This window comes from Dactylosporangium sp. NBC_01737, assembly GCF_035963215.1.
GTDB lineage: Bacteria > Actinomycetota > Actinomycetes > Mycobacteriales > Micromonosporaceae > Dactylosporangium.
On record NZ_CP109153.1, the window covers coordinates 5,999,175 to 6,114,517 of the forward strand.

General features: G+C 69.5%; 90 protein-coding genes and 1 pseudogene (1 of these 91 only partly in view). 52 read left to right on the forward strand and 39 right to left on the reverse strand.

The annotated features are described in order from the left end of the window. Positions 1–25, forward strand: the end of a protein-coding gene (locus tag OHA72_RS26935; RefSeq protein WP_327010581.1) for an SDR family NAD(P)-dependent oxidoreductase. 767 nt of this gene lie to the left of the window's left edge; 25 of the gene's 792 nt are visible here — the last part of the coding sequence; its start codon lies off the left edge, out of view; it ends in the stop codon at positions 23–25. A gap of 50 nt (positions 26–75) precedes the next feature. On the opposite strand, the gene OHA72_RS26940 is transcribed toward OHA72_RS26935, so the two are convergent. Together OHA72_RS26940 and OHA72_RS26945 are read right to left on the reverse strand one after the other, a co-directional pair. Continuing rightward, positions 76–459: a RidA family protein gene (locus OHA72_RS26940; protein WP_327010582.1), complete on the reverse strand. Its 384-nt coding sequence runs from the start codon at positions 457–459 to the stop codon at positions 76–78. Between the two features lie 20 nt (positions 460–479). Next, positions 480–1,595: a mandelate racemase/muconate lactonizing enzyme family protein gene (locus OHA72_RS26945; protein WP_327010583.1), complete on the reverse strand. Its 1,116-nt coding sequence runs from the start codon at positions 1,593–1,595 to the stop codon at positions 480–482. 91 nt (positions 1,596–1,686) lie between these two features. Between OHA72_RS26945 and OHA72_RS26950 the strand changes: the two genes are divergently transcribed. Together OHA72_RS26950 and OHA72_RS26955 are read left to right on the forward strand one after the other, a co-directional pair. Next, positions 1,687–2,637, forward strand: coding sequence for an NAD(P)-dependent oxidoreductase (locus OHA72_RS26950; RefSeq protein WP_327010584.1), 951 nt, complete (start codon positions 1,687–1,689; stop codon positions 2,635–2,637). Further along, positions 2,634–3,653, forward strand: coding sequence for a Gfo/Idh/MocA family protein (locus OHA72_RS26955; RefSeq protein WP_327010585.1), 1,020 nt, complete (start codon positions 2,634–2,636; stop codon positions 3,651–3,653). The genes OHA72_RS26950 and OHA72_RS26955 overlap by 4 nt, the downstream gene beginning before the upstream one ends. Before the next feature lie 333 nt (positions 3,654–3,986). Here OHA72_RS26955 and OHA72_RS26960 read toward each other — a convergent pair whose 3' ends face one another. From OHA72_RS26960 to OHA72_RS26970, 3 genes are all read right to left on the reverse strand, one after another. Next, complete coding sequence (locus OHA72_RS26960; RefSeq protein WP_327010586.1) at positions 3,987–4,922, reverse strand: SDR family oxidoreductase; 936 nt, start codon at positions 4,920–4,922, stop codon at positions 3,987–3,989. A gap of 210 nt (positions 4,923–5,132) precedes the next feature. Beyond that, on the reverse strand, positions 5,133–5,756 hold the full coding sequence (locus OHA72_RS26965) for an NADPH-dependent F420 reductase (protein ID WP_327010587.1): 624 nt from the start codon (positions 5,754–5,756) through the stop codon (positions 5,133–5,135). 198 nt (positions 5,757–5,954) lie between these two features. After that, positions 5,955–6,689 carry an SDR family NAD(P)-dependent oxidoreductase gene (locus OHA72_RS26970; RefSeq protein ID WP_327010588.1) on the reverse strand — a complete coding sequence of 245 codons (735 nt, stop codon included), beginning with the start codon at positions 6,687–6,689 and terminating at the stop codon, positions 5,955–5,957. 255 nt (positions 6,690–6,944) lie between these two features. Here OHA72_RS26970 and OHA72_RS26975 point away from each other — a divergent pair, with 255 nt between their 5' ends. Both OHA72_RS26975 and OHA72_RS26980 read left to right on the forward strand, forming a co-directional pair. After that, positions 6,945–7,856: a LysR family transcriptional regulator gene (locus OHA72_RS26975; RefSeq protein WP_327010589.1), complete on the forward strand. Its 912-nt coding sequence runs from the start codon at positions 6,945–6,947 to the stop codon at positions 7,854–7,856. Between the two features lie 154 nt (positions 7,857–8,010). Further along, the gene (locus OHA72_RS26980; protein WP_327010590.1) at positions 8,011–8,535 is read left to right on the forward strand and encodes a transposase family protein; all 525 of its coding nucleotides are present in this window, start codon (positions 8,011–8,013) and stop codon (positions 8,533–8,535) included. A 269-nt stretch (positions 8,536–8,804) separates the two neighbouring features. Here the strand turns inward: OHA72_RS26980 and mhpA are convergent, their stop codons facing one another. Genes mhpA through OHA72_RS27005 form a run of 5 tightly spaced genes read right to left on the reverse strand, consistent with a single transcriptional unit; the run spans position 8,805 to position 14,617 of the window. Then, positions 8,805–10,295 carry a bifunctional 3-(3-hydroxy-phenyl)propionate/3-hydroxycinnamic acid hydroxylase MhpA gene (mhpA, locus tag OHA72_RS26985; protein ID WP_327010591.1) on the reverse strand — a complete coding sequence of 497 codons (1,491 nt, stop codon included), beginning with the start codon at positions 10,293–10,295 and terminating at the stop codon, positions 8,805–8,807. Between the two features lie 26 nt (positions 10,296–10,321). Next, a complete protein-coding gene (locus OHA72_RS26990; protein WP_327010592.1) occupies positions 10,322–10,666 on the reverse strand; it encodes a DoxX family protein in 345 nt (114 codons plus the stop codon). Next, positions 10,663–12,552, reverse strand: coding sequence for an acyl-CoA synthetase (locus tag OHA72_RS26995; RefSeq protein ID WP_327010593.1), 1,890 nt, complete (start codon positions 12,550–12,552; stop codon positions 10,663–10,665). Before OHA72_RS26995 ends, OHA72_RS26990 begins: the two co-directional genes overlap by 4 nt. Then, positions 12,552–13,487, reverse strand: coding sequence for a fumarylacetoacetate hydrolase family protein (locus OHA72_RS27000; protein ID WP_327010594.1), 936 nt, complete (start codon positions 13,485–13,487; stop codon positions 12,552–12,554). Before OHA72_RS27000 ends, OHA72_RS26995 begins: the two co-directional genes overlap by 1 nt. Beyond that, positions 13,484–14,617: a VOC family protein gene (locus OHA72_RS27005; protein ID WP_327010595.1), complete on the reverse strand. Its 1,134-nt coding sequence runs from the start codon at positions 14,615–14,617 to the stop codon at positions 13,484–13,486. The genes OHA72_RS27000 and OHA72_RS27005 overlap by 4 nt, the downstream gene beginning before the upstream one ends. 138 nt (positions 14,618–14,755) lie before the next feature. Between OHA72_RS27005 and OHA72_RS27010 the strand changes: the two genes are divergently transcribed. Next, positions 14,756–15,394 (forward strand): TetR/AcrR family transcriptional regulator, encoded by a 639-nt coding sequence (locus OHA72_RS27010; protein ID WP_327010596.1) that lies wholly within the window; start codon positions 14,756–14,758, stop codon positions 15,392–15,394. Positions 15,395–15,684: 290 nt separating this feature from the next. On the opposite strand, the gene OHA72_RS27015 is transcribed toward OHA72_RS27010, so the two are convergent. Together OHA72_RS27015 and OHA72_RS27020 are read right to left on the reverse strand one after the other, a co-directional pair. Further along, the gene (locus OHA72_RS27015) at positions 15,685–15,900 is read right to left on the reverse strand and encodes an NAD(P)/FAD-dependent oxidoreductase (RefSeq protein ID WP_327010597.1); all 216 of its coding nucleotides are present in this window, start codon (positions 15,898–15,900) and stop codon (positions 15,685–15,687) included. A 45-nt stretch (positions 15,901–15,945) separates the two neighbouring features. Further along, positions 15,946–16,614: a TetR/AcrR family transcriptional regulator gene (locus OHA72_RS27020; RefSeq protein WP_327010598.1), complete on the reverse strand. Its 669-nt coding sequence runs from the start codon at positions 16,612–16,614 to the stop codon at positions 15,946–15,948. 91 nt (positions 16,615–16,705) lie between these two features. Between OHA72_RS27020 and OHA72_RS27025 the strand changes: the two genes are divergently transcribed. The 4 genes from OHA72_RS27025 (at position 16,706) to OHA72_RS27040 (ending at position 20,885) form a co-directional block, all read left to right on the forward strand. Beyond that, the gene (locus OHA72_RS27025) at positions 16,706–17,698 is read left to right on the forward strand and encodes an alpha/beta hydrolase (RefSeq protein ID WP_327010599.1); all 993 of its coding nucleotides are present in this window, start codon (positions 16,706–16,708) and stop codon (positions 17,696–17,698) included. 9 nt (positions 17,699–17,707) lie between these two features. After that, positions 17,708–19,066: an ABC transporter substrate-binding protein gene (locus tag OHA72_RS27030; RefSeq protein WP_327010600.1), complete on the forward strand. Its 1,359-nt coding sequence runs from the start codon at positions 17,708–17,710 to the stop codon at positions 19,064–19,066. 200 nt (positions 19,067–19,266) lie between these two features. After that, positions 19,267–20,064, forward strand: a complete 798-nt coding sequence (locus OHA72_RS27035; protein WP_327010601.1) for a carbohydrate ABC transporter permease — start codon at positions 19,267–19,269, stop codon at positions 20,062–20,064. Next, entirely contained in the window at positions 20,061–20,885 is an 825-nt protein-coding gene (locus OHA72_RS27040) for a carbohydrate ABC transporter permease (RefSeq protein WP_327010602.1), read from the forward strand. Before OHA72_RS27035 ends, OHA72_RS27040 begins: the two co-directional genes overlap by 4 nt. 251 nt (positions 20,886–21,136) lie before the next feature. Here OHA72_RS27040 and OHA72_RS27045 read toward each other — a convergent pair. Then, positions 21,137–21,283 (reverse strand): annotated as a pseudogene (locus OHA72_RS27045) (MmyB family transcriptional regulator); the annotation flags it as partial. On the opposite strand from OHA72_RS27045, the gene OHA72_RS27050 reads away from it, so the two are divergent. After that, on the forward strand, positions 21,259–21,966 hold the full coding sequence (locus tag OHA72_RS27050) for a hypothetical protein (RefSeq protein ID WP_327010603.1): 708 nt from the start codon (positions 21,259–21,261) through the stop codon (positions 21,964–21,966). The pseudogene OHA72_RS27045 and the gene OHA72_RS27050 sit on opposite strands and share 25 nt — an antisense overlap. A gap of 367 nt (positions 21,967–22,333) precedes the next feature. Here the strand turns inward: OHA72_RS27050 and OHA72_RS27055 are convergent, their stop codons facing one another. Further along, a complete protein-coding gene (locus OHA72_RS27055) occupies positions 22,334–22,540 on the reverse strand; it encodes a hypothetical protein (protein ID WP_327010604.1) in 207 nt (68 codons plus the stop codon). A gap of 685 nt (positions 22,541–23,225) precedes the next feature. Between OHA72_RS27055 and OHA72_RS27060 the strand changes: the two genes are divergently transcribed. The 3 genes from OHA72_RS27060 to OHA72_RS27070 all read left to right on the forward strand — a co-directional run bounded on the left by OHA72_RS27060 (position 23,226) and on the right by OHA72_RS27070 (position 29,924). Next, positions 23,226–26,201 (forward strand): AfsR/SARP family transcriptional regulator, encoded by a 2,976-nt coding sequence (locus OHA72_RS27060; RefSeq protein WP_327010605.1) that lies wholly within the window; start codon positions 23,226–23,228, stop codon positions 26,199–26,201. 247 nt (positions 26,202–26,448) lie between these two features. Beyond that, a complete protein-coding gene (locus OHA72_RS27065; RefSeq protein ID WP_327010606.1) occupies positions 26,449–28,812 on the forward strand; it encodes a phosphoketolase family protein in 2,364 nt (787 codons plus the stop codon). Next, a complete protein-coding gene (locus OHA72_RS27070; RefSeq protein ID WP_327010607.1) occupies positions 28,809–29,924 on the forward strand; it encodes an acetate/propionate family kinase in 1,116 nt (371 codons plus the stop codon). Before OHA72_RS27065 ends, OHA72_RS27070 begins: the two co-directional genes overlap by 4 nt. A 241-nt stretch (positions 29,925–30,165) precedes the next feature. Here OHA72_RS27070 and OHA72_RS27075 read toward each other — a convergent pair whose 3' ends face one another. The 3 genes from OHA72_RS27075 to OHA72_RS27085 all read right to left on the reverse strand — a co-directional run bounded on the left by OHA72_RS27075 (position 30,166) and on the right by OHA72_RS27085 (position 31,210). Then, positions 30,166–30,564 carry a ChaB family protein gene (locus tag OHA72_RS27075; RefSeq protein WP_327010608.1) on the reverse strand — a complete coding sequence of 133 codons (399 nt, stop codon included), beginning with the start codon at positions 30,562–30,564 and terminating at the stop codon, positions 30,166–30,168. Positions 30,565–30,630: 66 nt separating this feature from the next. Next, a complete protein-coding gene (locus OHA72_RS27080) occupies positions 30,631–30,984 on the reverse strand; it encodes a PRC-barrel domain-containing protein (protein WP_327010609.1) in 354 nt (117 codons plus the stop codon). A 70-nt stretch (positions 30,985–31,054) separates the two neighbouring features. Then, positions 31,055–31,210: a DUF6582 domain-containing protein gene (locus tag OHA72_RS27085; protein WP_327010610.1), complete on the reverse strand. Its 156-nt coding sequence runs from the start codon at positions 31,208–31,210 to the stop codon at positions 31,055–31,057. A gap of 409 nt (positions 31,211–31,619) precedes the next feature. On the opposite strand from OHA72_RS27085, the gene OHA72_RS27090 reads away from it, so the two are divergent. From OHA72_RS27090 to OHA72_RS27115, 6 genes are all read left to right on the forward strand, one after another. Next, positions 31,620–32,273: an STAS domain-containing protein gene (locus tag OHA72_RS27090; RefSeq protein ID WP_327010611.1), complete on the forward strand. Its 654-nt coding sequence runs from the start codon at positions 31,620–31,622 to the stop codon at positions 32,271–32,273. Between the two features lie 333 nt (positions 32,274–32,606). After that, positions 32,607–34,256 carry an alpha-amylase family protein gene (locus OHA72_RS27095; RefSeq protein WP_327010612.1) on the forward strand — a complete coding sequence of 550 codons (1,650 nt, stop codon included), beginning with the start codon at positions 32,607–32,609 and terminating at the stop codon, positions 34,254–34,256. Positions 34,257–34,398: 142 nt separating this feature from the next. Further along, the gene (locus OHA72_RS27100; RefSeq protein WP_327010613.1) at positions 34,399–34,533 is read left to right on the forward strand and encodes a hypothetical protein; all 135 of its coding nucleotides are present in this window, start codon (positions 34,399–34,401) and stop codon (positions 34,531–34,533) included. A gap of 43 nt (positions 34,534–34,576) precedes the next feature. Beyond that, a complete protein-coding gene (locus OHA72_RS27105) occupies positions 34,577–34,963 on the forward strand; it encodes a chemotaxis protein CheB (protein WP_327010614.1) in 387 nt (128 codons plus the stop codon). 119 nt (positions 34,964–35,082) lie between these two features. Further along, a complete protein-coding gene (locus OHA72_RS27110; RefSeq protein ID WP_327010615.1) occupies positions 35,083–35,448 on the forward strand; it encodes a hypothetical protein in 366 nt (121 codons plus the stop codon). Between the two features lie 100 nt (positions 35,449–35,548). Next, entirely contained in the window at positions 35,549–36,223 is a 675-nt protein-coding gene (locus OHA72_RS27115; protein WP_327010616.1) for a DUF6766 family protein, read from the forward strand. A 43-nt stretch (positions 36,224–36,266) separates the two neighbouring features. Here the strand turns inward: OHA72_RS27115 and OHA72_RS27120 are convergent, their stop codons facing one another. Then, on the reverse strand, positions 36,267–36,653 hold the full coding sequence (locus OHA72_RS27120) for a DUF1330 domain-containing protein (RefSeq protein WP_327010617.1): 387 nt from the start codon (positions 36,651–36,653) through the stop codon (positions 36,267–36,269). 355 nt (positions 36,654–37,008) lie between these two features. Here OHA72_RS27120 and OHA72_RS27125 point away from each other — a divergent pair, with 355 nt between their 5' ends. Beyond that, positions 37,009–37,335 carry a hypothetical protein gene (locus tag OHA72_RS27125; protein ID WP_327010618.1) on the forward strand — a complete coding sequence of 109 codons (327 nt, stop codon included), beginning with the start codon at positions 37,009–37,011 and terminating at the stop codon, positions 37,333–37,335. A gap of 62 nt (positions 37,336–37,397) precedes the next feature. Here the strand turns inward: OHA72_RS27125 and OHA72_RS27130 are convergent, their stop codons facing one another. Then, positions 37,398–40,238, reverse strand: coding sequence for a glycosyl hydrolase family 95 catalytic domain-containing protein (locus OHA72_RS27130; protein ID WP_327010619.1), 2,841 nt, complete (start codon positions 40,236–40,238; stop codon positions 37,398–37,400). 439 nt (positions 40,239–40,677) lie between these two features. Between OHA72_RS27130 and OHA72_RS27135 the strand changes: the two genes are divergently transcribed. Further along, on the forward strand, positions 40,678–40,911 hold the full coding sequence (locus OHA72_RS27135; protein ID WP_327010620.1) for a hypothetical protein: 234 nt from the start codon (positions 40,678–40,680) through the stop codon (positions 40,909–40,911). 176 nt (positions 40,912–41,087) lie between these two features. Beyond that, a complete protein-coding gene (locus OHA72_RS27140) occupies positions 41,088–41,369 on the forward strand; it encodes a hypothetical protein (protein ID WP_327010621.1) in 282 nt (93 codons plus the stop codon). A gap of 548 nt (positions 41,370–41,917) precedes the next feature. Here the strand turns inward: OHA72_RS27140 and OHA72_RS27145 are convergent. After that, positions 41,918–43,225: a ricin-type beta-trefoil lectin domain protein gene (locus tag OHA72_RS27145; RefSeq protein ID WP_327011671.1), complete on the reverse strand. Its 1,308-nt coding sequence runs from the start codon at positions 43,223–43,225 to the stop codon at positions 41,918–41,920. Between the two features lie 647 nt (positions 43,226–43,872). Between OHA72_RS27145 and OHA72_RS27150 the strand changes: the two genes are divergently transcribed. From OHA72_RS27150 to OHA72_RS27190, 9 genes are all read left to right on the forward strand, one after another. Continuing rightward, positions 43,873–45,258, forward strand: coding sequence for a ricin-type beta-trefoil lectin domain protein (locus tag OHA72_RS27150; RefSeq protein WP_327010622.1), 1,386 nt, complete (start codon positions 43,873–43,875; stop codon positions 45,256–45,258). Positions 45,259–45,402: 144 nt separating this feature from the next. Further along, positions 45,403–48,084 (forward strand): RICIN domain-containing protein, encoded by a 2,682-nt coding sequence (locus tag OHA72_RS27155; protein ID WP_327010623.1) that lies wholly within the window; start codon positions 45,403–45,405, stop codon positions 48,082–48,084. Between the two features lie 137 nt (positions 48,085–48,221). Beyond that, positions 48,222–48,500: a hypothetical protein gene (locus tag OHA72_RS27160; RefSeq protein WP_327010624.1), complete on the forward strand. Its 279-nt coding sequence runs from the start codon at positions 48,222–48,224 to the stop codon at positions 48,498–48,500. 54 nt (positions 48,501–48,554) lie between these two features. Then, entirely contained in the window at positions 48,555–49,445 is an 891-nt protein-coding gene (locus tag OHA72_RS27165) for a WD40 repeat domain-containing protein (protein WP_327010625.1), read from the forward strand. A 166-nt stretch (positions 49,446–49,611) separates the two neighbouring features. Then, positions 49,612–50,712, forward strand: coding sequence for an FHA domain-containing protein (locus OHA72_RS27170; protein WP_327010626.1), 1,101 nt, complete (start codon positions 49,612–49,614; stop codon positions 50,710–50,712). A 1-nt stretch (position 50,713) separates the two neighbouring features. Continuing rightward, complete coding sequence (locus tag OHA72_RS27175) at positions 50,714–52,048, forward strand: hypothetical protein (RefSeq protein ID WP_327010627.1); 1,335 nt, start codon at positions 50,714–50,716, stop codon at positions 52,046–52,048. Continuing rightward, positions 52,045–53,388: a KH domain-containing protein gene (locus tag OHA72_RS27180; protein WP_327010628.1), complete on the forward strand. Its 1,344-nt coding sequence runs from the start codon at positions 52,045–52,047 to the stop codon at positions 53,386–53,388. The genes OHA72_RS27175 and OHA72_RS27180 overlap by 4 nt, the downstream gene beginning before the upstream one ends. Then, positions 53,388–55,244, forward strand: a complete 1,857-nt coding sequence (locus OHA72_RS27185; protein WP_327010629.1) for a vWA domain-containing protein — start codon at positions 53,388–53,390, stop codon at positions 55,242–55,244. The genes OHA72_RS27180 and OHA72_RS27185 overlap by 1 nt, the downstream gene beginning before the upstream one ends. 4 nt (positions 55,245–55,248) lie before the next feature. Continuing rightward, positions 55,249–57,051, forward strand: coding sequence for a serine/threonine protein kinase (locus OHA72_RS27190; RefSeq protein ID WP_327010630.1), 1,803 nt, complete (start codon positions 55,249–55,251; stop codon positions 57,049–57,051). A 51-nt stretch (positions 57,052–57,102) separates the two neighbouring features. On the opposite strand, the gene OHA72_RS27195 is transcribed toward OHA72_RS27190, so the two are convergent. Next, a complete protein-coding gene (locus tag OHA72_RS27195) occupies positions 57,103–57,369 on the reverse strand; it encodes a hypothetical protein (RefSeq protein WP_327010631.1) in 267 nt (88 codons plus the stop codon). A 71-nt stretch (positions 57,370–57,440) separates the two neighbouring features. Between OHA72_RS27195 and OHA72_RS27200 the strand changes: the two genes are divergently transcribed. From OHA72_RS27200 to OHA72_RS27210, 3 genes are all read left to right on the forward strand, one after another. Further along, positions 57,441–57,746 carry a hypothetical protein gene (locus OHA72_RS27200; protein WP_327010632.1) on the forward strand — a complete coding sequence of 102 codons (306 nt, stop codon included), beginning with the start codon at positions 57,441–57,443 and terminating at the stop codon, positions 57,744–57,746. Between the two features lie 44 nt (positions 57,747–57,790). After that, a complete protein-coding gene (locus OHA72_RS27205; RefSeq protein ID WP_327010633.1) occupies positions 57,791–57,940 on the forward strand; it encodes a hypothetical protein in 150 nt (49 codons plus the stop codon). A 727-nt stretch (positions 57,941–58,667) separates the two neighbouring features. Then, positions 58,668–59,309 carry an NADPH-dependent F420 reductase gene (locus tag OHA72_RS27210; RefSeq protein ID WP_327010634.1) on the forward strand — a complete coding sequence of 214 codons (642 nt, stop codon included), beginning with the start codon at positions 58,668–58,670 and terminating at the stop codon, positions 59,307–59,309. Positions 59,310–59,370: 61 nt separating this feature from the next. Here OHA72_RS27210 and OHA72_RS27215 read toward each other — a convergent pair whose 3' ends face one another. Continuing rightward, the gene (locus tag OHA72_RS27215; RefSeq protein WP_327010635.1) at positions 59,371–61,341 is read right to left on the reverse strand and encodes a DUF4153 domain-containing protein; all 1,971 of its coding nucleotides are present in this window, start codon (positions 61,339–61,341) and stop codon (positions 59,371–59,373) included. A gap of 548 nt (positions 61,342–61,889) precedes the next feature. On the opposite strand from OHA72_RS27215, the gene OHA72_RS27220 reads away from it, so the two are divergent. Next, on the forward strand, positions 61,890–62,786 hold the full coding sequence (locus OHA72_RS27220) for a hypothetical protein (RefSeq protein ID WP_327010636.1): 897 nt from the start codon (positions 61,890–61,892) through the stop codon (positions 62,784–62,786). Positions 62,787–63,049: 263 nt separating this feature from the next. Here the strand turns inward: OHA72_RS27220 and OHA72_RS27225 are convergent, their stop codons facing one another. The 5 genes from OHA72_RS27225 to OHA72_RS27245 form a co-directional block, all read right to left on the reverse strand. Further along, complete coding sequence (locus tag OHA72_RS27225; protein WP_327010637.1) at positions 63,050–63,208, reverse strand: PNPOx family protein; 159 nt, start codon at positions 63,206–63,208, stop codon at positions 63,050–63,052. A gap of 91 nt (positions 63,209–63,299) precedes the next feature. Further along, the gene (locus tag OHA72_RS27230) at positions 63,300–64,889 is read right to left on the reverse strand and encodes a ricin-type beta-trefoil lectin domain protein (RefSeq protein ID WP_327010638.1); all 1,590 of its coding nucleotides are present in this window, start codon (positions 64,887–64,889) and stop codon (positions 63,300–63,302) included. A 1,002-nt stretch (positions 64,890–65,891) separates the two neighbouring features. Beyond that, a complete protein-coding gene (locus tag OHA72_RS27235) occupies positions 65,892–70,436 on the reverse strand; it encodes a LamG domain-containing protein (protein ID WP_327010639.1) in 4,545 nt (1,514 codons plus the stop codon). A gap of 106 nt (positions 70,437–70,542) precedes the next feature. Then, positions 70,543–70,728: a hypothetical protein gene (locus OHA72_RS27240; protein WP_327010640.1), complete on the reverse strand. Its 186-nt coding sequence runs from the start codon at positions 70,726–70,728 to the stop codon at positions 70,543–70,545. A 284-nt stretch (positions 70,729–71,012) separates the two neighbouring features. Beyond that, complete coding sequence (locus OHA72_RS27245) at positions 71,013–75,278, reverse strand: ricin-type beta-trefoil lectin domain protein (protein ID WP_327010641.1); 4,266 nt, start codon at positions 75,276–75,278, stop codon at positions 71,013–71,015. A gap of 936 nt (positions 75,279–76,214) precedes the next feature. On the opposite strand from OHA72_RS27245, the gene OHA72_RS27250 reads away from it, so the two are divergent. Together OHA72_RS27250 and OHA72_RS27255 are read left to right on the forward strand one after the other, a co-directional pair. After that, positions 76,215–83,237: a polymorphic toxin-type HINT domain-containing protein gene (locus OHA72_RS27250; RefSeq protein WP_327010642.1), complete on the forward strand. Its 7,023-nt coding sequence runs from the start codon at positions 76,215–76,217 to the stop codon at positions 83,235–83,237. A gap of 41 nt (positions 83,238–83,278) precedes the next feature. Next, positions 83,279–84,148 carry a hypothetical protein gene (locus OHA72_RS27255; RefSeq protein WP_327010643.1) on the forward strand — a complete coding sequence of 290 codons (870 nt, stop codon included), beginning with the start codon at positions 83,279–83,281 and terminating at the stop codon, positions 84,146–84,148. 158 nt (positions 84,149–84,306) lie between these two features. On the opposite strand, the gene OHA72_RS27260 is transcribed toward OHA72_RS27255, so the two are convergent. From OHA72_RS27260 to OHA72_RS27270, 3 genes are read right to left on the reverse strand one after another with little or no spacing between them, the layout of a single operon-like run. After that, positions 84,307–84,597 carry a hypothetical protein gene (locus tag OHA72_RS27260; protein WP_327010644.1) on the reverse strand — a complete coding sequence of 97 codons (291 nt, stop codon included), beginning with the start codon at positions 84,595–84,597 and terminating at the stop codon, positions 84,307–84,309. Then, entirely contained in the window at positions 84,594–85,334 is a 741-nt protein-coding gene (locus tag OHA72_RS27265) for a tyrosine-type recombinase/integrase (protein ID WP_327010645.1), read from the reverse strand. Before OHA72_RS27265 ends, OHA72_RS27260 begins: the two co-directional genes overlap by 4 nt. Continuing rightward, positions 85,324–85,839 (reverse strand): hypothetical protein, encoded by a 516-nt coding sequence (locus OHA72_RS27270; protein WP_327010646.1) that lies wholly within the window; start codon positions 85,837–85,839, stop codon positions 85,324–85,326. The genes OHA72_RS27265 and OHA72_RS27270 overlap by 11 nt, the downstream gene beginning before the upstream one ends. 506 nt (positions 85,840–86,345) lie before the next feature. Between OHA72_RS27270 and OHA72_RS64885 the strand changes: the two genes are divergently transcribed. The 3 genes from OHA72_RS64885 to OHA72_RS27285 all read left to right on the forward strand — a co-directional run bounded on the left by OHA72_RS64885 (position 86,346) and on the right by OHA72_RS27285 (position 89,363). Then, positions 86,346–86,573: a hypothetical protein gene (locus OHA72_RS64885; RefSeq protein WP_442788680.1), complete on the forward strand. Its 228-nt coding sequence runs from the start codon at positions 86,346–86,348 to the stop codon at positions 86,571–86,573. A gap of 235 nt (positions 86,574–86,808) precedes the next feature. Further along, the gene (locus OHA72_RS27280) at positions 86,809–87,639 is read left to right on the forward strand and encodes an integrase core domain-containing protein (RefSeq protein ID WP_327010647.1); all 831 of its coding nucleotides are present in this window, start codon (positions 86,809–86,811) and stop codon (positions 87,637–87,639) included. A gap of 716 nt (positions 87,640–88,355) precedes the next feature. Further along, complete coding sequence (locus tag OHA72_RS27285) at positions 88,356–89,363, forward strand: Acg family FMN-binding oxidoreductase (RefSeq protein WP_327010648.1); 1,008 nt, start codon at positions 88,356–88,358, stop codon at positions 89,361–89,363. A 368-nt stretch (positions 89,364–89,731) separates the two neighbouring features. Here OHA72_RS27285 and OHA72_RS64890 read toward each other — a convergent pair whose 3' ends face one another. Then, positions 89,732–90,115 (reverse strand): hypothetical protein, encoded by a 384-nt coding sequence (locus OHA72_RS64890; RefSeq protein ID WP_442788681.1) that lies wholly within the window; start codon positions 90,113–90,115, stop codon positions 89,732–89,734. Between the two features lie 165 nt (positions 90,116–90,280). Here OHA72_RS64890 and OHA72_RS64895 point away from each other — a divergent pair, with 165 nt between their 5' ends. Continuing rightward, a complete protein-coding gene (locus OHA72_RS64895; RefSeq protein ID WP_442788682.1) occupies positions 90,281–90,688 on the forward strand; it encodes a hypothetical protein in 408 nt (135 codons plus the stop codon). On the opposite strand, the gene OHA72_RS27300 is transcribed toward OHA72_RS64895, so the two are convergent. Beyond that, positions 90,672–91,736: a sulfite oxidase gene (locus OHA72_RS27300; protein WP_327010650.1), complete on the reverse strand. Its 1,065-nt coding sequence runs from the start codon at positions 91,734–91,736 to the stop codon at positions 90,672–90,674. The two genes, OHA72_RS64895 and OHA72_RS27300, sit on opposite strands and share 17 nt — an antisense overlap. A 267-nt stretch (positions 91,737–92,003) precedes the next feature. Between OHA72_RS27300 and OHA72_RS27305 the strand changes: the two genes are divergently transcribed. The 3 genes from OHA72_RS27305 to OHA72_RS27315 all read left to right on the forward strand — a co-directional run bounded on the left by OHA72_RS27305 (position 92,004) and on the right by OHA72_RS27315 (position 95,425). Then, positions 92,004–93,068, forward strand: coding sequence for an integrase core domain-containing protein (locus OHA72_RS27305; RefSeq protein ID WP_327010651.1), 1,065 nt, complete (start codon positions 92,004–92,006; stop codon positions 93,066–93,068). A gap of 716 nt (positions 93,069–93,784) precedes the next feature. Continuing rightward, a complete protein-coding gene (locus OHA72_RS27310; RefSeq protein ID WP_327010652.1) occupies positions 93,785–94,966 on the forward strand; it encodes an amidase domain-containing protein in 1,182 nt (393 codons plus the stop codon). A gap of 9 nt (positions 94,967–94,975) precedes the next feature. Further along, on the forward strand, positions 94,976–95,425 hold the full coding sequence (locus tag OHA72_RS27315; RefSeq protein WP_327010653.1) for a hypothetical protein: 450 nt from the start codon (positions 94,976–94,978) through the stop codon (positions 95,423–95,425). A gap of 541 nt (positions 95,426–95,966) precedes the next feature. On the opposite strand, the gene OHA72_RS27320 is transcribed toward OHA72_RS27315, so the two are convergent. Next, positions 95,967–96,350, reverse strand: a complete 384-nt coding sequence (locus OHA72_RS27320) for a hypothetical protein (RefSeq protein WP_327010654.1) — start codon at positions 96,348–96,350, stop codon at positions 95,967–95,969. 209 nt (positions 96,351–96,559) lie between these two features. Between OHA72_RS27320 and OHA72_RS27325 the strand changes: the two genes are divergently transcribed. Further along, the gene (locus OHA72_RS27325; protein ID WP_327010655.1) at positions 96,560–99,229 is read left to right on the forward strand and encodes a fibronectin type III domain-containing protein; all 2,670 of its coding nucleotides are present in this window, start codon (positions 96,560–96,562) and stop codon (positions 99,227–99,229) included. 131 nt (positions 99,230–99,360) lie between these two features. On the opposite strand, the gene OHA72_RS27330 is transcribed toward OHA72_RS27325, so the two are convergent. Further along, the gene (locus tag OHA72_RS27330; protein WP_327010656.1) at positions 99,361–99,765 is read right to left on the reverse strand and encodes a tetratricopeptide repeat protein; all 405 of its coding nucleotides are present in this window, start codon (positions 99,763–99,765) and stop codon (positions 99,361–99,363) included. 226 nt (positions 99,766–99,991) lie between these two features. Between OHA72_RS27330 and OHA72_RS27335 the strand changes: the two genes are divergently transcribed. From OHA72_RS27335 to OHA72_RS27345, 3 genes are all read left to right on the forward strand, one after another. Beyond that, positions 99,992–101,359: an IS1380 family transposase gene (locus tag OHA72_RS27335; RefSeq protein ID WP_327010657.1), complete on the forward strand. Its 1,368-nt coding sequence runs from the start codon at positions 99,992–99,994 to the stop codon at positions 101,357–101,359. Positions 101,360–101,740: 381 nt separating this feature from the next. Beyond that, complete coding sequence (locus OHA72_RS27340) at positions 101,741–101,911, forward strand: Rv2686c family ABC transporter permease subunit (RefSeq protein ID WP_327010658.1); 171 nt, start codon at positions 101,741–101,743, stop codon at positions 101,909–101,911. After that, positions 101,908–102,351 (forward strand): Rv2686c family ABC transporter permease subunit, encoded by a 444-nt coding sequence (locus OHA72_RS27345; RefSeq protein WP_327010659.1) that lies wholly within the window; start codon positions 101,908–101,910, stop codon positions 102,349–102,351. Before OHA72_RS27340 ends, OHA72_RS27345 begins: the two co-directional genes overlap by 4 nt. Before the next feature lie 87 nt (positions 102,352–102,438). Here the strand turns inward: OHA72_RS27345 and OHA72_RS27350 are convergent, their stop codons facing one another. From OHA72_RS27350 to OHA72_RS27370, 5 genes are all read right to left on the reverse strand, one after another. Further along, on the reverse strand, positions 102,439–103,323 hold the full coding sequence (locus OHA72_RS27350; protein ID WP_327010660.1) for a cytochrome c biogenesis CcdA family protein: 885 nt from the start codon (positions 103,321–103,323) through the stop codon (positions 102,439–102,441). Beyond that, positions 103,289–103,810, reverse strand: a complete 522-nt coding sequence (locus OHA72_RS27355; RefSeq protein ID WP_327010661.1) for a redoxin family protein — start codon at positions 103,808–103,810, stop codon at positions 103,289–103,291. The genes OHA72_RS27350 and OHA72_RS27355 overlap by 35 nt, the downstream gene beginning before the upstream one ends. 99 nt (positions 103,811–103,909) lie before the next feature. Next, positions 103,910–104,977 (reverse strand): PucR family transcriptional regulator, encoded by a 1,068-nt coding sequence (locus OHA72_RS27360; RefSeq protein ID WP_327010662.1) that lies wholly within the window; start codon positions 104,975–104,977, stop codon positions 103,910–103,912. Next, on the reverse strand, positions 104,970–105,758 hold the full coding sequence (locus tag OHA72_RS27365) for an efflux permease Rv1217c-related protein (protein ID WP_327010663.1): 789 nt from the start codon (positions 105,756–105,758) through the stop codon (positions 104,970–104,972). Before OHA72_RS27365 ends, OHA72_RS27360 begins: the two co-directional genes overlap by 8 nt. Then, entirely contained in the window at positions 105,736–106,674 is a 939-nt protein-coding gene (locus tag OHA72_RS27370) for an ABC transporter ATP-binding protein (protein ID WP_327010664.1), read from the reverse strand. Before OHA72_RS27370 ends, OHA72_RS27365 begins: the two co-directional genes overlap by 23 nt. A gap of 460 nt (positions 106,675–107,134) precedes the next feature. Between OHA72_RS27370 and OHA72_RS27375 the strand changes: the two genes are divergently transcribed. From OHA72_RS27375 to OHA72_RS27385, 3 genes are all read left to right on the forward strand, one after another. Then, positions 107,135–107,731, forward strand: coding sequence for a hypothetical protein (locus tag OHA72_RS27375; RefSeq protein ID WP_327010665.1), 597 nt, complete (start codon positions 107,135–107,137; stop codon positions 107,729–107,731). A gap of 127 nt (positions 107,732–107,858) precedes the next feature. Continuing rightward, complete coding sequence (locus OHA72_RS27380; RefSeq protein WP_327010666.1) at positions 107,859–109,922, forward strand: flotillin family protein; 2,064 nt, start codon at positions 107,859–107,861, stop codon at positions 109,920–109,922. A 2-nt stretch (positions 109,923–109,924) separates the two neighbouring features. After that, on the forward strand, positions 109,925–114,829 hold the full coding sequence (locus OHA72_RS27385) for a DNA repair ATPase (protein ID WP_327010667.1): 4,905 nt from the start codon (positions 109,925–109,927) through the stop codon (positions 114,827–114,829). The last annotated feature ends 514 nt before the right edge of the window (positions 114,830–115,343 follow it).

The window sequence follows — 115,343 nt, forward strand, 5'->3', positions numbered from 1 at the left end:
CGACGGTGGGTGGCTGTCCTACTGAGCGTCCCGGCGCTCCACGGTGAGCTCACCGTGGAGCGCCGGTACAGGTTGTCAGGCGGGGTCGGGGAGGAGTACGACCGCGTCGATCTCGATCAGGAATCCGGGCAGTGGTACCGGGATCGTCGTACGCGCTGGATGCGGGGTGGGTAGTACGTCGCGCATGATGTCGTTGAACTCCGCGAAGTCGTCCAGGGTGTGCAGGTAGGCGCCGATGCGCAGGATGCCGGAAAGGTTCCCGCCGGCGGCCGTGATGATGCGTTCGATGTTGGCGAAGGTGGCGCGTGCCTGGATCTGGAAGGTGTCGCCGATGAGCTTGCCGTCGGCGTCGAAGGGCCCTTGGCCCGAGACGAAGAGCAGGTTGCCGGCCCGGATTCCGGGTGAGTAGGGCCCGGCCGGCGGTGCGCCGCCTGCGGGGACGATCGGTTCCTTCTGCATGGTTGCCTCCTGGGGTGCGGTTATGCGATGCGGTACTGGGACAGTGCGGTCTCGTTGATCTCGATGCCGAGGCCCGGCGAGTGGGGCACCGCGAAATATCCGTCCACCAAGGAGGGCGGGACGCACAGGATGTCGCGGATGAACGGGTTTTCGCTCGTGTCGTACTCGAGCATGGGACCACTCACGTCGCCGCCGGGCCAGGTGCCGTCGCCGGTGCGTGCGGCCAGGGGCAGGACGGCGGCCAGATGCAGGGTGGCGGCGGCCATCACGGCCCCGTTCCAGGTGTGCGGCACGCACGCGATCTCATGCAGCGCCGCGAGCTCCCCGACGAACCGGGCCGCGGCGAGTCCCCCGCAGATCGCCGCGTCGGGCTGGATCACGTCGAACGTGCGGTGCTCGAGCAGCCGTGCGAACTCGGACCGCGTCCGCCCCATCTCGCCACCGGCGACCGGCACCGCCAGCTGCGCGGTGAGCTCGGGGCGGGTCAGGGGGGTCGGCTCCTCGAACCACGCGACGCGCAGTTCGGCCAGGCGCCGGCCCACCCGCACCGCGGTGGGAGCCGAATAGGCGCCCCAGGCGTCGACCATGAGCATCACGTCGCGGGGGAGAGCGGCCCGCAGTTGCTCCAGCAGCGCCAGCTCCTCGTCCGGGGGGTAGCCGCCCATGCGGACCTTCATGGCGCGGAAGCCTCGCTCGTGCAGTCCGGCCGCCTCGTCCGGCCAGACGTCGGCGGGGTGGCGGCCCTCCTGGTAGAGGAAGCCGGAGGCGTACGCCGGCACCCGCTCGCGTCGGGCACCGCCGAGCAGGGTGTGCACCGGCACGCCGAGCGTTCGGCCGAGCAGGTCGTGCCAGGCGATGTCGACGGCGCTCAGCGCCAGCGCGGCGCCCATCTCGTCAAGGCCGGGCCGGCGTGGCCGCGCGTGCGTGACCGGCGCGCCGACAAGGTCCGCCGCGAGCATGGCCAGGAGGTCGCGGGTGCCGGGCAGGGCGTAGGTCTCGCCCCAGCCGACTGTTCCGTCGGAGGTGGACAGCTTCAGCAGCAACGTTTCGCGGTGCCGGTTGAACACGCCGGCCGGACCGGCCGCGACGGTGAGCGGTGCCCGCAGGTGCAGCACTTCGGCAGCGGTGACGAGCACGGGGCCTCCTTGACATCGGTGTAGTCGGCTGATTTTATCGAGTAAAACGCTGAATTCAACTGCTGAAACGCCGCTGTATCCGAGGAGAGACATGGGCGCTCCCACCGTTGTTGTCTACGACCCCATCACCACCCTGCGGTGGAGCTACGACGTCGAACGGGACACGCTGGCGGCCCGTGGCATCGACCTGGTGCTACCGGCCGACCTGGACGCCGCCCGCAAGGCACTGCCGACGGCCGACGTCGTCGTCGCGTCGGGCCGGCTGCCCCGCGAAGAGCTTGACCTGATGACACGATGCTGCGGCATCCTCTGTTACAGCGTCGGCATGGACGGCGTGGACACGGCACGCGCGGCAGAGCTCGGCATCGAGGTCACGAACGTGCCCGACTACTGCACCGAGGAGGTCTCCGACCAGGCCATCGCACTGCTGATGGCGGTGCAGCGGGCACTGGTCCCGATGGCGAGCGCTGCCGCGGCCGGTCGATGGGAAGTCCGTGAACTGCCGGAGTTCTACATGATTCGACGGGTGCGCGGTCAGCGCATCGGGGTGGTCGGCCTGGGTCGCATCGGCACCCGCGTCGCCGAGAAGGCACACGGACTCGGCATGACGGTCGTGGCCCACGATCCGTACCGCACCGAGGCGCCCTTCCCGCTCGTGCCGTTGAACGACCTCCTCGACGAAAGCGACGCGGTCGTGCTGTGCGCCGCGTTGACCGCGGAGTCGCGCCACGTGCTCGACGCCGCGGCGATCGGACGCCTGCGGCCGGACGCGGTGGTGGTGAACGTGGCCCGGGGCGGGCTCATCGACGAGGCGGCACTGGCCGCCGCCTTGAAGGCCGGCCGGCTGCGCGGCGCGGGCCTTGACGTCCGGGAGATGGAGCCGCCACCAGTGCCGGACCCACTGTCCGGGCTCACGAATGTGGTGCTGACCCAGCACGTCGGCGCGACGTCGGTGGAGGCGTTCGCCGACATGCACACCTTCTCGGCGGCCCGCATCATCGACCTGCTCGACCGGCACGGTCGGCTCGGGGAGGCATCATGACCGGCGTCGGTGTGCTCGGCTCCGGCTTCATGGGACGCACCTGGTCGGAGGTGGCGGCCAACCACGTGGTGCAGGCGGACCTTGTCGGCGTCGCCGGCGGCCGTCGCGCGCCGGCTCTGGCCGCCGACTACGGCTGCCCACTGCACGACTCGTACGAAAGCCTCCTCGCCGATCCTGCGGTCGAGGTCGTCGTGCTGACGACGCCGCCAGCCGGCCACGAGCTTCAAGCCGTCGCCGCGGCCCGGGCGGGCAAGCACGTCCTGATCGAGAAGCCGATGGCGCAGAACGTGGCCGAATGCACCCGGATGAACGACGCCGCCGAGGCGGCCGGAGTGCAGCTCGCCGTCGTGTCGCAGCACCGGTTCCGCGACGCACCCGTGTTCGCCAAGCGACTGCTCGACGACGGTGCGATCGGGCGGGTCACGATGGTGCGGGCGATCGGGCCCGAAATGGGCTTCTGGGACACCAGCAAGACCCAGGACCAGTGGAAGCTCGATCCCGCCCAGCAGACCACCTACGCCTCGTGGGGTGCGCACGCCTGTGACCTGGTGCGCTGGTTCATCGGCGACGAACCCGACCTCGCGTTCGCCGTCTTCGAACAGTACGGAGCCGCGGACCCGCCACTGCGCAGCGCGATGGCCACGTATCACTTCAAGGGCGGCGCGATGGCACAGCTGTGGATGAGCTACGACATTCCCGCGCCCGGCCTGGGCTCCGGGCTTCAATTCCAGCTGGTCGGTACCGAAGGCATGATCGACTGCGACGCGTACGGAGCGGTGCGCCTCGGCAAGGGGGAGGGCTTCTCGGTCGTCTTCGAGCAGGCGGCGTTCGACCCGCTTGACCCCGTCAGCGGGCCGCGCCTGGCGGCCTACGCGGCCGAACTGACTGACCTGATCGGGGCGGCCCGAGACGGCCACCCGCCGTTGGTGAGCGGCGCCGAGGGACTGGCCACGACAGCGATGCTCGAGGCGGCGGAGCTCTCGGCCCGCACCCGCCAGGCGGTGCCGCTGCCCTGACTCGGAGGCGCGCCGGCGCGCAGATCGCCGGCGCGGCTACCGGATCGCGGCCAGCACGGTCTGGAAGATCCTGCACCAGGACGGCGTCGACCCGGCACCACGCCGGACCGGACCCACCTGGCAGCAGTTTACGTCGTCGGCGTCACCGCACACCCCACCGGCGCCTGGGTCACGCAACAGGCCCGGAACTTCCTGATGGGTCTGGACCAGCGGGCCGACGGGCTTCGGTTCCTGCTGCGTGACCGGGACGCGACGTTCACGGCGGCGTTCGACGCCGTGTTCACCGCCGCGGGTATCGATGTGCCGGACTCGTTGCGATCCGGGTCCCTGCCGTCAGCCGGCGGGGAAGTAATGGCCGTTGTCCAGATCGGCGAGCAGGCTGGGCTGAGTGGGTTCCCAGCCGAGGGTCCGGCGGGTGATGAGGTTGGACGCCGGGTAGCTCTGCGTGACGATGTTCGCGAGGAACCCGAAGTATCCCGGCACCATCAGGACGTCCGCGGGAACGCTCACGACGGGCAGGCCCAGACGGCTGCCGATGGCCTCGGCGATCTCGCGGAACGGGATGCCCCCGTCCCCGACCGCGTGCCAGTATCTGCCGGCCGGCCCCTTCTCCACCGCCAGGCGGAACACGGAGGCGGCATCGCGGACGTGCACGGCGTTCCACAGGTTCGCGCCGTCTGCGGGGTAGCCGACGAAACCCTTCTCCTTCGCGAGCGCGATCAGTGTGGGAAGGAAGCCGGCACGGTCAGTCGTGCTGTGCGCGATGTTGGCGATCCGCACGACCGAGGACCGCACTCCCCGCTCAGCGAGCCCGACCACGGCGGTTTCCACGACGTTACGAGCGTGCAGGGTGCCCTTGTGCTCATCGCCGACGGGAAGGGCCGGGTCCTCCTCGGTGGCCGGCCGGCCCAGGCTCCCAGACGATCCGATGCTGCCCGCTACGACCAGCGGCTTTCCGGTTCCCGCCAGTGCATCGCCGTACGCGAGCATGATCGGGACCTCCGCGGCGGCCACGGCGTCGATCCCACCGGAGACAAGCAGGTCCTGCCGGTGCGCGACGTGGATGACGCCGTCGGAGTCCGCGGCCGCCTCCTTGAGCCCGTCGAGGTCCTGCAGGTCGCCGCGGCGCACCTTCGCGCCGAGCGCGGACAGCGCCGCCGCGGCCGGGTCCGACCGGGCCAGGCCGGTGACCTCGTGCCCGGCAGCGATGAGCTCGGGGACGATGTACGAACCGGAATGGCCGGTCCCGCCAGTGACGAAAACGCGCATGCTGCTGTTCCTTGTCAGTGATGTGGCGCGAGAAGTGGTGGTGCGGGTGCGTTCAGCTGGGAATGCTGACGCCGAGGGTGAAGTTGAAGGTCCCCACGCCGTGGCGGGCCAGGCTGATCATCAGCAGGCCCGTCCCTTCCGGCCAGTGCGCCGTCTCCAGGCCGCCGGCATCCAGGGGGCTCTGTTCGCCGACTGCTCGGCGCCGGGGGCTCAGCCGGTAAGTTCGTTGACGCCGAGGGCGAAGTCCCCGTGGCCAACCCCGTTGCCGGCGAGGCCCACCGTGACCAGGCCCATTCCTTCCAGCCAGTGCGCCATCTTCAGGCCGCCGACGTCCAGCGGGCGCAGCCCGAGGCTTTCGATGAATGCCGCCACGCCCGCCTTGGCCTGCGCATTGTCGCCAGCGATGAAGACGTTGGGCCGGCCCTTCTCCAGGACATTGCGGAAGATGGTGTTGAATGCCTTCACCACGCTGGCGCCGGCCGGGGCCACCTTGGCGACTTCCTGCGCGATCGAGGTCTCCTCGCTGTGGGCCAGTCCGTCGAACGTGGCGTTGAAGGGGTTGCTGATGTCGACGATGACCTTGCCCGCGAGGGCGTCTCCGTACTCGGCGACGACCGGGACGACACCGTCGTACAACAGGGCCGTGATGACGATGTCCCCGGTCGGGACGGCGCCCCACTTGCCCGTCGTCGCGCCGCCGCCCAGAGCCTTGGCCAGGTCATCGGCCTTGGACTGATCGCGTCCCATGACCTCGACGGTGTTGCCGCCCGCCACCGCGAGCGTGCCGATGGCACGGGCCATGTTCCCCGTACCGATGAGGGTGATGCTGCTCATGAGGTGTGCTCTCTTCCTGTTCTCGAGGTGTCGCTCTGTCGTGTTCGTGCCGGGTCAGGCGCAGGGCGTCGGCCGCGACGTTTCTACGCCAACTGCCGCGCCTTCCCGGCACCTCCGGCTCGTCTTCCGCCGGCAGATTGGGATGCATGAACCTGCCGCCAATCCCGGTGAGCGGCTCATCGCTGACTGGCGTGTGGTTCAGATGGCGGTGGTGCCGCCGTCGGTGACCAGTTCCAGGCCGTTGACGTAGCTGGAGTCGTCGGAGGCGAGGAACAGGGCGACGGTGGCGATTTCTTCGGGGCGGCCCATCTTTCCGCGGGGGATGAGGGACTCGAATGCGGCCCTGGTTGCCTCGTCGAACAGTTCTTCCTGTTTGGCGGTGGCGACCTGGCCGGGAGTCAGGACGTTGACCCGGATCTTGCGCTCGCGCAGTTCGTTGAGCCAGACTCGGGCCCAGGCCTGCTGGACGGCCTTGCTTCCCGCGTAGAGGCTCCAGCCAGGGAAGGCGCCGAGGGAGGCGTTGGATCCGGTCATGAAGATCGAGCCGTTGTCGTTGATCAGCGGCAGCGCCTTCTGCACGGTGAACAGGGTGCCGCGCGCGTTGAGCCAGAAGGCGCGGTGGAACTGTTCCTCGGTGATCTCGCCGAGGACGGCGGGTTCGCCCATCCCGGCACTGGCCCACAGCACGTCGATCGAGCCCATTTCCCGCTTGACGGTGTCGTACAAGCGGTCCAGGTCGTCCAGTTCGGCCGCGTCACCCTGGACGGCGGTGACGTTGCGGCCGATCAACTTGACGGCGTCGTCCAGTGCTTCCTGCCGCCGGGCCTGGATGAAGACGTGCGCTCCTTCCTCGACGAACAGTTTGGCGCCGGCCAGTGCCATGCCGGTGGATCCGCCGGTGATCACCGCTACCTTGCCATCGAGCTTTCCCACGATCACTCCGTTGAATTGATGAGTATCCAAAACAGTTCGGTTCTCATATACACAAGACTGTGTACATCACGTACTCGATGGCTGATCGGAGCGCCGTTGTCAACGGTTGTGTCGTCGATGCCGTCGAATGACGCGACAGGCCCGGCTCAATTCATCATCAGGTACCCATTGAGCGTGCCACTGGCCTGAGTCGGCGTCCAAGACCTCTTTCAGCGGTTGCGATACCCTGAAGGCATCGCCAGACCGGGAGGTTTTATGGATCTGGACCTGCGCAAGTTGCGCTACTTCGTCGCCGTCGCCGAGAAGCTGCACTTCGGCCGCGCCGCCGATGAGCTGCACATCGCACAGCCAGTACTCAGCCGGCAGATCCGCGCCCTGGAACAGGATCTCGGCACCCCGCTGCTGACAAGGGACAGCCACGGGGTGATGCTGACCGACGCGGGCAGGCAGTTGCTGACCGACGCCGGCCCGCTGCTGGCCTCCGCGCACGCGGTCCGCCACCGGGTGACCGTGGCCGCACGCGGCAGCCAGCGGCTGACGGTCGGCTTCCGGGCGGGCATCGCGGTCACCCCAGCGGTACGGCAGTTCGCCACCCAGCACCCGAACGTGATCGTGGACGTGCAGCGGATCGAATGGGACGACCAGGCCACGATGCTGCTCGACGGCCGCATCGACGTCGGCTATGTGCGCCTGCCCATCGACGAGACCGGCCTGCGCGTCAGCCCGCTGTACACCGAACCTCGTGTGGCAGTGCTGCCCGCCGGCCACCGGTTGGCCGGCAAGGAGCAGATCACCGAGGCCGACCTGGCCGGCGAGCCGCTGGTCTGGCATATGGACACGAGCACGCAGCCCACCAGGCGCCCGCACCCTAACGCCGGATACCTGGTACGCGGGGTGGACGAGACACTCGAGCATGTCGCGGCCGGCCGAGGCATCTCGTTCCTGGCCCGTTCGGCAACCGTGTTCTACTCACATCCGGAAGTCAGCTATGTCCCCATTCCGGATCTGGCGCCCGACCAGGTGTGCCTGGCGGTGGCGGCATCGCGCACCTCGCCGGTGGTCGACGACTTCTTCACCGCGGCTCAGGCGACGGCCGAGATAACCGCAGAATGCGGGAACTATGAAATGTGGCAGCTCGGAAGCGGCGCCGTCGCAAAGGACGGCTGATGAATTCAGCGAGACAATTTTATTCCTTGATCTCGATCTCATCGAGAATGCGGAGAGTGTAGACGCGTCTGGTCTGGAGGCAGCAGGACGGACATGATCTGTTCGGAAGATCATCAAGGTTCCTACGCCATGTTGATGGTCGCCGAAGTGAGCCATGCCCGCATCACCGTCATCGCTGATCGCCTCACTGTCGCCCGCACCGGCCGGACTCTGCGGGCTCCGCCCGCCGGAGTTGACCGCCGGCCTGCCCGCAGCCCTGGCTGCCGTACCCGACCCGCGCGCCCGCCGCGGCATCCGCCACCGCCTGGCCGTGGTCCTCACCGCAGCGGTCTGCGCCGTCGTGGCCGGCTACCGCTCCTACACCGTGATCGGCGAGTGGGTCGCCGATCTCCCCGCCGGAACAGCGCTACTGCTGGGCATCGACACGGATCGGCGGCCGTCCGAGGCGATGATCCGCAGACTCCTGCAGGCCGTCGACCCCGACCTGCTCATGCGCAACAACTACCCTCGCGCGAAGGTCTGGGTGAAGCTGCCGCCGGGCCGTGACGTCGCCGACTCGTGCGATGTCGCATGGAACGCCGGCGCTGACGCCGTGACCGTCGACGGCGCGGAAGAGGGTACCGGCTGGGCGCCTCGTCGAGACCGCTGGCGAGGTCCTGCGCGTTTCGGTCCGCGATGACGGTGTCGGCGGGCGCGAACTTCACTAGCGACCCCGGGTGAGCTGGGCCTCGAGACCCGCGATGGGCGTCTGGATCGCCAACTCGGAGCCACGATCGCCGTCGGCGAACGCATCCGGTGCGCCGGCTGGCTCCGCTGACCCGGGCGTGGGTTGCATGGCAGCGAGGCGACTGAGGGTCCCGTTGACCTCGGCAAGCAGGAGGCCCGAGAAGAGGCTGGTGATGTCAGGTCCCAGGACGGCCGTGAGGTGCGGCAGCCCCCAGCGCCTGGTCACCGGTCGACCGAGCCGACGGCAGCGATCGTGTGCGGGAGCAGCTGATGGCCTGCGCTGAGGACGGTGCCGTCCGGGCGGACGATGGCTACGCGGGCGCGGCCTTTCGTCAGCCATCGGTGCAATTCGCTGCCCGGCGGGGCAGTGATGGGAACTGCGCCGCGTCGCTCGATTTCGGCTCGTTGGGTGGTGGAAAGCTCGGTGGACGTGACGATCGCGAACCTGCCCGCGGCCACGTCGTCGAAACGACGGTCACCGTCGAGGATCGCGTTCGGGCACAGCCGGCCCGCGAGGGTGCGGCGCAGGCGGGGCCGCACCACCAGGTCGGAGCGGCGCAGCGGGGGTGTCTGGCTGTCCATGGCCAGGTCCGTGAGGCCGGGTACGAGGTGCAGTCGCGGCGCCACCGCGTGGCGGATGATGTTGCCCAGTTCGCCGCCGGCCGTCATCGCGGCCCCGAGGAACTTCGCCAGCCTGATCATGGCGCGGGCGTGGTGCTTGCGTTCGATCTCATAGGTGTCGAGGACGGTCTCGGGCAGGGTCCCGTCGAGCACGCCGGCGAGTTTCCAGGCGACGTTCATCGCGTCGCGCAGCCCGGCACCCATGCCTTGGCCGATGAACGGCGGGGTGAGGTGGGCGGCGTCGCCGAGCAGGAACACTCGCCGGTCGCGCCACCGGTCGGCGACCTGCGCGCGGAAGGTGTACTCCGCCGCACGGACGATCTCCAGCTCCCCGGCGGGGATGGTTCCCGTCCACGGTGAGATCAACGGATACAACCGGGTCATGTCGCGGTAGTCGTCGGCGCTTTCACCGGATGCCAGCCGGAATTCCCAGCGGTAGCGGGTCTTCCCGACCCGCATGTACGTACCGGCGCGGACCGGGTCGCAGAGCTGGTGCACGCCTTCCCACTGGCCGAGGTCGGCTGAGCTGACCACATCGACGACGAGCCAGCGTTGCGTGAACTTCAAGTCCCGCATGGTGGTGCCCATCGAGGCCCTGGTCAGGCTGTTGGCGCCGTCGCAACCCAGGACGTACGCCGCGCGGACCCGGTCGTGCTCGCCGGTGACCGTGTCAGTGACGTCGAGCCACACGCCGTCAGCATCCTGGTGCAGCGCGGTGACCTCGGTGTTGCCACGTAGGGTGACGTTGCTGAACTTTTTGAGATTTCGGCGGAGGATCGCCTCCAGCTCCGGTTGATCGAACATGCTCCCCTGGGGGTAGCCGTGCCTGCCCGGCGCGGCGTCGCGCCGGAACTCGGTCAGCACCCGCATGGTCCGGTCGACGAGTCGCAGACCCCGATGCGGCCTGGAGATCGCAGCGAACTCGTCGTGAAGCCCGAGGCGCGCCAGGATGCGGTGGACCTCGTCGTCGAGGGCGACGGCCCGGGGCTGGGGATAGATCGAATCCCACCGCTCGAGCAGAAGGCACTCGACGCCGTACTGGCCCAGCATCGCCGCGGCGGTGAGCCCGGTGGGGCCCGCGCCGACGATCATCACGGGAACCACACGCACCGTGTTGCTCACAGTCGGATGACCAGATAGGCGGCGACGAGGAGCCCGACGACGACGGCGGCGGCGAACTTCTGCGGGCCTTGGCCCTTGCGCAGGTGTGCGACGACGGCTCCGCTGAGCAGGAGCAGCAGCCCGACACCGGCGAGGACACCGATCAACGGCTCGATCAGGCCGGTGAACAGTCCGACCGCCGCGGCGACCTCGAGCACGCCGATGCGGCGATAGGCGGCGGTGGAGAAACCGGCCTCCGCGGCCAGCGCACGCATCGGTTGGAGGGCCAGGATCTTGGCCGTGCCCAGGGCGGAGAAGATCAGTGCGAGTAGCACCGCGAGGATGGCAGAGGCGAGCATCATGACAGCACTACCAATCGCCATTCGATGGCATAGCGGCCCAGGATCGCCTTGACGGCTGCCTCGTGGGCGGAGGGATGAATCTTCACGGTGGCCACGACGGAGCTGTCCTCGATCGTGGCTTCGATGTCGTGCACTCCGGCGACGCTGTCGAGTGCGGCGCGGAGTTCCGTACGGGTGGCTTCCGCCCGCAGCGCGAGCTTGTACAGCTTGCCTACGGCGGTGATAGGCAGCTCGTCGAGGATGGTCACGGTCCTGGGAGCGGCGGTGTGGTCGGGCACCCGCTCGCGTGCCCAGGCGCCTAGTTCGCCCTCGGTCACTGTGGCGCCGGGCGCGAGGGTGACGTAGGCGACGGGTACCTCGCCGGCGTGGACGTCGGGGCGTCCGGCCGCGCCGGCCGCGGTGACCTGTGGGTGGGCCAGCAACGCGTCCTCAATCGTGGCGGGGTCGATGTTGTGCCCGCCGCGGATGATGAGGTCCTTGGCTCGGCCGGCGAGGTAGACGAAGCCGTCCTCGTCGATGCGTGCAAGGTCGCCGGTGTCCAGCCAACCGTCGACCAGCTTGCCGAGGCCATCCAGGACGTGGCCGTTCTTGTCGCGGCCGATGACGTAGCCGGGGAAGACCGTCGGGCCGCTGATCGCCAGCACGCCCGTCGTTGCCGGTGGTAGCTCCTCCCAGGTTCCGTCCGCGCCGACACGCATCGCCCGCACCTGCTGATAGGGCAGGCGCTGCCCGACCGAGCGTGGCCGCGGTGCCTCCGGGTAGCTGCGTACGCTCGCGCAGGTCGCCTCGGTCAGCCCGTACCCCTCGACCAGGACTGTCCCGGTGTGGGCCTGGAAGCTGTCCCGGACCGCGGTGGGCAGCGGCGCGGCCCCCACCATCGGACACTGCAGGCTGCTGATGTCAGCATCGACCGGGTGCTGCGCCAGTGCGGCATACACGGTGGGCACCGCGCTCATGGCGGCGATCCGGTAGTGCTCGACGATCGTCCAGAACGAGCTGTACACGGCGGGGTCGCGGTAGCCGAGCGGACCGGCCCACACCACGGCCTGGCCCTTGAACAGGGGCGCGAGCAGGGTGACCACGAGTGCGTTCACGTGGAACAGCGGAAGGGCCGCGAAGACCACGGTCTCCGGTTCGAACAGGTTGCCGGCGGCCAGCATCCACGCGTCGGTGACCTCGTTGGCGTGCGTGTGTGCGGCCAGTTTCGGCGCACCGGTGGTGCCGCCGGTGTGGAACATCGCGGCCAGATCGGACGAGCGGGGCAACTCGCCGTCGAAGCCCGACGGATCCTTGGCCGCGGCAAGCTCGCCGAGGTAGCCGATGCGCACGCCGTCGACGGCGGGCAGCGGCTCGGGCACGTCCGCCACCCCGGTGGGCCGGAGCACGAGGATCGTGTCGAGCAGGCCGTCGCGGGCGAGCGCCTGCGCGGTGTCCCAGGTGTCCGGCGCGAGATCAGGCCCGGCCGCGACCAGCACGCGAGCGCCGGAGCGCCGGAGGAGTTCGGCGAGGTGCGGCCGGGACAGGCCGCTGCCCAGCGGCGCCGCGATCCCGGCGAGCTGGGCGGCCAGCGTCGCGGTGATCAGCTCGGCGCAGTTGGGTGACATCAGGGCGATCGCGTCATCCCGCCGTACACCGAGGTCGTGGAACAGGTTGGCAACGCGGTGGACGTCGGCCAGGAGTTCGGCGAAGGTACGGCGCTGCGGTTCCCGCCAGCGGGTGGCGTCGGGAAGGACGGTGACCGCCGTGCGGTCCGGCCAGCGCCTCGCCGCTCGCGCGAGCAATGCGTACGTCGATTCGGGCAGCCCGCGCGCCTCCAGTGGCACGGCCTCGATCGCGGCCAGGTTGTCGGGCGTGGCGTAGTCCGGCCACAGCAGGTCCTCGGTCATCAGGTGTACCTCACGACCGTGCGCTGCCGGCCGAGGTCGATCGCGCTGTCGTCGGTGCCGATGGTGGTCTCGACGACATCGCCGTCCTTGAGGTACTTCGGGTTGCGGGCCTGGCCGCGGAAGAAGAGCTTCCACTTCACCGCGGGCGGCAGCAGCGAAACGACGAACATGACCGGCTTTGGCGGCGCACTCAGGGCGGTGCCGACGGGGGTGCCGGTCAGCAGCAGGTCACCGGGGTCCAGTCGCTGAAAGCGGGTCAGGGCCTGCAGCGCCTCGACGGGCTGGTAGATCATGTCGGCGGCCGTCATGTTCTGACGGAGTTCGCCGTTGACCCACAGCTGCAGCCGCAGGTCGGTGAACCGCTTGAGCTCGTCGGCGTCGAGCAGCACCAGCACGGGGCCGACCGGGGTGAACGTCGGGTACGACTTCGCCTCGTAGAACTGCGTCTGCGGAAGCTGGATGTCACGAGCCGAGATGTCATTGGTGACCACCAGGCCCGCGACGTAGTCCGCGACATTGTCCGCGGTGACGGCCGTGCCGACGGGCATCTCGCGGCCGAAGACCAGCCCGATCTCCGCCTCGTAGTCCAGCAGCCGCACGTGGCCGGGGCGGACCACGTCGTCGTACGGGCCGCTGATCGAGCCCGACGTTTTGCGGAAGAACGTCAACGGGACCGTCTCGGGATTGCCGCCCGTGTCCTTGACGTGCGAGGCGAAGTTCGTCATCTGGGCGACGACGCGGCAGGGCGCAGTCACCGGGGAGATCGGGGCAAGGCCGTCGACCGGGACGGTGTCCCTGCTCGTCGCGGCCGCAAGGATTGCCTGCCGGTCTGCCAGCAGTCCGGCGGTGGTCTTGGCGCCGGTGTTCACCTTGGCGGCGCCGGTGGGGGTGAGCACCCACCAGGCGTCGGCGGAACGGAGGACGGAGATGCTCATGATGTGGCTACTTTCAGCAGGCCGCGGAGGCGGTCGAGGTCGAACTCGTTGTCCCGGCGCAGCGCGCCGACGACGGCGCGAAGCTCGCGAAACGCTTCCCGGCCGGGTTTGATGCCGAGGAAATCCCTGGTGGCGGGAGGACCCCACTGGGCAAGCCCGGAGGCGCTCATCGGCGCCCAGCCCGGCTGGATGGTGCAGTCGAACAGGTCGCCGTCGCTGAAGTGCTCGACGAGGAAGCCGTCCGGGTCGCGCCAGTAGTCGAAGATCTGGCTGCCCTGGATGTGCCGACCGACCCCCCAGGACCGCTGGTAGCCCCGCTCACGCAGGTACTCCCCGCCGGCGGCCAGCGCATCGAGATCGGCGACCTGGTAGGCCGAGTGCACGTAACGGTTGGCCGGGCCGAGGACCATCGCGAGCGTGTGGTGATCGGTGGGCGTACTGCCGCGGTCGCAGCGGATGAAGCTCATGACCGGGCCGCGCTCGCGCTGGCCCTGGTAGTACAGGAAATCGCTGACGATCACGCCCAGGTGCTCGAGGTACCAATCGAGCGTCGCGAGGTACTTCGTGGTCTGCAGCACGACGTGACCGAGCCGCTGCACCGCAGCCGGCTCCCGTGGCGGCCGTTGGGTGGCGTTCACCCGCGCCGCGTCGTGTCCGACGTTGAACGCCAGCGGCTGCTGGGCGGGCAGCGCGGGGAGTTCGAGGGTGGCCGAGACGACGCGCACCCGGGCCCCGCCCGGGTCCACCAGGTCCACCGTCACCCCGCCCAAGCTCTCCGGCAGCGCGGCGACCGTCCTCCCCGTCGCGTCGGCGAGCCGCAGCACGTCCGTCGGGTCGGCAGCCTTGAATGCGGCGCCGACGAACCGCGACCGGGTGCCCCGGCGGATGAGCACGCAGGGGACACCCGCGTTGGTCCCCCGCAACTGCAGCTCATCGGGGGTGCGGAGCGACGTGGTGAAGCCGAAGGCCCGGGCGAACAGCTCGGCCCGGTCAAGGTCGGGCTTCTCGAACTCCAGCCAGGCCAGGTCATGCACCTTGATGATCGGGTTGCGCGCTCGGCCGGGGTGCTCGCCGCGCAGGGCGCCCTGGTCGCTGTGCAGACCGGTGTGCGGGTCGTGCTGGTCGATCACCGTGACCGCCTCCCTTCATAGAACTGACGAAATCGTCACTTCCGAACGTACCGTCAGTCTAGCCTTCCTGACGATTTCGTCATTCCTGAGGGTCGCGGGTAAAGTTGCGGGCGGACACCGACCGGCAGAGGAGCACGCATGGCTCAGCAGACCAGCGACGCGCCGAACCGTCTGGAACGGCGCAAGGCCCGCACGCGGGCCGCGCTGGTGCATGCGGCCCAGACCTTCATCGCCGCCGGGAAGTTCAACGCCCCGATCCTCGAGCTCACGCAAGCCGCGGACGTGGGCATGGGCTCGTTCTACAACCACTTCGACAGCAGAGAACAGCTCTTCGACGCCGCCGTGGAGGACGCCCTCGAACGCCACGGCGCCCTGCTCGACGAGCTGACGCAGAATCTGGACGACCCAGCCCATGTGTTCGCCCAGAGCTTCCGACTGACCGGACGCCTCCACCGCCGCAGCCCCGAGCTGAGCAGGGTGCTGCTCACCAACGGCCTGGCCTTGGCCACCTCCGATAAGGGACTCGCACCCCGAGCCCGCCGCGACATCGAAGACGGCGTCCACACCGGACGCTTCAGCGTGGGCGACCCGGAGCTGGCCATGGTCATCGTGGCCGGCGCCGCGCTGTGCCTCGGCCAACTGCTCCACAACCAGCCCGAGCGTGACGACGCCGAAGCCACCGACCAGGTCACCGAGGACCTGCTGCGCATGCTGGGCCTCCCCGGCGACCAGGCCCACGAGATCTGCCGGCGGCCGCTACCCGATCTCAACGCGTAGCGCTCAGCAACGCGGCAGGAGCTGGTACCCGGCAGGAACTGGCGAGCTGAACTGCCACGCCCGCCGCATCCGGATGACCCGTCGAGTCGCGCTGCCTGGCCACGATGGCCAGATCCGGGTCACCTCGGTGTGGCGGCCAACGGCCGGTGGCCGGGGAGTGTGTCCAGGTATTGGTGCCGGTGCGCACGGTGATGTCCGGCCGGGTGGCGATCTGCCGAGCAGGTCCTCGACGCCGGGGGCGCGCAGCCGGCGGTACCGGACACCGACGCTGAGCACGACGGCTTCGCTGGTCACCTCGCCGCCGCGGCCAGCGTGATCAGCAGTTGCCGGCCACGCGTGCGCAGCCCGGCGGCGCGGTCGAAGACCCATTCGGCTCCGACCAGCAGGGCATGGCCGCGGGCGAGGTCAATGAGCGCCTTGCCGCTGGTCCCGAACGGGAAGCCGAGGTAGTTGCGGATCATCGACGTGGTACCGGCCTGCCCGCCGACCGTGTGCGGCTCCAGCACGAGGGTGCGCAGATTCGACGAGTGCCGGACCCCCGGGGCGTGTCGTCAGGACGCCGCCGACCCGGTCGCCAACTGCCTGGTCTGCTGTGCCGCCCATTGGGCGGCTGCCGCGGCGACCGGAATCGTCGGGTCCACCAACCACGCGGCCTCGAGGCCGTAGCAGAAAGCGATGATCTCCATTGCCTTGAGCTGCGGGTCGACGTCCTCTCGCATCTCGCCGCGCTCTTGCGCGGACCGCAGGGTCGCTGTCACGCGGTCGATCGTTGTTCGGTAGCCATCGACCAGCCGTGGGTGGAGGTCGGTGTCGGGGCTGACGTTTTCGCCGAGGACGACGATGTTCATGCCGAGCAGGCTGGCCACCTTGCCGTCGTGCTGGCTGGGCCAGTTGGCCATGTGCCTGGCGATGATGTCGACGATCTTGATGCCGGGGTCGTGTCCGCCGCCCCACAGCCACTCCTCGGAGAAGGCCAGGTGGCGATCCATGACGGCGTTGAGCAGGGACTCCTTGCTGCGGAAGTGATAGAGCAGCCCGGTCTGTGACACGCCGGCCTCGGCTGCGATGTCGGCGAGGCTGGTGCCGCGCGCTCCGTTGCGGGCGATGAATCGTACGGCGACGTCGACGATGCGGTCCCGTGTCTCTAGGCCCTTCGCTGAGGTCTTGGGCTTCTGGGCAGGGGACACGGTTGATCTCCTCGCGATGGTCGGGACGGTCATCGCCGAGCATAGACAAACCGACTGAGAACTCGGTAGCTTTTACGAAACAGACTGAGTACTCAGTCTTAACTGTGGCGAGAGGCGCGATCGCATGAGTGCAGCTTTCCGGCGGGGAGCCCGGGCCGTCCGCGAGGAAGACACTCCGCTGCGGCCGAACGAGCAGGTTCAGGCCTTCCTGGACAGCTCCGGATCATCACCCGACCCGTGGGCCGCCGACATCGCGGCCGTGCGAGCGGACGCACGCGCGAAGGTCCTGGCCGTGACCGGCGAGCTGGCACCGGTGGCCTCTGTCGAGCCGGTTGACGCGGACGGCGTACCGGCTCGGCTCTATCTGCCCACGGGCGCGGAACAGGAGGTGCTGGTCTGGGCGCACGGCGGCGGCTGGATTCACGGAGACCTCGACACCGCCGAGGGTGTCGCCCGGGCACTCGCGAACCGAGCCGCGTGCGGGGTCCTGTCCATCGACTACCGGCTCGCGCCCGAGCACCCGTTTCCGGCCGGCTTTGACGACACTTGGACGGCCGTCACCTGGGCACGCCACCACTTCGGCAGCGTGGCTGTCGGTGGGGACAGTTCGGGCGGCAATCTCGCCGCGGCGGCCGCGCTCAAAGCGCGTGATGAAGGCGTTCGGTTAGCCGCCCAGCTTCTCGTCTACCCGGCACTCGACAGCGTCGAGAACACCGACTACAAGGTCGCGTTCCGGCGGCGGTACGAGACCTTCGCGGGTCGGTCGGGTTTCGGCGCCGACAGCTACCGCCGGCTCCAGTACATCTGGGCGACGTACGTTCCGGACCCAGCACAGCGCAAGGCGTCGTATGTATCCCCGCTGCACGCCGAATCTCTGCGCGGTGTCGCGCCGGCGACGATCATTACGGCCGAACACGATTTTCTCCGCCGCGAGGCCGAGGACTATGCCCGGCGTCTGGAGGCGGCCGGCGTGCCGGTCGAACTGACCGACTACGCGGGGCAGATCCATGGCTTCTTCGAGATGTTCGCCGTGATGACCGACGCGCATCACGCCGTCGGCAAGGCCGGCGACGCCGTACGCCGCGCGTTCCGGTCAACCCACACCATCGAGCCTTAAGGACTTCTCGTGCGATTGCTGACACATTGGTACGGAACCTTCCGGGCGGCCGGCGTCGCCGCGGCGGCTGCCCTGATGCTGGCCGCCTGCGCACCCGGCGGCACCTCCGAATCCGGCCCGGCGCCGGCCAAGCCGGTCTCCACCGCAATCGGCGGCGAACCGGTCACCCTGAAGCTGCTCGTCACCAGCGGCGTCGACGTCCCGTTCTACACCGCACTCGGCAAGCTGTTTCACGCCAAGTACAGCAACGTGACCGTCAAGGTGGAGAACCAGGACTACGCCACCTTGACCACGACCATCGCGCGCACGCTCGCCGGGAACAACGTGCCCGACCTCGTCCGCGTGCCGCAGCTCGGCAACCTGACCAAGGACCACCTGCTGATCAGCCTCGACCCGTATGCGCAGGCGTACGGGTGGAACGAGTGGCCGCAGTCGCAGTTCGCTTCCACCCGTGTCGGCCCGGACGGCACGCAGCGAGGGACGGGCTCGTTGTACGCTGCGGGCGCTGGTTTCGGCCTGACCGGGATGTATTACAACAAGGCGTATGCGCAGCGGATTGGCATGACACGGCCACCGGCGACTGTCGCCGAGTTCGAGCAGTTGCTCGCCAAGGCGAAGGACGCCGGGTTGCAGCCGATCATGATCAACGGCAAGGACGGCGGCAGCGTCTATCCGCTGCAGAACCTGGCAATGTCGTCCGCCGGTGACGCGCAAGCCGTCCAGGACTGGAACTACACCAAGCCCGGCGCGAATATCGACACCGCGGCGACGGTCAAGGCCGCCACGACATTGCAACGCTGGGGACAGGCGGGATACCTGCCGGCCGACGTGAACGACATCGACCAGACCCGGGCACCGGCCGAGTTCATCAAGGGCAACGGCGTGTTCTTCCCGAGCGGCAACTGGCAGGCTCCGGGACTGGACAAGACCGGACCCGGTCAGTTCGGGTTTTTCCTGTTCCCGCCCGGCGTTGCCGGTGGGCCGTCGTACGCGATGACCGCCGCCGCCAACCTAGGGATCCCGGCGAAGTCACCCAACGCAGACGTCGCGGCCGCGTTCCTGGACTTCGTGCAGACGGACCAGCAGGCGCGGCAGGAGACCGTCACCCTCGGCGGGCTGGTGCCGGCAGGCCCGTCGGACGCGCAAGCTCCGACCGCGCCCGAGGGGTCGGCGGTCGCCGCCACCATCAGCGCGTTCCAGGAGTTGCTGAAGAGCAACGGGCTGGTCGGCTTCATGGCTGATGCGACGGCTTCGATCCACGTCAACAGCCTCATCCCGCAAACGCAGCTGCTGCTAGCCGGCAAGACGACGCCCGAGGCGTTCGCGACCAAGGTGCAGTCCGACTACCAGCGCGATCTCGGGCGATGATCGCGGCAAGCCGACCCAGGGGAGATGCGGTGCCGCCCGTCTCGACCCCGGAGGCGATGCGGCAGGCTTCGGCAATGACCGACCCGTCGAGCGTTCCTGCGGCACAGCAGCCCGCCGTACGGCGCCCATCCGCACGTCGGCGGCGGAGTTGGAGCGCGCTGCTCTGGGTTACGCCGGCGCTCGGTATGTATGGCGTCTTCGTGCTGTTCCCGATGCTGCAGTCCGTGCAGTACTCGTTCTACGACTGGGACGGCATCGGGCCGGCGACGCCAGCCGGACTGGACAACTGGAAAGCGATCTTCACCCAGCCGGAGCTGCTGCAATCCGTGGCGCACGCGTTCGTCCTCGTCGTGTTCTACACGGTCTTTCCGGTCGGGCTCGGTCTCGTCGCCGCGTCGTTCATCCGCGAACTGAAGCCCGGCGCGTTCAGCACCACCGCCCGGGTCGTGCTGTTCGTCCCGCAGGTGCTTCCGCTGGTCGCGGCCGGTATCGCATGGACGTGGATGTACTCCTCGGACGGCCTGGTCAATCAGGTCCTGCGCGCGGTCGGCCTCGATCAGTACACACGGGCCTGGCTCGGTGACTTCACTTTCGCGCTGCCCGCAGTCGGTGTGATCGGGGTCTGGGTCATGCTCGGCTTCTGCACGGTGCTGCTGCTCGCGGGCATCGGCAAGATCGACCCGGCGCTGTACGAGGCGGCCCGGCTGGACGGGGCCGGGCGGGTCAGTGAGTTCTTCGCCGTGACGCTGCCCGGGTTGCGGCGTGAACTCGTCGTGTGCACGACGTTCACGATCATCGCCGCGCTGGCGAGCTTCGACGTCGTCCAGATCGCGACGCAGGGCGGTCCTGGCTACCAGACGATGGTGCCCGGCGTGCAGATCTACCGATTGACGTTCCTGCAGCAGCACGTCGGCGAGGCCTCGGCGCTCGCGGTGTTCCTGGCCGTCGTCGTGCTGGTGGTCATCTGGCCGATCCAGCGTCTCGGGAGGGAGAAATGACCACATCGGGCCTCGCCCATCGAGCAACGCGCACGGGGATCCTGCTTGCGCTGATGCTGTTCGCCGTGGTGCCGCTGCTGAGTATGTTCACCACGGCACTGGCGGCGCCGGGCAGCACGCCGCAAGGCCTCAGTTGGCCGAGTGACCCGCACTGGCACAACTTCGTCGACGCGTGGAGCGCGGCGAACCTCGTCGCGCTGTTCCGCTCGAGCAGCCTCATCGTGCTTGGCGTCGTGCCGGCCACGGTCGCGATTGCCACCGCCGCGGGCCACGCCCTCGCTCAGCTGAACGTGCCCTTCGGTAGGGCGATCTACGGCCTTCTCCTCGTCGGACTCACCCTGCCCTTCGAGGCGCTGATCACCCCGTTGTACTACGACCTGCGCAGCATGGGACTGCTCGGGACGCGGCTGGCGATCGTCCTGCCGCTCATCGGACTGCTCATGCCGTTCGGCGTCTTCTGGATGCGCGCACACTTTCTCGGCGCCGAGCCCGCGCTCACCGAAGCCGCGAAAGTCGACGGCGCCAACACCTGGCAGACGTTCCGCCGTATCCATCTGCCGCTCGCCACCTCGGCGTGGTCCGCACTATCCGTGCTCTTCTTCCTCGCCAGCTGGAACCAGTACCTGCTGCCCCTTGTCCTCGTCGACGACCCGACCAAGCGGACCGTGGCGGGCGGGCTGGGCGCCTTCCAGGGCCAATACGGCACCGACATCGTGCTGCTCTGCGCCGGATCCCTGCTGATCATCCTGCCCTCGCTGGTGATCTTCCTGATCTTCCAGCGCAACTTCGTCAAGGCGCTGATGCAAGGAGCCGTCAAGTGACGCCCGAGCCTCGCACCTGGAGGTCCCATCGCGCCGGAACCCGGCGAACGCCGACCGTGGCGCCGGCCCTTGTCGTTGGCGACAGGGGCGGGGTTGGGCGTGTGGGTGCGTCTACTGGCCGGCCGAAGCGTCCGACGGTGTGGTGGCGGCCCAACTGGCCAGCAGGCGCAGGGTGTCGTGGGCGGCGGCGGTGCCGGCTTCGGCGCTGTGGCGGTGAGGGTCAGGCCGGGGTCGGCGGGCAGCGGCATGGCCTCGAACGCGAGGTCGAGGCGGCCGACGACGGGGTGCTGGAAGTGTTTGACGCCGGTGTGGTGCAGGCGGACGTTGTGCGCGGCCCATCGGGTGCGGAAGTGCCGGCGCGAGGAAGGACAATATGGCGGGGTCGAGTGTGACGGTATGCGTCCGGGTGGCGGACGGGCAGCCGGTGGCCGAGGCGGTCGCCGTGGCCCTGGCCCCGTTCACCATGGCGGAGGATGCGGACGGGCGCTGGGTCAGTTGGCGGGTCGGGGTGACGGGTCGCTTCGGCCCGCTGCCCGTGCGGACCGGCAGCGAGGGCGACCCGCGCATCCTGCGGGTGTCGGAGCCGCCGTGGTGGTGGTCGTCGGGCCGCTGCGACGCGGCACCGCGGGGCCTGATCGACTTCACCCGGGACCGGGCGGCCGCGCGGTACTGGGCCGGGGCCGAGTGGGATGATTGGTATGAGGTCGCCCGCCGTCACCCGGTCGGCCGTCCGGTGAGCGAGTTCGCGTTCCAGAACCGGGCGGTGTTCGCCGGTCAGCCGGTGATGCGTGCCTACATGCAGCGGTACGGCCTGGACCCGCAGCGGATGGTCTGGGATCGGTTCAACGACCCGATGACCCGGTTCGGCTACGACCGCGACGACTACCTGGCCCGTGAGGTCGCCCGCGCGGCTCCCGTCGCGGAGTTGCTCCGGCTCGACGGGGTCTGGCTCGACTACGGCGACTTCAGCACCGGCATGTTCGACGAACGCGCGCACGACCGGTATCACCTCGCTGCGGACGCCTACCTGGAGGCGCTGCCCGAGGACGTGTACATCGTCCGCATCCACATCCACTGCTGAGCCGCCGAGACATAGGCCCCGAGACATAGGCCCCGGGAGGATTCCCCGGGGGCCACGTCGTCATGTCATTCCTACAAGGGCGGCGCGATCACCGGCGACCCGTGTGCAGCTGCGTCACCTGCTCGGCGCCGAGCTCGTATCCGTACAACCGGAAGTCGTCGATCAACCCGTCGAACCTCGGGTCCCCCGCAACGGGGCCACTCGAAGGATCCTGGGGACACGGTTGTGAGTTCCCCCCGCTTTTTTGGAGCGGGGTAGCTCACTCGGCTGGATTGCTGGCGTGCCGACGCATTCGATGCTTGCGCCAGCACGCTGGCGGGACGGCGGTGTGGACCTACCCCGGTAGGTTCGGGGCGCGGTGTTCACCTCAGTCACAGTCGTGTCCGCTTTTCGACTTCGATCCGCTCTTCGACTTGCTCTTGCTGCTGCTACCGCTCTTACCGCCTGGCTTGCCGGCGATGGTCATGGTGATCGTGTCGCAGGTGCCGCCTGAGACGAGGTTGCAGGCGCTGAGGGCCGGCGTGAGGAGCAGGGCTGCGAATGCGACGGTGATGGCTTTGCGGGTGCGGGTCATGGCGGTTTCCGTCCGTGGTTGGCGATGTTGTCAGAATGATGCACGGCATTGTCAATCTCGTAGATCAGGTCTCCGACACACGGATGCGGCGTTGCTCACTCATCCACCCAGCAGGGTGTGGATGGTGCCGTCGACCATGCGGCCCGCGGCACGTTCGACGCCGACAGCGGTTTCGGCCAACGCGGGCGCGATCTGGACGCCGCGGGTAGCTGACCGGTCCGCTCGGCGATGACATCGCCCAGCTGGTGGGCAGCGGTCAGCGCGCCATTCTGATGGCTGGGCTTTCGTCGCCGTTGTGGGGTGTGGGACAGGACCGCCCCTGCGGGCGCCATGACCTGGCCGCAACATGCAGACCGGCGGCGCGGCTGGACAAGCCGTCCGGCCGCTCGCCGGAATCCATCGGGAAATATGAGCGTCGAGCCCGATTCCCGTCGAGTTCGCTCCGCATGGCTTCCTGCCTCGCGCCCCGAGAACCTGCCCCAGTTCGCCGGATCTCGCCGGCGAACTGAGCCCCCGTTACCTGCGGCTTCGGTGCGCGTCGCAAAGTCATGCCGGATCTGGCGTGGAGTTCGCTCGCACGTGTCATCGTGACCAATGCCGTCATCGTTTCGTCCTCGATCGGTCTCCTCGCGATCGGACTGCCCCTCGTACACTCGCCAGGAGCTTGACGAAGGTGGGAGGCGGCATGGAGTTCGGAATCCTGGGGCCGCTTGAGGTCCGGCATGGCGACAGTCACGTCACGATCGGCGGGACGAAGCAGCGGCGTGTTGTTGCGACTCTGGCGCTCAACGCCGGCCGGGTAGTTACGTTGGGCCAACTCGTGGACGCCGTGTGGGATGGTGAGCCTCCGGTTACGGCCCGTAAGCAGGTGCAAAATGCGGTGTCCGCGTTGCGACGCACACCTGTGGGCACAGCGCTGGCGGCGGTCGGCCCCGGGTACATGTTGCGGGTCCCGGTCGAACAGGTGGACGCCGGGAGATTTGAACGATGCCTGGCCGAGGCGCATGCGGCCCGGGCCCGCCACGATCTGATGCGCGCAGCCGAGACATTGCGAGCAGGGTTGGCGATCTGGCGCGGGCCGGCGCTCGCGGATGTCGGGGGCAGGACGGCATTGACTGCCGCGGGCCAGCTCGAGGAAAGGCGCTTGTCGGCAGTCATCGCTTGGGCCGAGATCTCTCTGGAACTGGGATCGCATGGTGTCGTCGCCGACGAGCTGAGCGCGGAACTTGATCGATATCCGTTGTGTGAGCCTCTGGCCGGCCTGCTGATGCTGGCGCTGTACCGTGCCGGGAGGGCTGCGGAGTCGCTGGTGTGCTACCAGCGGATTCGCCAGACGATTGCGGAGGACCTGGGGGTGGACCCAGGTCCAGAGCTGCAGAGTCAGTATCACCAGATCCTCGCCGCTGATCCGGCGCTGAATTACCGGTCTGAAGCGCTGCAGCGCAACTATCTGCCGCGAGACATTGGGCATTTCATCGGCCGCCTGGCCGAACTGGACCGGCTGATGTCCATTGCGGACAGTGGCGGCGTGACGGTGATCCAGGCTATTGACGGAATGTCGGGGGTCGGCAAGACGACCATAGCGGTGCATGCGGCACACCGGTTCGCGGGGCGCTTCGCTGATGGCCAACTGTTCATCGATCTGCATGGGCACACTGCCGGCCGTGATCCGTTGACAGCTGACGAGGCCCTGGATGTGCTGCTACGCGCCGTCGGGGTTCCCGACGCGCGAATCCCGAAGAGCCTGGACGAGAGGGCCGCCATGTGGCGGGGGGAACTCGCCGGAAGGCGTGTCCTGCTTGTTCTCGACAATGCGTTGAATTCCGCCCAGGTCGGGCCACTATTGCCGGGTTCAGCCAGCTGTGCGGTCATGATTACCAGCAGGCGCCGATTGACCGGGCTGAACAGTGCGGAAGTGTTGTCGCTGGACACTCTGCCCCCGGACGACGCCGTTGCCTTGTTCCGGGCAGTCGCCGGGCCGGAGCGCTGCGAGGCCGAACCAGCCACAGTCATCGAAGTGGTCAAACTTTGTGGCCATCTGCCACTCGCGATATCCATCGCCGCTGCCCGCTTACGTACGCGTCCACAATGGACAGTGTCTGATCTGGTCGGGCGGCTGGCCGATGACCATCACAGGACGAGGTTGCTGCAGTCGGAGGACAGGGGTGTCACCGCTGCCTTTTCCCTGTCATTTCAACACCTTGACGATGCTGAGCAGCGCATGTTCCGCTTGCTCGGTGTGCATCCGGGCTCAGACATCGACGTCTTCGCCGCGGCGGCGCTGGCCGGCCTGACCGTGGACGAGGCCGAGAATCTGCTCGACGCCCTCTGCGACATGCATCTGCTGATACCGCACCTCCCTGGCCGGTACCGTCTGCATGACCTGGTGCGCGACTTCGCCCGCGTCAGCGTCGAAGCTGAGGAGCCCGCGTCGGAACGATCGGCCGCACTTGACCGACTCCTGGACTACTACCTGCATGTCACTCAAATTGCCACCGAACTGGATGCACCCGGGCGGCCCAGCCTCGGCGCAAGCCCTCGACATCGGCCGACTGCCGTCCCTCAACTCACGAAGACTTCAGAAATTCGGTCGTGGGTCAATGCCGAGCACGCCAATCTCCCAGCCATCGCCCGGCTCGCGGCGCAGCACCGGGCCGGCGAAGCCGGCTGGCAGCTTCCGCGCAATGTGGGGTCACTCCTGTACGAAAACGGCCAGCTCTCGGCGAGCCTCGAGGTATTCAAGATTGCGCTGGCCGCATGCGGGCCCGAAACCCCGCCCGTAGTGAGGTCCGCCTGCCTCCTGGACGTATCCTTGATGCACAAGGTGCTGGGCCAATACCGGCTTGCACTCGACTTCCTCAACCAAGGCACAGCCAATGCCGCTCATTCGGGCGATCGCGACGGCATCGCGCGATCACTGATTCACAAGGCCGACCTGAGCTACCTGATCGGCTCGTTCACCGATGCCATCACATACGCCACCCGCAGTTTCGAGATCTACCATGACCAGGCCGACCTGTGGCGTGAAGCGGCGGCCTTGACGGTGATCATGGATGCCCTGAGTCGGCTGGGACGCCACCGTGAGGCGATCGACGCCGCGGATCGGGCGGCGCTCCCCCTCGACGGATTCGCGAACCTGCGGCAGGCGAGCGCTGTTCTGAGTCGACGGGGCACCGCCCACAGCGGACTGGGCGAGCACGACAGCGCGGTCCGGCTGCTTCGCCAGAGCGTAGACCTTGCCCGACAGGGTGAGGACCGGCGCTTTGAAGCTGACTATTTGCACCGGCTCGCGGAGGCGACTCGAAGATCCGGGCAGCCTCATGAGGCACTGAACCACGCGCGTGAGGCACTCGCCATTCTCCACGACATCGCCGACCCGGTGGATCTGGCCGAGACACACAACGTTCTGGGCGCGATCCACAGCGACATCCATGACTACGAGATTTCGCTTGCCCACTACCATCAATCGCTTGAGATCACGGCAACCGTTGAATACCGCGTGGCGAAGGCGCACGCTCACGGCGGAATCAGTCGGTGCCTGACCGCGCTGGGGCATCCCGGCGCACAGATGCACCGGCAAGAAGCTCTAGCCATCTACGCCGAACTCGGCGTCCCAGACGCCGATTCGCTGCCCGATGACTGGATAGAGCGAACGATGTGAATGCGCCAGTTTTCAGGTCCCAGCGGTCCACGTCAAGGCGGCAATGTCGATGCCGACGTCGTCGGGCAGTCCAGCCGGCGAGGCCTCGACGATCAGCTCGGCGCGGTGCTACAGCATTTTCACGTCGGCGGTACCTGAACCAGCAACGCGATGGTGTCGCAACCCCCATGCGTACCCCGCAGGGCGAGTCGATCGCCCCCTTGCGGGGTATGCGGACAGCGATGCGATCTCGGGCGAGGGGAAAACCATGGCGACAACCACGATGCATGCGCCCGTCGGGACGGCGGTGCTGAGCCGGTACCGGCGGGCTGCCGACTATCTCGCCGCAGCGATGATCTTCCTGCGGGACAACGTGCTGCTGACCGAGCCGCTGCGGGCGGAGCATCTCAAACCCAGGCTGCTCGGGCACTGGGGCACGTGTCCTGGGATCACGTTCGTGTATGCGGGGCTGAACCGGCTGGTCCGCACGACGGCGCAGCGGACGTTGCTGGTCACCGGGCCCGGTCATGGCGCGCCCGCGGTCCACGCGAACCTGTGGTTGGAAGGCACGCATGCCGAGTACGACCCGGCGTTGACGCGTGACGGCGCCGGCCTGGCTGAGCTGGTGCGGCGGTTCTCCTGGCCGGGCGGATTCCCGAGCCACCTGTCGCCGGAGGTACCCGGCGTCGTGCATGAGGGCGGCGAGCTCGGATACGCCCTGGCAACCGCGGTCGGTGCCGCGTTGGACGACCCGGACCTGCTGGTGGCATGCATCGTCGGTGACGGGGAGGCGGAGACCGGCCCGACGGCCGGATCGTGGCAGTCGACGAAGTTCATCGACCCGGCGACGTGCGGCACGGTGCTGCCGATCCTGCATCTCAACGGGTACAAGATCGCCTCGCCGACGGTGTACGCGACGATGAGCGACGCCGAGCTGCGCAGCTACTTCACCGGCTGCGGCTGGTCACCACGCATCCTCGACGTCAGCGCCGTCGACGACCCCGACGCCGCTCTGGCCCAGCTCCTCGACACCGTACACACCGACGCCGGCATGCTTCGGCGCCGCTGGCGCGCCGGCGAACGGGCTGAACCCCCGCTGTGGCCGATGCTGATCGTGCGCAGCCCGAAAGGCTGGGGCGTGCCGGAGACGGATGCGCACGGCCGGCCGCTCGAGGGGACGTTCCACGCCCACCAGGTACCGCTCGAGGACGTCGCCGACAACCCCGAATCGCTGGCGCTGCTGGAGCGGTGGCTCCGCTCGTACCGGCCCGAGGACCTGTTCCACCCCGATGGGCGCCCGCATGCCGATCTGCTGTCCGTGCCGCCGGACGGCGACCTGCGGCTGGGCCGCGTGCCACAGGCCAACGGTGGGCAGCTACGCCGCGACCTGCCAATGCCGCCCGTGGACATCGCCGCGATCGAGGTCGCCGAGCCCGGCGTCGCGACCGCGGGCGCCACCGCGACCCTCGCCGGCTGGCTGGCCGAGCTGATGCGGACCACCGCCGACCGCCGCGACTTCCGCATCATGTGCCCCGACGAACTGGCATCCAACAAACTCGACGCCATCCTGACCGCGACCGGCCGGGCCTACGTCTGGCCGGTGCCCGGATACGCCGAGCACCTCGCGCCGGACGGCCGGGTGATGGAGGTGCTGTCGGAACATCTGTGCCAGGGCTGGCTGCAGGGGTACCTGCTCACCGGCCGGCACGGGCTGTTCCCGTGCTACGAGGCGTTCGTGCCGATCGTCGACGGGATGGTCAACCAGTACGCCAAGTTCCTCAAAATCTCCCACGAGGTGCCCTGGCGGGCACCGGTCGCGTCGCTGAACTACCTGCTGACCAGCGACGGCTGGCGGCAGGAACACAACGGCTACAGCCACCAGGGCCCCGGGTTCATCAACAACCTGCTCACCAAGAAAGCCTCCGTCGCGCGGATCTACCTGCCGCCGGACGCCAACACCCTCCTCGTCACGATGCGGCACTGCCTCACCTCGACCGGCGCGATCAACCTCATGGTCGCCGGCAAGCAGGCCGGCCTGCAGTGGTTCGGCCTGCCCGAGGCCGAGGCGCACTGCCGCGCCGGCGCCGGCGTGCTGGACTGGGCGTCCACCGGTGATGATCCGCAGCTCGTGCTCGCCTGTGCCGGCACGACACCGACCACCGAGACGCTCGCGGCCGCGTGGCTGCTGCGCCGGCACGCCCCCGCGCTGCGGGTCCGGGTCGTCAACGTGGTGGATCTGCTGACCCTTGCCCCACGCGACCGCCACCCGCGAGGCATGACCGAAGAGGAGTTCACCGGTCTGTTCGGCGCGCACGTGCCCGTGGTGTTCGCGTTCCACGGCTACCCGTCGGCGGTGCACGAGGTGCTGCACGGCCGGCCCGACCCGAACCGGTTCCACGTCCACGGCTACCTGGAGGAAGGCACCACCACCACGCCGTACGACCTGCTCGCCGCGAACGCGATGACCCGCCATGACCTCGCCGCGCACGCCGTCACCGTCGCCGAGGGCTGGTCCTCACACGGCGGCGACATCGCCGACGACCTGCACCGCGAACGGGACCGGCTGATCGCGCACGCGTACCGCCACGGCGCGGACGCCGACGAGTTCACCGGTTGGACGTGGACGTCATGAGCGTGCTGACCGTCAACGGCGGCTCGTCCAGCCTGCATCTCGTCCACGTCGACGGCGACACCGCCGGGGCGCGGCTGGACCGGCCTGACCCGCCCGGCTCCGACGACGCCGACCGCGCGGTCCGCGACTTCGTCGCCGCGCACCAGGCACCGGCCGCGGTCGGGCACCGCCTCGTCCACGGCGGCGACCTCGTGCGGCGGCCGGCCGTCGTCGACGACAGCCTCCGCACCGCCCTCGACGACCTCGCCGGTCTGGCGCCGCTGCACGTGCCGCCGACACTGGCTTTGCTGGACACGCTCCGGGAACTGCTGCCCGACGTGCCGCACGTACTGTGCCCCGACACCGCCTTCCACACCGACCTGCCGATAGCGGCGGCGACCTACCCGCTGCCCGCCGAGTGGCGCCGCCGCTGGGGACTGCGCCGCTACGGTTTCCACGGTCTGTCCTACGCGTACGCCACCCACCGCGTTTCGGAACTGCTCGCCCGGCCCGCCGACGGGCTGCACCTCGTCCTGGCCCATCTCGGCGGCGGGGCATCGGTCTGTGCCGTCCGCAACGGGTGCAGCGTCGACACGTCCATGGGCTTCACCCCGCTGGACGGTGTACCGATGAGCAAACGCTCCGGCGCTGTCGATCCCGGCCTGCTGCTGTGGCTGCTCGACGACGACCGGCTCACCCTGGATCAGGCCAGCGACGGGCTGAACCACCACGCCGGGCTGCTCGGCCTGTCCGACGGCCGCTCCGGCGACACCCGCGACCTCGTCGCCGCCCGCGACGACGACCCGGCCGCCGCCCTCGCCCTCGACGTCTACAGCCACCGGGTCCGCCGCGAGATCGCCGCCGCCACCACGTCACTCGACCGGCTCGACGCGCTGGTGTTCACCGGCGAGATCGGCTGGGACCAGCCCGAGGTCCGTCACGACATCTGCGCCGGACTCGGCCTCCTCGGCGTCCCCCTGCCGGTGCGGGGCAACCGGGACGACGACGGACCGGTCAGCCCCGCCAGCGCCACCGTGCCCGTCCTCGTCGTTCAGCCCCGTGAGGAGATCCAGATCGCCCGCGACACCGCCGCCGCGCTCAAGACGACCGCGGCCGACGGATCTGACGGGTAAACGCCCCGGTATCAGCAATCACCGCGTCGGCGGCCTTGCGGTCGCGCCCGACGCGTACCAGGCCGGACGACCGCGATGTCCGCCGAGATCCGCGCGCTCAGCAGCGTGGCCAGGACCAGCAGCTGGTACAACGGCCCCGGCGTGTCGGCGAGCCTGATGCCAGCCTGGTCCGCGTAGGTGCGGCCGTCCGCGTCGAGCAGCCCCCGCGCCGTCCGCCGAGGATCGTGCGCCGTCATCGCCGCTACCGGTTCAGGGCCTTCCGGCTGCTCGCGGCGTTGGCCTTCTGCAACGCCTCGACCAGCTCCGCCTTGCTCATCCGGCTGCGGCCGCTGATACCGAGTCGCTTCGCCAAGTCCAGCAGGTGCTCCTTGCTGGCGTTGGCGTCGACCCCACCGGCCGTCTCGGCGTCCGTGTCCCGATCACCGGCGGCCTTGGCGTCGCTCGGTCCCTTCTCGTCCTTCGGCTCCCAGTGGTCGCCGACCTTCTCGAACGAGTGCTTGAGCGCGGCGAACGCCGTGCGGCGCGCCCGCTCGCCCTCGCCGTATTGCGCGACGGCGGCGTCATGGGTCTCCACATAGGTGTCCTGGGCCTTCTTCGGTGACCGCGCGATCGTGCTCGGCATGTCGTTACGCGCCGGCATGACGACCTCCTTCGACGGTGATACACCTTCGCCTGCCCAGTGCCGAGCTCCTCAAACAGCGCCTCGCTACTGCGGCCGCTGAAGCCACTCCCACGCGCGGCGGAGTCCCTCGCGGGCCTGCTCTGCCACCGAGTCGTCGGTCGCATCGGCAGCGATCGGGTCCTCGGCCGGCTCACGCAGATCATCGGCGGTGACGGTCAGGGTGACACCGCGCTCGTACAGCGTGTCGATCTGGCCGCGCGCGGCGAAGACCGGCCGGTCCAGCAGATACTCGGCCCGAACGACGAGGCCGTGGAAGATGTCGCTGCCCTCGTCTGCCAGTACGTGCTCGATGACACCGATCCGGTTGCCGTCGCGGTCATAGACCGGCAGGTGGGCCTGCAGGGCGAGATACGAGACGGGTGCGCCAAGGTTGTCCATGATGACGACGTACCCCTCCTGGACCCGGTACAACGCCTGCCGGTGCACGGTGGTTGGTGCATGTGCGCGACTACGCCTCGTCCCGTTCCGGGTCGGTGGCGTCGCGGACCTGGTCGAACCGGGCGATCGCGTTGCGGACGTGGGACGCGTCGTTGAGTGGTTCCTTACGCAGCCGAGGGAACGCGAAGGTGCTGTCCGGCATCGCGTTGCGGTCGTCGGCATCCAACTCATGTGATTGGGATCTACGTGCAGCCATGCTTGCCGGTTACCCCGTGCCGGATGACCTATACGTGTTTGCGGCGCGGCGACGCCTTCGGTGGGCGCAGCGGGCAACTGGTCCGGCGGTACCGAGGCTGGTGAGGCCCTCGTCGCCGGTGGCCCGGAGGCGCGATTGCTGTTTGCGTCCCGCCGGTGGCGGGCAGGCGAAGTACGGATGCCGTCGAACGACAGCGGGTCACCTGACTTCCGCCGGACGGCGGCGCTCGTCCCACCAGCGGCGGCTTGCGCTTCGATGCTGGCGGACCGACGGGGTGACCTGGAAGGCAGCGACGCGTATGCAGCATTACAGTTGAGTGGTGCCCAGCGACCCACTTGTCTGTGAGCTCGCGCATACGCCACCGCTGGCGTATGTGACCGTGCGTGGAAGGCTGGATCCGCTCACCGCTCCGGTGCTCCGGCAGACCGTGCTCAAGGCGTTGACAGCGGAGCCGGAGGCCGTGCTCATCGACCTGGCCGGTGTCACCGACGTCGACCCGGTCGCGCTGACCGTGTTCTTGTCGCTGGCGAGGGCGGCCGCTGCCTGGCCGGGCGCTCAGCTCATCCACCATTCGGCGGCCCCCGCGCTCGCGCGCGAGCTGGAGGAGCTGGCGATCGGCCGGCACGTGCCGCTCGCCGCCGACCGCGTCGCGGCCGAGGCGCTCGCCGCCGGGGGAAGCGGACCTGTGCAGGTGTGCTGGGATGTCCTCGGCGGGGTTGACGGCCTCGCCGGAGCCCGTGACGTCGTCCGGACGTTCTGTCTGCGGCATGGACTGCAGGCGCTGAGCGGCAATGCCGAACTGGTGATCACCGAGCTGGTGGTCAACGGACTCGTCCACGGCGCGGCCCCGATCACCGCATGGGTGTCCCTGCGTCGGCGGTATCTGCATCCGGCGGTCCGGGACCGGTCCGCCGGTGATGACGGCGTGCCGGCCGGTGAGACGTCCGGCGCCGCGGTAGCTCTGCTCGGCGTGGCCCGGCCGGCGGTGGTGGGTCTGCTGACTCATCGTGCAACCTCCGTCGCTTGCCGGTAGCCCTTCCCGCCGTTCGGGCGGATAACCATCTCGGTGAATGTGAACGATGGCCGACCCGGCGACGACCCGCGATGCCGGGCAGACCCGCTCGGCCGCAGTACCCCACGCCGGGGGCGGCCGGCCCGGCACCGACGCGGATGAGGGGCCATGCCAGGTATCGGGATGACGACCCGACGCCGCGGTGTAACGCAGCTGTGTCCGGTTGCGCCCTTTCCGGTGGGAGCCTTCCTGGCCGGGCCTGCTTTCCATCGGCTCGGTGATGCGCGGTGCCGGCCGCTCGCTTCCCCGTCTACGGCCGGTGCGGTGCGCACGAGGTGTGCCGAGGAGCGGGTGTTGGGCGAGCGTTGGTATCGCAACGGCGTGATCTACAGCTTCGACGTGCGGGCGTTCCAGGACGCCGACGGCGATGGTGTCGGCGATCTGCGGGGTTTGATCAGCCGGATCGACTATCTCGGCCGGTTGGGTGTGACCACGTTGTGGCTCAGCCCGATCCATCCGAGCCCGTGGCGCGACGGCGGGTATGACGTCACCGACCACTACAACGTCGATCCCAGCCTCGGCAGCCTTGGCGACTTCGCTGAGCTGATGAACGTGGCCGACGAGCGTGGCCTGCGGGTGATGCTGGACCTGGTGCTCAATCACACCAGCTCGGAGCATCCGTGGTTCGTGTCGGCATGCTCCGATCCGCGGTCGCCGTACCGCGACTGGTATGTGTGGTCGGACGAGGAGCCGCCGGACCGCACCGAGGGCATGATCTTTCCGGGGGTACAGCGGGAGACGTGGACGTACAGCGATCTGGCCGGTGCCTGGTATCACCACCGGTTCTACGACTTCCAGCCCGACCTGAACATCCTCAACCCGCAGGTCCGGGCGGAGCTGGGCAAGATCGTGTCGTTCTGGCAGCGGCTCGGGGTCAGTGGCTTCCGCATCGACGCCGCGCCGTTCGTGATCGAACAGACCGAGGCCGGCGGTGACCCGGAGCAGCGTGACTACTCCTTCCTCACCGAGCTGCGGGAGATGACGTCGTGGCGGCGCGGCGACGCGGTCTTCCTCGCCGAGGCGAACGTGCCCAACGGCGATCTGCTGCGCTTCTTCGGCGACGCCGACGGTGCGGCGAACCGGTTGCAGATGCTGTTCGCGTTCCGGCTCAACGAGGCGCTCATGCTGTCCCTGGCCCGAGAGGATCCGCGGCCGGTCACCGACGCGCTGGCCCGGCTGCCGCGGTTGCCCCGGCACGCGCAGTGGGCGACGTTCCTGCGCAACCACGACGAGGTGGATCTGTCGCAGCTGACCGAGGATGAGCGGCAGGACGTGTTCGCCGCGTTCGGCCCCGATCGCCGGCAGCAGTTGTACGGGCGTGGCATCCGCCGCCGGCTCGCCACGATGCTCGACGGTGGCCAGCGCCGGCTGCGCATGGCGCACAGCCTGCAGTTCACCATGCCCGGCACCCCGATCCTGCGCTACGGCGACGAGATCGGCATGGGTGAGGACCTGCGGCTGCCGGAGCGTGACGCGATCCGCACCCCGATGCAGTGGTCGGCGACCGCGAACGCCGGCTTCAGCACCGCCGCCGAGCAGGACCTGGTCCTTCCCGTGATCGCCGAGGGCGACCACTCCTACGAGCATGTCAACGTGACCGACCAGCGTCGCGACCCGGACTCGCTGCTGGTGTGGTTCGAGCGGATGCTGCACACCCGGCGCGAGTGCGGCGAGATCGGCATCGGCGAGCACCGCGTCATCGAGGTCGAGTCCCGGCACGTGTTCGCGCACCGCGCCGACGCGGCCAGCGGTTCAATTCTGTTCGTGCACAACCTCGCGGACCGGCCGGCCCGGGTCCGGCTGCCGGACCAGGGCGACGACGACGGCCAGCCGGTGGAGGTGTTCAGCGACCGCGAATACCCCGATCTCGACCTGCACGACCTTGAACTGGACGGCTACGGCTACCGCTGGATCCGCCTGCGCCGCACCCACACCCGCCATTGACCCGGACCCGGTCAGCCGGAAACCCGATCGATCACCTCCACCCGCGCAGTGCCCATTCCATCGGGAAGATCACCCCTGAGGGGCACGCGCAGCATGGCATTGTTCCCGGCCGCCGTGAACGCCCCGGCCGTACGCTGAGCGCGTGGATGATCCCGACGGTGTGAGCGCTGCGGCGGCCGAGGCGCAGTTCGGCGCTCGCGCGGCGGACCTGCGCCCGGATCCGTTTCCGATCGGGTTTCCGGTGGTGGCGATCATCGCGTCCGGAGCGGGCCAGTGAACTGGCGCGGATCCTCGGCCGGCGGACCCGGCTGACGGTTGAGGTGGCGCAGACCGACATGGAGATGCGGCCGGGCGTGGTGCTGGTGGTGCCGCCCGGGCGGCATCTGCTGGTGACGTCGCAAGCGCGGATCGGGCTGATCGAGACCGGTGCGCTGCCACCCGCCCGCCCATCCGGTGATCTGCTGCTGGCGACGCTTGCGGTGACGTGTGGCCCGCGAGCGCTTGCGGTGGTCCTGACCGGGAAGGGCCACGATGCGCAGGCCGGGGTCCGGGCGGTGGTGCATTGCGGCGGCACCGTGTTGGCGCAGGACGAAGGCAGTTCGAAGGCCTTCGCGATGCCGGCGGCGGCGATCGCCACGGACAAGGTCAGCCAGATCCTCGCTGTGGGCGACATTGCCGCGGCGATCGTCACACACACCGCGCGCTGAGGATACCTTCGGCAGGCCACGGACCAGCCGTAGATCATGTGTGTCAGTTGCCTCGGGTGGGCATTACGTTCGGTATGCAAGCCACTCGGGCGGTTGCGGTAGTGGCCATCATCGCCGCAGTGACGCTGGCGGCCGGCTGCGCGGACAGCCGGCCCCGCCGGGACGCCGTGGGTGACACCGCGGTACTCCTGCTGACCGCGGCCCGGGACGGGGACGGCGCCGCGGCATGTGCGGTCCTTGCCCCGGACACCGTCTCGGCGCTCGAACAGTCCGCGAACGCATCCTGCGCCGACGCGATCGTCGAGGAAGACCTGCCCGAACCGGGAACCGTGCGTCACGTACGCGTGTACGGGCAGCGGGCCCAGGTGGTCCTCGACGACGACACCGTGTTCCTGGCGGCGTTCCCGGGTGGGTGGCGGGTTGTCGCGGCCGGCTGCCAGCCACAGGGCGAACGTCCGTACGACTGCGTACTGCAGGAAGGCTGACGATGCGGACACTGTTCGTGCTGTGCGTGACCGTCGTCGGCGCAGGCCTGGTGTACTTCATCACGATCGGGCTGCTGCACCGATGAATGAGGGCGGCGCGATGCGCAAATTCGTGCGGGAGAACTCGCTCGGGCTGGTGTTCGGCGTGCTGTTCCTCCTCGCCCTCGGCGGACAGGCGATCGCCGGGCACGCCGACTTCAACCAGCAGCAGGTCAGTGACGGACTGCAGCCGGTGTCGCTCGGCCGATACCTGACCTCAGCGAGTTTCGTGGTGGACGTGGCGGAGAACTGGCAGTCGGAGTACCTGCAGTTCTTCCTCTTCGTCATGCTCACCGTCTGGTTGCTGCAGAAGGGTTCGCCGGAGTCGAAGTCCCTGGATCAGGCCGGCACCGAGTCCGACGAGGACCAGCTCGTCGGCGAGCACGCCCGAGACGACTCACCGGCATGGGCCAGCGCGGCCGGCTGGCGGCGAACGCTGCTGTCCAACTCGCTCGGCCTCGTCATGGGCGGCATCTTCCTGCTGTCCTGGCTGGCGCAGTCGATCGCCGGCGTCGTTGCCTTCAACGAACGGCAGCTCAGCCAGCTGCAGGATCCGGTGTCCTGGACCACCTATCTGACCGAGCCGGACTTCTGGAACCGGACCCTGCAGAACTGGCAGTCCGAGCTCCTCGCCGTGTTCTCCATGGCGGTCCTCGCCGTCTACCTGCGCCAGCGTGGCTCCCCGGAATCCAAGCCGGTCGGCGCCGCGCACACCTCGACCGGCGTGGAAGGCTGAGCCACCCGACAAGGTTCTGGCGCTGTCCGTGTACCTGCGTGCTTCAGCGGCTGCCCCACGGTACCGTCGGCTGCAGGACCGCCTCCGTCAGCGCGCGACTGCGCAGGTGGGTGATCTGCCGGTACTCGGGATCGGCGACCAGCTGCCTGAAGGCGCGCCGCGACGGGTACCGCACCAGCAGGACCGCATCCCACGCCTGCCCGGTCTCGGCGACGAGCGGCGTGTCGCCGTTGCCCGCGTAGAGCACCTCGACGCCGTACCGCGGCGCGAACGTCCGGCTGAACGCCGCGCTGTACTGCCGGTAGAGCTCCCGCCCGCCCTCGGCGAACCGGAGCAGGTTGAGCATCACCACCGGACTGTCCACATCGTCGGCGTCGGCGTCGGCGGCCAGGAACTCGGCGAGTTGCTGCTCGGAGGGGTCCACAGCCATGACGTGCTCCATCCGGTCAGGGTTCGGCCCACCGTCCTGCGCCGCTGCCATCATGTCAAGGGTCCGGGTGGTGACGATGTCCGCAGCCACGGCACTCGCATGCTGCGTACGCGATCGACTGTGGACCATCTCACCGTGCTCACCGTGATCGTGGGCCTCGGGCGTGCCCAGGCGCTCGGCGATCGGCTGGAGCCGGCCGCGGTCAGCCGGGCCGGCTGCTGGCAAGATCCGGGCTGCGCTGCGATGCGGTGCTGATGACGCGTTTGGTTGCGGTTTCCGGAACCAGGTGCGGACCTGCTGCTGTTTGCTGATCGTCGAGTGGTGCGGCTGATGTGGGCGCGAGCGATGCTGCCCCGTGGGGAGGTGGCGGTTCCCGGCTGTCCCGCTGGCGGTGCGGCTGCTGCTGACGACGGCCGGCACGACCGGCGTGCTGTGCCTGCAGCAGCGCGCCCGGGACGCGGCCGCGCAGCGGTTCGAGGCCCGAACGGTACTGATGCGGGACTTCGTCGTCAGCTATGTCGCTGACCTGCTCGACCGTGAGCGGATCCAGGCCGGTGCGTTCATGACCGACGCCAGCATGAGCGAGCGGGACTTCGTGCGCTCGGTGGGCGCGTTCGGCTATCCCGCGGCAGCCTGGGACGGCCTGCCGCAACCGGCGACCGTCACCAGCACGGCCGCCTGAAACCCACAGCGGCCCGGCTCGCCCCGCCATGTGGCGGTGCGGGCCGGGCCGTCGTGCCGCGCTCAGAGCGTGGTGACGGTCCAGAGGTTGTTGGTGCTGGTGTTGGGCGTCCACATGGCGACGGTGGAGCCCGCGGTGGTGTTGCCCATGCCGTCGAGGGCGGTGCCGGTGCCGCGGTTGATGATCTGGCGGCGGCCGTTGCCGGTGTCGTTGAGCCGCCATTGCTGGTTGTTGCCGCCGTTCCACGGCGCCTGTGCGGCGGCGGCTCCGTTGGCGGCGTTGCCCCGGCTGTCGATGACCATGCCGTTGGTCCGGTTGACGATGCGGTAGTAGCCGTTGGTCAGGTCGATCAGTTGCCACTGCTGGTTGTTGCCGCCGTTCCAGGCCCACTGCTTGAGCACCGCACCCGATGCCACGTTTCCGGCGCTGTCCAGCGTCAGGCCGGTGGTGACGTTGCCGATCCGCACGTATCCCGGTTGCTGCTGCTGCGCCTGTCCGACGATGCGGTAGGTGCGCCCGGACAGCCCCGACAGTTGGATGGCGTCGCTCTCGGGTTTGGTGACGGTGACGGTGCCGCCGCTGGTGGTGTCGGTGACGGTGAACGTGCCGGTGAGGAACCGGCCGCGTAGCTTGACGGTGCCGTCGCGGTCGAACCGGACCGTGGCCTCGTCTGGCTGTCCGCCGCCCCACTTCGCGCCCACGGTGTAGCCGCCGCGCCCGCGCAGCCCCTGCACCTGCCCGCTCGGCCAGGCCGACGGCAGGGCCGGCAGCACGTGCAGCTCGCCGTTGTGGCTCTGCAGCAGCATCTCGGCGATGCCGGAGGTGGCGCCGAAGTTGCCGTCGATCTGAAACGGCGGGTGCAGGTCGAACATGTTCGGAGCGAGCCGTGCGGTGGTGACCAGCAGACGGATGAGGTCGTGCGCTCGGGTGCCCTCCTCCATGCGCGCCCAGTAGTTGATCTTCCAGGCGAGTGACCAGCCGGTGCCGTCGTCGCCGCGAAGCTCCAGGGTGCGGCGGGCGGCGGTGTAGAGGGTGGGCGTGCCCCGTTTGGTGATCTGGTTGCTGGGGTGCAGCCCGTACAGATGGGAGATGTGCCGGTGATTGCCCTCGGTCTCGACCCAGTCGTACAGCCACTCCTGGATGTTGCCACGGGAGCCGACCTTCATCGGTGGGAGCCGGTCGCGGGTGGCCAGGACCCTGGTCCGGAAGTCGGCGTCGACGCCGAGCACCTGAGCGGCCTGCGCGACGCCATTGAACAGGTCGCGCAGGATCTGGTTGTCCATCGTCGGCCCGGCGCACACGCTGACGCCGGAGTGGTGGGGCAACTCCGGGGAGTTGGACGGGTTGGTGACCAGGTACCCCAGCGAGGGTTCCTGCACCAGGGCGTCGAGGAAGAACTGGGCGGCGCCCTTCATGGCCGGGTAGTTGGTCTGCAGGAAGGTGATGTCGCCGGTGAACTGGTAGTGGTCCCAGATCATGCTCGACAGCCAGGCCCCGCCGGTCTGCCACATGCCCCACAGCGCGCCGTCGACGACGGACGATCCCCGCCAGGCGTCGGTGTTGTGGTGCGTGACCCAGCCGCCGGCGCCGTACTGCACCTGGGCCGTGCGGGCACCGGTGACCGCGAGCTCGCGGATCATGCCGAACACCGGCTCGTAGCATTCGGCCAGGTTCGTGGTGTCCGCGGGCCAGTAGTTCATCGGCAGGTTCGCGTTGAGCGTGTACTTCGAGTCCCACGACGGGCTCAGCGAGTCGTTCCAGATGCCCTGCAGGTTCGCCGGTTGGGTGCCGGGCCGCGACGACGAGATCAGCAGGTACCGGCCGTACTGGAACAGCAGCACCGAGAACTGCGGGTCGCTGGTGCTGGCGTGCTGCGCGATCCGCACGTCGGTGGGCTGGTCGGCGGCGGCGGTGCGGCCGAGGTCCAGCGTCGTGCGCCCGAACAGCCGCTGGTAGTCCGCGACGTGCCGGCCGCGCAGGTCGTCCCAGGTCCGGGCGGCCGCCGCGGTGAGAGACGCGCGGGCCTTGCCCTGGTAGTCGCCGCTGGTGTCGCGGTAGTTGACATAGCTCGTGCCGATCGACACGAGCAGCGTCACGCTGTTGGCCGACCGGACCTGCAGCGTGCCGCCGGAGCTGCTGACGGTGCCGCCGTCGGCGACCACCCGCGCCAGGCCGTAGAACCTGACCTTGCCGGCCAGTCCTCGCAGGTCGCCCGAGATCCCGTCGATCGCGACGGTCGCGGCGTCCGGGCTGGACACCGTGACGCGTTGCGGGCTGTCGAACCTCGCGGAGAACGTGAGCTGCCCGGCCCGGTCCGCGGTCAGCCGCACTGCGATCACCTGGTCCGGGGCGCTGGCAAGCACCTCCCGCCGGAACCGGACCCCGTTCTGCAGGTAGCTCACCCCGGCCACGGCCGTGCTCAGGTCCAGGAACCGCGAGTAGTCCGACACCCCGCTGCCGCCCGCGGCGAACGTCAGTCGCAGGTTGCCCATGATCTGGTACGCCAACTGCGCCGACGGGATGCCGAGCATGTTCTGGTCGATGAGGCTCTGCGCCTGGCTCCACTGCCCGGCGAAGACCAGCTGCCGGATCTGCGCCAGCGCGCCGGAGCCCCGAGGATTGCTCTGGTCGTACGGGCCGCCGGCCCAGATGGTGTCCTCGTTGAGCTGCAATCGCTCCACGTCGACGGTGCCGAACACCATGGCGCCGAGGCGCCCGTTGCCGATCGGCAGCGCGCGCAGCCAGTCCGTGCCGGCGGACTGCGAATACCACAGCGCCAGCCCATTGGCCGCGCCCACCTCCGGCGGTGCGGCCGCCGAGGCCGGCGACGCCGACCACGCGAGGGGCAGCAGCGCCGCACCCGCCCCGACGGCGCCGGCCTTCAGCACCTGCCTTCGTGTCACGTCTGATGTCGGCTCTTGCGATACGGGGGTGTCGTTGCCGGCAGGGTCGGCTTGCACGGGATGCTCCTTCGCCGTGGCGGGTCGACACGTCTCACTGCCGCCCTGTTAGCGCTCACAAATATCCGCGCATGCAAAAGGTGTCGATTTCGGCGGAGGGTGAGCGGGCGGCGGCAACGCTCGACGTCTATATCCGCCGAGACTGCCAGATCGTCCCGGAAGATTCAAGCGTCACGGAATGCAAAAGGGGTCGCAGATTTCCGTTATGCGCTCGCCTGCCACGCAGTCGAAAAGCGCCACCCGCCGTCGCGGCGAACCGCGGGTGTCGGGAGTGATCCGTGCTGGTCATAGGCTGATGAACGCCGTTGGGCGCCCACAGCCCGCCCCGCTCTCGCTGGCGGTACTCATGCGGGGCGTTGCGAAAAAGGCAACGTTACCTAGCGTGCTGCTACGGCTGGCCAACCCTGTCATGACGAACGCCGTGACGCTGCTGCGAATACCGCCCATGAATGACCGCTACAAGGACATCGAAATTCTCGCGCTGCGCCACCAGCCGCTGCTCCTGCACTGTCAGGTCGGCACGCGGACCAGCATCCCGGCAAGTCGTTGGATGATCCCGAGTATTGCCATTGATCGGTTGGGGTTGCGGGCTGGGAGCGGTCTTCGTCGTAGGTGACCTGGCCCGCGCCGGGGAACGCGATGCCGGTGGACACCGAGAGGATCTTCAGGGTGCGGATCTCGCGGCGGCCGTGGCCGCGTGCGGTATCGCGGTCAGCAACGGGAACCTGATGCCAGGCCAGGCTGGTCAGTTGCTGTCGCAGACCGGCTGGTTGCCTTGACGGTCAGGATCCAGTGCGCGCCGCGGCCGGCGAGATAGGTGACGTGCTCGCGCTGGCAGTGCAACGCATCAGCGGTCACCACGACGCAGGTCAGGTCGCTGATCTGATCGAGCAGTACGTCGAAGCGGTGATCTCGTTGGTCTTGGTGTCCACGCCGGTGCTCGCGAGGACGCCGCCGCTGTCCTGGTCGGCGGCTGCCAGGACTGTACCGCGGCCTGGTCGCGGGTCCGGGAACTCCGCCGCAACGCTGTTGAGGTTCGGCGTGACGCTGTTGGACTCCCACGATTCGCGGTGATCTGTTGTCGGAGGTACGGGTCGAGAGCGTTGCGGTCCTGCACGTCGCGGTGTTCGTGACGCCGAGCGGTCAACGCTGGCAGCAAACGGCACGTGGGCGCCGGCTCGGCTCCACCTGGCCATCGGGGCGGGGAAGACCGCTCGCACCGCCATACTCACCGACGGCGGCATGCGCCATCGCCATAGCTGCCGGCACCCCTGCGCGCCGGGCCCCGCGATGACCGCTGCGCCGAATGGCCCCATCGCTTCGGTCAGCTCGTCCTCGCTGCTCGCCGCGAGCGTCCGCCCTGCGAATGCCAGCAGCGACGACCGCGGCTTGCTGCGGTAGCCGGACAGTGGCCGCAACGAGGCGGCCCCGCGACGACACGCATCGTCCACCAACGCGTGCGCCGCAGCCGCAGGGACCACCGCGGGCAGCTCGATGCTGTCCCGACGAACCGGACGAGTCCACAGATGCTGCGAAACGCCCAGGCCCACTCGGCCGAACCGCCGCGACGCCGGAGGCGCCGCCGACCCGGTATCGGGCGGGCGGCGCCGCCGGCTCCCCGGTCAGCTGCGCAGGCTCCACTGCTGGTTGGAACCGCCGTTGCAGGACCACAGCTGGATCTTCGTGCCGTTGGCGGTGGCCGCGCCGTTGGCGTCCAGGCACAGCCCGGACTGCACGCCGCCGATGCTGCCGTTGGCGTTGAGGGTCCACTGCTGGTTGGCCTGGCCGTTGCAGTCCCAGATGATGACGGCCGTGCCGTTGGTCGTGCCCCGGCCGTTGGCGTCGAGGCACTTGTTGCCGTACACCATCAACTGGCGGTTGGCGGTGTAGGTCCAGCGCTGGCCGGCGCCGCCCTGGCAGTCCCACAGCTGCACCTGCGTGCCGTTCGCCGTGCTGGCGCTGGGCACGTCGAGGCAGCGGCCCGATCCGGTCCCCACGATCGTAACGTTCGACTGGCTGGGCGGCGGGCTGCTCGAGGCGGACGAGCTCGGCGGTGGCGAGGACGGCAGCGAGCCGTCGCCGAAGGAGGAGATGAACTGCCAGGCCTCGCCCTTCGTCCACGTCCGGACGCCGTCCTCACAGCCGGAGCAGCCGTCTACCGGGCCCGGTCCGTGCCCGCCGTCGAAGGCGGCCCACCGCACCGGGTAGCCGGCCCGGCAGGAGTAGGTGGTCGTGATGTGCCGCGCGCTGCCCGGCGCCGGCTCCGGAGCGTTCTGCGGTGTGCAGCCGTTGTTGCGCACGAACGTGTCGCGCAACGACCGGCCCGATCCGATGTTCAGGACCGGGTCGGAGATGCCATGGATGCCGAAGTACCCGATCGGCTGGGTGCCGCCGCTGCAACCGGACAGCTGGCCGCCGGAGTAGACCACGACGGCCCGGAAGACCGTGGCCCGCGCGCACGCGATGGCGTAGCTCATGCCGCCGCCGTAGCTGAAGCCCATGGCGAACAGCTGGGTGGTGTCGACGCAGAGGTCGTTCTCGATCATCCGGACCATGTCGTCGGTGAACGTCAGGTCCTGGCCATTGCTGTTGGCCCAGCCGTTGCCGTTCCCCTGGGGCGCGACCAGGATGGCGCTGTTGTTGGACTGTTGCTGCATGCCGTAGTAGGACCACGCGGTACCGCTGGTGCCACCGGAGGAGACGTCGTTCATGGTGCCGCCGTTCCAGTGGTACGCGAAGATCAGCCGGTACCCGTGGGTGTTGCTGTAGCCGTCGGGGATGCGCAGGACGAAGCTGCGGTTCTGGCCGCTGCTCTGGATGGTGTACGGGCCGCTGTGCAGCGTCGGGGTCTTGCCGCAACCGGCCGTGGTGGCCGCCGACGCGGGCGGCGCGCCGGCGGTCAGGACGGCGGCGGCGCCGGCGGCGGCCAGCGCAGCGGTGCCGAGGACAGCCAGCAGGCGCGGGCCGAAGCGCCGTGTTCGAGGTGTTGGCACGGGATGGCTCCTTGGTCGGAACGGAACGGGCGGACCAACCGATGACAGTGCGCCGGAAAGGGCTGCGGTGACGGTCCGCTGGTCGTCGGCGTCGCTGTTCGGTGCCCATACGCATGCGGTCGAGCCGGCACCGGGAATCCGCCGGCGCATCCCCGTCCGGGCCGTGCGCTCGGTGCCGACCGAGGCATAGCGGGAACGTAAGTCGTCTGATGTTTCGTGTCAAGCATGTAAGGCGATCGATGCAGAGCTGGCACGGGCGCTGCGCAGATCGGCTTCGCCGACTGCGCGCGAGTGAAACTTCCACTACAGGTGAAGCGCTGGTCCAGAATCGATTCGACGCATCCGTGTTCAACGCATCCTCGATGCTGCAAGGCATAACTACCGAGGCATTGACATGTTTGATGGCGAAGCCTACGGTGCGAACGAATCGGTTCGACGGCCGCTGATGTCGGGTCGAGGCGCCCGGTCGTCCGGTGGCAGCTGAGCCGGCGGCGACGACCGTCGCTGGAGCGCCGCGACGGCCCGGGCGAGGCGCACGGCCGCGCTAGACGGCGCCGGCCAGCAATGAGTACCCAGGAGGTGCCATGCGCACAGCACGCGCTCGTTGGTGGGTTGCCCTCGCCACGCCGATAGTCACCGTCCTGGCGCTGCTGTCCGGCGCGCCCGCGCGGGCGGCCACCGCCACGATCACCCCGGCCACCACGTGGACCGACACGGGCGGCAATCGGCTCCAGGCCCATGGCGTGGGCATCTTCGCGGTCGGCTCCATCTACTACATGGTGGGCGAGGACAAGGTCGCCGGCTCCACGTTCACCGCCGTGGCCTGCTACTCCTCCACCGACCTGGTGCACTGGACCCGGCAGGCCAACGCGCTGTCCCGCCAGTCCAGCGGGGACCTGGGGCCGGGCCGGATCGTGGAACGGCCCAAGGTGCTCTACAACAGCACGACGCACAAGTACGTGCTGTGGGTACACATCGACAACACCTCGTACAACGACCAGCGGGCCGGCGTCGCGGTCAGCGACACCCCATGCGGGCCGTACACCTACCTCGGCGCGACCCGGCCACTGGGCCATCCGAGCCGGGACCTCGGACTGTTCAAGGACGACGACGGCACGGCGTACATGATCCATGAGGATCCGGCCGCCGGGATGCGCATCGAGCGCCTGTCCGCCGACTACACCAGTGCCCAGAGCACCGTCGCCACGTTCCCCTCGCTGGAGTCGCCCGCGATGGCGAAGGTCGGCGGCCGCTACTTCCTGCTCACCTCGCACCTGACCGGCTGGGGCACCAACGACAACGTGTACGCCACGGCCACGTCGCCGGCCGGGCCGTGGAGCGGCTTCACCAACTTCGCGCCGTCCGGCACCCGCACCTACGACTCGCAGGTGTCCTTCCTGCTGCCGATCACCGGATCCGCCGGCACCAGCTACGTCTACATGGGTGACCGCTGGAACTCCGGCGACCTGTACTCCTCCCTGCCGGTCTGGCTCCCCATCACCCTGACCGGCGACGGCACCGCGGCGTTGAGCTGGTATCCGTCGTGGGGGCTCGACACGACGACCGGAGCGGTCACCCTGCCGACGTACACCCGGGTGAGCGGTAATCAGTCCGGCCGGTGCCTGGACATCGCCGGCGGCGCCGCGACCAACGGCGCCACCACCCAGATCTGGGATTGCGACGGTACCGCCGATCAGGCCTACGCCCCGACCCCGGCCGGCGAGCTGCGCGTCTTCGGTACCAAATGCCTGGACGCGCGCGGCCAGGGCACGAGCGCCGGGACCGCGGTCCAGGTCTGGGACTGCAACGGCGGCAACAACCAGAAGTGGATGCTGTCGTCAGACGGCACCATCGTCGGTGTGCAGTCCCGGCTCTGCCTCGACGTCAACGGGCAGACCACCGCCAACGGCACCAAGGTACAACTGTGGACCTGCAACGGCGGCAACAACCAGAAGTGGACCCGGCGGTGATGCGGACCCCCGGAACCTGACCAGCTGCGCGCACCGGCGACCCGGCGCCCGTTCGGCGGATACGGCTGGGCGCTCGGAAGTCAGCCTTGAGGCGGTGCCCTGAACCGGTGTTGCGGAGCTGGCGGATGAGTCATAGGAGTTGGCATGCATCGTTCGAACGCCCGCCGGCGCGGCTGGTTGCCGGCTGCGGCTGGAGGGCTGGCCGCAGCCGTGGTCCTCGGCGGCCTGACCCTGGCGGTCCACGGGCCGGCCCTGGCCGCGCCGGGTGCGATGGGGGGCGTGGCGGCGGCCGGCGTTGACGGTGTGGCGGCCGGGAACGCCGCGATCGCCTCGGTCGACCTGAGCGGGACGTGGACCTTCACGCCCGCGGGTCGGGCGGCGACCTCGATCGCGATGCCCGGTGGTGGCTGGTACAAACAGGGCTTCACCGACGTGAACGAGGCGGTGTACTCGCGCAGCATCACCGTGCCGGACTCGGGGCAGCCGCAGTCGACCTGGATCGAGTTCGGCGCCGTCAATCACCAGGCGACGCTGTCGGTCGACGGCCGCGTGGTCGCCACCCAGACGACGGCGTTCACCCCGTCGAACTTCGACATCAGCGCATACGCGGCGCCCGGCACCACCCACACGATCACGGTGAACGTGAAGGGCCGCGGAGCGCTGAAGGGCTCCAGTGGCAAGTATCTGGTCCCCGTGGCGGCCGACTGGTCCGAGGCGATACCGCAGGGAATCTTCCGGTCCGCGTACCTGCGGGTGTACCCGACGGTGTATGTCAGCGACGCGTTCGTCCGCACCTCGGTGGCGGACCGCACCATCAGCTACGACGTGTCGGTGACCAACTCCTCGGCCGCGACCAGGACGGTCACCCTGACCGGGTCGCTCGCCTCCGACGGTGCAGGCGCTTTCAGCTATCCGCAGCTGCCGCAGCGAACCGTGACGGTGGCGGCCCGTTCGACGGCGAAGGTCACGGTGGGCCCCGTGGCGTGGGACCTCGGCGCCACCTCGTACTGGTGGCCCAATGTGCCGTACCGGGCCGGATACCGCGCCCAGCTGCACCGTCTGGCGATACACGCCACCGCTGACGACGGCCGCACCAGTGATGCCACGTACCGCTTCGGGTTCCGGGAGAGCACGCAGAACGGCGAGTACTACTACCTCAACGGCGTGCGCGTGAACTTCCGTGGCGACAGTCTGCAGGGCGCCGACTACGACCGGGTCAACAACGGCGGGAAGGGCGACGCGTACGACACCCTGCCCGGTTTCCTGCCGCCGTCGCCCGGCAACGGCGGCTGGCCCCAGGCGGTGGACAACTACCAGCGCCTCAACTACAACGTGGTGCGCATCCACATGGAACCGGCCAGCCCGTACATGCTCGACGTGGCCGATGAGATGGGCCTGATGGTCATCGACGAGACCGCCATTCGCAGTGGCGCCCAGGACTTCGTGGCCGGCCACGACAACATGGTGGCCCACGCGCGTGCGCTGGTCTTGCGGGATCGCAACCATCCGGCGGTCATCCGCTGGAGCCAGATCAACGAACCCAGCTTCAACAACAACGACTCGCAGCAGTTCCAACAGGACCTGTACGCGGCGATGAACGGCAACGACGGCACCCGGCCGATCAGCATCGACGCCGCTCCGGGCGCCGACTCAGCCAGCCGGTACCCGGCCATGAACTACCCCAACTTCGCCATCTTCGCGCACTACCTGGACGGCACCGGCCGATACGGCGAGGCCCTGAATCGCGTCCCCGGGCGGCCGGACGGCGAAGGCGAGTACATCTGGCCCGCCTGCAGCACCAAGCAAGGCTTCACGTGGTTCGCGACGGCCACGGCAGCCAAGCGCGGCAAGGACGCCAGCGACCTGCGCCCGTACACGCTGCTGTCGGCCTGGGCCAGCGTGGTGCCCGGCGTGCGGTCCACCGACTTCACCCCGGAGGAGGGCGGTCACCCCATCTACGGCGCCGACAACCTGCCCGACCCCTGGAGCAACCCGCAGATCCAGCGCGTGCAGGCGGCGTTCAACCCGGTGGCCGCGGTCGACCTGCCGTACTGGTCCGCCTCCGGCGCGTCGGACTCCAACGGCACCTTCCCGCTGCCGCAGGCGGTCCCCAGCTACGCCCGCAACGCCACGGTGACCCGCAACATCACCGTGTTCAACGACGACCTCACCAACACCTCGGTGGGCTTCACCTGGACCGCCCGGCTCGACAACCCGACCGGCACGGTCGTCGCGTCCGGCAGCACCACCCTGACCATCCCGCTCGGCTCACGGGTCACCCAGCCGGTGTCCTTCACCGCCCCCGCCACCGGCAGCCGCGTGTACCTGCAGCTGTCGACCACGAAGTCCGGCAGCACCGTCTTCACCGACGCGGTCGAGTACCTCAATCTCGGTGGCAGCGGCGGAACCGGGCCCGCACCAGGCACGTACCGCATCGTCAACCGCAACAGCGGCAAGCCCCTCGCCATCGCCGGCAACTCCACCGCCGACGGTGCCAAGGCGGTCCAGCAGAGCGGCACCCCCACATGGACGATCAGCACCACGCAGGACGCCTACACCTTGCGCTACACCGCCTCCGGAAAGGTGCTCGACGTCAACGGCGGCAGCAGCACGCAGGGCCTGCAACTGCAGCAGTGGTCAGCCAATGGCGGCACCAACCAGATGTGGTATCTGCGGCCCACCGGTGACGGCTACTACACCATCGTCGGCCGCAGCAGCGGACTGGCAGCCGACGTCTACGGCGCGGCGACCAGCGACGGGGCGCAGGTCGTGCAGTGGACCACCAACGGCGGGACCAACCAGCAGTGGCAGTTCGTACCCGCCTGACCAGTGACAGAGGTGGGTGTCAAGCCCGACCGCCGGTAACGGGCTGCCGATTGTTGCGCCGACTCGGGGGCGCGGTTTGTGCGCCCGAGTCGGCCGCGATCCGATCACGGTGGGATGCGAGCTGCCGGTCCGGGCAGTTGCTGAGCCTGGTCGGCGCGGAACGGCCGGGCAACCCGTACCGGGACCCGGCGGTCGCGATACCGGTCGCGCGGCGCATCGCCGGGCTCGCCTCACCGCACTTCCTGATCGCCGGTCTGGACGCCCGCCGCCGCGGCATGTACGACCCGGCGACCCTCACCCTGACCGCGACCGTCGACAGCGCCCTGGACGCCTTACCTGGACCGGGTATCGCCGGTCGGCGGGCGCCCCGCCCGGCGGTGCTGGCCGCGCTCGCCCACGCCGAGGCGCCCGGCTGAACCGCCGAACTGTGGCACACCGCGACCGCGGCACTGGGCGTCGAGGTCGGTGCGATGGAACTGGGCCGGTTCGCCCGCTCCGCGGCGGCGAGCTTCCTCGTCGAAACCTCGACGGCCGAGGGAACCTCCACGTTCCGCCTGTCCCACCAGGCCCTCAACGACGCGCTGCTGCGCGAGCACGGCACCGGCAGGATGCGCTTCGCCGAGCAGCGACTGACCCGGGCGTTCATCGAGCCCGGCCGCGGGCGGGGGTGGCGGTCGGCGCCCGCCTACCTGCTGCGTGCACTGGTCACCCACGCCGACCGGGCGGGCCTGATCGACGAGCTGCTCAGCGACGACGGGTACCTGCTGCACGCCGACATTCTGCGGCTGCTCGCTCCGGCCAACCACGCCACGACCCGAAGGCCGGCAACGGGCCCAGACCCTGCACCTCACGCTGCAGGCCGTCACGGCGGACCCTGCCGAGCGGGCGGCGATGTTCAGCGTCACCCAGGCACTCGAGCAGTTCGACCCATCGCCGCCGACCATCCGGCCCCGTACCGGGCCCGCTGGGCAGCCGCACGCCCCCGCGCGGAACTGCGCCGCCTCGACGGCCACGCCCGCTGGGTGAGCGCGGTGTGCGCGGTCCAGGTCGACGGGCGGACCCCGCTCGCACCGGCAGCGACGACGACATGGTGCGAATCTGGGACCCGGCCACCGGCACCCGACTGCGCCGCCTCGACGGCCACACCGGCTGGGTGGGCGCGGTCTGCACGGTCCAAGGTCGACGACCGAACCCTGCTCGCCACCGGCAGCGCCGACAGGACGGTACGAATCTGGGACCTCGCCATCGGCGATTGCCGAGTCACTATCCCGGTACATCATCCGGCACTTGCGTGTACCAGCATTGACGGGGCCGTCGCCGTGGGGCTCGACGCTGGCGTGATGGTGATCGATCTGCTCTGACACAGCATCCGCAGACCGTCGAGGAACTTCACGCGTGTCGTCGATGTCCGTCGAACGAGCGTCCGGACGCTCCGGGACGACAGGGCGCGGACGGTGGACGGGTGTCGGGGTGTGGGTGGGCCGAAGGTGTCATCCGGGAGGGCCGCCACCGGGGTAGGTTGCAGCGATGCCTTCCAATGCCGCGGTGGTCGACGTGTCCAACGTCTGCTGGTCGAAGGAGTTGCCGCCGAAGCGCGGCCACGATGACCGCTTCCCCGATCTCGACCGGTTGATGCTGCTGGAGCGGGCGTGGCGGGCGCGCCACGGCGCGGACGCCGAGATGGCGTTCGTGGCCGACACCTCGCTGCGGGACCGTCTCCCGGAGGCCGATCAGACCCGCTGGCCGAGCCTGGTGCGGGAGTGGAACGTCGTCGAGGCCGCGGTGGCCGACGAGGTCATCCTTCCGATGGCTCGCGACCGTGCGGGCATGGCTGTGCTGAGCCGCGACAAGTTCCTTGATCATCGGCGTGAGCATCGGTGGATGGAGGAGTGCCCGGAGCGCTTTCTCGCCTGGCGGATGCGCGGCGGAACGGTCGAGTTCGTGCCGTCCGGGGTCAAGCGGGAGCCGCCGCAGCGGGTGTCCCGGGCGAAGGAGGACAAGCTCGTCCACGCCGCGGGGCTGGCCAAGGAGGTGCTGCGGACCAGGTGGGCGTGCGGCGACCCGTACTGCACGGCGGCCGCGACCCGGCAGGGTGAGCTGCTGCTGTGGCCGGTCGCCGACACCGAGGGGCGGGCTCGGTGCCCGTTCTGCGAGGGGATGCTCGTCGCGATCGGGCCGCGGGAGTTGACGAAGCAGCTCGTGCTGTGCGACGCGGCCGGTGCCGAGCTGCTGCGGTTCCCCATCGAGGTGGGCGTGGACGTCGTCATCGGCCGGGGACGGGCGATCTACGGCGTCAGCGTCGACGCGCTGCCGGAGCCGCCGGAGCGCTGTGGCCGGATCAGCCGCCAGCACCTGCTGCTGCGGTTGCGGCCGGACGGTTCGGTCTCGGCGGTCGACCTCGGCTCGGTCAACGGCACGCGGATCCGTCGTGCCGGCGCCTCGGCGGGTGACGGTGCCCGGCTCGCACCGCACGCCGCTGTCACGCTCGGCGGGCACGACGTGCTCTGGCTGGCGCGGTCCGTCAGTGTCTACGTGTCTGGCCAGAGGTACCCCGTCGGTGACGAGCGGACCTGGGTCGGCCGCTCCGAACCGCCCCGAACCGAGATCGAGAGTGAAGGAACGAACTGACGTGCTCGTAGGTGTGACCCGGATCGGCGCGCCGCGCCAACACGTGGCCAAGGGTTTCGTCGTCGTCGACGGCCACCTGCCCGCCACCGGCCGGCGCGGGACCGCGTTCAGCCTGGGCGGCGGCGAACGCGCCGCCGGCAAGCCCGCCCTGTGGTACGCGGAACGGGCCCCCCAGTGGCTCGGCAGCCCGGCGGCCCGGGCCGAGTGGGCGGGTGCCGTGGCGACGGATCTCGCCGAGGCCGCGACCCGCGTGCCGCTGCTGCCGGCCTCGGTCGCCGCCGAGGTCGACGGGCGGCTGGTCGTCGGGCCGCCCGGTGACGACCGGCACGTGGTCGAGGTCGCCTCGGCGGTCGAGCAGGAGGTGCTGTGCAACCTGCTGCGGGAACACGTGCCGCTGCTGATCGCGCTGACCGGCCGGGCCGATCCGGAGGGTACCGGGGTCGGGGGTTCGCACCGGCTCGGCACGTCGCGGCAGCATGTCGCGACCCGCTACCTCGCATCCACCTCGCCGACGCACCTCGCGCGGGTCGAGGCGGAGCTGCGGCGTACCGACGGCGTGGCGCAGCTGGAGCGGATGGACGTGCACCCGGCCACGCTGCCGGACGGGACGCCGGCCGTGGTGCTGCGCTGCGTCGACGCGGCCGCCAGTGTCTCGACGACGGCGGCCTGGGCGTTGCTGGTGGCGGCATTCGGGTTGCGGGCCCGGCGGCTGGTCCGGGACGGGCGGCGGCTGCGCAACATGCCGCAGCAGATCCTGGAGGAGAACCGTGCCCGGGCGGTCGCCCGCGGGCTGCGGGCCCGGCTCACGGTTGAGGAGCCGGCCGGCCGTGGCGAGCAGCCGAGGCTCGTCGAGCGCAGCGCGCGAGACCTGTTGCGGGCGTTGATCGTCGACACGCTGTCGGTGGAGCTGGACAACCTGGGGGCGACCCCGCAGGAGCTGTTCCCGATCGCTGCGGCGCTGGACCTGCCGCAGCTCGGGCTGTCCGGCTGCGCGAGCGACGACACGCTGCTGCGCGGCTGGGCGCGGCAGCACCGGTCGGGGTTCGCCGGCATCGCGGGCAACGTGCTGCGCGACGCCGCCCCGGGCGGGCCGTGCCTGGCGTCGGCGAAGCAGATCGCGCCGGGCCGGACGCACCTGGTGCTCGGCGAGTGGGCGGCGATCGTGGCGGCGCGCAAGGGCGCCGACATTCCACGGACGCAGCTGTCCGGACGCAGCCCGGGGCAGCAGCAGCCCGGCCGGGACCGCCCGCCGCGGCAGCGCTCCGAGCACAGGGGGCGGGGCGGGCCGCGCGGCGGCGGGCAGCATCAGGGGTCGCGCAAGGGAGATCAAGCATGACGACCGTCGTGGCGCCGGTCGCCGACATGCAGATCCTGCTCGACGTGCGGGAGTGGCCCGACGGGCTGCACGACGCGGGCAGGATCGCCGACCTGTGGAACATGCTCGAGCCGGTGCTGCACGGCCACGACCTGACGAGGCGGCCCCGGTACACGCTCGGGCACCCCAACGGTGACGTCCACATCGCCCTCGCCCGGCTCGCGCCCGGCGCCGACCCGGTCGTCGGGCCGTCGACGACGTTCCAGATCGTCGGCATGCTGGAGCCGGCGAAGGTTAGGTACCGCTGCCAGGGCTGCGCCGCCGAGGGGCGCGAACGCTACGGTTCGTTCACCTGCCGGGACTGCGGCACCGACGCGCTCGACAAGCGCCTGTGCGACGTCCACGCGCGCATCCTTGACGGCGCGCTGATCTCGACCTGCGCGGCGCACGAGCCCACCTGCGCCGAGTGCGGGGCGACGGCGACGTTCCGGTGCGCCGGCGGCCGCTGCCAGCGGCAGAAGGCGCACTGCGACAGGCATCGGCGGACCCACCCGAGCGGCTCGGACCGCAGCTACTGCCCGTCCTGCTACGACGCCCAGTTCCCGGCGTGCGAGCAGGGCGGCTGCACCAACATGGGCACGGCCCGCTGCGAGGTCACCGAGGTGGGGCTGAGGCAGTGCGGCGTCCGGATGTGCGCGCAGCATCTGCGCCGGTGGCAGGTCTTCGGCGGTGAGGGCCTCGGGCTCGCGCTGTGCCGCCGGCATCACCGGGAGCTGCCCGGGTACTCGCCACCCGTGCTGATCCGACAGATCGTCGCGGGGGCGTACCTGCGGTCCAGGCGCCGCCGCGACGCCGAGCCGCTGCCGAGCCTGCGCGGCTTCGGCCACAGCTTGCGCCGCGCCGGGCACACCGAGCTGGCACTGGACTTCCGCTGGATCCTGCGCACCATCGACGCGGCCCAACACGATCTCACCGGGACGGGCGGCCGGGACAGCGAGGGCGTGCTTGCGCTGGTCCAGCGCCGGCACGGCCGGTGGGACGACGAGATCAAGAAGATCGCCGCGGGCAACGACCGGGGCGCGGAGCTCGTCGAGCGGTTGAAGATTCTCGTCCGGCACGCGATCCCGGTCCACGGCGACGTCATCGCCGCCAACCTCAGCCTCGCCGACTACAACCGGCCCCGCGCGCACCGTGACGGCGACCGGCCGGGTCTGCTGTTCGTCCGGGTGCCGGAGGCGTACCGCGGCATCTTCATTGGCAGGCAGGGAGCGCTCATCCGGTACTTCTCCGAGCAGCTGTCGCAGGGCGAGCAGGGCGGCGTCCGTGTGCAGATCGAGGGCGACAAGCGAGGGAGCCGTTGATGGCCCGGCTGATGGAGCAACGAGTCGTGGCGCTGCCGCCGCGAGGGCTGGTGCGCGGCTGGCGGGTCGGTGTCTCGGCCGACGGCGCTGGCTGGCCGGAGGGTCCGGCGCTTCTGAGCGCCGAGACCGCGGGCGGCGTGCACCTGCGCGCCGTCGAGGTCTGCCGGCTGCCGGAGGTGCCCGCCGGTGTCCTGGCCGTCGGTGAGGACCTGCGCGATGAGCTGAGCCTGCTGGACGACGCGCGCTGGAACCTGCGTCCGCAGGAGGCGATCGACGCGACACGGATCCTGCTGGAGCTGCCGACCGAACGCTCACCGGAGACGGCGGCCGAGCAGATCGCCCGGGCGGGGCTGGTGGGCACGCCGTTGTGGGTGCCGTCGCAGCCCGGTGAGCTGTTCGTCGACGTCGCCGGGGTGCCGCACCGGGTGATCGAGGTCGACACCGGTTCCCGGTACGACGTCATCGCCCGCATCGGGCCACGCACAACCGTGGAGGTGTTCGCGCCCGGGGTGAAGGCCGGGGTGGACATGGTGATCCTGGCCGACTGCAGCGGTTCGATGGAGGCCGAGGACATCCCCGTGCCCCGCGAGTCGATGCTCGCACTGCGCCGCAACGGGTACATCCAGCGGATGGAGGCGCTGCAGCAGGCGCTGCGCGACCTGCTGGAGGTCCGGCTCAGGGTGGCCGGGCGGGTGTCCCGGGTGGCGTTGATGTCGTTCACCTCGACCGCGACCCTGCGGTTCCCCCGCTCCGGAGGCATGGAGCAGCTGGACGCCGGTTCCCCGCCGGAGGTCATCCAGCAGTTCCGGGAGGCGGTCTCGCTGCTGCAGCCCCGGGGGCTCACGCACATCGGCAACGCCATCCACGCCGCCGCCGACCTGCTGTACCAGCACGGGCATCCGGGCAACGAGCGGCTCGTCGTGCTGGTCAGCGACGGCGCGGACTGGGCGCCGCGGGGCGACCAGGGCACCGGCGAGATCATGGAGGCGACGTCGGAGCCGGTCGGGCTGATGGAGCACCTGCACCGTGACATGAACATCCGGCTGCACGCGATCGGGATCAGCACCCGGGAGCTGTTCCTGCGCCGGTACGGTGCCGAGCAGCCGGGGATCACACCGAACCACGACCTGCTGGAGGCGCTGGTCAAGGTGGGCGGCGGCGACCCGACCACCATCGGCGGGCTCGACGTGCTCGTCGAGTACTTCTCCGGGGTTGGCGGTGGCATCACCCACCGGGTGCGGCAGACGCTGACGAGCGCGCCGCGCGAGCCGCTCGCCCCCGAGGCGCGTGACATCCTGCGGCAAGCGGCCGGGGAGGCGTCCCGGGCCGGTGACCGCAACGCCGCGCTGGAGGCGTTCGGCGTCGCGATCGCCGCGGTGGAGGCCGTCTCCGACCGCGTGTTCCCGGGGAAGCTGATCCGCGCCGACTACTCCGGGCGTGCCCTGGGGCGGCTCGGCTCCGACATCCCGGAGGACCGGCTCGGTACCACGCTGCTCGGCGTCGTGAAGCTGCTGTACCCGACGCTGCCGCAGGACTTCGTGCGGCCGCCCGCCGTGGTCGGCTACGTCGCGCTGCTGGACCGGCTGAAGGCAGCGGTCGAGGCGCGGCCGGCCGACCTGGGCGGGCTCGCCGCCGTGTGCCGCGCCGACGGCACCGGCCCCGGTGCCCTGGTCGTCGCGGTCATCCAGCGGCTCACCGAAGCGCTGCGCGGCATCGAGGCGGAGGCGGCGACACTGCCCGACCACACGCCGGCACCGACACAGGCGCCGATGCAGCGGGTGCGGCGGGCGGCGGAGACGGAGCCAGCGACCAGCGGCACGAGCACCGTCGTGCCCGGTTTCGTGTTGAAGGACTGAGCGGGTGGAGCAGGCGGACACCGTCGGGCAAGAGGGCTGGTACGTCAGCAGCGACGAGGACGCCGCCATGTACCGGCTCGTCCGGCTCGTCCAGCGCGGCGGCGAGGGCGAGCTGTGGCAGGCCGAGCGCATCCTCGGCCGCCTGGGCGGCACCTGGGCGATCAAGATCCTGCTCCTGCGGCACGTCGACCAGGGCGGTGACGAGACCCCGAACCAGGCCCTGGACCGGTGGCGGCGGATGTGGCAGGACACGATCGACCGCACCATCGCGTTGCGGGACATCCCGGGGGTCGTGCCGACGGCTCGCGCGTTCACCGGCCCGGCCCCCCACCCCGACCCGCAGCCGGCCGCCGCCGGGCGTTCGCTGTTCCTCGTCACACCCTGGGTCGACGGGCGGAACCTCTCGACCTGGCAACAGGAGGAACGCCCGGCACCCGCTGCTGTCGTCGACGTCGTGACCCAGTTCGCCCGCCAGCTCGACGCGCTCGCCGACCACGGGCAGGTGCACCGCGACATATCGCCGGGCAACGTGATGGTCGGCCGCGACGGCACGGTCAAACTCATTGACTTCGCGTTCATGCGGGCGACCGGATCGGCGACGACGAAGCGGTACGTCACGGCGGGTTTCGCCGCGCCGGAGCACGAGATCACCCCGGCGTGCGACCGGTACTCGTTCGGCGCGATCGTCTACCACCTGCTGACCGGCGCCGAACCGCCGATGGCACACGCCCAGGAGCAGGCGGCGCGGGGGCTGATCGGCTTCGGGTACCCGGCACGACTCGCCGAACACGTCGGGCTGCTGCTCGCGTACGACCCGCAGCAGCGCCCCGCCCGGCTCACGGACTGGGCGGAGGAGTTCCGGGCCCTGCTCGCCGACGGGGTCCCGCCCGGGGCGTACCGGGACGTCACGGTCACCACGACCGGCGCCGGGGCGAGCCGTCTCGCCGCCGCGGGCGTGGACCGGATCGGCGCCGTGACGATCTCACCGGTCCGGCACCCGGCCCTGCTCGGCGACGACACCGGGCCGCTGCACCCGCTGTCGGTCTCGGCGGCGCGGCACGGCAGCGGCGAGGCGGTCCTCATGGCTACCGCCGCCGACGACGGCGTCTGGCACCACAGCGGCGCACGCTGGCACCGCGTCGAGGATCTTCAGGTGACCGGACCGGTGCGGGTGGCGGCCGGCGGCGACGGCGCGGTGACCGGGTTCACGGTCGACCGGCAGGGTGTCCTCGCCACGGTGACCGTCTCGCTCGACGGCCGCACGGACGTCGTCAGGTCCACGCCCGCGCGCCGGGTGCTCGCCGCCGCGACCGGGGTGGACGGCACCCCCCAGGTCGTCGTCGAAGCCTCGGACGGCACCGTGCTGTGCGGGTCACCGCCGCGGCTGGCAGCCGTGGGGCTGGCCGGCGCCGACGCCGCCGCGCTGACCCTGAACACGTGGGGTGAGCTCGTCTGCGCGGCGATCCGCACGGCGCAGCGGCGGGTCGCGATCGCCGAGACGCTGCTCGGCGACTGGGAGGAGCCGCTGTGGCTCGACGCGCCCGACGACCCCCTCGACATCGCCTGCACCGGTCACCGGCAAGGCGTCAGCGTGGCGATCGCGACGGCGGGTGGCCTGTGGCTGCGGGACACGTGGGCCGAGACCGGCTGGCAGCACCTGTGGAGCGGGCGCACCACGCGGGTCGTCATGACCCAGGCCGGCGGCTGGCGGACCGTGACGGCGGCGGTCGCGGACCAGCAGATCGTCATGTGCGAGGAGCACGCGGGCGGCGGATGGCCCGCCACCGCGACCCTCGTCAAGGGCTGACCCGGCACCCGGCCGGCGAGTCGTGGCCGCGTCCAGCGACCGCCGGTCGGGTCACTCGACGGAGCGGGCCGCCTTCAGCGTCGCCTTGCCGTCGACGGAGTTCAGGACGCTGACACCGACCGCACCACCGTCGCCGCGCTTGCAGGACGGGCGCAGCGTGAACCCGGCGGTCACCTCGCGGACCGACGCCGGGACGTCGACCGCCTGTTCGGCGATCTTCGCCGACCCTGGCTCGAACGTCGACGCGACGTACGCCTCCGCCCGGGTCGGCACGACCCTGTTCCGGGGCAGCGGCACCTCCCAGGCGACCGCGGTCACCAGCGCCGCCGTCGCCCTGCTCCTGCAGGGCCCGGCCGGCCCTGAAACCCGACCAGGTCAAGCATCTGTTCATGAACACCGGCGACGTCCTCACCGCCGGAAACGCCGCCGGCCTCGGGTACCGCGAACTCGACCTGGCCAACGCCCTGGCCCGGCAGACGCCGGCCGTGCAGCAGAACTTCATGTGGTCCACCGGCTGCGGCCCGATCGAGGACGCCTGCGGCGGCAGCCACGTCGTGCGCGACAGCGTCTCCCTCACCGGCGAGTCCTCCGTCTGGGGCCCGCTGAGCACCAGCACCTGGGCCTCCCGCAGCGCCGCGCAGAGCTCCCGGTCCGGCGGGCAGTGGATGGGTCACCAGCTGTCGGCGGCCGGATGAGGCCGTCGGCGATGGCCTGGTTGTAGAAGGCGCGGGCGGCGGCGATGAGCAGCTCACCGGCGTGGCGGCCGCCGCGGCTGTTGCGGCGGGTCCGGGCGCTGCCGACGACCCGGCGCTGGAGCGCTTGGATGTCGCTGGCGGTGACGGTGTCGATCGCGAGGCTGCCCCAGGCCGTCGTCATGCGCTCCCAGTAGCTGCGGTAGGCGCGCCGCTGCCGGGGGCCGGCAGCGGCGAGGACCTGCGGGAGGTAGTCGTCGAAGGTCGGCAGCGCTGGTCGGGCGTCGCGCTGCAGGTCGGCGAGGGTGACGCCGAGCTCGGCGAGCGCTGTCCAGGCGGCGTCAAGCCGTTCGCGGTCAGGCGGCATCGTCTGTGGCGAACTGTTCGGCGAGGAGCCGTGCGACGGTTCGGGCCGGGTGGATGAGCAGCAGGTCACAGTCGGGGTCGGCGAGCAGGACGATCACGTCGCCGGCGGTGATGCGACACAGCTGCCGGACCGCTGCGGGGATGGCAAGGAGGCCGGTGCCGCCGATGGTGTGGCGACCTGCCGGACCGGAGGTCGCCGTGATGACGCTGCGCGTGATGTCGAATGTGACGCGGTGCCCGGGTGGCCAGCCCAGCAGGTGCAGTAGGGCGCGGGCCGAGATCCGGCCGGACGGGTCGAGCCGGGCGAGGTCAAGGTGCGGCTCGACCTGGTCAGGCCCGGTGGGTGGGGGGCCGGTGCGGCAGCGGCGGCCGTGGTGGGCGGGCGCGGGGGAGCGGCGTGGGGATGAGCGCCAGATCCAAGCCTCTCAGGGTCGGCTGGCGGGCGCTCCGCAGAGATCCGCCCCGACGACAAGGCCGGCGAACGCGGGTTCGCGTGATCTATTTCTCCGGTCGGATTGTCGGGGAATACTCGCGGGGGCCGTCCTGGTTGGGCCGACCGTGACAACTTTCGGAATCATCGGGGCAGGCAACATCGGCAGCCAGGTCGCGCGGGCGGTGATCGCGCTCGGGCACGACGTGGTGATCGCGAACTCGCGGGGGCCGGAGACGCTGTCGGCGCTCGTCGAGGATCTCGGCCCGGCCGCCCGGGCGGCGACCGCGCAGGAGGCTGGAGCAGCCGGCGACGTCGTGGTCGTCACGGTGCCGTTCGGAAAGTTCCGGGACGTCCCGGTCGAGCCGCTCGCCGGCAAGATCGTGCTGGACACCAACAACTACTACTGGGAGCGCGACGGCAGGTTCGCCGAGCTCGACCGGGGCGAGGCGACCACGTCAGGGCTGCTGCAGGAGCACCTTCCCAAGTCGAAGGTGGTCAAGGCCTTCAACCACATCGGCGCCGCCGACATCACCACCGACGGTTCCCCGTCCGGCACGCCGGGCCGGCGCGCCCTGGTGGTGTCCTCGGACCATCCCGACGCGGCCGACTTCGCCAGGGACCTCTACGACCGGATCGGCTTCGACACGGTCGACGTCAGCCCGCTGAGCGAGTCGTGGCGCGTTGAGCGCGACCGGCCGGCGTATGTCGTCAAGCAGACGAAGGCCGAGCTGGAGGCGAACCTCGCGAAGGCGACCCGCACGGTCTGAACGCAGCCGAACGGCCCGGACCGGGCCGCCGCCGTGCTGGGGGCGGCCCGGGGGCGGCGCGTCAGCGTGTCTTCGGCAGGTCGAACTGGTCGGCCCGTTGGCAGTCGCTCGAGCCGCCGATGCCGGACGAGCCCACGCGGTCCAGGGCGTCGCGGGCGTTTTCGCGGCCGAGGTTCCAGCCGTACCACGGGTCCGGCTCGTCCAGGTCGTCGACGATCCAGCTCAGCGTGCAGCGACGGACCGAGTCCGGGAGGGTCGACAGGGCCGGGGTGGCGTCGGAGGACAGGGCGCGCAGGTACCAGGCGTCGATCTTGCCGGTCTCCTGGTAGCGCGCGATGTTGCGGCGGGCCGCGTAGTCCTCCGGGTTGAGCACCGCGAGGGTGAGCAGCATGACGACCGCGAGACCGACGATCGTCGACGGGATCCAGGCGCCGCGCCACCGGATGCCGGCCACCATGATCATGATGAACACGGTGCCGAGGAGCAGCTCGAACGCCATCACGAAGATGCGCTCGCCGGTGAAGCTGTAGACCTTCTGATAGGCGTACATGCGGGACAACGCCGACACCACGATCACGATGCTCAGCGACGAGAGCAGGCCGAGCAGCGTGCGCAGCAGGATGTGGTCGACCCGGTCCTCGCGGCTGGCCCAGCGGGTCACGCCGCCCAGCACGGCGATCGTCAGCACGGTGACGGTCGCCAGCTGCCAGAAGCCGCTGCGGGCGTATTCGGCGTAGCTGAGGCCGGCGGTCTGCAGCACGTGGTGCTGGCCGCCGAACAGGACGGTGGCCTGCACGACGACGAATCCGCTGTACAGCAGGACCAGCGCCCCGATCGGCAGCCCCCACTCCAGGCGGCGCAGCCGCGCGGTGCCCGGCTTGTCGATGGTGGACAGGTCCGGCGGCGCGGCGACGGTGTAGACGGCCGCGACGGCGATCAGCGCGCACAGGATGAACAGGAACACGCGGCCGACGCTGACCGTCGGCACGACGGCGGAGAGTACCTGCGAGAACGCGGCGTCGGCGGAGGAGAGCAGCGCGCCGAAGACCAGCACGAACAGGACCGTGATGATGACCGACCAGGCGACGCGCTGGGTGTGGCGGGGCTTGCCGTGCCGGTCGCCGGTGGCGCTGAGGTGCTTGGCCACCCACGGGATGCCGCGCAAGGCCGCGAACGGCGCCGCCACGAGGCTGAACAGTATGGAGCGGACGCGTTGGCCGCCGACGATGGCCAGGGCGGCGCAGCCGAGCGCGCCCAGCACACAGAACGTGACGAGCCACCAGGCGTTGCGGAACGCCAGCACCGACAGCAGGACGACCGCGGAGCCGGCCCAGACAGCCCGCATCGCACGGTCGGCCTTCGGCAGCGCTGCGGCGGCCGGCCAGATGCCGGCGATGACGGCGGCGACGAGCGCGAACCCGCCGAGGAACCAGCCGATGCCGACCCGCGTGCCGGGCAGGACGATCGCGGCGACGAGTCCGCCGGCGAGCACGGCGACCGGTACGCGCCAGCCGCTCGCGGGCTCCGGCCCGGGCCAACGTGCTTCCAGGAACCCGGGCGGCAGCGGTCGCGGCGGCCCCATGACCCGCGGAACGGTCTGATAGGGCCGGAACGGGGGCACCACAGGATGCGGCGGGAAGGGCGCGCCAGACGGTGGCGCGAAGGGCCGCGTTCCCGACTGGTGCTGCACCAGCGGCGGTGCGACAGCCTCCTCGTCTTGTTCCTCGTCCTCTTCGAGCTCGTCGTCGGGCAGTTCCTCAACCGGCGCGGCGGCTGTGGCCACAACGGGCGTGACTGGCTCGGCCGCGACGGGCGTGACTGGCTCGGGCTCAACGGGCGCGGCCGTCATGCCCTCGACAGGCTTGGCCGCCGCGCCCGAAACCAGCGGCACGAACACGGCGAATCCCGGGGTTCCCGCGGGAATCGTCACCGGAATCGCCCACGTCGTCTGCCCCTCGGCGGTGCCGGGCCAGGCGACCGGCTGCGGCTGTCCATCGCCGCCGGGCATGACCAGCAGATACGGTACGGCCACGGGCGGTTGGACGGTTGGATCGACTTCGTCGGGTACGGCGTCGGTCATTGGGTAGCTCCACGTGTCGGTGGACAGTTGCCGGACCACGCCCGTGCTCACCGTCCGTCGCCGTCCCGCCGATCAGCCCAGATCGGCGGGTTGTCACGAATAGTGACGGTGCGTAACACGGCAGTGCGGAGATGGCGGGGCGTGGCGCCAACTGGCGCTTTGGTCCGGACCGCATTTTCCCTGCACGGCCCGGCGGCAGGGATCATGGCACGGCGGCCCGGCCGCGGACCAGCCCGTGGCGCACACCTGGGACGGTGGGACGTTGCACCGCCGTCCACCTGCGAAGACGCGGCTTCCTGGGACGAGGCGCCGGACAGTCCAGCGCGGAGAACCGGCGGTGTGCGCCAGCAGCCCGACGATGCTCCGCTGTCAGGCGGTCAGGGTGAAGCGCTGGCATCGCAGGCCGCGACGGCGACGTGTTCGATCTGCGCGTCAGCATCCCCAGCGACGAGCACGGGTTCTTCGGCCGGCAGTGCCCGAGCTGTCAGCAGATCTTCCGGGTGGACGGCGACGACTACGAGGCACTGCCCGACGAACTCGAACTGTGGTGCGTGTACTGCGGCCACCACGACGATCACAGCGAGTTCATGACGCAGCAGCAGCTCGACCGGGCGATGCGCGCAGCCGGCGACATCGGGGTGCAGATCCTCGGACAGGCCTTGGACGAAGCCTTCGGTCGCTCCGCCATGCGGTCCAGCAGATCAAGTCGATCAGGGTTCGGGATCGGTATCGAGATCACGTACCGGTCGGAGCCGTTCTATCCCGAGCCGCTTCCCGGTATCGATGAGGAGAGCCTGATTCGGATCCGCTCGTGCGGTTCCTGCTCATTGCGGTATGCGGTGTTCGGCGAGCACCGGTTCTGCCCGGTCTGCGGGCAGCTCCCGGCGATGGTCGTAGCTCTGGACGCGCTCGCCGCGGAGACCGCTCGCCTCGACGGCCTTGCCCAGCTGTCGGCCGATGTTGCAGCGGGGCTGCGGGAGCGAGGAGTGTTCACACGTATCTGGGTGGACACGCTGGAGAACCTGGTCGGTGTCGTGGAGTCGCTCGGTTCCGCCGTCTTCCGCGGCGCGGTCGCTGACGCCGGCGTGCGGCTCAACGGCAAGGGCAACGTCTTTCAACGGCTCGACCACACGGCGCAGTTGTTCGTCGACGCTGGATTCGCGGACCTGCGGTCCGTGGTTGACAACGCTCGGTGGCGGCGGCTGATCAAGTTCTGGGCGGCAAGGCACGTGTTCACCCACAACGACGGACTCGTCGACGCGAGATATCTGACGAAGGTCCCGACCAGCACCATGCGCATCGGTCAACGGCTCACCATCTCCGAGCAGGACTGTCGGCAGGCCATTGCGGACACGGAGGTTCTGTGCCGGGCCATTGCGGATCTGACCAGGCCATGACGCGTTTCTGTCTCAGGTCTCATGGATGTCCGGCCGTGCTCGACGCGGCAGCGGTGCCGTTACGTAGGTGTTCGCGGAGTGGTTCGAACTGAAGGGCTCTTCGTGTTCGTTCAAGGGGTCGTCATGATCGACGCAGAGCACGCAGGGGCATCCGGTCACGACGAGGATTCAAGCAGGGCGGCCCGCCCGGCCGCGACGAGGTCTCCTCGTCGCGGGTGGGGCTGTCAGGCGTAGAGACCGCGGGTGTACCGGTCCTCTTCGTACTAAGCCTCGAGCTCGTCGAGGGTCTCCACCGTGTTCTGCACGCTCTTGATGAGCTTCGCGTGCGACGGCAGGGCCTCGGGGGTCCACGTCTTCGGCTTCCACAGCTTCGAGCGCATGAACGCCTTCTGGCAGTGGAAGAAGACGGTGTCGATGTCCACGACGACCGCGAGGACCGGCCGGGCCGCGGCAAGGGCGCGGGAGCTTGTCCGCTCCCGCGCCCTGACCGTCAGCGTGCGCCTCGGCCGGGCGTCACGCGGCCTTCACGAAGTACTGTGCGGCCGATCCGTTGCAGTCCCAGATCTGCAGTCGCGCACCGTCCGCTGTCGAGCCTCCCGGGGAGTCCAGGCACTTGTTGGAGTTCGGGTTGCGCAACCGGTTACCTTCCTGGACCCAGTTCTGTGCGCCGCTGCCGTTGCAGTCCCAGAGCTGCACCTTCGTGCCGTTGGCCGTACCCGCGCCGGCGACGTCGAGGCACCGGCCCAACGTCCGCAGGGTCTGGCCGTCCCGGCTCCACTGCTGGTCCTTCGAAACGGAAGGCCCCTGGCACGTCCACAGCTGCACGGCCGCGCCATTGCCGCCCGTGTCATTTCCGGCCACGTCCACGCACTTGCCGCCCGGCCCGTTGATCTGCGTCGCGGGTCCGCCCGGCGTCGTGCCCCCGCCGTCCTGGTAGTAGCGCACGTAGTCGATCGATGCGGTGAGCGGGAACTGGCTCTGCACGGGGTTCTGTCCGGGGTACGTGCCGCCCAGCGCCAGATTGAAGATGACGTGGAACGGCTTGCGGAACTCCTCCAAGGTCGCCGGTGTCGTGTCGATCACGTGCGTTTGCACACCGTCGATGTACCAGCGGATCTGCGCGGCCGTCCACTCGATCGCATAGACGTGGAAGGCCGCGGCGTTGTTGACGGCGGGGTTCGCGACGTAGTTGGCGTTCTGACCCGCTGTCCACGGGAACACGCCGGTCCGGAGATCCCAGAAGATGTTGTTCGTCACGGTCGCGTTCGCGTTCGCGTGTTCCATGATGTCGACCTCGCCGCAACTGGCCCAGTTGGTGGGCAGGCGGTCGTAGTAGGTCTGCGCCGGGTTGTAGGCGCTCGTGGACGTCTCGTCGCACGAGTCACCGAGCATCCAGAAAGCCGGCCACGAGCCGGTGGCGGTCGGGAGCGCCATGCGCGCCTCGATGCGGCCGTACTGGAAGGACTTCTTCGTGTCCGTTGTCATGCGGCACGACGTCTGGTAAAAGTTGCGGCCGTTGACCGTGATGGGCGTCGTGAGCCAGTTGGCGCGCATCACGAGGTTGCCGCCGGACTGCGTGCAGTTCTCGGGGCGGTACCACTCCCACTCGCCGTTGCCCCAGCCGTCAAAAGCATTGAGGCCGGGGTTGAGGCCGTTGCCGACGTTGTAGTTCCAGTTGGCGCTGCTGGGCGCGCCGGACCCGTTGAACTCGTCGGCCCACACGAGGTTCCACGCGGCTTGTGCGGGCTGCTGCAGGACGACCGCGCTGCCGACGAGTGCGGTGACGGCCGCGGTGAGGAGGACCATGAGGCGCCGGCGGCTGCGTGACGGCGCTCGGTCCGTAGCGCGGCCACGGGGCATGCGGGGTGTGCGTTCTTGTTGAATCTCCACAGCGAATGTGCCCTTCTCGAGCAGGGGCAGAGATGGTGCATTTGGCGGAAATGCCCGTTCGAGCCCCCACGTGGCGGACGTGAGAGCGCTCTCAGCATGGTGCTTGGCTGGAAACCTTGTTGTCAATGACCTGCCATTTTCAAGCAGCGAATTCGCGTAAGAGGCGACGAACACGAACGATGCGAGGCGTCCGTCCTCGCGGGTAAGCCGCACGCCCGTGTGGCAGGGACTGAACCGGCACACGACCTCCGGCAGGCACGCGTAGCACAGCAGCTGTTGTCCGAGCGCCCCATGCCGGATGTGGCCGGCGTGGTCGAGCGTGTCGGACGCGGTGTCGAGCCGTACACGCCGACATCGTGCAGCAGGGCATCGTGCTGTAGGGCATCGTGCAGTAGGCATCCGGCCCGTACCAGCGGGCGTCGACGACCAGAGCGCCGGGTCGTGTCAAGAGAGCTGCTCGGCGATCCGCAAAACGATCTGGCTGTGCGTGTACACCAGGTCGAACGCGTCCGGGTTCGGCGCGTGCCGTTCGTACAGCGTGGATCGCATCCTCGTCCGCCACCCGCATACCGCCCTCAGGGACTGATGGCACCTACGTCCAGCAGCCACTCCGTCCAGACGCCGCACTGCCCGAGAGTCTCAGGCCCAGGGCAAACCGTCCCTGAACCTGGAGATGGCCAGTGATTGCCGCGATGCGTCGGCGGACCGTGCGCGGGCTTGTAGCGAGGAGGTTGGCCACCGTCTCGTCGGTTGCTCCCGAGGCCATCGCGCGCAGGATCGTCCGGTCGAGCTGATCGATCAGAGGAGTGGCCGAAGGCGTGAACGTGCACTGGTTCACGCACATGCCACATAGCCGTTGCAAAGGTCCTCCCCCGGAGACACGCACAGAACGGCACTCATCGTCAGGGACGTCTGCCGGTTGCACAAGGACCTCGGCAAATGCAGTTGACCACCATCGGCCGGAAGCGGCCAGGGATCTTGTCCGGAGCGGGCCTCGTGGCTACGGTTTGCGACCGCAGAGGACTAGGTCTCGCATCCACGGAAGTCAAGGTTCCTGATCTTCAGGAAGCAGCGTCCACAGCAGACAGTCGCACGCGGCCGACGCCGGCCGTCTGCCGCACCGAGCGGAGCGTCGCGGCGAGGTCCGACGCCGCCGGTCGCCGGGAACGGAACCGGGGCCTGGCGTTGGCCAGGCCCCGGTTCGTGTGTAGTGGGTCAGTTGCTGGAGAAATACCCGAGGCAGTCCACGATCAGGTGGAGGGCGCCGTCGCTGTAGCTGTAGAAGTCGGTGGTGCCGCCGCTGGTCTTCGTCAGCGTCAGTGCCGCGATCGTCTGACCGGCGTACCAGTTGATGGTGGACGCCCCGGGTGGGGTGGCGCCGGTCGCGTAGGACTTGCCGAAGCCCCCGGATCCGCCCTGGGTGACGGTGAGGTTCAGGATGAGGGTCGCGTCGTCGGCGACGACGTTGCCGCAGCCGGACGACCGGACGCCGTACGCGACGACCGGTGCGTTGTCCTGGCGGGTGTCCAGCACCCGGGTGGCGTTGACGGCGTGGTACTTGCTGCCGCCGGTGCCGGCGGTGAAGTAGCCGATGACGTCGCCGACGACGTCGGTGTGGCTGCCGGCGAGCCCGCCGCTCATCGTGATGTCGATCTTTCCGTTGGCGGGTACGGCCACGATCGCCATGTCGGCGAGCACGCCACCGGCGGTCATCTGCAGCCCGGAGGTCATGGGCAGGGGTGTGCCGTCGGCCCGGGTGATGAGGTGCCCGGACGACGTCGCGTTCGCGGAGGTGAGGTTGATCGCGACCGCGGTGATGTCCGCCGGAACGCCGTTGACGCCGGCGACCTGCACGGCGATGGTGCCGCCGTTGGCCAGCGGGGCGAGCGGTGCTCCGAGGCCGGTCCTGGTGTCGAGGATGCGGGACGGGTGCAGTGGCTGGTAGGTGCTGTTGCCCGCCTTCGTGTCGTCGGTGGTGAAGTAGCCCGAGACGTCGAGGTTCAGGTGGGCGGTTCCGGCGCTGCCGACGTAGATGCTGATCGTGCCGTCCGGTCCGACCGGGACGATCGCGAAGTTGGCCAGTACGGCGTTGGTCTCGTAGTACAGGTTCGACGTCCCCGGCTGCGGCGTGTTGGAGGGGTACAGCGTCAGGAAACCGGGTGCCGTCGGGTAGATCACGGTCACGTTGACTGCGACGGCGGTGACGTCGGATGCCGGGATGCCGTTGACGCCGGCGATCGGAAGCCTGACCGTGCCGCCCGGCTGGATCGGCGCGGTCGACCCGCCGGTGCCGAGGCCGCTGCGGGTGTCCAGGAACCGGGTCGGGGTGATCGTCTGGTAATAGCCGGCCGGCGTCTGCGTCTGTGCGGCGCCGGCGACGACCCGGACCTCGTCGATGCCCCCGGCGAAGAACTCCGTGGCGGCACCGGCCTTCAGGGTGCGGCCGAGGTTGAACGCCCCGCTGGCGTTCCAGATCGCGGTGACGGCGGCCTCGCTCTGGAACCGCCGGTCGACGAACAGCCGGATCCGCCCGGCATGGGCGTCGTAGACGGCCTCCAGATAGGTCCAGCTGTCGACCAGCGGGGCCGCGATCGAGGTCGCCTGGACCGCGGTCGGGGTGTCGGTGTCGGTACCGGTGACCGTGAACGCCCACCGGTTGGCCGCCTTGTCGTAGCGGACCGCGAACGCGGCGCCCCGGCTGCCCTGCTGGGAGAAGGCGGTGCGGGAAATGCTGGTGTCGGTGAGCCGGACCCAGCCGCCGACCGTGAACGACTGGTCGGTGCGCACCGGCGCGCCGGCCGTGGCTGCGCCGGAGGTGCCGTCGAAGCAGAGGCCGGTGCTGTAGTCGTAGCCGTCGCAGAACGTCGCGGTCGGGTCCGCCGAGAGCGTCAGCGGGTGCTGATACCTGCTCTCGTCCGTGACCTGCCGGGGCTCAGCGGTGGTGTAGTCCTCGATGTCCCAGTTGCCGGCGGTGACCGGGGCGGCAGCCGGCTTCAGGTCGAGCTCGGGGTCCAGGGCGCGGTCCCAGACCTGGGCCTCGCCAATGTCGCCAAGGAACGTGCCGCTGCGGGAGCCGTTGACCTTGCCCCGGCCGAGCAGGAGCACCCCGGTGGCGTTCCAGTTCGTGGCGCGGGTGGACTGGCCGGCCAGGAGCCCGTTCACGTACAGCTTCGCGGTCTTCGTGCCCGCGTCCCACGACGCCGCGAGGTGCGTCCACTGGTTGAGTACCGGTGGGGCGCCCGACGTCGTCCGTGCGGGCGGCGCGTTGGCGGTGTCCGAGCCGTACGTGGTCAGCGTCCACCGGTTGACTGGCGCCGGCGTGTACGAGAGGGCGAACCCGCAGTTCGCCGCGCCTTCCTGGCACAGGACGGTGCGGGCGGTGTCGAGACCGCCGGTGGGCCGGACCCAGGCGGCGACGCCGAAGCTCTTCGACGTGTCGAGCACGGTGGCGGCGGAGGCGGCGTGGTCGTCGACGCCGTCGAACCGCAGCCCGCGGTCCGTGCCGGCGGTCTGGTGCGTGCCGGGGACGCGGCCGTCGGTCCATGCTGGCCCGTTGGCCGCCGTCAACGCCGGGCCGCCGGCCGGCGAGGTGGAGAGCGCGGTGCCGGTGCCTTCGTCGAGCTTCCAGGTGGCCTTGGGGCCGGTGGGGGCGGCGACGAGGAACCGGTAGTCCTTCGGCGGTGACGCGTTCTGACCGGCGTCGCGGGAGCGGACGGTCAGCACGTTCTCGCCGGCGTGGGTCGGGGTGGCCCAGATCGTGGCCGGACCGCCGGTGATGGTGGCGGTGGCGTACATCTTGGGGCCACCCTCGACCTGGTACTCGTAGTCGACGATGTCGGTCTCGCCGTTGGCGCCGAGGGTGAACTGGCCGCTGCGGCCGACGGTGCCGCGCAGGGTGTCGTTGGGCGGCGACTCCAGGTACAGGCCGTCGGCTGCCGTCACGGTCGGTTTGATGCCGGGTGGGGTGGTATCGAGCGTGAACTCACACCACGGCGACCAGCCCGACGTGCCACCGAGGCCGTCGCTCACCTGCACCTGCCAGCGGGCCATCGACCCGGTGAGCGCGCCCTGCGCGACGCCGACCTCCCCGATGGTCCCCGACGGGATACCCGTGTCGCTCTTCGGCCAGCCGGCGACGGCGGCCCAGGCGGTGCCGTTCCACTGCTGCAGCGCGAAGGAGGCGGACAGCTGGCCGCTCTGGTCACCGTCGGGGTCGGAGATGCTGGCCTGCAGCGACGGGGTCGTCGTGCGGATGTTCGGCCGGCCGGTGCCGGTGACGCAGGGCTGTCCGGCAGCGGTGAAGTCGGGGTGGGTGGTCAGCGCCGTCGCCTGAGGGGTGTTGGGCAGCGTGTTGTACTCGATGGACATGGCGGTGGAGGCCTGGTCGAACTTCTTCCAGCGGTTGCCGGCGGCCTCGTCAGTGCCGTCGCTGTCGCGGGCGGAGAGGCCGAGGGTGTAGAAGCCGCGGCCCTGCCCGAAGTTGATGACGTCGTTGACCAGGGTCGGGTTGGAGAACTCCATGTACATGTTCGGCTGCGGGTCGTTGTTGCAGCCCGCGCCGGTGGAGGGCTTGTGCGCGTGGCCGGACTTCGTCTCGACGAACAGGTTCAGGGCCGGGCCCGACCAGGTCTGCTTGCCGCTGCTGGGAAGGTCGGCGGTGCGGTACAGGCTGACAGGCGTGGCATTGCAGTCCCACGAGTGGGTCATGGTGGTGATGAACTTGGCGTTGCGAATCTGCTTGCCCGGCAGCCAGGTCAGGTCGAACGCGAAGAACGACCGGAAGGTGCCGGACCCGTCGGTGTTGAGCCCGACCCGGACGATGCCGTCGTCACGGTTGGCGTCGGTGGAGTTCGTGTACCCCCAGCGGGACCTTCCGACGCCGGTCCACGGGTCGATGACGACGGGGAATGCGACGTTGGGGTCGGCGAGCATGGCTGCGTCCGGGACGATGACCAGCGAGCCGTTCTCCACCGTGGTGGGGAGGCTGGCCTTGCGGGACTCGTCGGGGACGTGCCGCAGCACGGAGCTCTTGCCGGCCGTCAGTGAGCGCTGCGCGGCCGGCGCGCCGGTGGAGTCCCACATGAGGGCCGGACCCGCGGACGCGGTGGTCTTGCCGGTCTTGTCGCGGGTCTCGTAGCCGCCGCCGGGCCGCTGCTTCAGCGTCCAGCCGGTGCTGCTGAGCCCGAACTTGAGCTTCTTCAGGGCCGGGTTCGCCGCGGCCTGGCGGGTCTTGACGACGAGGGAGTAGCCGAAGCCCTCCACTGTGGACTGGACCTGCAGGTCGATGTCCGGCAGCACCGACTCGTAGACGGCGACGTCGCCCTCGATGCGGGGCGCGGGCAGCTTCGACGGCCAGGTCAGCTTGAGCGCGCCGCCGGCACCGTTCAACGTCACGAGGGGTTCGGTGCCGCCGGCGGAGAACCGCACGTCCGCGACCGACGCCGCGGGCGCGATCGAGTTGCCGTCCTTGCGCAGTTTCAGGTCGATCTGCCGCCAGTCGCCGTCCTTCTTCGTCCAGTGCGGCACGGCGTAGCTCTCGCGCACGAGCGTCCCGCGCGGCGTCGCCAGTACCCGGGCCGTCTCTGAACGGGAGTTGGAGACCTCGACGTTGCTGCCGCTCTCGGCCGCCTGGCGCAGCGCTGCGGTCTCCGCCGCCCGCTGGTTCGCGGCCGGCTGTCCCACTGGAGCCGCCGCGGCGGGTGTCCCGAAGGTGAGCGCGACGGCGGTGCCGGCCGAGGCGACCGCGAGTGCGGTCGCCATGGCGACCTTGGACGAACCGTGTCTGGGCACGGCACGATGCAGTTTGATCACTGTGGCCCCCGCTGCGTGAAAGTGACCGAAACGTAGGGGGTGCGCAGCCACTGTGTCAATCGACGGTGAGGGATATGCCCAATAGAGAGGCCATCGTCTCGAGGATGTCGCTGAAGACATGACCGGGCTGCGAATCGGTACGAAACTCTGCCGATCGGGCATCGACGATGAACGACACCGGCTGGGGCCGGCCATCGCGATCGCACCGGACGGCACCAGGCTCGCCGCCGTCGGCGGCCACGGCACGGTGCGGATCTGGAGCGCCGTGTCAGGTTCCCAAGGTACCTACGTGCGCGTGGATCAAGGGCTCGCTGACAACGCTTGGTTTCCACGCCGCAGCGCACTTGTGCTTGGAGGCACTGCCGGGCTGTACGCACGGAGGCCGGCCGCGTCGTCACCAACTGGCCCGGGATGGCCGCCGAGTACGCGGTCCGCACCGCCCGCCCGCGGGAGACCGACTACACCACGGTGCCATGAGACGGGCCCGCGACCGCCGGCTCGGCGGTCGCGGGCCCTTTCATGCCGTTACGGCACGTACCACGTCTGACCGGGCAGCCCGTTGCAGTCGTAGATCTGCAGCTGCACGGAGTTCGCGGTGCTCTGTCCGGTCACGTCCAGGCACCGGCCCGAGTTCGGGTTGCGCAGGGTGTTGTTCGCCCCCACCACCCACTGCTGGTTCGGGTAACCGTTGCAGGTGTACAGCTGGATCTTGGACTGGTTGGCGGTGCCGATGCTGGTGATGTCCACGCACATCGTCCCAATCCGCAGTGTGTTGTCGGGCAGGAGCGCGAAGATCTGCGAATACGTGCCGCCGAGGCAGTCGTAGGACTGGATCGGGTTGGTGTTGACGAGCGCCGCGTTGCGGTTGTCGAGGCACTTGCCGGCCAGGCCCGAGCGGAACATGCCGATGCCCGACCACTGCATCGTCCACTGCTGGGCGGCGCTGCCGGTGCCGGAGCAGGCCGAGAGCCGCAGCGCGGTCCCGTCGGCCGTGCTGCCGTTCGTGACCTCCAGGCACAGCCCCGAGGCGGGGTTGCGCAGCGAGTTGAACGAGCCGACCTCCCACTGCTGCCCCGACCCGCTGGTGCAGGAGGACAGCTGCGCCAGGGTGCCCGGTGCGGTGCCGTTGTTCGCCGCGGTGAGGCACTTGCCGTTGATGCGCACGGTGTTGTCGCCGGGCATCGTCCACAACTGCGCCGAGTAGCCGGCGTTGCAGCCGTAGGAGTTGACGGGGTTTCCGTCGGCGCTCTGGCCGCCGGCGTTGTCCAGGCACTTGCCGGCGATACCGGAGCGCACCAGCATCATCGTGTTGGTCTGGATGGCGCCGCCCGCGGACCGCAGCGCCCCGGCGTAGACCCTGACCTCGTCGACGTCGCCGGCGAAGAACTCGGCGGCGGCGCCGGCCTGGAGGGTGCGGCCGACGTTGAACGTGCCGGTCGCGTGCCAGTTCGCGGTGACGACCGCCTCGCCCTGCAGCTGGCCGTTGACGTAGAACCGGATCTTGCCGAGCGCCCCGTCGTAGATCGCCTCCAGCTCGGTCCAGGTGTTGAGCGCCGGCGCCGCCAGCGAGTTCACCTTGGCGACCGTGGGGGCGTCCGTGTCGGTGCCGGTCGCCGCGAACGACCACCGGTTGGCGGTCTTGTCGTACCGGACGGTGAACGCGGCGCCGCGGGTGCCCTGCTGGGAGAAGACGGCGCGGGACACGTTGGTGTCGGTGATGCGCGCCCATGCGGTGACCGAGTAGGACTGGTCGGTGCGCACGACCGCGGGTGCGGTGGCGGCGCCGGTGAGGCCGTCGAAGCACAGGCCGGTGATGTCGTGGCTGTCGCACCAGGTGACGGTGCCGGCGGGCTCGGTGAGCGTCAGCGGGCGCTGGTAGTTGGAGTCGTCGAGGACCTGCCGCGGCGCGTCCTCGTCGTAATCCTCCATCGCCCACTCACCCACCTTGGCGGGCTTGATCGTCTGCGCGATGTCGACGAAGTGGTCGATGGCCCGCGGCCACACCTGCACATCGCTGATGTCGCCAAGGAAGGTCGGCTGGCGTACGCCGTTCCACCTGCCGGCGCCGGTGAGCAGCGCGCCGGTGGCGTTCCAGTTGGACGCGCGGCTGAGCTGGCCGGCCGCGTTGCCGTTGACGTAGAGCTTCGCGGTCTTGGTGCCCTTGTCCCACGAGACCGCCAGGTGCGTCCACTGGTTGAACGTCGGCGGGGTGGGTGCGGTGGCGTAGACGGTGGGTGCGTTGGCGGTGTCGCTGTCGTACATGGTCAGCGCCCACCGGTTCGTCGGCGCCGGCAGGTACATGATGGCGAAACCGCAGGCCATCGAGCCTTCGACACACAGCACGGTGCGCTGGCTCGCGGTGCTGCCCGTCAGCCGGACCCAGGCGGCGGCGCTGAAGCTCTGGGAGGTGTCGACGATCGGGCCGGGTGCGGCGGTGAGGTCGTCGACGCCGTCGAAGCGCAGGCCGCCGTCCTTGCCGTTCGTCGTGTGCGTCCCGAGGACGCGCCCTTCCGTCCACACAGGACCGCCGGTGAGCGTCGCCGTCGGGCCGCCTGCCGGGGTCGTCGCGGCCGTCGTGCCGGCGCCCTCGTCGAGCTTCCACGCCTTGGCCGCGGAGTGGCTGTTGACGAGGAACCGGTAGTCGTACGGCGGCGAGGCGTTCTGGCCGGCGTCCCGCGAGCGGACGGTCAGCACCTGCTCGCCGACGTGGGTCGGGGTGACCCAGACGGTGGCTGGACCGCCGGTGGTGGTGGCGGCGACATAGTTCTTCGGGCCGCCGTCCAGCTGGTACTCGTATTCGACGATGTCGGTCTCGCCGTTGGCACCGAACGTGAACTGCCCGGTGCGGCCGACTGAGCCGCGCATGGTGTTGTTCGGCGGCGACTGCAGGTACAGGCCGTCGTCCGCCACCACGGTCGGCTCGCCGGCGGGCGGGGTCGTGTCGATCGTGAACTCGCACCACGTCGACCACCCGGAGGTGCCGCCCTTGGTGTCGCTGACCTGGACCTGCCACCGGTAGACCGAGCCGGTCAGGATGCCCGCCGGCACCTGCACCTCGGCGAGGGTGCCCGACGGTACGCCGGAGTCGCCGCTGGGCCAGCCGCCGACAGCGGTCCAGTTGCTGCCGTTCTGCTGCTGGAGCGCGAACGACGCGGAGAGCTGGCCGCTTCCGTCGCCGTCGGGGTCGGAGATGTTGGCCTTGAGCCACGGCGCGGTGGACCGCACGATGGGCCGGCCGGTGCCGGTGGCGCAGGCCTGCCCGGCGGCGGTGTAGTCGGTGTGTGTGGTCAGGGCCGAGGCCTGCGGCGTGTTCGGCAGGCTGTTGTACTCGATCGACAGGAAGGTCTGACTCTGGTCGAACTTCTTCCACCGGTTTCCGGCGGTCTCGTCGGTGCCGTCGCTGTCGCGGGTGGACAGGCCGAGGGTGTAGAAGCCGCGGCCCTGGCCGAAGCCGATGACGTCGTTGACCAGGGTCTGGTTGGAGAACTCCATGTACAGGTTGGGTTGGGGGTCGTTGGGGCAGCCGGTGCCGCCGGACGGCTTGTGCGCGTTGCCCGACTTCGTCTCGATGAACACGTGCAGGTCCGGGCCGTCCCAGGCCTGCCTGCCGTTGCCAGGAAGGTCCTCGGTCCGGTAAAGGCTGACCGGCGTCGCGGAGCAGTCCCACGAATGCGTCATCAGGGTCCCGAACTTCGCGCCCAGGACCTGCTTGCCGGGCAGCCAGGTCAGGTCGAAGGCGAAGAACGACCGGAAGGTGCCGGACCCGTCGGGGTTCTGCCCGACGCGCACGACGCTGTCGTCACGGTTGGCGTCGGTGGAGTCGGTGTAGCCGGTGCGGGACTTGCCGACGGTGTTCAACGGGTCGATGACGACCGGGTAGGCCACGTTCGGATCGGCGAGCATCTTCGCGTCGGGGACGATGACGAGCGAGCCGCCCTCGACGGTCGTGCTGAGATCGGCCTTGCGGGAATTGTCGGGGGCGTGCCGCAGCAGCGTGTCCTTGCCGGCGGTGCGGGCCGCGGCGAGGGACCGCTGGGCACCGGGGACGCCGGCGGCGTCCCACATGAGGGCCTGGCCGGCGGAGACGGTGACCTTGCCGTTCTTGTCGCGGGTCTCATAGCCGCCGCCGGGTCGTGGCTTGAGCGTCCAGCCGGTCGTGCTCAGCCCGAACTTCAGCTTCGCCAGAGCCGGGTTCGCCGCGGCCTGTTGGTTCTTGACGATCAGGGAGTAGCCGAATCCCTCCACAGTGGAGTGGACCTGCAGGTCGATGTCCGGGAACACCTGCTCATAGATGGCGGTGTCGCCCGCGATCCGCGGTGCCGGCAGTTTCGACGGCCAGGACAGCTTGAGTGCGCCACCGTCACCGTTGAGCGTGACGAGCGGCTCCGCGCCGCCCGCGGAGAACCGCAGGTCGACGACCGACGCCACCGGCGCGATCGTGTTGCCGTCCTTGCGCAGCGACAGGTCGATGTCCCGCCATGCGCCGTCCTTCTTCGCCCAGCGCGGCGTGGAGTAGCTCTCCCGCACCAGCGTGCCTCGCGGCGTGGCCATGATCCGCGCCGCCTCGGACTTGGAGTTCGCCACCTCGACCGGGCGGCCGGACTCGACCGCCTGCCGGAGCGCCGTGGTCTCGGCCGTCCGCTGATTGACCGGCGCCGGGTCCGCGGCGGCCGGAGCGGCGGCGGCGAGCACGGCGACCGAGCCGGCGGCGGCCGCTACCGTGGCCGCTAACGCGATGCTGACGGACAGTGTGCCGCGCCGGGATCGGCGCAAGGCAGGGTGGAGCTTCATCACGGAGCCTCCGATAAGAGAACAGCATGTCTGGAAAGGCGTAGGAAACGGCGGACCCGCGAACCGCTGGGTGGCGATCGCGGGTCCCGGGCAAGTCGTTCGATCAGTGGGTCACGGCACGAACCATTCCGAACTTCAGCTTCGCCAGGGCCGGGTTCGCCGCGGCCTGCTTGTTCTTGACGTCCGCACCGATTCGGACCGGGAGTTGGCGACCTCGACGTTGCGGCCGCTCTCTACCGCCCGTTTGATCGCGGCCCGCTCGTCGGCTCGCTGGTTCGTGACGGGCTGTCCCGTCGGGCTAGGCGTGGGTTCCGCCGCCGCCGGCGCCCCGAACGCGACGGTGGTGCCCACTGAGGTGACGGCCAGCGACGTGGCCATGGCAAGTCTGGATGTGCCGTGTCTGGACACGGCAGGATGCAGTCTGATCACCATTAGCCCCCGCGAAGTGAAATTGAGCGAAACGTAGGGGCCGCGGGGCCTCGTGTCAATCGATGGGTTCCGTGTCGGTACGAGACCGGACAGTATGCCCGCTTTGCTGATTGCCGTCACTATGCACGCACAGTGACGTCTTGGCGGATGTGAATGGCGGCTCGTCGCCCAGGCCCGCGACCACCGATGGCCGTGACCCTTTCCGCGCGGAGCGGAGGATTGTCCGGATTGGCGATGACGTGCACCGCGGAAGATCACGAAGCCTTGACTTCGGTAAATGTGAGCCCTACGTTCGCCGTGCACGAGTGTCGATCAGTGTCGACTGCATGGGCCTGACGGGGAGGCTTGACATGTTCAGCGATGGGTGCGTGCCGCGCACAGGGCAGTGGCCGATGTGAATTCGATGGACCGTCGGCGTGTAGACCCGCGTTCTCCTGTCTTCCTGATCTTTGCCTGGCTGCTGTCCTGATCGGACGGTGGCCGGTTCACCCTTGCTGCGGAGGAACTGTGCCCTTTCCCAACGTCGTCGAGTCGATCGGCCTGCCGCCGCGATCTCGTCGGGTGTTCGGTCGCGTGACGCGCGCGGTCGCCGCGTCGGCGATCCTGGCGGTGGCAGCAAACTGCCTGGTGGTGCCGCCGGTGCAGGCGGCGCCGAAGGCAACCAAGCCCGAGGCGGCGCAGCGGTACAAGGACGTGCCGGGTGGCACGGTGGCGGTGAAGGAGCCGCAGCCGGGAACAGCGTCGGCTGCTGCGCGCCGGGCGACGGTGAGCTCGGTGCAGTGGCCGGCCGCGGGGACCGCGGACCTGAACATGACGGCGGCGCGGACGCAGCTGCGGGCCTCGGGCAGCGCGTCCGGCGGCCAGGCGTCGGTGGCGGTGCCTGGGTCACCGTTGCGGGTGGTCTCCGGTGCGAAGGGCCCGGAGCAGGTGCGGGTGCAGACGTTGCCGCAGGACGAGGTCCACGCGGCGGGTGTGCAGGGCGTGATGTTCCGGATCGCCCGCACGGACTCGGCCGCGGGCACCGGCACGGTGCAGCTTGAGGCGAGCTACGGCGCGTTCGAGTCGGCGTTCGGCGCCGACTGGGCGAGCCGCCTGCGGCTGATGGTCATCCCGGACTGTTACCAGACCCGGCCCGAGGACACGGCGTGCCGGCCGGTGCCGGTCAGCTCCGAGCACAACGCCAAGACGAAGACGGTGACTGGTGAGGTAGCGGTCCCGGCGGCCGTCACCACCGCGGCGGCCGCAAAGATGACGTCGGGCAACGTCACGGTTGCTCTGGCTTCGGGCCTGTCGGGCGGTTCCGGCAGCTTCGGCGCCACGACCCTCGCGCCGTCGTCGACGTGGTCGTCGGGAAGTTCGGCCGGTGGGTTCTCCTGGAGCTACCCGATGCGGGTGCCGCCCGCGGTTGGCGGAGCGGCGCCGACGATCGGACTGTCGTATGCGTCGCAGTCGGTGGACGGCCGGCACGCGGCGTCGAACAACCAGCCCGGTTGGATCGGTGAGGGCTTCTCCTACGACACCGGATACATCGAGCGCCGGTACGTCGGGTGCGTGAACGACAAGGCCAACGGTGGGAACAACACCGCCGACACCGGCGACCAGTGCTGGGCGACCGACAACGCGGTGATGTCGCTCAACGGCGGCGGTGGTGAGCTGCTGAAGGACGCGAGCGGGTTGTGGCACCCGGTGCAGGACGACGGCTCCCGCATCGAGAAGTTGACCGGCGCATCGAACGGCGACAACGACGGTGAGTACTGGAAGGTGACCGCGGCCGACGGCACCAAGTACTGGTTCGGCCGCAACCAGCTGCCCGGCTGGACGAGCGGCAAGACCGAGACGAACTCGGTCCAGTCTGCCCCGGTTGCGGGCAACCACGCCGGTGAGCCTTGCAAGGGTTCCACGTTCGCGGCGTCGTTCTGCACCCAGGCGTACCGGTGGAATCTCGACTACATCGAGGACCCGTACGGCAACACCGCCTCGCTGTGGTACGCGCGGGACACCAACTACTACGCGAAGAACATGCTGCAGAACTCGCCGGTCGCGTACGACCGTGACGGGTACCCGGTGCGGATCGACTATGGCACCGACAACCGCACGGTCGTCAACGGGGTGCGGACGGACTCGGCGTACACGGGTGTGAACGCCCCCGCCCAGGTGCACTTCGGAGTCTCCGACCGGTGTGTGACCGCGAGCTGCGGCACGAAGGACAAGACGAACTGGCCGGACACCCCGTGGGACCTGAACTGCGCGTCGACCGGCACGTGCTGGCAGTCGGCGCCGTCGTTCTGGAGCAGCAAGCGGCTCACCAGCGTCACCACCACGGTGTGGAAGGGCAGCGGATACCAGAACGTCGACCAGTGGATCCTGCGGCAGTCGTTCCCGGACCCGGGTGACGGCACTCGCGCCGGGTTGTGGCTTGAGGGCATCACGCACAAGGGCTTGAACGGTACTGCGGTGACGCTGCCCGAGGTGACGTTCGAGGGCGTCCAGATGCCCAACCGCGTCGACGCGGTGTGGTCGGACTTCGCGCCGGCGATGAACTGGTGGCGGATCACGTCGATCCGCACCGAGGCGGGTGGGGAGATCGCGGTCGACTACAGCGACCCGGACTGCGTGAACCCGGGCCGCCTGCCGAACGCGAACGCGCTGGACAGCAACACGTTGCGGTGTTACCCGGTGAAGTGGGTCCCGGACGGATACACCCAGCCGCGCACGGACTATTTCCACAAGTACGTGGTCGACTCGGTGCAGCAGATCGACCTGACGGCCGGTGGCAGCGCGACGAAGATGTTCTACGAGTACCAGAACCCGGAGAACCTGCCGCTGTGGCACTGGGACGGCGAGGACGGTCTCGTCGAGTCCAAGTACAAGACGTGGGGCCAATGGCGCGGCTACCCGTACGTCGTCACGAAGATCGGTGAGGGTGCCAAGCAGCAGGTGTTGAAGTCCCTGTATTTCCGGGGCATGCACGGCGACAAGACCGTCTCCGGCACCCGCACGGTGAATGTCGAAGGTCTGGAAGGGGGGCCGGTTCCGGACTACGAGCAATACGCCGGGACGGTCCGTGAGCAACTGGTCTATCTCAACGGCGCGGTGAACGCCGCGACGGTGACGACGCCGTGGCGCTCTACGAACGCTGTGGCAAGCCGGACGATCAACGGGGTCGTCACCGAGTCCCGGTACGTCGGCAGCGAGAAGACCGCGACCCGTGCCGCGATCAGCGGTGGGCTGTGGCGCCGGTTCGAGTCGGTCGTGGTGAGCGATCAGCAGGGTGTGCCGCTGAGGGTCAACGACCTCGGCGACCCGGCCGACCTGACCGACGACAAGTGCACGCTGCAGGAGTACCTGCCGAACACCGATCCGAACGTGTGGGTGCTGCATTCGGCGAAGCGGGTCCGCACGTGGGCCGGTGACTGCACCGCCAACGGGCCGTCCGCCGCGGAGCAGGTCCTCTCTGACACGCGGATCACGTATGACAACCTCGCGTACGGTGCGACACCGACGACGGGTCTGGTCACGAAGATCGAGCGGATGAGTGCGTGGAACGGTGGCAACGTCCAGTTCCAGACCGTCGGCACCTACAAGTACGACGTGCACGGCCGCACCATCGAGTCCACGGACATTGCGGGCAGGGTGTCGAAGACGGCGTACTCGCCGGCGACAGGTGGCCCGCTCGTCGGGATGACCACCACCAACCCGAAGCTGTGGAATACGTCAGTCACGATCGACCCGGCGCACGGTGAGGTGCTCACTGAGTCCGATGTCAACAGCCGGATCACCTCCGCGCTGTACGACGGGCTCGGCCGCCGCACGAAGGTGTGGTACGCCGACCGTCCACAGGCGTCGAACCTGAACACGCCCAGCGTGGAGTACCGATACACGATCAGCAAGACATCGGTGAACGGCTTGGAAACCCTTGCTCCGGATGCGAACGGCAACTACCAGTCGTTGTTCCAGATCTACGACGGGCTGCTGCGGGCACGGCAGGTCCAAGGGCGTGCGGTCGGCGGCGGCAGGGTCATCACGTCCACGAACTTCTACGACACCGCCGGGCGGGTGTGGAAGAGCAACCAGCCGTACGACACGACCGGCACAGCCGGTCTCACCTTGCATCAGCCGGCGGACCTCGATGTGCCGACGCAGACCCGGGTCGACTTCGACACCGCCGGTCGGGTGATCGAGACCGCGTTGTACTCCAACGACGTGCGCAAATGGGGCACGCTGACGAACTACTACGGTGACTACACGACCTCCACCCCGCCGCTGGGTGGGACCGCCGTCGCGGCGTTCACGGACAACCACGGCCAGAACACCAAGCTGCGCCAGTACCACGGCAGCACCCCGACCGGCACGTACGACGAGATCATCTACAAGTACAACAAGACGGGTCAGATGGAGTCGGTCACCGACGCCTCCGGCAACGTCTGGTCCTACGAGTACGACGATCTCGGCCGGGTATGGAAGTCCGTGGATCCGGACAGGGGCCCGGTCGAGCTGACTTACAACGCCTACGACCAGGTTGAGACGAGCAAGGATGCCGAGAACCGGATTCTTGGCTTCACTTACGATGATCTCGGCCGGCCGCTCACCACGCGGGACGGCGGCATCACCGGCACGGTGCGGACGCAGATGGTGTACGACCTGCCGGCCAAGGGTCTGACGAAGTCGGTGTCGCGGTTCGTCGCCGGCAACGAGTACAAGACAGAGCTGATCACCGCCGACGCGATGTACCGGCCGACGCAGACCAGGGTCACCATCCCGACCTCCGAGGGCTTGCTGGGCACCACGTATTCGGTGCGCAGCACGTACAAGCCGGACGGCAGCCCGAACACGCTGATTCTGCCGACGACGGGCAACCTCGCCGGGGAGACCCTCACCTACGAGTACGACAGCACATACGGGCTGCCGAAGGCCTTGAGCACGAACTACGGCGACGTCACGCACTACGTCACCGACGCCACCTACACGGAGTTCGGCGAGTCGAGCAGCGTCATCCGGTCGACGGCGTTGACCGGTGCGCCGTTCGTGCAGAGCAAGACCGAGTACGACGACGTTACCCATCAGGTGAAGCGTCAGGCGGTCCTCAAGTCCGTCGGCTCGGCGTACGTGACCGACGCATCGTACAAGTACGACGACGTGGGCAACCTCATCAAGATCGACGACAACCCGCTGGCCGGGCAGCGGGACACTCAGTGCTTCCAGTACGACCACGTCCAGCGGTTGAAGCAGGCGTGGACCCCGCAGAGCGGCGACTGCTCGACCGCGCCTGCGTCCACGACGATGGGCGGCCCCGCGCCGTACTGGCAGGAGTGGGACTTCGGCACGGCCACCGACCCGAAGGGGCGTACCGGGTCGCGGTTGAAGGAGATCGACCACCTGACGCCGACCGGCCTGCAGACCACCGAATACACCTATCCGAACCAGGGTGTAGCCGGAACCCAGCCGCACCTGCTCCAGGAAAGCAACCTGAAGAACTCCGCCGGGCAGGTGCTCAAGACCTCGACCTACACGTACGACAAGACGGGCAACACCAGGACGCGGCCGGGCCCGAACGGGCAGCAGGACTTGGAGTGGGATGCCGAAGGACACCTCACCTCGGTGACCGATACGGCTGGCACGCAGTCGTACATCTACGACGGTGCGGGCAACCGTTTGCTGGCCAAGGACACCAGCGGCGACACCACCCTGTACCTGGGTGGGATGGAGATCCGGCTCTCCGGTGCATCACTGTCGGCAACCCGGTTCTACTCGTTCAACGGTCAGGTCGTCGGGCAGCGCACCGGTGCTGGCATCACGTGGTTGTGCAGCGACCAGCAGGGAACCGGCACCGTCGCGGTCAGCGCCGACGCGTCGCAGACCGTGACCCGCCGCCGCCAGACGCCGTACGGTGAGGCGCGTGGCTCTGCTGTGACGTGGCCGAACAAGAAGGGTTTTGTCGGCGGCGACACCGATCCGACAGGCCTGGTGCATCTCGGTGCGCGTGAGTACGACCCGAACATCGGGCGGTTCATCTCCGTCGACCCGGTCGTCGACTTCAGTACTCCGCAGCAGCTGCACGGGTACTCGTATTCGGACAACAACCCGATCACGTTCTCGGACCCGAGCGGCCTGTCGAAGATCGGCGACTTCGCCAGAGGTTTCCTCCGGGGTCTGTGGAACACGGTCAGTCCCTGGGAGATGCTGGCCACGCTTCGGGGCATCCGCAAGATGCTCAAGGATCCGAAGAGCGCATGGAAGGCGTTTGAGGGCGACGCGAAGAAGTGGGAGGAGAAGACCGGCAGCGAGTTCATGGGCTGGGCCTGCGCGATCACCGGCATCTGCGAACAACTCGCCACCTGTTTCGGCGGTGACGCCAACGCCTACGATTGCGGCGTCACCGTCGGCGAAATCGCTGGCGAGATGCTCATGAATGCGCTGTCCGGCGGCGCGGGACTCAGCATGCGTGCGGCCAAGGCCGCCAAGAAACTCGCCGAGAAGTTCGGCATCACCGTTCCCAACATGGACCGCGGTCCGTCGCGCCGGGACGGCGACGACGACCACGACGGCAACGGGAGCAACGGCGGCAGCAACGGCTCGCCACTCAACAACGACTCCGGCGTCCCAGGGTCAGACAAGAACGCCGACAAACCCAAACATGACAGGACCGACACCGAGGACACGAAAGACCCCGAACCTACGGGCGAGAAGTGCAACGGGCACAGCTTTGATCCGGACACCAAGGTCCTCATGGCCGACGGCACCGCCAAGGCCATCAAGGACGTCCGGATCGGCGACGAGGTTCTGGCCACGGACCCCGAGACCGGCAAGACCCGCGCCGAGGTCGTCGAGGACCTGCACCGCAACCTCGACGAGGAGTTCGCCACCCTGGAGGTGGTGAACGGCGAGGGCGCCAAGGCCACGCTGCAGACGACCGCGAACCACCCGTTCTGGAACGAGTCTCTCGAACAATGGCAGCCCGCAGGGGACCTGGCATTCGGCGACCAGTTGGTCGAACCGGACGGCTCGACGGTCAGTGTCGACACGTCCGTGGTGTGGACCGGCGCGAAGTACATGCACGACCTGACCGTCGCGCAGACGCACACGTACTATGTACTGGCCGGCAACGATCCGGTACTGGTCCACAACTGCGGAGGTTCAGCAGACCCCACCCATGGAACCTCATGCACCTGCTCCACCGGTGGCAGACCACGTGGGCACAACGGATGGTACTTGCCCGTTCCGGGTTCCGGCGGAGGGTCAGCCTGGACCGATGCCATGCGCCGTGCCGCATGGCGGGCCATCTACAATGACCCCAACTCGGGGCTGTATCCGTGGGAGCGTGCGCAGATTCCTCTCCGGGGTTGGCGCGGTCCCACGCGGATCAATCCATGGACGGGTCAGACGGAAACAATGGAACTTTCTCATGAGCCGGTCTCTCGCGCCGCAGGTGGCACGCAGGTCGTCCCGCAGTGGCCGGACGCGCATGTGTGGATCGATCCGTCCCGGTTCCTGGCCGGGAATCGTATCCCGTTCACGAATATTTATCCCTGATGGCGGAGTGTGAGATGTCCGCAGGTTACAAGGTGAGGGGAGTGTTTCAGCAGCCCAGCTTTTCGCCGACGGCGGACGAGCTGTACTGGCTGCTGGACAGTCTCGGCCTGGATGAGCCTCAATGGATCGTCATCGAGTCCCATGACGACGACTGGCGAGGCATCCAGGCAACGTGGGTGGGCGAGCGGTTGATTACCGTCGAGTTCCGCGAAGGTGCAGACGCTGAGATGTCGGAGTTTCCTGCAGTTGACGTGCTCACCGCACATCAGCTGATCCTCGGATGCATGTCCAATCCGCAGGACTGGGTGAGTGTCGCCCGCGGCATTGTTCCCGAGCTGGAGACCAGTGCGTTCGCGCGTTCGGCGGAGGAGTCGATCCGGGAGCGCTTGTCCTACGACTACTCGAAGAGCGGCCTGTCCGTGCAGGTTGCTGTGCTCGACTACGTGAAGAGCGCGGAGCACCTCGGTGTTGCCGCAACGCCTCCGTTGATGATCAATTGGGGTGGTCTTCGGGTCACGCCGGGGGATGTCTGGGCAGTCTCCGGGCCCGGGCGGGTGTCTGTCGTGGTCGAGAGGTTCGCTCCGGAGCAACGCCATGGCATCTCGATCTCGAGTGCGCGGCCCGGACTCGGCTTCGACGGCATGACGAACTTGCCCGAGGTCGTTCTGTGGCCGGACAGGGGCCGTACGGAGTTTGTTGTCGACCATGATGGTTCGGTCGACGCGCTGCGAATTTCGAACGTTTTTCTCTACGGTGACGGCGGGTCGGCCCATGTCGCGCGGGGGGCCGAGAACTCGGCGTTGTCGGTGAAGGTCGCCAGTGCTGACGAGCGCGTCTACCACTGCAACTACTACTCGACATCGCCGCCGACGTTCGACGACCTTGTGTTCAGGGTGATTCGTACCGGGTAGACGCCGAGTCCATCGGCGCACGTTCAACAGGATGCGGTCGACCTGCGGAGACGCGGGGCGACCGCATCCTTTGTCGCCGCCGCGGCCGTCAACACTGTGCCTGGCGCCTCTCGAAGCAAACGCCGCAGTGCTGCGACGCAAGCGTGTTCAAAGCCACGCTAGACCACCCGATGGTCGTCGATGGGTTGCGCGAGCGGGTGCGGCCGACCGGTCATGGCGGCGAGTGCGGTGGCGACGGCTTGCAGGTCGGCGCGGATATACGTGGTCGTGGCCGGCCCGGTGGTGTCGGTGTGGCCGGCGTATGCGCGGGCGGTGCCGTACCCGAAATGCCGTTCGACCCAGGTGAGCGTGGTGTGGCGCAGCCAATGGGCGGTGATGCCCTGCGCGGCAACCCACGGCAGGTGCCGGCCGATGCGGCGCCACAACTCGTCGTATCGGCGGCTGGTCAAGGCTTGCCGTTGCGATATCGCAGCAGCGCATCACCTGGCAGAACCGCGCCGCGGGCGGCGGCATGTTGGGTGAGGCTGGTGGCGAGGTCGAGGCTGATCGGCTGCCAGCGGATGGTGCCGCCTTTCTCGCGCAGCTGCAGGAGCCCGCGGTCGGCGTCGAGGTCCTGCAGCCGCAGGCCGAGGGCGCCGGCACGCCGGCAGGCGGTCTCGGTGTGCAGCCGGAGCAGCAGTGCGTCGAGGATGGTGTCGTTGCCGGTGGTGCGGGCGACCTGGTTGATCTCGGTCAGTTCAGCGGGTGTCAGTGCCCGCCGGGTGCTGGGCAGCCGGCGGGGCTTGCGGACCCGGTGGGCCGGGCTGTCCGCGGTCTCGACGAGACCGTCGGCAATGGCCTGGTTGTAGAAGGCGCGAGCGGCGGCGATGAGCAGTTCGCCGGCGTGGCGGCCGCCGCGGCTGTTGCGCCGGGCTCGGGCGTTGGCCACGATGCGTCGCTGGAGCGCCTGGATGTCGCTGGCGGTCACCGTGTCGATGGGGAGGTCGCCCCAGGCGGTGGTCATCCGTTGCCAGTAGCTGCGGTAGGCGCGCAGCGCGCCGGGACCGGCCGCGGCGAGTACCAGCGGCAGATAGTCGGTGAACGTCGGCAGCGCCGGTCGGGCATCGCGCTGCAGATCGGCGAGGGTGACGCCGAGCTCGGCCAGCGCCGTCCAGGCCGCGTCGAGCCGCTCGCGGTCAGCTGCCATCGCCTATGGCGAACTGGTCGGCGAGGAGCTGTGCGACGGTCCGGGCCGGATAGATCAATAGCAGGTCACGGCCGGGGTCGGCGAGGAGGACGACCAGGTCGCCGACGACAAGGTTGCACAGCTGCCGGACCGCCGCGGGGACGGCAAGGAGGCCGGTGGCACCGATGGTGTGCCGTCCAGCCGGGCTGAACCTGACCGTGATGGTGCCGTGTGCGACGTCGAACGTGATGCGGTGCCCGGGTGGCCAGCCCAGCCGGTGCAGCAGCGGCCGGGCCGAAGTACGTCCGGACGGGTCCAGCTGACCGATGTCCAGGTACGGCTCGACCTGGTCAGACCCGGTGGAAGGTGAAGGCAGCTCGGGCAGCGGCGGCCGTGGCGGGCGAGCGGTGCGGGGATGAGCGCCGCGATCATCTGCTCGGCCGGGGCCGGAACGCTGCGCCGCACGCGGCTCATCGTCGCCGCCGGGGCGCGGTCCGCACATGCCGAAACCCAACCGGGTGGTCACCCGCTCGGGTCTGCTGCCTGGATGTTACAAGTACAAGGATCTTGGTAAACATTTACCAAGACCAGTGTCGAAGGATTGAACCCGCACGGTGATCGTCTCCAGAGAACTGCCGGTTAGGCTCCCCTCGTAGCGCTGGTAGGTCGGTGGCGGCCGGGGGTAACGGGGCAAGCTCACCCCCACGCGGCCGCCGAGCTCACCGGCCAGCGCTCCGTCGATCCGCACGCCATGTTGCGCCTGCTCTGGCGGCCGATACCGCCCCGCCCGGGCCACCAGACACCGTTCGAACGGCTTTGGCACATCGGGGCCGCGACCCACCCCGGACCCGGCCTGTCCGGCGCGTCAGGTCACATCGTCGCGACCCACTTGCTCCGCCGAGGCCCCCTCGAACGGCTGCGCGGCCTGCTCGCTGCGCGGTAACAGCTCTTGATGGGGGAGGGAGGGTCTGGCATGCCTGCTCGCTATGACGCGGTGGTGGTGGGCGCGGGACACAACGGCTGGTCGCGGCCGTGCTGCTCGCTCGGGAAGGCTGGTCGGTCCTCGTCGCCGAACGCGCCGAGCGGATCGGCGGCGCCGTGGTCAGCGCCGAGATCACCCGGCCGGGATTCGTCTCCGATGTGTTCTCCACGACGATCACCTCTGGTGGAAAGCGGAACCCGGCGAACGCCGACTTCGGAGGTAGCCACGGGCGAGGACGGCTCGAGGACTTCAGCCCAAGTCTGTCTCGATCTTGCTAGCGATGCTCCTTCGACTCGCGTACCTCGGTGTGACCAACGCGCTGGCGATGCTGCGCTTGCTGCCCGCGAGCGATCGCGCCAAGGATGTGGAGATCCTCGCCTGCGCCACCAGATCACGGTCCTCGAACGGCAACTGCACGGCGCGACGGTCCGGTTCACGTCGGCCGACCGGGCCTACCTTGACGCCCTGCTGCACCGAATTCCCCGCGAGGTACTACACAAGATCCGGCTGCTGATGCGCCCCGAGACCGTGCTGCGCTGGCACTGCGACCTGATCGCCGCACGCCACGCCCGCGCCTCACGTCCGAGGCGTGTCGGTCGGCCACGCACCGTTCGATCGATCCGCGTGCTCGTGCTGCGCCTGGCCCAGGAGAACAACTCGTGGGGCTATCGGCGCATCCACGGCGAGCTACTCGTCCTCGGAATCAAGATCGCCGCCTCCACCGTCTGGGAGATCCTCAAAGAAGCCGGCATCGACCCGGCACCCGAGCGGAGCAGCCAGACCTGGGCTGCGTTCCTGCGGTCCCAAGCCGAGGCCATCCTCGCCGCCGACTTCTTCGAAACCGTGACGTTGACCGGCCAGCGGATGTACGTCCTGGCGGTCATTGAGCACGCCACCCGACGAGTTCGGATCCTGGGCGCCGCCGCCCACCCGACCGCGGCGTGGGTCAGCCAAGCCGTGCGCAACCTCGCCATGCTCAGCGGCGTCCAGATGCCCCGCATGAACGCGATCATGGAGCGGTGGATCCAAAGCTGCCGCCACGAACTGCTCGACCGCACGCTGCTCTGGAACCAGTCACACCTACTGCAGGCGCTGCGACAGTACGAACAGCACCACAACGCTCACCGACCTCACCGTGGCATCGCGAACGCCCGCCCGCTGCAACCGCTGCCCGATCCGATCACCGATCCAGCCGCGATCACGCAGTTCACCGTCCGCCGGCGCGACCGCCTGGGCGGCATCATCCACGAATACAACACGCCGCCTGACCCGCGCGGACAGGGTTATCGGCACCTACAACGTTGCTGCAGCAGGCCGATGGTGGCCACGTCCGCCAGGGCCTGACCGATGTGCAGCTTGCCCTCATCGAGGGCGCCCGGGTTGGCGTCGAAGAGGTTCAACGCGCCGATCACTTCGGTACGCAGCTGCATCGGCCAGCACCAACGCGTCGGCCGGCTGCTCGCCACCGAGGTCGCCGGGCCGGGCGCGGTACGGCATCCACCCCCGGGCGTTCGCCGAGGGTCAGGGTGAGCTCCTCCGGCGCCGAGGCCACCTGATCGCTGGTGTACATCGTCTCGCCGGGGGAAGTGGCCAGCACCACGGTGACGGCGACGCCGTCGACACCGGTGGCCGCAATAGCCGCAGCGCAGACGTGCTCGGCCGCGACCGGTCCAACGGGGGTGTGTTCGACGATCAGGCTCCACAGCCGCACCCGGCGAACTGACCACGAGCCGCCTCCGACACCTCAACGGTTCGTGCGGCCGCGACGGGCCGGTGACGTACGACAAGGGCCGGGTCGAACGCGACGAGCTCCTCAAACGGCTTGCCAGTCGCCAGCCTACGCCGGCAACCCGGTCACCGCTTCGGCGTCGCGGGCGTCTTCCGCGGAAAGCAGGCAGATCGCGACCGACAAGGCGCCGAACAGATCGGCCAGTGCGTACCGTTGAACTCGGGGCCGTGTTGTCGAATGTCAAACACGACGGTCGGCGTTTACGTCGGCGATCCCATCCGTTCGGACCTTGGGGTAACGACCAGCCACCGCTACCTCCGGAGGCACAACCATGAGTGAGATGCAGCAACCGGCGCCGTTGCCGGCCGGGGATGTGTTGTATGAGGCGGCCCGCGTGGCGTGTCTGGCCCCGTCGATCGAGAACTCCCAGCCGTGGCGTTGGCGCATCCGCGGCAACACCCTCGAACTGCACGCGGACCGCTCCCGCCAGTTGACCGCCACTGATCCGCAGGGTCGGTTGATGATCATCAGCTGCGGCGCGGTTCTGCACCATGCCACCGTCGTGCTCGCCGTCCTCGGGGCCGCGGCCACCGTCGAACGGATCGATGATCCAGCCGACCCGGACCTGCTCGCCAGACTGACGCTTACCGGCCCACACCAGGTGACAGCCGAAGACATGCGCCTGCATCATGCTTTGCGCACGCGTTGCACCGATCGACGCCCGTTCCTGGGCGTCCGGCCGCTACCGGACGAGGTGATAGACCTGCTGCGTCACACCACCGAACCGTTCGGGGTCAGCACTCATGCGTTCGACCCGTCGCAGGTGGGCTTCCTCGCACTCGCCGCACGGTTGGCGGCGACAGCCGAGCAACGCGACGCCGGCTACCAGGACGAGATCGCCACCTGGACGACCCGTCGTGTCCCAGCGACCCGCGACGGTGTGCCGGCGACGGCGGCCGTCCCGAAGGTGACACGGACCGGGCCGGCACGCGACTTCGCTCCCGGCGCGACGCCGGGCCTGGCTCCCGGGCCCGGCGACGACCGGTACACGACCTACCTGGCGTTCGCGACCACACAGGACAACAGGGCGGACTGGCTGCGCACCGGGGAGGCGGTCAGCGCGGTCCTGCTCACCGCCACAACCATCGGGCTGGCGTCGTCGGCGATGAGCGATGTGGTCGAGGTCCCCGGTGCGCGGACGGTACTACGCGGGGCGGTCGCACCAGCCGGGTACCCACAGCTGACAGTCCGGCTCGGCGTCAACGAGAGCGCGCCCGCGGTACCGCCGCCACAGCGCCGCCCATGCGACGAGGTCATCGAAGTCATCGCGGCGAGTTGAGCCCGAGCCGCTGCCCTCGCTACGGCCGTTCGACGATCTGATCGACTGGCAGCCGCGGTGCGTGTGGCGCACCCCGTTCGGTCGCTTCGATCGATCCAAGCCGCAGGACGAGGTAGGGGCGGCCGAGGCCGGCGAGCATTGACCTGTTCAAGTCGATCGCGTAGGTCGATCAAGAAAAGAGACTGATTGCCAGGTCACGGGCTTAGCCGAGTTTCGGCACCCACAGGCTTCACCCGAGCTCTCACCCCGCACCTGCCGGGTTCCGGCGTACCGTGGCAACTGCCTGCGGGACAAGCGGGAGAGCGAAGCTATTAGCCCAGTGGAGCTGAGAGGCCGAAAGATCGGAGAGGTTGGACGGCGATCCCCACTCACCTGATCCGGACAATGCCGGCGAAGGAAAATTGCCTCGCAGGTTGTTCATGTGCACCGACACCTGGCGCGCCGTCTGTGATGATGGCGCGCTTGATGTTCGTGACGGACGCGGGGCCCTCGAGGATGGCCGCCGATCGAGGCGCACCCTGCAGCTGTCGCTGGTCCCAGGTGATGGAACCGTCGCCGCGTCCGGCGAGGACGGTGTCGATCCAGCGGATCTCCGCCTCGGTGATGGCCTGCAGGTACTCGGTCTCCAGCATGGTGACCCGCGGAAGCTCGACGCCGCCTTTCCTGACCAGCGTTTCGCGGTCGGCGAGCCGCTGGACCAGCAGGTCCCGCCGCGCGGCCAGCAGGTCCTGAGTGGTCCGTAGGGAGACCATCGGCAGGTGGCCGACGGACCGCGGTCATGTATCTGGGCCGGATCGCGGAGGTCGGCGACACAGCCAGGATGTACGACCGGCCGGCCCACCCGTACACGCAGGCTCTGCTGTCCGCGTCGCCGCTCGTCGACCGCAGCCGCCGGGGGCCTGCTCAAGAACCGCATCGTGCTCGAGGGCGAGCCGCCCGGCCCGACCGATCCGCCGAGCGGCTGCCGGTTCCACACGCGGTGCCGGCTGCGCCGAGAGGTCTGCTCCGTCGAGCCGCCCGTGGTGAAGGAGACGGGCGAGGGTCGCGGACCGCGACGCCGCGTGCCATTTCGTGGAGGAATCTTCTGTCGGCATCGACTGCATAGGCTTTGGCGCATGCCTCCGAGGACGGGGCGGCAGCCGCTGCGCTCTTCACCCGTCTACCTCCGGACTGGAACGATTACTGGACTGAGCCGCGACATTGTCCGACGGGTATCGGAGTTCCTCGTTGACGCTCCACTCGTCCCTCAGACCGGGCGGCAGCTTCCGCTTCGCCGAGGCATCAGCATCGGCGATCAATACCTGGTCGTTACAGTCCGCCGGTGACGCGTACCCTGGCCCAGGCGGTGTTCATGTAGCCCAATGGGTTCCACAGGTGTTCGGCGCTTTCGGGCTGGACAACGGCGCTGGTGTCCCATGCTCTGGCGACGATCACCCCGGGTCCGAGGGGCAGCTTGACGGTCACCTGCCACAGGCGCCAGGCCCAGGGCCCGGCTGCAGGTTCGAGGTCCGCCTGCGACCAATGCTGGCCGCCGTCGACGGAGACGTCGAGCCGTGCGACGCCCCGATTGTCGCCGGCGGACGCGTACCCGCTCACCTGAATCGGGCCGGCCGGCAGCGTTTGGCGGTCGCTGGGACGCAGGATGGCCGCGTTGAGGGCGGCTACGCCGAGGGACAGCCCCTGTCCCGACGCCGCCGCGGCCGGATCGGCATCGGCGGGCAGGAGCAGGTAGTCCTTGGCCTGGAAGTAGTTGTCGGACGGATGTTCCTGCGCGGTGAGGCGTCGCACCCACTTGACGCTGCGGGCGCCGATGTAGCCGGGCACCACGACTCGGACCGGCGCTCCGTGCACGGCGGGCAGCGGCACCCCGTTCATCTCCCAGGCCAGCAGTACCTCGTCGGCGAGCGCCTTGGCGACCGGGATAGACGCACCGAACGGCTGTGGCGGGTCGGGAACGTGCGACACGTCGGAGGCGGCGAACGCGATGTGCTGCGCGTCCAGGCGCAAGCCGGCGGCGGCGAGCACGTCGGCCAGCGCGGCGCCGGTCCACTGGGCCGTGGAGATCGCGGCTGATCCCCAGGGGGTTTGGCCGGGGATCGGGCGGAACGCGGCCAACTCGACGCGCCGGTTGCCCGCGCACTGCAGCGTGGCCACCACCGTGCGGCTGGCGAACCGGTTACGAAGCTCGGTCAGCGACAAGGTAAGGGGAGTGTCGACGAGCCCGTCCACATCCAGCCGCCACTCGTCCGGATCGATCTGCTGCACCGGACCGTGATTGCGGCTGTAGAAGGTGTCCAGCGGGGTTAGCGAACGACCGTCGAGCATGGCGCACGGAGGTTCGGCGTTGTACGGTTCCACGTCGTGCACGATCATGTCGTCGCGTTTGCCCCAGTACCCCACGCCGACAGCGTATGGCGGAGGCCACGGCGCGCCACACGAAATGCGTGAACCGTGCCGAACTCACTCGGTCTCCCTGACACCTTGAACGTGCCCAGGCCCGCCGCCCGGGCGCGGGCCGGGAGTCGCGGCGTTGACCAGGCCGAGCCGTCCTGCGGGTGCGGCTCGTAAATTCGGTTCGGTGGCTGTGACGTGCGGATTTGTCCGTGGCTCAGCTACCGGGTAGCGGGGATGATCCAGGGCGTGGCAGCCTCGCTGATGTACCTGCTCCTACGTCAGATCCTGCAGCTGCTGACGCAGCTCGCCCGGGACGGCGGCGCGAAAGATGTCGAACTCCTTGTGTTGCGGCATCAGGTGGCGGTACTTCGCCGGCAGGTGCACCGCCCCGACCTGCAGCCCGCGGACCGGGTGGTGCTGACGGCGCTGTCCCGACTACTGCCCCGACCACAATGGTCGGCGTTCTTCGTCACCCCGGCCGCGCTGCTGCGCTGGCATCGGCAGCTGATCGCCCGGCACTGGACGTATCTGCACGCGCGTCCCGGCCGGCCACCAGTCGATCGGGAACTCCGTGAGCTGGTGCTGCGTCTGGCCGCGGAGAACCCGACCCGGGGCCATCGCCGCGTGCAGGGTGAGCTGGCGCGTCTGGGCTGCCAGATCGCGGCCAGCACGGTCTGGAAGATCCTGCACCAGGCCGGCGTCGACCCGGCACCACGCCGGACCGGACCAACCTGGCAGCAGTTCCTCACCACCCAGGCCCACACAATCCTGGCCTGCGACTTCTTCACTGTCGACACCGTGCTGCTGAAACGGATCTATGTACTGTTCTTCATCGAACTCGCCACCCGACAGGTTCACATCGCCGGCGTCACCGCCCACCCGACCAGCGCCTGGGTCACGCAACAGGCCCGGAACCTGCTCATGAACCTCGACCAGCACGCCAGCAGGCTGCGCTTCCTGCTACGAGACCGAGACACGAAGGTCACCGCCGCGTTCGACACGGTCTTCACCGCCGCCGGCATCGACGTGCTGCGCACACCGCCACAGGCACCGAAGGCGAACGCCTTCGCAGAGCGCTGGGTCGGCACCGTCCGCCGTGAATGCACCGACCGGATCCTGATAGCTGACGAACGGCATCTCTTGAGGGCGCTGACCGAGTACACCGAGCACTACAACCGCCACCGCCCACACCGGTCACTGGACCAGCAACCGCCGAATCCACCACCACCGGTCGCCGATCTCGGCGCCGCGCGGGTCCGACGACGCCCGATCCTGGGCGGGCTGATCAACGAATACTCGCAGGCAGCGTAAGCCAAACCCAATTTACGAGCCGCACACCCGGAGGAGAGGCTTGAGGTCTACCGCGAACTCGGCCTTAGGTTGACCTTCCACCCGGATACACAAACGGCCCACGCCCAGATGCAACCGGGCATGAGCCGTTGGGAGATGGTTGGTGTCGAAGGGGGGATGTGAACCCCCACCCATAGCACCCGTGCAAGAAACAGGGATGCATGCGTACTAACCTATCGACGAATAGCGGTTCCTTCAAGTGGCTGGATTGAACCGCTCTGGTTGTGTAGAGGCTGCTGCTGTGTCGGATTGAGTCATGGCCTTGAGGAGGCCCTGCGCATCCTGTAATGGTAAGTCTTTGACCCACAGCATCCTGACGCCCCGGCGTCGCGCCCGTGCCGCGCTGCGGTCGGTGCGCACGGCTGCAGCACGGCAGCCGTCGCCGCGAAACAGGCCCGGTTCGCCGGCGTTCCTGGCCGACAAGTTCGATTCCGGTCGCACGTTGCTTACCCTGCAGAGTCACTCAACGTCAGGAGATGACCGTACGGGCCCGACGACCACGACCGCCGCGAATACTGCTGATCTTTATGAGAGGTGCTGCTCATGCCCCGCACCGCTCTAACCAAATCGCCCCGCACCATACTCACACATGCGAATGTGTCCCCACGCTGACTCCTCGCCGTTGATAGCTTCCGTGTGCACAGAGTGTGCCGGGGGACACGACGAAACGGGGAAGCATGAAACGGCGTACGTTGATGAGCGGCATCGCGCTCGGTGGTGCGGTCGCGGCGATGCCCGGCATCGCGCTGGCGGCTCCCGCCGCTGACGACCTGGCGGCCATCGAAGGGCTCGTCCAGGAGTACTTCTCGGGGCGCGCGCTCCGGGTGACGCACGGAGGCGTGTCGGCGGGGCCGGTGGATCTCCTCGTGCCGTCGACGCGTTCGTTCACGCAGCGGCAGCGGTCCGACCACGAGCAGCTGAAATCCCGGCGCGCGGTCTTCGGACGGTTCGGCGGCTACGAACGGTCGCAGACCAAAACCACGGTGCTGTCGGTGAGCGGTGACGCGGCGCGGCCGCTTGCGCGGGTTCGGGAGGAGACCACGCTGTACTTCGTGAGCCCCCGCGCGTGCGGCGGGAAGTTCACCGCATACACCGTCGAGCACGACGTGCAGTTCGTCCGCGACGGCGGGGTCCTTCGGCTGGACAGCGCTCAGTTCATCTCCAGCGACTACCGCGACCTGCCCGAGACCCAGTTCCTCGACGCCGTGCCGGCGAAGTTCCGGGGTCCCGGCCCCGCCAAGGGCAGCGGCATCAAGCCGGGCACGGGCGAGCCGCCGCGCGGCCCGAAAGTGGTTGCTGGGCGAACATTCGGCGACCGGACGAGCGCGAACCTCCAGGTGGCGTACGACTACAGCCGGATGATCGAGTACGCGATCAGGTACGGCCTGAACTACGATCCGAGCGCCCTGTACTACAGCGACGACTGCACGGCGTTCATTTCCGAGTGCATGAACTATGGCTTCTGGCAGCACACCGGCAGCTGGCCCGGCCAGGACCGGACGAGCAACTCACAGTGGTTCCGGGGCTCCTACACCTGGACGACGACCTACTCCTGGGGCGGCGCCGAGAACTGGTACTGGTTCGCCACGGGCTCCGGCCGGACCTACATCCTCAGTGAGCTCGATTGGATGGTGCCGTCCGACGTGCTCCAATGGAACTGGCCGAAGGGCAACCCGCCCGACGACATCCTCGACCACACCCAGATCTGCACCGACATCTACATCGACCCGGTGCTCGGCCTGGGCGACCAGTACATGACCCAGCACAGCAGCAACCACTACGACTACGTCAACCGTTCGCTGAACTACATTCTCAGCTACCAGACTTGGACGTATCAGTTGTATGCGCACAGGACCTGAGACCTCGTGATGCGAGCACGGTTGTTGACGGTCGCCGCGGTGCTGGTCATCGCGGCGGCCGGCGTGCTGCTGTACGTGACGCTGGGCCGCGGCGGGCCGCGCAACGCGACAGCCCTGGCGACCGTCAGCAGCTACCTGCAGGCCCTGTCGGACAACGACCGGGACGCCCTCACCGAGCTGGCCGAGCCGTACGGTCGCGGTGCCACCACCGGCGAGAGGGCGATGCTCGACGCGCAGCTCAAGCGCTACGGCGGTAAGCGGGTGCTGGTCGCGTCGCTCACGTTCGTCAACGCGCTGTGGATGACGAGCGGCGGCGCCTGTCAGGCCGTCTTCCGTGGCGTCATCGGCGGCGAGCCGGCGGGCTTCGTCGTCGGCATGCAGCTCAAGCCCGAGGGCGGCTGGCAGGTCACGTCCGTCGACGAACAGTTCCCGAAGCCGGACACTCCCGCCTGCACCTGAGCGGTCTCGCATCGGCCCATTGCCGGCACACCGCCACGCTCGCAGTGGACGCCGCACACCCCTTCTCGCGCAAGAGAAGGGGTGTGCGGCGTCGCCGTTCAGGTCCTGCAGGCGCTGTGCCGGAGCCGGCCAGTTCAGGGCTGGTCGCCGCCACCGTGGCCGGTCTGGACGTCACCGAGGACCGGGTCGCCGACGTCCAGCTCGCCGGCACCAGCCGCGCCCTGGTGGGCACCCTGGCCGACACGAAGGGCGTCAGGCTGGCGGGGGTGTCGGTCTCGCTCGCCGATCAGGCGGGCCACTCCGCGTCGAGCGTCACCGACAGCCTCGGCCGATACAGCGTCTCGATCGTGCCGGGCCGGTATGCGCTGACGCTGGACGCGAACTATGGTCGGCAGGACGGCATGGTGTCCTTCCTGGTGCGGCAGTCTCCTGGCACGCCCGGCATCGACCTCACGTCCGGTGACGTGGTTCGCGATCTGCGCCTTGACGTGGTGGCGATCCACGCCACGGCGTTCAACCCGCAGGGCTACGCATACAGCAACTACAACGTGTCCGCGAACGCCGTCGGCGGTACGACCTCGCTGTATCCCGGGGATCCGGGTACGGCGATCGTGCAGATCCTGAGTGCTGCCAACGGCGGGGGCGTCAACGGCGTCACGTTCAACACGGTCGTCGGTGCGGTGTACACCGCGAACAACAACAGCTTCTGCGCGAGCCTCAACAGCGGCAACGTCTGCATCGACTCCGGTTTCACCGTCACCGGGGAGACGACGGTGAGCGTGCCGCACGCCCCGCCGCCTCCGCACACGTTCTCCGGCGTCCTCGCCGACCAGCAGGGCCGTCCGCAGGTCGGTGTGCAGGTGTCGCTCACCGACCGGTTCAACAACTCGGCCGGAGGCCTCACGGACGGCACCGGGCGCTTCACCGTCGACGTGCGCCCCGGCACCTACGCGCTCGGGCTGAGCAACAACGGCAACCGGGTCAGCGGCATTTCGAGCCTGTACCTGCGTCAGCCGATCACGAGTCCGACCCTGGACCTGACCACCGGTGACCTCACCAAGGACCTGACGCTGTGGGTCGTGCCGGTCCACGCGGCCCCGTACAACGCCCAGGGCTACCCGTTGCGAGGGGCGTATGCCGCGTCCGGCAACGCACAGGCCGGCACCACGTCGCTCGCTGTATCCGGGCGACCCGGGCACCGAGGTGCTGCAGGTCTTCGGCGGTGTCTCCGGCAACGGCCCCGTCTACACGTTCAACACGGTCCTGGGCGCCAAATACAGCGGCAACGCGAGCCTCGGCAGCGGCGGCATCTGCGCCTTCCAGAACCCTGGCGGCGAGGTCTGCGCCGGTACCGACGTCATCGTCACCGCCGAGATGGACATCACGCTGCCGCACAGCCCGGCCCCTGCGCACACCTTCTCCGGCACGGTCACCGACAGCAGCGGGCGCCGACTGCCCGGCATCGTCGTGTCGCTCACCGACGCGTTCGGCAACCGGGTCTCCGCGGCGACCGGCAACGACGGGGCGTTCGCCGTCGCGGCCCAGCCCGGCCGCTACGCGATCGGCCTGAACGGCGAGACCACCGGCCAGACCAGGATCGCGAACTTCACGCTCCAGCAGCCGACGACCAACCTGACACTGGACCTCACCGGCGGCGACCTGCACCGCGACGTAGTACTCGACATCGTCGCCGTCCACGCCGTCGTCCTCGACGCGGCCGGCCGGCCCACGCCGTACATCAGCGTCACCGGCAACGCCTTGCAGGGCACGACGTCGCTGTACCCCGGCGACCCCGGTACCAGCATCGTGCAGGTCATCAGCGGGCGAGGAGCGACCGGCTGCTTCACCGACGCCGCGACCGTCGTCGGGGCGGCGTACACCACCTGCAGCAACAACAACGGGGGGCTCATCGCGTCGTTGTCCGGCGGCGGCTACCTCTCGCTGCGAGCGCCGCTGACCGTGACGGGCGAGACGACGGTGGTGCTGCGCCCGATACCGGTGCAGCAACTGCCGGGCCGTCCGCAGGTGACCGCCGCCGGTGCGGCGAGCGCCACCGCCGCGCTGACGTGGGCGGCCGTGCCCGGCGCGGTCTCGTACAACGTGTACCGCGACTGCGCGCTCATCGCCACCACAGCGGCGCCGTCGTACACCGACACCTCGGCCGCGGAGGGCAGCCGGTCGTACTTCGTCTCCGCCGTGGATCAGTCCGGCACCGCCGGCGACCCCAGCGACATCCTGCGTGTCCGGATCGATACGGGGGCACCGCACCTGCAGGTCCCGGCGGACATCACGACGACCGCCACCAGCGCGGCCGGCGCTGTGGTGAACTATCCGACGCCGACGGCGACCGACGCCGCCGACGGCAGTACCCCGGTGTCCTGCGACCGCGCGTCCGGGGGAGTGTTCCCGATCGGTGTCACCGTCGTCACCTGCACCTCGACGGACAGTGCCGGCAACACCGGACGGGCCACGTTCACCATCACGGTCCGCAACGCGCTGCCGGACAGCCCTGCCGTCATGGCCGTCGTGCCGGGCGATCACAGCGCGACCGTCACCTGGCTGCGGCCGTTCGACGGCGGCAGCCCGATCCTCGGGTACTCAGTCGTCGCAACACCGGGCGGCCAATCCTGCTCGGCCGACGGAGCCGACAACCTGACCTGCACCATCACCGGGCTGACCAACGGCGTGAATTACACCTTCACCGTCACAGCCATCAACGGCGCCGGGACCTCCGACCCGTCCCCGCCCGTGGCCCTCCCACCGACGATCACCGCGATCAGCCCGGCGCACGGCCCGGCCGGCGGCGGCACAACCGTCACCTTCACCGGCACACACCTCGCCGCGGCCACCGGGGTGAGTTTCGGCGCCGTCCCCGCCGCGGCATTCACCGTCGTCAGCGACACCACGATCACCGCGACAGCACCCGCGGGAAGCCCAGGAATGGTCCACCTCCGGGTCACGACACCGGCCGGCGCCAGCACGCTGTCGCCGGGTGATCTGTACACCTACGACCCGCAGGCGGATCTGGCCACCACCGTCGACACGTCGACGCCGTCAGTCGCCCTCGGCGACGCGTACACGGTGACCGTGACGGTGATCAACAACGGCCCCAGCCCAGCCACGAACACCGCGATCACCATCGAGACCGGCCCCGCCGCCAGCGTGCTCGCCTCGGCCGGCCCGTGCACCGTCTCCGGCGGGACAGTGCGGTGCGACTTCGGCACCCTCAGCGCGACCGTCCGGGCGACCGCAGTGCTCACCGTCGAGCCCAACGCCGTCGGGACCGTCGCGACCGCTGCGACCGGTACCGCCACCGAGGTCGACCCGGTGCCGGCGGACAACAGCGCCAGCGCGACGGTGACCGTCACCAACGCGCACGGCTGCACGCTCGTCGGCACCGCTGGCAACGACACCATCACCGGGACCGATGGCAACGACGTGATCTGCGCCCTCGGCGGCGACGACCACGTCAACGGCGGCAACGGCGACGACGTCATCTACGGCGGCTCCGGCGCCGACACCCTCGACGGCGGCAACGGCAACGACACCATCACCGCCGGACCCGGCGGCTCCACTCTCATCGGCGGCAACGGCAACGACGTCCTGACCGGCGGGGCCGGCAACGACACGATCTACGGCGACAACGGCAACGACACCATCACCGCCGGCGCCGGGAACGACCTCGTCTACGGCGGCAACGGCAACGACACCATCGACGCCGGCGACGGCACCGACACCGTGTACGGCGGCAACGGCAACGACTCATGCACGCACACCGAAGCCGGCAACAGCTGCGCCGGTTGAATGCCGGCCCTAGCCGGATTGGGGCCGAGCGGCATCATGGGGTCGCGAACGGTGCGCCACCGCTGTTGTTGCTGATAGTGCCGGCGACCCTGTTGATCTGGGTGAATTCGGCCGGCGTAGCAACGCCGCTACTACAGCCTGTCGTCGCGCGCTGTCTGCTCGAACTGTTCGCGTCGCCAGAAGGTCAGTTTTCGGCGAGTTGCTTGGGTCTCAGGATGGTTCGCACCGAGGGCGCGAGTTCGGTCGGCAACAAGTTGTTTCAGTAGGCTGACTGCACTTGTCGGATTTCCAGCCTTGCCGAGCCAGGTGGCGAGGTTGCTGCGAGTGGTCATTGTGTGTGGGTGGAGGGGACCGAGCGTTCGGATTAGGTCAGCAACGAGGCGCTCGGTCTCGGCGGCGGCGCGTTCGGGGTCGCCGGCCTCGCCGCGCCAGCGCGCCAGATGGCCGCGCGTGGTGAATGTGTCGGCATGATCTGGTCCGAGGAGCCGTAGGTTATCAATTAGGAGTTCCTCGAAGGCGGTTACGGCCGCGGCCAAGTCGCCAGCCTTGCCGTACCAACTGGCGAGAACCCCTCGAATGCTAAGCCCTGATCCACCGATGAGATTGATGTGGCGGGGACGTCTCGGACGCGACAATGCCCCCGCGAGCTGGAAAGATAGAGGTTCTTGAGGCATCTATCGTTCAGTTCGAGAGGGCACCGTCCGGGTGAGAATATCGCACGGCGCGGCACGGCTGCGCGCATCGTTTGATGATCCGAATCTGGTGTCGTGTGCCGGGCTGGCGCCGGTCCTGGCGCTCGCGCAGCGGTGTGACCTGCATGGGGTCGTCGATGCTCGGCTGCGGGTGCCCACGGACAAGGGGTCCAACGCGTCGGGAAAGGTCACCACGATCGTGGCGGGCATGGTGACCGGCGCCGACTCGATCGACGACCTGAACGTACTGCGCCACGGCGGCATGCCGGCTCTGTTCGACAGCGTGTACGCACCGTCGACGCTGGGCTCGTTCCTGCGGACGTTCACCCACGGCCACGTCCGGCAGTTGCAGGCCGCCTCGCGGCAGTTCCTGGTCCGGCTGGCCGGGCAGGCGCCGTTGCTGCCCGGTGCCGGGTCGGTCACGTTCGTCGACGTCGACTCGCTGCTGCGCCGGGTCTACGGCAAACAGAAGCAGGGTGCTGCGTTCGGTCACGCCAAGGTCGGCGGCTATCAGGTTCTGCTGCGTGGTCTGAACCCGCTCATCGCCACGATCAGCACCGCGGACGCGGCGCCGGTGATCGCCGCGACCCAGCTGCGCGCCGGGAACGCGGGCTCAGCCCGGGGCGCGGCAGCACTCGTCGCCGAGGCCGTCGCCACGACCAAAGCCGTCCTGGCAGCCCAGGCAGCCCGGCCCGCAGCCGCCACGACAGCGTCGACGACAGCACCAGCCGGTGAGATCGTCCTGCGAGCGGACTCAGCGTTCTACTCCCGCACGGTCGTCACCGCCTGCCGCCGAACCCGGGTGCGTTTTTCGATCACCGTCCGCATCGACGCCAAGGTCCGCCGGGCGATCGCCACGATCGGCGAGGACGCCTGGACCGAAATTCGTTACCCACAACCGGTCTGGGACGACGAGCAGCAACGGTTCATCTCCCGCGCACAGATCGCCGAGACGACCTACACCGCGTTTGAAGGCACCCGCCACGAGGTCACTGCCCGGCTCATCGTGCGCCGCGTCCCCGACCTGAACAAATCCACAGTGGACAACCAAGGCGCACTGTTCACCGTGTGGCGTTACCACGCCGCGTTCACCGACAGCCCATACATCCTCGTCCAAGCCGAAGCCCAACACCGCGGCCACGCCATCATCGAACAGGTCTTCGCCGAACTCATCGACGGCCCCCTCGCCCACCTGCCCTCGGGCCGGTTCAACGCCAACAACGCCTGGCTGACCTGCGTCGCTATCGCGCACAACCTCACCCGCGCCGCAGCCACCCTCGCTGGACGCCCCCACGCCACCGCCCGTGCTGCCGACGATCCCGGCCTGCTGGCCCTGCTCGCCACCGGCCGGGTGCAGACCGTGCACACCCGCGAGGCCGCGCTCGCCGACGTCTTCATCGCCGTCACCAACCACACACCGGCCGGAACGACGCCGTGACCCGGCAGCGGTTGAGCGCCCTGCTCGTCCTTGAGCTGCGTCTGCAGTGGCGGCAGCGGATCCCGGCAGCGGTCCTCGGGCTCGCCGCAGCCTGGTCCGTGCTCCTCGCCGTGCTGCCGGCGGGCGCCGCGCGGGTCGCCTCGCCGTACCTGCTGTTCCTGGAGATCATGACGGTCGGCACGCTGTTCGTCGGCGCGCTGACCGTCACCGACCGGGCCACCGGCGCCACCGCGGCGCTCGGGGTCAGCCCGGCGCGACCATGGGAACGGGTCACGGCGCGGCTGGCCCCGCTCGCCGGGCTCTCCGCTCTCAGTGCGGTGCCGGTCCTGCTCGCCGGCCGTCACACACGTCCGGACGCTGCCCGCCCGGCCACGCTGGCTGGTGTTCCCCCGCGCGGACCTGCGCAACATCACCCGCGACACGATGCTGGCCATGGTGGCGCTGAGCCCCCTGCTGCTCGCCCTCGCGCTGCGCTTCGGCTACCCGCCCCTAGCCGAGTGGCTGCTGCAGACGCGCGGCCTGGACCTGACCCCTACGAAACGCCCCTGGTGATCCTCGCCGTCGCCGTGCACGTCCCGGTCTCCTTCGGCATGACCGGCGCCCTGATCGTGCTGGACGACCTCGAGAGCGGCACCCTCGCCGTCGTGCGCACCTCACCGCTCGGCATGCCGCGCTACGTCGCGTACCGGCTGACGGCTGTCACCGTCCTCAGCGCCGCCGGGCTCGCGGTCGCGGCACCGCTGTCCGGCCTCGTCCCCGCCTCGGCGACCGGCGCACTCCTGCTCGCAGTCCTCCTCGGACCGCTGATGACCGTCGCGACGCTCGCCGTCGCCAGCAGCCGCGTGCAGGGCGCCACCGCCGACAAGATCCTCGCCGCTGCCCGTCTACCTGCCGGTAGCGGCATGGTGGCTCACCGGGGCGGGAGGGTGGCTGCTCGCGCCGCTGCCGACGTCCTGGATCGTGCGGTCGTGGCCGGGCCCCGATCCAGTTGACCTGATCGGCGGCCTGGCCTGCCTCGCCGCATGGCCGATCCCGCTGACGTGGCGGGCAACCCGCAGGCTCAGGTAGAACGGCGGCGGTCAGGTCGGTCCGGCTCGCCGCCGAGCGCTCCTTCCGCGTAGCACGGTGACGAGGACCACGATGGCGAGCAACACGCCGAAGAGGGCGGCGAAGGCAGGGACCCCGACGTGTTCGACTGCGGTGGCGAGGTGTCGTTGCAGATTGGCCGCCGCGCCGATCACCGGGTCGTCGACGTCGCCACGGGCCTCGGTGAACCCGTAGTAGGCGACGTATCCACCGGCGAGCAGCAGCACCACACCACCGGCCCTGGACAGTGCCGGACCGAAACGGCGCAGGCCGGTCAGCGCCCGGGGTCGGCTCAGCGCGACGCCGAGCGCGGCCAGCCCGACGAGCAGCCCCATCCCGGCCGCGTACGCCACGAACAGCCCGACGCCGTCGAGCACGGAACCGGCCCGGAACGACGAGACCACGATCGCCAGGAACGGCGCGATGGTGCAGGACAGCGACGACGCCGCGTACGCCATCCCGAAGGCGATCATCGACACCGGGCTCCGGCGGACCGCGGGCCCGCGGGCGGGCGGCCGGACGAACGAGGGCAGCGCCCGGCCCGCGACCACCCACCCGCCGACACCGGCGACGAGCAGCCCGAACCCGGTGGTGAACCACGGCAGCACCTGATGGACCGCGCCGATGACCGGGGCCAGCAGCAACCCGGCCGTGCCGAACACTGCGACGAACCCGGCGGTCATCGCGCCGGTCGCGGTCAGCGCCCGGCGGACCGCCAACGACCTGGACGGGGTGTCGTCGCCGAGGACCAGGACCATCAGGTACACGGGCAGCAGCGCGAACCCGCACGGATTGACCGCGGCGAGCAGCCCGGCGCCGAGCGCGAGCCCGAGGTCGGACACGTCAGGCGAGCCGCCCGGCGAGACCGGGCAGGTCATCGCCGCTGAGCGCCCCCTGGTAGACGACCGCGCCGGAAGCGTCGAGGAACACGAACGTGCTCTGCGCGGTCACCCCGAACCGTTTCCACACGATGCCCGCCTCATCGGCCAGGTGCGGCACAGCCTCGAGGTGCCACTGACCGACGAACGTCCGCATCGCCGGGGTCTTGTCGAGGCCGCCGACACCGACGACCGTGACCTTGCCTGCCAGTTGCTCTGCCGTCGTCTTGACGCCCCGGGCCTGACCGGCGCACGTCGGGCACCACGGCGCCCAGAACCACAGCACGGCCGGCTTCCCGGCCAGCGACGCCCCGTCGAACGCCGCACCGTCAAGAGTCGTGGCAATGAAGTCGAGCCTGCCGGGCACACCTGCCCGCGATGACGCGGTCGCAGTGGGCGCACCCGTCCCGCCCGGTTCGCCGGCGGTGCGGGTGCATGCCCCGACCGTCAGCACGGCGAGCATCAGCACGACAACGGCACGGCGCATACCGCGACCATAAGACCCACAGTGCCGGCCGAACCTTACGAGGTGATGACCGTTCAACTGCCAGTCGCCTGCAACCCTTCGGCACGAGCGGCAAGGGCCTCATTCGGTACTGCCGGGCCAGCTGAGGAGGCGGGCGCCGAGAACGGCGGCGTGGAGGGTGAACTGCTGGGTGGGTTCGCCGGGGTGGTAGCCGGTGAGGGCGCGGATGCGGTCGAGGCGATAGGTGACGGCCCGGACGGACAGGTGCATGCGGCGGGCGGTGGCGGTGTGGTTGCCCTGGTTGTCGAACAGGACGGTGAGGGTGTCGAGGTAGGGCTGGGCGCCGCCGCGGGCGGTGGTGAGGGGGCCGAGCACGGTGGTGACGAGGTCGGTGATGGCGTCCCGGTCGCGGAGGAGCACGGGGAACACGAGCAGGTCGGCGGCGTTGAGCACCGGTGCGGTGAAGCCGAGTTTGGCGGCGTGGTCGAGGGTGTTGCGGGCCTCGTCGAGCGAAGCGGCGAGGCCGTGCAGGCCGGGATGGGGGCGGCCGGCGGCGAGTTGCCAGGTGCCGGGGCCGAGTTCGGTGAGCAGCAGGTGGGCGAGTTCGGCGGTGACGCCACGGAGCCCGGCTGCCGTGATGCAGACGAGTTCGCCGCCGCGGAGGGTCGCGAGCGTGTTGGCGTCGCCGAACCTGGCGGCGAGCGCGGTGTCGATGCGTTGCACGGCACCGGCCGTGAACACTGCGGCGCGGGCCACGAGCACGAGGTGGCCGGCGGAGAGCCGGATGCCGTAACGCTGGGCGCGTTCGGCGAGGACCCCGGGGTCGGCGCGGCCGGTGAGCAGATCGTTGACGAAGGCCGTGCGTTCGGTGTCGTTGCGGGTGAGTTCGGCGTGGGCCTGCCCGGCGTACCCGTCGATCGCCGCGGCGAGGACGTCGTTCGTGATGGCGATGTGCGCGGCGGCACGGGCGTGGACGGTCGCCGCGGTGTCGGCGGGTTCGGGTGGCGTCGAGTGCCAGCGGACACCTGCGGTGCGCAGGATTCCGGTGACCAGGTCGTGCAGCTCCCGACCGGCATCGGCGCTGCGGGCGCCGAGTTCGGTCGCGGCCCGGCGCCGGACCCGGCCGTCCGGGATCAGCAGCACCTCGTCGACGGCGCGGGCCAGCGAGTCCTGGGCGTGTTCAGACACCGACGTCGCGGCGGTCGAAGAGGAACACACCGATCAAGGCGGTGACGGCGCCGACGGCGACGAGCACGAGCAGTTCGGTGACATGCCAGCCGGTGTGCAGCGGGTCGGTGCCGATGAAGTAGTGGAACGGTGAGAACCAGCGCAGCCAGCGCCAGCCGTCCAGCATGCCGCCGATCGCGTTGGCGATGTACATGCTGACGGCCAGGGCCCCGACGACGGCCAGGACGGTGCCGCGTCTGCCGGTGGCGGCGCCGGTGAGGAACGCGATGCCGGTGAAGCACCAGGCGAGCGCGACGAGGGCCACCGACGCGGCGGAGACGTTCGACAGTGGGATCTCCATGCCGATGGCAGGCACGACCACGAGCAGCACGAGCCAGGGCATGGCAGCGACAGCGGTGATGGCGCTCCCGGCAGCTGCGAGCCGTTGCCACGCGAACGCTTCCCGGGACAGCGGCACGGCCAGCAGGAGTTCCATCCCGCCGTCCTCCTCGGGACGGGCGATCGTGCGGGCGGTGAGCGTGACGGCGCACATGAGGACCAGCAGCGGGCCGATCAGGCTGAAGACGGTCGCCTGGAGGTAGCCGGCGGGGGAGGCCATGTCGGCGATGCCGAGGAAGTCGAGCATCCCCTCGGGCAGCGCGTCCTGTTTGAGCTGGGCGGCGCCCTGGAAGCTCGCGTAGAAGGCGGTGTAGACGGTGGTGAACGCGGCGACGCCGGCGGTCCAGCCGATGAGCGCCCGCCGGTCGTCGCGCCAGGTCTTACGCACCAGTGCGGGCAGCATTGCCGGCTCCATCCGAGGTGAGTTCGGTGTGGTAGTAGAACGACAGGAACGTCTCTTCGAGGTCGGGTTCGGTGGACAGCAGGTCGATGACCTCGTGCCTGGCCGCGGCCTTGACAAGTTGATCGAGACGGCCGTCGACAGTGCACTTGAGGACCGGTCCGGCCACGACCACGTCGCTGACGCCGGGCAGTGTGTCGAACTCGGCGGCGTCGACCGGGTCTGCGAAGTGGATCTCGACGGTGCGCACGGCGCGTCTGCCGAGCGACTCGACCCGTTCGACCGCGGCGAGCCTGCCGTCGCGGACGATGGCGACCCGGTCGGCGACCTGTTGCACCTCCGCCAGCACATGGGAGGACATGAACACCGTCTGGCCGGCGGCGCGGGCGTCGCGGACCATGCCCAGGAACTCCTGCTGCATGAGCGGGTCCAGGCCGCTGGTGGGTTCGTCGAGGACGAGCAGCGCGGGCTCGTGCATGAACGCCTGCACCAGGCCGACCTTCTGCTTGTTGCCCTTGCTCATGGTGTGCACCGGCCGGGCCAGGTCCAGTTCGAGGCGGTCAGCGAGATCGGTCACCCGGGGCCACGGCACGCCGCCGCGGGCGTCGGCGAAGAACCGCAACAGGTCATCGGCCCGGCCACGACCCGGGAACGCCAGCTCGCCGGGCAGGTAGCCGATCACGGCGTGCAGGGCGGCCTTGTCCCGGCGCGGGTCGCGGCCGAGCACGGTGGCGTGTCCGCGAGTCGGGCGCAGGAAGTCCAGCAGCAGCCGGATCGTGGTCGTCTTGCCCGCGCCGTTCGGGCCGAGGAATCCCATCACCTCACCGGTCGCCACGTCCAGGTCGAGGTTCTCGATGCCTCGTCGCTGACCGTAGAACTTCGTCAGGCTGTCGGTGTGCACGGCGACGTCGCTCGTCATAGCAGCCATCCTGAAGGTCGCCGCCTCGTCAGGTCCAGGTCGGCAGTCGGCCGGGAAGTGGTCGCCGTCCTTTCCGGGACCCGGCAAGACTCCCAGAGTCCCGCCGCGATGCAGGCGGTGTACTCGACGAAACTTGGACCGGCGTGGCGCAGGGGCGTCGTTGTCGGTCTACCGGCCCGGCCGGTATCAGCGTATGATGATCCCTGGTGCGCCGGGAAGTCTGGTCGGCAATGGTAATTGTCGTGTCGACCAGAGGGGCCACGATCGTGGACGTTCCCGCCATCCGCACCGAATCTGTAACCAAGCGCCATGACCGTATGCGGGCCTTGCCTGCGCTGGATCTTCCTGTCCGCGCCGGTGCCCCGGTCGGGTGCCCGCGGGGACCGAATCCGACCGTCGTCACGCGTTGACCGCCCATGCCACGATCCGGACGGACACGGGCGGAGGGCGACGCAGGTCCATGAACGAGTTCATCGGCGCAGCGTTCGCATTCCCCACCGCGATGTTCAGCGTGCTGCTCGTCGCCGTCGTCGGCTACTGGGTGGTTGTCGTGGTCGGCGCGCTGGACGTCGGATCGCTCGACGCCAGCGGCGAATCCGGCGGTGACGGCGGCGGCATGTTGAGCGTCGCCGGGCTCGGCGGCGTGCCGATCACCGTGACCATCTCGTTCCTGACCGCGATCGGCTGGTTCGCCAGCCTCGCGGCCGGTGCGCTGGTGCACGGCGCGTTCGCTCCTGCCGTCGTCCTGATCGTGGCGCTCGGCGTCGCGTGGCTCGTCACGCGGCTGGCCGTCCTCGCACTCCGCCGGTTGTTCACCCCGGCGCAGGCACCGTCCCGCGCCGATTTCCTCGGCCGGTCCTGTGTGATCCGCACCGGGACCGTCACGCTGACATTCGGTCAGGCCGAGGTGACGGTCGAGGACGGGTCATCGGCGATCGTCCAGGTGCGGCAGGCCGGTGACGGCGGACTGCGAGCCGGCAGCGCCGCCTACATCTACGGCTACGACGATCCCGGCGAGTTCTTCTGGGTTGTGGAAGACCCCCTCACCCTCGCCTGACACCGCAGTACGACACCGCAGTACGCCGTTTGGCGTCGCCCGACGCTGCCCTGTGCTGTTTCGGCGTCGCCTGACGCCCCCTGCTTCCCACCTCCGGTCTGCCTCGCCCTACCCAAAGGGATCATCGATGGATGTCATCACCACTGGACTCGCCGTTCTCGTCGCCGTCATCGTCCTCATCCTGGTCGGCGTCCTGTTCATGGTCGCCCGGCTGTTCCGTAAGATCGATCAGGGGAAGGCCCTGATCATCTCCAAGGTGCGGCGGGTCGACGTCACCTTCACTGGCGCCATTGTGCTGCCCGTCCTGCACAAGGCTGAGGTCATGGACATCTCGGTCAAGACCATCGAGATCGAGCGGTCCGGGCACGAGGGCCTGATCTGCCGCGACAACATCCGGGCCGACATCCGCATCACGTTCTTCGTGCGGGTCAACAAGACGGTCGAGGACGTCGTCAAGGTCGCGCAGGCGATCGGCACCGCCCGCGCGAGCGACCAGTCGACGCTGCAGGAGCTGTTCAACGCGAAGTTCTCCGAGGCGCTCAAGACCGTCGGCAAGCAGCTGGACTTCGTCGACCTCTACACCAAACGCGACGAGTTCCGCGACCAGATCATCCGGGTCATCGGCACCGACCTCAACGGCTACAGCCTCGAGGACGCCGCCATCGACTTCCTCGAGCAGACCCCGATGACCCGCCTCGATCCGGCCAACATCCTGGATGCGCAGGGCATCCGGAAGATCACCGAACTGACCGCGATTGAGCACGTACGTACCAACGAGTTCCAGCGCAGCGAACAGAAGGAGATCAAGCGGCAGGACGTGAACGCGCGGGAGGCGATCCTGGAGCTGGAGCGCCGGCAGGCCGAGGCGGAGATCCGCCAGGCCCGCGAGGTGGCGACGCTGCAGGCCCGCGAGGACGCCGAGGTCGTGAAGGTGAAGGCGGAGGAGCGGCTCAGGGCGCACGGCGCCGACCTGCGCACCGACGAGCAGCTCGGCATCCAGCGGGAGAACCAGGCCCGCGAGATCGCCGTGGCGCAGAAGAACCGGGAGCGGGTCATCGCCATCGAGACCGAGCGGATCGAGAAGGACCGCATGCTGGAGGTGATCGCCCGGGAGCGCGAGACCCAGTTGTCCTCGATCGCCAAGGACAAGGAGCTGGAGGTCGAGAAGCGCGGCATCGCCGAGGTGGTCCGCGAGCGGATCGCGGTGGACAAGACCGTCGCCGAGCAGGAGGAGCAGATCAAGCGGCTCCGGGTGGTCGAGGAGGCGGAGCGCACCCGGCAGGCGGTCATCATCCGGGCCGAGGCGGAGGCGCAGGAGAACCTCGTGAAGGACATCAAGGCCGCCGAGGCCGCCGAGGTCTCGGCGGCGTTCAAGGCCCGTGAGGAGGTCGTTCTCGCCGAGGCGCGCCAGCAGACCGCTGAGCTCGACGCGCGGGCGAAGATCCGGCTCGCCGAGGGCGTCCAGGCCGAGGCTGCCGCCGTGGGTCTCGCCGACGTACAGGTGCGTGAGCGCAGCGCCGAGGCCATCGAGAAGGTCGGCCGCGCCGAGGTCGCGATCGAGCGGGACAAGGCCCTCGCCGCGGCCGAGGTCGGCAGGGCCAACGTCGGCGTGGAGCGGGAACGGGCGCTGGTCGCGGCCGAGGCCATCCGCGAGAAGCTCAAGGGCGAGGCGGAGGGCCTCACCGACAAGGCTGCGGCGATGGCTGCGCTGGACGACGCGAGTCGCCAGCACGAGGAGTACCGGCTTCGCTTGGAGATGGAGAAGGAGATCCGCCTCGCCGGCATCGCGATGCAGCGCCAGGTCGCCGAGTCGCAGGCGCTGGTGCTCGCGGCCGGCTTGGAGAAGGCCGACATCGACATCGTCGGCGGCGAGAGCATGTTCTTCGACCGGCTCCTGGGCTCGATCACGATGGGCAAAAGCATCGACGGCTTCGTGCAGCACTCCGACGTCATGGGCGCGGTCGCCGAGCCGTACCTCAACGGCGGGGCAAGCCTGGGCCAGGACCTGGCCCGGCTGCTGGGCTCGATGAGCACCGCGGACGTGGGCAACCTGACGCTGTCGGCGTTCCTGCTGCAGCAGATCAAGGCCGGCGGGTCCGACGCGGCGCAGCTCAAGGAACTGCTCACCGTCGCGCAGCGCCTCGGTGTCGCCGACGCGCCGGTCGCCTCCCTGGCGGCGGGGAAGCGCTGACCGTGACACCGCACAACGACATGTCACCGGCCGGCCTGGATGCGGGCACCTACGAGGTCCTCCGCACCCGGCTGGCCGGACAGTCCGCCGAGCTCACCCGGCGTGCCGACGCGCTCAACGCCCGCCGGCTCGAGGTGTTCGGCAACACCGAACTGCGGCTGCTGGGCACCGAACAGATCCGGACCGAGCACAACTGCGTGCCCCGCGACATCGTGTCCGCCGGTGGGCTGATGCTCTTCGGGTACAACGTGTTCATCGGCCTCAAACCGCAGACCACCGTCGACGACGTCTTCTCCCTGCACGGCTTCACCCGCGACGGCGACGGGTTCCGGTTCGACGAGCCGTCCCGCGACGAACTGCCGGAGTTGCTGCGCGACCCGCAGTTCCAGCGCGACTTCAGCGAGCTGTACCGCTACTACCAGCAGACCCGGCTGATGCAGCTGCGCCGCCTCGACGGCCGGCTCCTCGCCGTGTTCCAGACCGGCCCACGCTTCGACGACACCCGGGTGCTGCGCTGGCAGGTCGCCACCGACGGCACGGTCACTTATCTCGACAACCGGGGCGAACGCGACCATACCTTCCCCGCCACCCACGACTTCACCTGGGTGCCGACCACCCGCGAACACCACGTGCTCGGCCGGCACCCGCACATCAGCATCGAGGACCAGGTCTTTGTCGAGACGATCGGCGGCGACCTTACCATCAAGGTGGAGAACAACACCGAGACCGGCAAGGGCATCTACACGGAACCGGTCGACGAGCCGTTGCAGAGCCTCGCCGACGCCGACATCGCCTACGCCCGGGTCGGCGCCCTCATCCTGCTGCGAGTCCTGCCGTACAAGGAAACCGTCACCCGGTACCTGGTGTTCAACACCCGGACCAGAGCCGTCGTGCGTCTCGACGGCATCGGGCAGGCGTGCCGGCGGCTGCCCGAGGACCACGGCATCATCTTCCCCGGCGGATACCACCTGGACACCGGTGCCACCAAGACGTTCGACACCGACGTGTCGGACCTGGAGTTCGAGCGGGTGATCCGCTCCACCAACGGCGAGGACGTGCTGTACGTCTTCCACGCCAGGGAAGAAGGACGGTCGCTGCTCCTGCCGTACAACGTGATCCGCAAGGCAGTCGCCACTCCCATGCCGTGTCACGGCTACTCGCTGTTCGACGACGGCACGCTCGTGGTGTTCCGCGCGTTGTCCGACGTGCCGGCCCGGGTGCACACGATGCAGGTCTGGCAGACGCCGTACTGCTCCGACGCCTACGCCGCGGCCCAACCGGCCGGATCGGGCACGCTGGAGCGCATCGGCAACGCGGATCTCGTGCGCGGGGTGTCCGACTGCCTGTCGGTGGCCCGCATGATCGAGGAGATGACCCCGACCGGTGCCGTGTTCGAGGCGATCATCGCCGCGTGCGTGCGGATCTTCGATCACTACCACTGGCTCGGCGAGCCCGAAGCCGGCGACCTGCGCACGCCGCTCATGCAGCTGCGGGCGGCCGCCGCCGCGGTGCTCGAAGAGCACGAGAAGGTCTGCGTCCTCACCGACCGCGCAGCCGCGGCGCTGCTGGAGGTCGCGGACGGTCTGGCGTCGCTGGTACGCCGTTCCCGTGGCGAGGCCCCCACGAACGCGGATGCCTGGGTGCGCCGGCTCGCCGAGCTGCGGCACGCCCAGGGCCGGCTCGTGACGCTGCGCGAGCTGCGGTACGTCGACACGGAGCGGGTCGACGAACTCGCGAACCTGCTCACCGCCGCACTCGACGCCGCGGCGCACCGGGCCGTCGAATTCCTGCGGCGCGATGACGCGTTCGGCGGCTACCACGCCGAGGTCGAGGGGCTCGCCGGTGACGCCGCCGCCATCACCACCGTCGCCGATGCCGCACCGGTGGCGCAGCGCCTCGCCGGGCAGGCGGACGCCCTACAGGTGGTCGCCGAGGTGGTCGGCTCGCTGGACATCGCCGACACCACGGTGCGTATCGGCATTCTCGAACGGGTCGCCGAGGTGCTCGCCGGCATCAACCGCGCCCGGGCCACCCTTGACGGCCGCCGTCGGGAGCTGCTGGAGCGGGAGGGCCGCGGCGAGTTCGCGGCCGAGGTCGGCCTGCTCGGTCAGTCGATCACCGGCGCGCTCGCCGTCGCCGACAATCCGCAACGCTGCGACGATCAACTCGGCCGGCTCCTGCTGCGCCTGGAGCAGCTCGAGACGAGGTTCGGCGAGTTCGACGAGTTCCTCGCCGACCTCGCTGCGAAGCGCACCGAGGTGTATGAGGCGTTCACCGCCCGCAAGCAGGCGCTGCTGGACGAGCGTTCGCGGCGGGCCGACCGGCTGGTCGACGCCGCCGGACGCATCCTGGACAGCGTCAGCCGGCGGGTCGCGACGTTCGCGTCACTCGAAGCGGTCAACACCTACTTCGCCTCCGACCCGATGGCGACGAAACTGGGCGGCATCGCCGATGACCTCCGGGCGCTCGACGACCAGGTGCGGGCGGAGGAGCTCGAGGGACGGATCAAGGCGGCCCGCATCGAGGCCGGTCGGGCACTGCGTGACCGGCTCGACCTGTTCACCGACGGCGGCGACGCGATCCGGCTTGGCCGGCACAGGTTCGCGGTCAACAGCCAGCCCGTGGATCTCACGCTCGTGCCGCACGACGGTCGGCTGACCTTCGCCATCACCGGGACCGACTACCGCGCCGACGTCCACGACGACGTCATCGAGGCCGCCAGGCCGTTCTGGACGCAGCCGCTGCCGTCGGAGTCGCCCGAGGTGTACCGCGCCGAGCACCTCGCCTCGGCGCTGCTCGCCGAGGTCGACCTGACGGTGTTGCACGAGGCGACGGAGACCGACGGTGGCCTGCTCGAACTGGTCCGCAACGCCGCGGAGCAGCGCTTCGACGAAGGTTACGAGCGCGGCGTGCACGACCACGACGCAGCCCTGATCCTCGCGGCGCTCCTGCGGCTGCACTCCAGCGCCGGACTGCTGCGGTTTTCGCCGGCGGCGCGGGTCGCGGCGCAGCTGTCGTGGTCGCAGGACGCCTCCCTCGTCCGGCGCGCGGGCTCGCTGGCCCGGGCTCGCGCGCGCTTCGGCCGGTCAGCCGCGATCGGCGAGTTCTGTGCAGAACTTGCCACGTCGATTGCCGGCTTCCATGCCGCAAGCGGCCTTGCCCTGCCCGCCGGCGACGCACACCTGGCGGGGGAGTATCTGTTCGAGGAGCTGAGCAGCGCGCCGGACGGGTTCGTCACCAGCGCTGCCGCGGCGGCCGTCCTCGACGCGTTCCGGGCGGCTCTGGGTGGCGCCCTGCGTGACTTCGAGGACGACCTGCGTGCGCTCGGCGACGACCGTGGCACCCTCGCCGCCCGCCTTCAACTGGTCGAGGCCTGGCTGACGTCCTTTGCGGCGGCGACGTCGGTTCCTGCTGCGGATCTGGCCGAAGCCGTGGCGGTGCAGCTGTGCGGCACGCGGCTGCCTCGGTATGCATCCGCAGCGCCGCTCAGCGCCGACGTGCCGGGCCTCCTGGGCAGGCACCCGCGGATCGAGGGCCGGACACTGCGGGTACGCCTCGACGAGCTGCTGGCCCGGACCTGGTCGATGCGTACCGAGCGGATGCCCGCGTTCCGGGCGTACCAGCGGCGGCGTGCGGAACTGGTGACCGCCGAGCGGGAGCGGCTGCGGCTGGGCGAGTACGCACCGAAGGTGATGAGCGGATTCGTCCGCAACCAGCTCGTCGACCAGGTGTATCTGCCGCTGATCGGCGACAACCTCGCCCGCCAGCTGGGCGCGTCGGGCGACGGCAAGCGCAGCGACCAGATGGGGCTGCTGCTGCTCATCTCGCCGCCAGGCTACGGCAAGACGACCCTCATGGAGTACGTGGCCAACCGGCTCGGCCTGGTGTTCGTCAAGGTCAACGGCCCGGCGCTCGGCCACGGTGTGACCTCCTTGGACCCCGTGGACGCACCCAACGCGACGGCGCGTCAGGAGGTCGAGAAGATCTCCTTCGCCCTGGAGATGGGCAACAACGTGCTGCTGTATCTCGACGACATCCAGCACACCTCCCCGGAGCTGCTGCAGCAGTTCATCTCGCTCTGCGACGCCCAGCGCCGCATGGAAGGGGTGTGGAACGGCCGTACCCGCACGTACGACCTGCGGGGCAAACGCTTCGCGATGTGCATGGCCGGCAACCCGTACACCGAGTCGGGGCAGCGCTTCCAGATCCCGGACATGCTCGCCAACCGCGCCGACGTGTGGAACCTCGGCGACGTGCTGTCCGGCCGGGACGAGCTGTTCGCGCTCAGCTACATCGAGAACGCGCTCACGTCCAATCCCGTGCTGGCGCCGCTGTCCACCCGCGCCCCGGGCGACGTCGAGCTGCTGGTGCGGCTCGCCCGCGGCGACGAGCGGGTCCAGACGGACCAACTGGAACACTCCTACGCGCAGGTCGAACTCGACCAGATCCTGGCCGTGCTCCGCAAACTCCTGCACGTCCAACAACTGGTGCTGGCCATCAACCGCGCCTACATGGCATCGGCCGCGCAGGCGGACACCTCGCGTACCGAACCGCCGTTCCGGCTGCAAGGCTCCTACCGCAACATGAACAAGCTCGCCGAACGGATCGTGCCCGTCATGAACGACACCGAACTGGAGACCGCGATCGACGACCACTACGCCGGCGAGGCGCAGACCCTCACCGACGGCGCCGAAGCGAACCTGCTCAAGCTCGCCGAGCTGCGCGGCCGGCAGAGCGCGGACCAGGCCCGCCGCTGGACCGAGGTGAAGGCCGGCCACCTGCGTCGGATGGCCCTGGGAGGAGGCGAGGACGACCCGCTCACCCGAGCAGTCGCAGCAGTCGGCCTGTTGGCCGATCGGGTCGGCGGCGTCGAAGCGGCAATCGACCGCGCCACGACCTCACGATGACGCCTGGCAGCGCCGACACCGGCGCCGCACCGGTGTCGGCCGTGCAGGCGACGACCCGGTCGCGCAGATGAGGGGACGGCGCTGTTCGTTACGCTTGCTTCGTGCAGGGTCGGCTGTTCCCCGTGTCGGAGGATTGGTACGAGTGGCGTCAGACGCCGCCACTCGCTGAGACCGTCTTGGTCCGTGTCTGCGCTGCCGACGGTGGACGGGTGACGTTGGCCGGGTTGCTGATCGATGGTGAACCCTCTGCCGGTCTGCTCCGGGCGATTCCCGTGGGACGGATCGAGGCGGCTGCCAACGCGCAGATCGCGTCGGCCGGACGCGTGACAGTTGCGCATGCCCCCGCGGCGAACCCTAGGCGACGCCCAGTCCAGCCGCCCGTAGCTGACGGGGCTGGTTGGGAAACGATCAATCCCGTCCTGGCCCTGCACCGCACCGTTCCCGCCGGGCACGTCAGGTCGCGAGGACGACCGGACGCCTTCTACCAGAGCGTCGCAGACAGCTACCGGGCTCT

Bases quoted from the DNA above. Each gene is read 5' to 3' on its own strand.
- OHA72_RS27280 (WP_327010647.1), top strand. From the start codon at position 86,809: ATGCGCCCCGAGACCGTGCTGCGCTGGCACTGCGACCTGATCGCCGCA.
- OHA72_RS27325 (WP_327010655.1), top strand. From the start codon at position 96,560: ATGCCGCGTCCGGCAACGCACAGGCCGGCACCACGTCGCTCGCTGTAT.
- OHA72_RS27375 (WP_327010665.1), top strand. From the start codon at position 107,135: ATGAACGAGTTCATCGGCGCAGCGTTCGCATTCCCCACCGCGATGTTC.
- OHA72_RS26960 (WP_327010586.1), bottom strand. From the start codon at position 4,922: ATGCGCGTTTTCGTCACTGGCGGGACCGGCCATTCCGGTTCGTACATC.
- OHA72_RS27205 (WP_327010633.1), top strand. From the start codon at position 57,791: ATGAGCAGCTCACCGGCGTGGCGGCCGCCGCGGCTGTTGCGGCGGGTC.
- OHA72_RS27245 (WP_327010641.1), bottom strand. From the start codon at position 75,278: ATGAAGCTCCACCCTGCCTTGCGCCGATCCCGGCGCGGCACACTGTCC.
- OHA72_RS26980 (WP_327010590.1), top strand. From the start codon at position 8,011: ATGCCCGCATCACCGTCATCGCTGATCGCCTCACTGTCGCCCGCACCG.
- OHA72_RS27120 (WP_327010617.1), bottom strand. From the start codon at position 36,653: ATGGCTGTGGACCCCTCCGAGCAGCAACTCGCCGAGTTCCTGGCCGCC.
- OHA72_RS27060 (WP_327010605.1), top strand. From the start codon at position 23,226: ATGGAGTTCGGAATCCTGGGGCCGCTTGAGGTCCGGCATGGCGACAGT.
- OHA72_RS64890 (WP_442788681.1), bottom strand. From the start codon at position 90,115: ATGGTCTCCCTACGGACCACTCAGGACCTGCTGGCCGCGCGGCGGGAC.
- OHA72_RS27185 (WP_327010629.1), top strand. From the start codon at position 53,388: ATGGCCCGGCTGATGGAGCAACGAGTCGTGGCGCTGCCGCCGCGAGGG.
- OHA72_RS27070 (WP_327010607.1), top strand. From the start codon at position 28,809: ATGAGCGTGCTGACCGTCAACGGCGGCTCGTCCAGCCTGCATCTCGTC.
- OHA72_RS26940 (WP_327010582.1), bottom strand. From the start codon at position 459: ATGCAGAAGGAACCGATCGTCCCCGCAGGCGGCGCACCGCCGGCCGGG.
- OHA72_RS27310 (WP_327010652.1), top strand. From the start codon at position 93,785: ATGAAACGGCGTACGTTGATGAGCGGCATCGCGCTCGGTGGTGCGGTC.
- OHA72_RS27000 (WP_327010594.1), bottom strand. From the start codon at position 13,487: ATGAGCATCTCCGTCCTCCGTTCCGCCGACGCCTGGTGGGTGCTCACC.
- OHA72_RS26995 (WP_327010593.1), bottom strand. From the start codon at position 12,552: ATGACCGAGGACCTGCTGTGGCCGGACTACGCCACGCCCGACAACCTG.
- OHA72_RS26990 (WP_327010592.1), bottom strand. From the start codon at position 10,666: ATGATGCTCGCCTCTGCCATCCTCGCGGTGCTACTCGCACTGATCTTC.
- OHA72_RS27020 (WP_327010598.1), bottom strand. From the start codon at position 16,614: ATGACCGTCCCGACCATCGCGAGGAGATCAACCGTGTCCCCTGCCCAG.
- OHA72_RS27150 (WP_327010622.1), top strand. From the start codon at position 43,873: ATGCGCACAGCACGCGCTCGTTGGTGGGTTGCCCTCGCCACGCCGATA.
- OHA72_RS27165 (WP_327010625.1), top strand. From the start codon at position 48,555: ATGGAACTGGGCCGGTTCGCCCGCTCCGCGGCGGCGAGCTTCCTCGTC.
- OHA72_RS27170 (WP_327010626.1), top strand. From the start codon at position 49,612: ATGCCTTCCAATGCCGCGGTGGTCGACGTGTCCAACGTCTGCTGGTCG.
- OHA72_RS27300 (WP_327010650.1), bottom strand. From the start codon at position 91,736: ATGATCGTGCACGACGTGGAACCGTACAACGCCGAACCTCCGTGCGCC.
- OHA72_RS27055 (WP_327010604.1), bottom strand. From the start codon at position 22,540: ATGACCCGCACCCGCAAAGCCATCACCGTCGCATTCGCAGCCCTGCTC.
- OHA72_RS27235 (WP_327010639.1), bottom strand. From the start codon at position 70,436: ATGGCGACCGCACTCGCGGTCGCCTCGGCCGGCACCGCCGTCGCGCTC.
- OHA72_RS27010 (WP_327010596.1), top strand. From the start codon at position 14,756: ATGGCTCAGCAGACCAGCGACGCGCCGAACCGTCTGGAACGGCGCAAG.
- OHA72_RS27115 (WP_327010616.1), top strand. From the start codon at position 35,549: ATGCGCAAATTCGTGCGGGAGAACTCGCTCGGGCTGGTGTTCGGCGTG.
- OHA72_RS27040 (WP_327010602.1), top strand. From the start codon at position 20,061: ATGACCACATCGGGCCTCGCCCATCGAGCAACGCGCACGGGGATCCTG.
- OHA72_RS27180 (WP_327010628.1), top strand. From the start codon at position 52,045: ATGACGACCGTCGTGGCGCCGGTCGCCGACATGCAGATCCTGCTCGAC.
- OHA72_RS26965 (WP_327010587.1), bottom strand. From the start codon at position 5,756: ATGAGCAGCATCACCCTCATCGGTACGGGGAACATGGCCCGTGCCATC.
- OHA72_RS27065 (WP_327010606.1), top strand. From the start codon at position 26,449: ATGGCGACAACCACGATGCATGCGCCCGTCGGGACGGCGGTGCTGAGC.
- OHA72_RS27315 (WP_327010653.1), top strand. From the start codon at position 94,976: ATGCGAGCACGGTTGTTGACGGTCGCCGCGGTGCTGGTCATCGCGGCG.
- OHA72_RS27075 (WP_327010608.1), bottom strand. From the start codon at position 30,564: ATGCCGGCGCGTAACGACATGCCGAGCACGATCGCGCGGTCACCGAAG.
- OHA72_RS27285 (WP_327010648.1), top strand. From the start codon at position 88,356: ATGAGTGAGATGCAGCAACCGGCGCCGTTGCCGGCCGGGGATGTGTTG.
- OHA72_RS27365 (WP_327010663.1), bottom strand. From the start codon at position 105,758: ATGCTGCCCGCACTGGTGCGTAAGACCTGGCGCGACGACCGGCGGGCG.
- OHA72_RS26955 (WP_327010585.1), top strand. From the start codon at position 2,634: ATGACCGGCGTCGGTGTGCTCGGCTCCGGCTTCATGGGACGCACCTGG.
- OHA72_RS27265 (WP_327010645.1), bottom strand. From the start codon at position 85,334: ATGGCAGCTGACCGCGAGCGGCTCGACGCGGCCTGGACGGCGCTGGCC.
- OHA72_RS27350 (WP_327010660.1), bottom strand. From the start codon at position 103,323: ATGACCTGCCCGGTCTCGCCGGGCGGCTCGCCTGACGTGTCCGACCTC.
- OHA72_RS27050 (WP_327010603.1), top strand. From the start codon at position 21,259: ATGGCGGGGTCGAGTGTGACGGTATGCGTCCGGGTGGCGGACGGGCAG.
- OHA72_RS27370 (WP_327010664.1), bottom strand. From the start codon at position 106,674: ATGACGAGCGACGTCGCCGTGCACACCGACAGCCTGACGAAGTTCTAC.
- OHA72_RS27080 (WP_327010609.1), bottom strand. From the start codon at position 30,984: ATGGACAACCTTGGCGCACCCGTCTCGTATCTCGCCCTGCAGGCCCAC.
- OHA72_RS27155 (WP_327010623.1), top strand. From the start codon at position 45,403: ATGCATCGTTCGAACGCCCGCCGGCGCGGCTGGTTGCCGGCTGCGGCT.
- mhpA (WP_327010591.1), bottom strand. From the start codon at position 10,295: ATGATCGTCGGCGCGGGCCCCACCGGGCTCACCGCCGCGGCGATGCTG.
- OHA72_RS27355 (WP_327010661.1), bottom strand. From the start codon at position 103,810: ATGCGCCGTGCCGTTGTCGTGCTGATGCTCGCCGTGCTGACGGTCGGG.
- OHA72_RS27380 (WP_327010666.1), top strand. From the start codon at position 107,859: ATGGATGTCATCACCACTGGACTCGCCGTTCTCGTCGCCGTCATCGTC.
- OHA72_RS27200 (WP_327010632.1), top strand. From the start codon at position 57,441: ATGAACACCGGCGACGTCCTCACCGCCGGAAACGCCGCCGGCCTCGGG.
- OHA72_RS27025 (WP_327010599.1), top strand. From the start codon at position 16,706: ATGAGTGCAGCTTTCCGGCGGGGAGCCCGGGCCGTCCGCGAGGAAGAC.
- OHA72_RS26975 (WP_327010589.1), top strand. From the start codon at position 6,945: ATGGATCTGGACCTGCGCAAGTTGCGCTACTTCGTCGCCGTCGCCGAG.
- OHA72_RS26950 (WP_327010584.1), top strand. From the start codon at position 1,687: ATGGGCGCTCCCACCGTTGTTGTCTACGACCCCATCACCACCCTGCGG.